Origin of the sequence: Streptomyces sp. PTY087I2 (assembly GCF_001687325.1) — a bacterium.
Lineage (GTDB): Bacteria > Actinomycetota > Actinomycetes > Streptomycetales > Streptomycetaceae > Streptomyces.
Genome location: NZ_LZRD01000022.1, coordinates 1 through 113,618, shown reverse-complemented (window position 1 = coordinate 113,618; position 113,618 = coordinate 1). Strand labels below are relative to the sequence as shown.

Here is a 113,618-nt window from a genome sequence, read left to right as displayed (position 1 = left end):
CCGGCGCAAGGGCGAGGACCTGGTGGCCGTCTCCTTCTTCCAGGCCGACGACCACGTCGCCGACGCCATCGAGAGCGTCGACGAGCTGCTGGCGGGCACCGCGCCCACCCCGGAGCAGGCCGCCGATCCGTTCCTGGCCGAGGTGATCGCGGCGGCGGCCGCACGCCACCCCCGCCAGCAGGACCTGGAGGACATGATCGGCGGCGCGCACGCGCTCATCCGGCTCACCGCCGAGGAGTTCGCCGCGCCCCGCATCGACCCGCCGGCCGACATCCGGCCGGACGGGCTCGGTGACAAGTACAGCCGTGGCCAGAACGCCTGGGACGACAGCGCCCCCGAGATCACGGTGTGGATCGGCGAGCGCACCGGCGACCCGAACACCGGCCTCGCCCCGTCGGAGGACGGCGAGGGCGGCTACGTGGAGGCCTGGTCCTCGGACGACAAGGATCTCGAAGCGTTCTGGTCGTCCGTCGAGGGCGTCTCCCACCTCGGCGGGACGGTGATGGCCTGCCAGTCGCTGCCGGAGGGGCTGACCCCGTACGTCTTCGAGCTGGAGGACGGCGTCGGCGGGGTCAACTTCGGCGGCGGCAACGCACAGATCGACCTGGAGTCGGGCGTCTTCGACTGGGCGCAGTAGCGAGGCACGGCTCTCCCGGCTCAGTCGCCCCCGCAGCCGCCGCAGCTCGATCCGCAGGTCGATGCGCAGCTCGACCCGCCGCAACTGCTGTAGTGGCTGCTGCTCTTGCCGCTGCCGCTCGACCGGCCCGACGAAGACCGCGGCGGGTTTCTGCGGCGCTCCTCCGCCTCCCGCATCGCCCGCTCGTCCGCCGCCCGCTGACGCTCTGCCCGCTCCCGGGCCTCGCGGAGGCGTTCGCGTTGGCGGGTGGCGCCGTCGACCGGTTTCCAGACGCCCAGCCCGTGGTGGCGGTCCGGGCGGAGGGGGGCCGTGGTCACGGCCGCGTACATCCGTCCCGTCGCCTGGTGGAGGTCGTATCTGGCGTAGGCGTATTCGATGACGACCTCGTCGCCCTCCGCGAGGGTTCCGTACAGCACCGCTTCGAACGGCTCGTGCCTCGGGTTGATGTCGTGGTGTCCGTTCCCCTCCGCGTACACCGAGCCGCTGCCCAGGAGCCGCGTCGGGGTGCGGGTGTCGCGGCCCCGGGGGACGTACGAGATCAGCGGGGGCGCCGAGGGCGTACGGGCGTCCGCGCACACCCAGTGGCGTCCGTCCGCCCCGGTGCGTACGCCCACGATCAGGGCCGGCTGGTCCTCCTCGTAGAGCCGTCGCGCCGCCCGGTACGCGAGCTGGCCCCAGCCGGCGAAGGTCGTACCGGCAACGAGAAGGACGACGCAGACCCGCTGCTGGCCGATGGCGTCGTACCCGACTCCGCCCGAGGTCAGGTCCCCGACCAGGCCGTCGGTCAGGACGGCGAGGCCGAGCAGGCAGAGCGCCAGCCCGAGGTAGACCTGGGCGTGGCCGCGGTGGCCGTCCGATTCCGGGACGCCTTCAGGCAGCGGGAAGCGGCGCACTCCGGCCGCGGCGAGGACCAGCGCCCGCTGTCGTCGGCGGGCCCGCAGCCGCAGGCCGCCGCCGGTGACCGCGATGGCGCAGACGGCGAGGACGATCAGGTACCCGGCCGTCGCCTGGCGGTCGGTGTCGTCGGTGCGGGCCGCCAGCAGGGCCGTCTCCACCGCGACGAACAGGGCCGCCGGGAAGACGGCGACCGGAACGTACCGGTACCAGAGCGGCAGGGCGGTCAGCAGGACCACGCCCGGATACCTCAGCCAGTCCGTGCCGCCCCCGAGCCCGTCGCGCCAGGCCCCGGACGCGGACGAGAGCCCGAAGAGAAGGACGTACGACGTCACCACCAGGGCGGCCAGGATCCAGCCGCCCAGAACCGGGGCGAGGACCATCGGGACCCCCGCCCTGCGCCACCGTTCGGCGTCGGCCACGGACCAGGCGGCGATGGAGCCTCCGGTCATGGACCGCGTCGTGCTGCCGTCTCCGCCCACGGACCAGACCGGAACGCCACCTTCGGGCAGGGTCCCGGGCGGCAGGTATTTGATGTGGTCCACCACCTGCGGCCGATCGCGGTGCACTCCCCATGTGAACATCCCGTACGCCCCCCGACGTCCGCTCCCCCGTGCGTTCCCGGCCAGTCTTCCCGCAACGGTCCCGGCCCACACAGGTCTCGGCCCCGGCCCACACAGGCCACACCGGAGAGCGCTTTCCAGCCAAGCATTCCGGTCCGGTAACAACACCCTCACCGCCTGCCACAGCCGCTTAGGGTTCCTCACAGTTGCCCCTTGAACATGTTCAGGGGGTCTCCTGGGGAGGGGGACTGCGAAATGCGCAGTGGAGCGAAGGTCGCCGTGATCGGCGGAGCGTTCGTGCTGGTGACCGGTGGGATCGGTTACGGGGCGTACAGCGTGCTCGGGGACACGGGCGGTGGCGGCGGGGGTACGCAGAGCGCGTCCGAGTCGTCGAAGGTGAAAACGGGGCCGCCGAGCGCGGAGGAGATAGCGGAGACGTCGAAGGGCTTCTTCGACGCGTGGGCGTCCGGGGACGCGTCGGCGGCGGCCGTCCTGACCAACAACGAGGCGGGCGCGGAGCCGGTGCTCGCCTCGTACGGCGAGGACGCCCACATCGGCAAAATCAAGATCACCCCGGGCCAGGCCGTCGGCACGAAGGTCCCGTACACGGTCAAGGCGACCGTCTCGTACGAGGGGAAGTCGAAGCCCCTCTCCTACGCCTCGGAGTTGACCGTCGTCCGCGGCTTGACGACGGGCAAGGCTCTCGTCGACTGGGAACCGACCGTCGTGCACCCGCAGTTGACGGAGGGCGCGACGCTGAAGACGGGCGAGTCCTCGACGCCGGCGATCGAGGCCGTCGACCGCAACGGCACGGTGCTGACGAAGGAGAAGTACCCCTCACTGGGGCCGATCCTGGACACCCTGCGCCAGAAGTACGGGGAGACCTCGGGCGGTTCGGCCGGCATCGAGACCTGGATCGAGCCCGCCGACGAGTCCCAGCCGGACGTCAACCTGCTGACCCTCGCCAAGGGCAAGCCGGGCAAGGTGCAGACGACGCTGGACGCGAACGCGCAGGCGGCGGCCGAGCGGGCGGTGAAGAAGTTCTCGGAGGCGTCGGTGGTCGCGGTGAAGCCGTCCACCGGGGAGATCCGCGCGGTGGCCAACAACCCGGTGACCGAGTTCAACGTGGCGCTCCAGGGCAAGCAGGCGCCCGGCTCGACGCTGAAGATCATGACGGCGGCGATGCTGCTGGAGAAGGGGCTCGTCACCGCGAACGGGGCCGCCGAATGCCCGCCGGACGTCAGGTACTACACCCGTACGATCGAGAATCTGGACCGCTTCTCGCTGCCGGACGGCTCCACCTTCACTCAGAGCTTCGCCAAGTCCTGCAACACCGCCTTCATCAAGCTGATCGACGATGTCGACGACGACTCGGCGCTCGCCAAGGAGGCCCGGGAGGTCTTCGGGATCGGCCTGGACTGGAAGACTGGTGTCGTGACGTCCGACGGCAGCGTGCCGGAGGAGGTCCAAGGCGAGGCCGCCGCGCAGTACATCGGGCAGGGCACGGTCCAGATGAACGTCCTCAACATGGCGTCCATCACCGCGACCGCCCGCACCGGCACCTTCCGCCAGCCCGTCATCGTCCCGCAGTCCCTGGACAACCGGGAGTTGGCGACGGCCTCGCGCTCGCTGTCGCCGTCCGTCACGCAGCAGCTCACGACGATGATGCGCGCCACGGCCGCCTGGGGCACCGGCGCGAAGGCCATGGCAGGCGTCGGCGGCGACAAGGGCGCCAAGACCGGCTCGGCAGAGGTCGACGGACAGGACACCTCCAACAGTTGGTTCACCGGCTTCAGCAACGACCTCGCCGCGGCGGCGGTCGTTCAGACCGGCGGCCACGGCGGCGACGCGGCGGGCCCGGTCGTGGCGGAGGTGCTGAAGGCGGGCGGCTGAGGCCCCGCAGCTGACCGGCGCGGGCGGCTGAGGCCGGAGCCGGTACGCGCGGACGCGGGGGGCCGGGGCCCGGACGGATTCACGGCTCGCGTTCGGCCACGGAGGCGTTACGTAAACCAGGGAGGAGTTACGTATGGGGCGGCGGCGGCCGAAGCCGGGTTCCCTCTGGCGTCGGGCAGCGGCCGTCCTCGGCGTGCTGATGGTGGGCGCGGGGGCCGTCGTCATCCTCCGCTCCCGGCCGACCGGCGACGTGGACCCCTTCGGCGCCCTGGTCGGCGTGGTGGGAGCGGTCATCGGCGTCGCCGGGTTGCTGCTGCCCCTCTGGGAGCACCGGCGGAGCCGCCGGGAGGGCGCGGTCCGGGCCCTGGTCCGGGCGGTCGAGAGCCACGAGGACCAGCAGTACCGCAACATTCTGGGCCCGGGCAGCGCCTTCCTGCCAGTGCGCTTCCGCTTCTCGGCGGCCCCGGACGGCAGCCCCGGCGACGCGGGCTCCGAGGAGTGGCGGACCGTCGTCGACCGCTACCTCGGGCTGCCCGGACCTGTACGGCGGCTCGCGGTGACCGGCGGCCCCGGTACGGGCAAGTCCCTGCTGGCCCGGGAGTTGACGCGCGCGCTGGCCGCCCGCCATGACGAGGACGCGGGCGACGGGGTGCCGGTCCTGCTCCCTCTCTCCGCGTGGGACGGGCCACCGGACCGGGAGGATCCGCGGAGCGAGGGGTTCCATCTGGCGTTCCGCCGCTGGGCCATCCAGCAGGCCGCACAGACGTACGGGCAGCCCTCCGCCCAGGTCGAGGAGGCGCTGACCGACAAGGCGGTCCTCGTCCTCGACGGTCTGGACGAGCTCGATCCCGGAGGGGCGGAGGAACGTCCCCGGGCAGCCGCGTTGCTCCGCTATCTCGCGGTGAACCGGGACTGCTTCCGCCATGTGGTCGTCACCTGCCGCAGCGATGTCTACGAGCAGTTCGAAGGTCCGGCCCCGCTGGCCGGGGCGGGCCGCGCCGAACTGCTGCCGGTCCCGCCGGACATGGCGCTCGACTACCTCAAGAGCCGCAGCGAGTGGTCCCACAGCGGCCTCACCGAGCGCTGGGACGGGGTCCTGGACGAGATGCGGGTGTCCCCCGGAGGGCCACTGGCGCGTGCCCTGAGCACCCCGTGGCGGCTCACCATGATCGCGAACGCGTTCCATGTCCGGGGCGAGGGCGGCGCGGGATGGCTCAGGGATCCCTCGGAGCTGGTGACGCGATGGGGGCGCGACGTCCTCTGGGAGCGCTACCGGGCGGAGGAGGAGGATTTCGCCGCCGAACACGGCCTGCCCGGGCGGCTGTGGAGCCTGTTCTCTCCGGAGGAACGGCTGCGGAGCGCGGAGGACTCCGCGTCCGCGGACGACATGAGCAGGGAGGCCGAGGAGTACCTGCTGTCGCTCTTCGTCCCCTCCGTCGTGGCGGAGCATCCGCGCGACCCCGACCGCTACCCGGCCGAACGGGTCTCCGCGTGGCTCACCCTGCTGGCGACGCACCGAGGCGTCGACAGATTCACCGGGACCCGGTATCTGAGCCTGATCGCCGACCTCCGGGCGGATCTGACCCCGCACCAGTTGTGGCCGCTGGGCGGCCGTCGTCTCGTGCGGACCCTGCACGGTTCGCTGTACACCCTCTTCGCGCTGCTGATGGCGGGGCTGGCCGCCGTCGCCCTGCGCGATCCCCTGGACATCGCGCTCGGCTTTCCCGTGGTCGTCGCCGCGGGCTTCACGGCGCTGGTGGCGTGGTCCGACCAGGCGGACATCGACCCGGCGAGCCGTTTCCGCACGGGCGGAAGGGCGGGCGGGCCGCTCGACCTGTACGTGAGGACCGTGGGCATGCCGCTGCTCGGTGTGTACGTCGGTGGCACGTTCGGGTTCATCGTCTCGGCGAGCCTCACCCGGGCCCCGTTGCCCGACGTCCCCACGACCGTGTGGGTGGCGACGGCGGCCGGAGCGCTCCTGGGGATCCCGCTGGTGCAGAACCGGTCGACCGAGACCTACACCACCGTCAGGGGCGCGCTGCCCGGACAGCGCCACAAGATCTTCCTCGTCTGCGCCGCGCTGCGCGGCCGTCTTCCGCTGCGGCTGGGCCGCTTCCTGGACTGGGCGCACGAGGGAGGCCTGCTGCGCGTGGACGGTCACGCCTACCGCTTCCGGCACGACGAGTTCGAGCAGTACCTGTGGCGCTCCCACTGGCGGCCGGAGATCCTCCCCCCGTGTCTGGCCGCCGCGGACGCCGCCCTCCGGACCGGGGAGACGGCGGCGGACCGGCCGGCCCGGGCGGGGCGGCGGATGCTGGAGCAGTTGGACACGCTCGACCGGCACGGCGTGGATCTGTACGCCACCTGCATGATGAGCATCGGCATAGCGGGCGCGCAGGCCGAAACGGCGCTGCGCGCGTGGGCGGACCACTTGGCCACCGGCGCCGTGGACCCCGAGGCGGAAGCCGTTCTACGGGACCGGGCCGGGCAGATGGTACGCCGCTTCCACGAGGTGGCGTCGCGCGCGGGGTGATCCGCCGGGCAGTCCGCCGCGCTGCCCCGGGAGGACCTCGTCACCCTGCCGCGCCCCGCAGGATGCGGGTCACCACCAGCTCCGGATCGTCGGTCGGCAGGGCGTGGCCCGTACCGGGCACGATCTCCGCCTCGGCGGTGGGCACGAGGGCTTCGACTCGCTCGGCGACCTGGCGCGCGTCGTGCAGTGCGCTCCGCTCCCCCAGCAGGAAGAGCGAGGGCACCCGCACCCGGCGCAGCTCCTCGTCAGAGAAGACCCGGGCCGGTGGAAGGGCGCGCCGGAAGCCGATGGATGCCCGTCCCAACTCCATCAGCTCGGTCTCCAGAATGGCGCTGTTACGGATCCGGCGGGCGAGCCAGGGCCGCAGTGCGCGGGGCGCCATGCCCGCCAGACCGCCGGCGATGAGCCAGGCGTAGAAGCGGCGGCCGGGGTCGGCGAATCCGGCGGGTTCCACCAGGGTGAGGGCGGCCGTGCGGCCCGGGTAGTACATCTGATGGCCGAGCGCCAGCCAGCCGCCGTAGGAGCAGCCGACGAGATGGGCGGCGGTGGCCTCCAGCCCGGCGAGCACCTCCTCCAGCCAGCGCGCGTCGTCCTCGACTCCGGTCAGCGGGGCGCTCTGGACGCTGGCGCCCGGCTCGCCGACCGTGTCGACGGCGATCACCGTACGACGGCGGGCGAGCGGCTCGATGTACCGGTGCCACATCAGGGAGTTGCCGTTGGCACCCGACAGCAGGACGACCGGGTCGGGGCAGGGCGGCCCGACCCGGTGGACGCGGGTGGTGCCGAAGGATGTCGGGAGGTCGAGGGTGTCTCCGGTGCCCGGCCAGAGCCGGGCGAGCAGGCGTCCGTAGACGGCATGGAAACGCTCGCGGGCCTTGTCGTTCCTGAACTCGCCTATGCTCATGGTACAGACGTATCACAACGTGGTACACCCGTACCACTACAGGGAGGTCGGACCATCGCCGCGCGCGTCGATCACGAGGAACGCAGAAAACAGATCGCGGAGGCTCTGCTGCGTATCGCCGCCACCGAGGGGCTCCAGTCGGTGAGCATGCGGGCGGTCGCCGCCGAGGCGGGCGTCTCCCTTCGGCTGGTGCAGTACTACTTCACGACCAAGCAAGCCCTGGTGCTGGACGCCCTCGCCCGGCTCGGCGCCCAACTGCAAGCCCGTATGGACCGATGGGTCCGCGCCGCGGGCTCTCCGCCGCAGCCACGCTCCACGGTCACCGCGATTCTCTCCAGCGTCCTGCCGACCGACGAGGAGAGCCGTCGGATCACCCGGATCTACGCCGCCTACTACGTGCTCGTCCTCGGCGACAGCTCGCTGGAGGAGCACACCGTCCCCCAACCCGCCCTGCTGGAAGGCTTCCTCACCGAGCAGCTCCGTCTGGCGCAGGAGGCGGGCGTGGTCGGCCCCGAGAAGGATCCCGCCATGGCGGCGGCCGGACTGCTGGCCATGGTCAACGGCCTCGGCTCCAGCGTGCTGGGCGGCCAGCGCACCGGCGAGGCGGCTCTGGACGTCCTGCACCACCACTTGGACGAGCTGTTCGGCCCCGCCCCACAGGCCCGCCCGCGTCCTGCCGCGACGTAAGCCGGGTGGAGCACCGTAAGAAGGGCGGAACACCGCAAGAAGACGGGTGGAGCACCGCAGGACGGGCGGAACACACCGCCTAAGCCCCGGCCTCCGCCGCCCACTCCCCCCGCCCCGCCAGATCCAGCACCAGCGCGGCGATGTTCCACGCGTCGTCGTCGCCCCGGTGGTGGCGGCCCTCCAGCGGGAGGCCGGCCGTCTTCAGGGCCTGGGCCATGCCGGGGCGGCGGCGCAGCCCGTACGCGGCGGTGAAGGCGGCCTTGGCGTTCGTGTGCCGCTGTCCGAAGGGGTACGCCGTGCCCGTCGCCCGGCACTGGCGCGTGAACTGGTTACGGTCGTAGTCGCCCCAACTCGCCCACGGCAGCAGCCCCGTACGGTGCTCGGCGGCCAGCGCCCGGCAGGCCTCGGCGAACGACAGGCCGTCGTCCACCTCCGCCTGCGTCAGGCCGGTCAGCTCCGTGCAGAACGGGCTGACCTTCGAGCGCGCGGGCCGGACCAACAGCCGGTGCTTGGCGAGCCGTTGGCCCGCGCGCAGGTCGACGACCGTGAGGCCGATCTCGATGATCTCGCTCACCTGCCCGGGCGGCGGCTGCCCCTCCCAGCAGGTCGCCTCGACATCGACGACGTTCAGCAGATGTTCGTCCTTCTCCCCCAGCTCCATGGGGCGAGCGTAGAAGTACGCCCGCTCCCGGGTCATCCGGGTTTCGCGGCAGCCCCGCTCCCCTCGCGGACCCCATCGTCGGCCAACTCGGCCCGTGGCACCGATGGTTCGGGAAGGGTACGGAAGAACAGCCAGCTCAGCAAAGGCATCAGCGCAAGAGGTGCCAGGGCGGTCTGAAGGGACGTGGCGTCGGCGAGCGCCCCGACGACGGGGCTGGCCAGGCCGCCGATGCTGACGGTCAGGCCGAGGGTGATCCCGCTGGCGGTGCCGACCCGGGAGGGCAAGTAGTCCTGGCCCAGCGTGACTTGGAGGGAGAAGGGCACGTACAGGCCCGCCGAGGTCAGCGCGACGAAGAGGTAGACGGCCGGGCCCGGCACCCACACCACGCCCGCGATGGCCACGGCCGCGACCAGGTAGGACCGGCGCGCGACCGTCACCCGGTCCCACCGGGCGGCCAGCGACCCGCCGAGCACCGAGCCGACCGTGCTGCCGAGGTAGAGCACGGTCAGGGCTGCGGTGCCCGTGACCATGCTGCCGCCGAGGCGCTGGCGTACGTACAGCGAGATGAAGGTGCTCAGGCCGATGAACGCGATCGAGCGGAAGACCACGGCCAGGGACAGCTTCACGAAGGAGGCGATGTCGTCGCTGCCGGGCGACGGTGTCGTACGGGAGCCGCCGGCGCCCTGCCGCTCCTGGAGAACCCGCACCACGGGCAGGCACATCGCGGCCCCCGCGAGGGCGGGCAGGACGAGCAGGGGCGTCCAGCTCAGACCTCCCGTGGCCACCACGGCCGCGACCATGAGCGGGGCCAGCGCGAAGCCGACCGTGCCGCCCATGGAGAACCAGCCCATGGCCCGGTGACTGCCCCGGGCGGCGATACGGGCGACGCGGGCGGATTCGGGATGGTAGGCGGCGACCCCGATCCCCGACAGCGCGACGAACGCCAGGGTGAGCGGATAGGAACCGCTCAGCCCGCTCAGCGCGATGCCGACACCGCCGAGCAGCGTGCTGACCGGCAGCAGCCAGGGCATGGCCCACCGATCGGTGAGCACCCCGAACACCGGCTGCGCCACCGACGACAGCAGCGAGGCGGCCAGCACGATGCCCGAGGCGACGGCGAGGGAGTAGGCGCGCTCGGCGATGAAGTACGGCACCAGGGCCGCGACGCAGCCTTGGTAGACGTCGACGCAGGCGTGGCCCACGGACAGCAGGACGATCGGCGTGTTCCTTCGCATGCCACCATGGTCCGGCCCGGAATCCCTGGCGCGCTTTCATTAACCTGCCACATGATGACGAACATCCGCCACGATCCCGTGGCCCCGACCCGTACCCGCCGGCTGGCCCCCGGCGGCTCGATCGACGCGCACCGGCACGACGACCACCAGATCGTCTACGCGGGCCGGGGCGTGCTGACCGTCACGACCGACGCGGGCTCCTGGGTCGCGCCGGGCACCCGCGCGATCTGGGTCCCCGCCGGAGTCGTCCACGCGCACCGGGCCTACGGCGAACTCGATCTGCACCTGGTGGGCCTGCCCGTCACCGAGAACCCGCTCGGCCTCGACGCCCCGACCGTGCTGGCCGTCAGCCCGCTGCTGCGCGAGCTGCTCATCGCCTACACCCGCGCCGAGGCCGACGGCGAGAGCCCCGAACGGGCCCGGCTGCGCGCCGTACTCCTCGACCAGCTGCGCACGTCCGACGCCCAGCAACCGCTGCACCTGCCCACGCCCGCCACCCCGTTGCTGGGCGCCCTGTGCGCCATCCTCCAGGCCGACCCCGGCGACCGCCGTACGCTGGCCGAGCTCGGCCGCCAGGTCGGGGCGAGCGACCGGACGCTGTCCCGGCTGTTCCGCAGCGACCTCGGGATGACGTTCCCGCAGTGGCGTACGCAGCTGCGGCTCCACCACGCGCTGATCCTGCTGACCGAGCGGACGCCGGTGACGGCGGTGGCGCATCGGTGCGGGTGGTCGTCGACGAGCGCGTTCATCGAGGTGTTCCGCCGTACGTTCGGCCACACCCCGGGCTCGCATCCGGCGGGATGAGCCGGTGAGCTGGTGAGCTGGTGAGCTGGTGAGCCCACGCTCCGGAACCCCCTCGCGTGCATAGTGCACGGACCGCTAGCGTGCAGCCATGAGCACACCCGAACCCGCAGAAACCGCACCCGTCTCCCCCGCCCACCCCCGGTTCGCGGAGGCGCTGGCCGAACTGGGCCTCCAGGTCGAGGTACGCCGCTTCCCCGACGCGACCAGGACCGCCGCCGAGGCCGCGGCGGCGATCGGCTGCGAGCTGAGCGAGATCGTCAAGTCCCTGGTCTTCACGGCGGACGGCGTGCCGGTACTGGTCCTGATGGACGGGGCGTCGCGGGTGGACGTCGAGCTGGTACGCCGGGAACTCGGCGCGCGGAAGGTGGCGCGGGCGAACGCGGACCTGGTCAGGGAGACGACGGGCTACGCGATCGGTGGCGTACCCCCCTTCGGCCACGCCACGAAGACCCGCGTCCTGGCCGACCGCCGCCTGCTGGACCACGCGGTGGTGTGGGCGGCGGCGGGCACCCCGCACACGGTGTTCCCGCTCGACCCGAAAACGCTGATCGCCCACGCGGGCGCGACGGTCGCGGATGTGCGCGAGCCCGCCAAGTGACCCCTCTGGTCGCCCTCGCGGTGCTCATAGCCGCGATCACGCACGCCAGCTGGAACGCCATCGCCCACGCGATCAAGGACCAGCTGCTCTCCTTCACGCTGATCTCCGGCGGCGGCCTGCTGATCGGCGCGGCGATGGCCCTGTTCGCCCCGTTCCCGGCGGCGGGCGCCTGGCCGTACCTCCTGGTCTCGGCCGCGCTGCACGTGGCGTACATGCTGCTGCTGATGCGCTCGTTCACGCTGGGCGACTTCGGCCAGATGTACCCGATCGCCCGGGGCACGGCCCCGCTGGTGGTGACGGTCCTGGCGGCGGTGTTCGTCGGCGAACGCCCGGACGCCTGGGCCACGACGGGCGTGGCGGTGGCCTCGGCCGGACTGGTCGGCCTGGCCCTGTGGGGCATCCGGGGTTCCGGGAAGCGCCCGCACTGGCCGGCGATCGTGGCGGCCCTCGGTACGGGCCTGGCCATCGCGGGCTACACGACGGTCGACGGCGTCGGAGTCCGCGCCTCCGGCACCCCGCTGGGCTACGTCGCGTGGCTGATGATCCTGGAGGGCCTGGCGATCCCGGCGTACGCGTACTACCGCCGCCGCACCGAACTGGCCACCCAACTCCGCCCGTTCGCGGCACGGGGCCTGCTGGGCGCGGCCCTGTCGGTGGCCGCGTACGGCCTGGTGCTCTGGGCCCAGACGAGGGCCCCGCTCGCCCCGATCGCGGCACTGCGCGAGTCCTCGATCATCGTGGGCGCGGCGATCGGCACCCTGTTCTTCAAGGAGCGCTTCGGGGCTCCGAGGATCGCGGCAGCGGGGCTGATGGTGGTGGGCATCGGGCTGATGCTGCACACGAGTTGAGGCGGTGGGAGGAGCTTGCCGAAGAGGCGGACCAACCGGCATGGCTCTGGATGGATCCGCAGGGCAAGATCAAGCGCATGGGAAGTACGCGGTTTGCAGAGCTGTTCGACCAGGGGCGGGACGCGATCCTGTCCGGGGAAGCCCCACGCCAGGAGCCGCCCCTGGAAGGCGGAGGACGCTGGGGACTCACCGTGGTCCTGCGGCCGGAATCGTCGGTCGCGCGACGAATGGAACGCATGACCGCGGAGGCCATGGCTGTGGCTGGGGGCTCGCACTGGCCCACCGGCGCCGAGGTCTCCTCGCATTTCACCATCCGCACGCTGGAGCGCTACCGTCCGATCGTTCCCGAGGATGACGAGCGGGTCCTGCGGTATCAGGCGGCCCTGCACGAGGCGTCCGCCCGGGTGGGAACCGTCCGGCTGGAGCTGACCGGGCTGACGCTCACTCCTGCGAGCGTCATGCTGTGCGCTTCTCCGTCGGACGATGCCATCGAACGGTTCGCCGGGTATCTGGCGGAGGAGTTGGCGAGTGATGGCTGGTTCGAGGCCGGGTTCACCCGCGATATCTGGTACGCGAACTTGGTTCACTTCACCGGACTGCCCGAGAATTCCCAGGCGCTTGTCGAGTGGGTGGCCGCCCGCCGGAGCCTGGACCTGGGGGCGAGCGTGCACACGTTCGCAGACCTGGTCTCCTGGACGTTCAATGGTCGGCACATGGTGCCCGCGACGCTTGGAAGCGAAAGGCTGAGAGGGCCTGCCGGCTGATCACGGCGGTCGGCATCGGGCTGATGCTGCACACGAGTTGAGGTCCCCACCCCTCCGTACGGGCATACTCGTGACTGAGGTGATGTCGATGTCCACAGGGTTGGCCGACAACAACACGGCTGACTGAGCTGCGCGCACAGCACTGACCCGGCGTTCAAGCCGGCCGAGCGGCTTTCCACGCTGCGGCTGATCCTGACCCGCTGCCTCCGCGCGGAAGCACGCTGACGGAGGGCAGCCGGGTCGGGGCTGCCGGGTCAGGACAGGGCCTTGGCCCACTCGGTGACGACATCGGCGTACTGCTGCGCCATCGGGTCGTGCATGGTGTGGGGGGCGTCCAGCGGGGTGAAGGTGACGGGTTGCCCGGTGGCCTCCAGCAAGCGGCGGGCCTGCGCGGCCTGGACATCCGACATCGCGCCCATGAGCCGTCCGGTGTCGGGGTCGGTCATGTGGAAGTGGTGGGTGAGCAGGACCGGGGTCTTGACCTGGGCGAGCATGGCCGCGTGGTCGCAGCCGACGTTCGCGGTGTCCTCGGCCCACACCTTTGCCCACTCGGGGTCGTACTCCTTGAACCGCTGCACCGGCGTGGGGGAGGCACCGGACTCGGGGTTCCCGTCGCCCATCATGAACCCGATCCCCGGGTGGAGGAACTCGGGCAACTCGGCGGGCGCGGCCTTGACCATGCCGGTCCAGTCACCGATGGACCACTGCGGGCCGAGCCACTTCGCCCACAGCGCGAAGACCGGCCCGAGAGTCTGCGCCATCCCCGGCCCGTAAGGCGGAGCGGCCTGGGAGGAGAACAGCGGCGGGTCCTCCAGAACGACGCCGCGGACCAGGCCCGGCTTGGCGTAGGCGGCCACATGGGCGGCGATGACACCGCCCGAGGAGTTGCCGGCGACGAGGGTGGGGCGGCCGATCACCAGGTCGATGAACCGCTCGACGTCGGCACCCCAGGTGTTCAGGGAGTAGCGCCCCGGCGTCCAGGTGGAACGGCCCTGGCCACGCAGGTCGATGGCGAACACCTGGAACTCGGAGCTCAGCAGGCCGATCGCGTCCTCGTAGCCCCACCAGGACTCGGTCTGCGACGGGATCAGCAGCAGAGCGGGTGCGTCCGGGCGGCCCTCCACGACGTAGTTCATGCGGATCTCGCCCAGGTCCACCAGCTGCTCGGTGAACCGGTGCGGGACGAAACTGTCGGCGCGGTCAGCGGCCTCGGACATGCGCATGGTCGTACTCCTTGCATGTGCGGCAGGCAGCCCAGGGCTACGGACGGCTACCTGCTGTCATCTTTCCGGCGGAGCGCCCGGACGGCGACCCGGAAACGACCGTAGGCCCCCTTGCGGACAGCTTCGGTCCTCAAACGGGTGCGGGCCGCGGCAGCGGGCGTCGCGGCGAGTCCGTACCGGGTTCAGCGGCCTTCGCCGCCACCGCCGACCGCGTACGGGACGAAGGCCACCCAAGCGGTGAGGGCGAGGGCGAGGCGGGGGCCGTGGAGATGCTTGGAGTCGCGTACGTGGACGGCGTCGGGGGAGGTCGCGACCTCGACGCAGTCGCTGGGGTTGCTGCTGTCGCTGTAGCTGCTCTTGAACCAGCGCAGATCGGAGGCGTTCCGGGCAGAGGACTTCTGGATCACGTCACTCCCGATGTGGGTCAGTGGGCTGCGGCGTACGCGATGAAGCCCTCCCACACGGCGGGGGCGACGGCGAGACGGGGCCCCTGCGCGTTCTTGGAGTCGCGTACGAGGACGGCGTCCGGGGCGGTCGCGATCTCGACGCACTCGTTGCTGTTGCTGCTGTCGCTGTAACTGCTTTTGAACCAGCGCAGTTCGGACGTGCCTCCGGCAGAGGTGTCGCTGCTCATGTCTCTCCCAGCACTTGCTCGATGAAGGCCCGCGACTCCCTCGGGTTGAGAGCCTGCGCCCGGATGATGCCACACCGCAGTTCGACGATCCGCAGGTGTTTCGGGTCGGAGACCGGCCGACTGCCGAAGTCACCCTCGGAGCGCCCCACTGCCGAGCCGTCCTTGAACTTCAGCACCTGCATCTCACCACCCATTCCGGCGTGCTCGTCACGGCTGGTCGGCATCACCTGAATCTCGACATGGCGCAGCTCGCTCACCTCAAGGAGGTGTTCAAGCTGTCGACGCCACACCATTCTGCCCCCAAGGTGGCGTCGCAGGGTCACCTCTTCCTGGACAAAGCTCAGCTCCGGCGCGGGCGAGCGGCCGAAGATGGACTGCCGCGCCATACGCGCCGCCACCAGCCTCTCCACGTCGTCGTGCGAGAACGCGGGCCTGCGCATCCCGAACAACGCCCGCGCGTACTCCTCGGTCTGCAACAGACCGTGGATGTTGTGGTTTCCGTACGCCGAGAGCTCCACGGCAGCGGCCTCCAGCTTCGCCAGCTCCCGGATCTTCTTCGGATACCGCACCTCCGCGATATCCGGTTTCATCGCCGCGAGCTTCCCTTCCGCCCCCACCGCCACGTCCACCGCGTCCATGAACTCCGGGCGCGGGATACGGCTTCCGCCCTCCACCTTGTAGATCAGGTCCTCGCCGTACCCCAGCAGCGCCCCCAGCTCGCCCGCCCGCAGGCCCGCCGCCTCGCGCCAGATCTTGATCTGGCGGCCCACCGCCGCGACGACCGCAGCCCCCGACTCGTCGTCCGGGTCGACCTCCCAACCGGGCTCGTCCACCGCGTCGTTGCCGCGCTCCGTACCGTCATCGACCATGCTCATGCGAGCCCCCGCTTCCGACGTGCGTGCCGTTCCTGCGTCAACCGCTTCCGTTCCCCGCACGTCACTGCCGACAGCCCGGACAACACCGGACAAGCCCCGGACAGTCACCGTACGCAACGGCCGCATCACTGGGAAAGGTACGCCGAGACCGCCACGCTGAGTGACATGAACCAGGAAGTCACCCGCTCCCAACACACGCCCACCGACCGCGCGTTCACCGTGCTGCTCTCCCCCACCCGTCGCGGGGCCCGGCTCGCCCGGCTGTTGACCACGGCCCATCTCGCCGCGTGGGGGCTCCCGTCGGAGTCGGCCGCGCACATCGTCGCCGAGCTGGCGGCCAACGCCACCGTCCACGGTCGTGTGAAGGGCCGGGACTTCCAACTCGGCCTCACCGTACGGGGCGACACCCTGCGGATCGAGGTCACGGACACACGCGGTGACAGCGTCCCGCCCGGCCCCGGGGCCGTGAAGCCGCCCGGGGACGACGCGGAGACCGGGCGCGGCCTGCTCATCGTCGAGGCGCTGGCGGACCACTGGGGCATCGTCCCCGGGCCGGTCCCGCGCAAGACGGTGTGGGCGGAGATCGGCCTCGTACGGTGATCACCGGTTCCACGGCAGACGCCCCTCCCCCCTCCGGACGGGCAGGGGTGAGGGGCGTCGGGAATCGTCCGGGTCAGACGGTCGCCTTCGTGGTCTCGTCGTCCGTGTCTCCGCCGGTTTCGTCGGAGCCGCCCGCCTTCCGGACCCGCACGTATTCAAGGAAGCTGTTCAGCTCGCGCTTGACGACGGGGGCGAGGAGGTAGAGGCCGATGATGTTGATGACGGCCAGGGAGAAGAGCACCGCGTCGGCCAGGTCGATGAGGGTCTGGAGGGTGAGCAGCGACCCGGCGACGGCGAACAGGGTGTAGAGCGACTTGTAGACGGTCTCGCTGGTGCGGCTACGGCCGAAGAGATGCGTCCAGGCCTTGAGGCCGTAGTAGCCCCAGGTGAGCACCGTGGAGATCGCGAAGAGCATCACCGCGATGGTGAGGATGTACGGGAACCAGGGCAGCACGGTCTCGAACGCGTCGGAGGTGATCGTCACGCCGCCGATGGACTCGCCGTCGCGGGCCTCGCCCCAGCTGGCGGGGTTGGCGATGACGATGGTCAGCGCGGTCATGGTGCAGATGATGACGGTGTCGATGAACGGCTCCAGCAGGGCGACCAGGCCCTCGCTGGCGGGGTGCTTGGTCTTCACCGCGGAGTGGGCGATCGGCGCGGAGCCGATGCCGGCCTCGTTGGAGAACGCGGCGCGCTTGAAGCCGACGATCAGTGCGCCGAGGATGCCGCCCGCGACGCCCTGGGGGTTGAAGGCGCCCTCGATGATCGTGGTGATCGCGGCGGGCACGGCGGTGATGTTGACGAGGATGACGACGAGGCACGCGACGATGTAGATGCCCGCCATCGCGGGGACCAGGCGGCTGGTGACCGAGGCGATCGAGCGGATCCCGCCGAGCAGGACGATGCCGACGAGCGCGGCGACCAGGATGCCGAAGAAGAGAGCGCCTCCGGAGGAGCCCATCGCACCGCTCTCGCCGCCGGTGACGGAGACGAGCTGGGCGTAGGACTGGTTGACCTGGAAGAGGTTGCCGCCGAAGAGCCCGAAGAACAGGATCATGATCGAGGCGAGGACGGCGAGGACCTTGCCGAGGCTCTTGCCGTTCTTCCCGAAGCGTTCGGCGAGCCCCTTGGGCAGGTAGTGCATCGGCCCGCCGGAGACCGTGCCGTCGGCGTGGACCTCGCGGTACTTCACACCGAGGGTGACCTCGACGAACTTGGTGGCCATGCCGAGCAGACCGCAGATGATCATCCAGAACGTGGCTCCGGCGCCGCCGATGGAGACGGCGACGGCCACACCGGCGATGTTGCCGAGGCCGACCGTGCCGGAGACGGCGGCGGTCAGGGCCTGGAAGTGGTTGACCTCGCCCGCCGAGTCCTTGTCGTCGTACTTGCCGCGCACCACGTCGACGGCGAGACGGAACTTGCGCACCTGGACGAACCCGAACCAGCCGGTGAAGACCAGACCGGCCAGCGCCAGCCAGGTGACGATGAGCGGCACGTCCGCCCCGGCGATGGAGACGGAGTAGAAGACGATCCCGCCCAGCCAGTCGGCTATGGGCTCGAAGAATCCGCTGACGGATTCGTCGATGTTCTGGGTGATGGAGTCGAGTGTCACGTTTGGCTACCTCGATGACGCGGGAGCGGCGGACTGGGGGGTGCCTTCGCCGGTCGGTGTGCAGTGGGGGACGTCGAGAAACGTTGGGGGACGCTGGGAGAGTGAGCGAACGTCGTTGTCCGGTCGGCGACCCGGCGTGTCCATGGGATGGACGACGGTGACGGTCGCTCTGGCCTGCTGCCGGAGAGGTTCCGGCGCTCCGCGTCGACGGTGGTTCCGCCTGCGAAGTTGGGCATTTGTACCACGCCGTTTACCCGATCTTTAGTGGCACACATCACATTTCGGGAGAATGGCGGTGAAGATGCTGGGTGGGTGACGTCATCGTTATGCGGAACCGCAGATACGTTTATCGGACACCTATCCGGCGGCTGCCCGCCCCCCCGGCCGCGGCTCGGAGCGAAGGCCCGGCCCCGAGGCCACGTGACCGTCCTTGTCGTCGTCGGCCATGAGTCAGCCATGAGTCAGCCATGAGTCGGCCATGAAGAGAACGCTCCTCGCTGTCGTCCAGGTCTTCTGTGCGGGCCGGTTATGCCTTGTGTGCGGGCCAGTCGATGATGCGGGCCCCGATGACAGCGGTCTGGAGGGCATAGCGGTGCCGGGGGTCGGCGGGGTCGGATCCGGTGAGCTGGTGGATGCGTTCGAGGCGGTACGTGAGGGCCCGGACGCTCAAGGAGAGACTCCGGGCGGCCTGAGTGGTGACGCAGCCCGCGTCGAAGTAGGCGGTAAGGGTCTCCAGATACTGTTCCGGGCCGCCCCGGGCCTTCAGAAGCGGCCCCAGGGTGGTCCGGACGAGGTCCGCCATGGCCTGCCGGTCCCGCGTCAGCACCGGGTAGACCAGAAGGTCCGCGGCGTACAGCACCGGGTCCTCCAGAGCGAGACGGCCCGCCAGCTCCAGGGCCCGCAGAGCTTCCTCGTACGAGTGGACGACCCCACCGGCACCCGGGTGCGGCCGTCCGATCGCGGCCCGTCCGCCGTCGGTCGCGGCGTGGGCCTGTTTGGCGAAGTACGTGAGGACCTGGCGCTGATCCCCGGGGGCGATACAGATCAGCCGGCCGTCCTTGGTGGTGAGAAGGATGCTGCGCTCCCCGAAACGACTCGTGACCGCCCGCTCCACGTCCCGGGGCACGGAGTCGCCCTCCGTGTACGGGGTGGGCCCTTCGGCGACGGCGACGGCGTGCGCGTGGGAGAACCGCAGCCCGAGCAACTCGGCCCGTTCGGCCAGGATTCCCGGTTCACCGCTCCCGTACAGAAGGTCGTCGATGAACTCCCGGCGTGCCGCCTCCTGCTGCCGGACGGCGAGCTGCTCGGCACGTTCGTAGCCCTCGCAGAGCGCTTCGACGGCCAGTTGTACGGCGGCGAGCACGCGGTCGGAGCCCGCCGTCCCGGCGGGCCAGGCGGCCCGGGCCCGGGACAGGTGGTGCACGACCAGGGCCCGCAGGGTCGTGCCGCCGACCGCGGCCTCTTCCCCGAAGGACCGGAGCTTTTCCAACGCGTCCCCGCCGGGGTCCCGGCCCGTTGCCGCGACCGCGTCCAGCAGGGCTTCGAATCCGGGGTACGTCCGTGCGCAGGTCGACGGGAATCCGCCGGGTCCACTCGGAGCGGGCGCGGCAGCCTGCCGCCCGCTCTGCGCGGGCTTCACCCGCAACCGCGAGGCCGAGGTCTCCTGCACAGCGCATGCGGTGGATCCGGGCGTTTCGTTCGCTGGAGCAGGCATTCGTCCACGACGGACAACCTTCCGAGGTCTCGGCAAGCCGAGGGGCGGTTGCCCCTCCGACGCCGACCAGACTTCCCGGCACACCAGCGCGCTTAGCGACGCGTTGGCCGCATCATAGTGGCGGGCGGGGGGTCAGCGCCCTGCGGCGGGGGCGACGAAGCACCACTACTGCCTTCACCGGGTCGTGGTGGGGCGCGATCCGGTGAGCCCTCCGAAAGCCTCACCGGATCGTGCGCCGGCGCGACCCACTGCGGCGCGACATCAACTACCTAAAGAACCAAGAGAAAGAACCCAACCCCACCCAACCCACCCCGGTGGCCACCTGACGGACCCCAGGGGCTTTCGGGGCTTCGTCACTCACACGGGTGACATTTCCCAACTCAGCTCGCTTTTGGGCTGGTTGCCCGGCATATGCTCACGCCAGAACCACATCCCACACATACGTCGGCCCCCGACCGGGACTGCAATCCCAACCGAGGGCCTGGCCACCTAGGAAGTTAGGGCTTCCCGATGGATACCCAGCAGAATACTGCCCTCACCCGCGCCCTGGCGGAGGTTCCCGGACCTCTCCCCACCCGTGGCGTCATCCACATCACCATCCCCCACACCGACCGCTTCACCGTCGTGGGCAACCATCTCGCCCAGCATCCCGACCTCAGCTGCACCGCCGTCGGACTCGCCGTACTCATCCAGTCCCTGCCCCAAGGGACCGAAATCAGCATCAAGGCCCTCGCCGCCCGCTGCAAGGAAGGCGAAAAGCGCATCGCCGCCGCCCTCCGCGAACTCGAAGCCCACGGCTACCTGCAACGCATCCGCCACCGGCTGCCCGGCAAGAAAGTCATCACCCGCACCGTCTTCTGTAGCCAGCCCGCCGCGCTGATGCACCCCCGCCGCCCGGCAGCGGAGGCACGCACCGGGTCCGCCGCGCCAGCACCTGCACCTGCACCCGTGCCCGTACCCGTACCCGTACAGGCGCCCGCACCCGTGCCCGCACCCGCCCCCGTACCGACGGCTGCGCCGCCCGCGCCGGAGGCACCCGTGGCCCCGCCCGTCCTGCCGCCCCCGCCCGCACCGTCAGCCCCGGCCTTCATGCCGCGCGTACCGCCCCCGACCGCGCCCAAGGCGCCTCGCCGGCCTCTCCCCCAGCCCCGCGATCTCACCCCGGAGCTCGACCGCGCCGCCACCGCGTTCCTCGGCGATCTGCACCGACACGCGCCCCAGTTCACCCTGTCCGAGGACGATGTCCGTCGGCTGGTCCCCGGAGTGGCGGCCTGGCTCGAACGCGACGCCCGCCCGGACAGCATCCGCCGTGCCCTCACCGACGACCCGCCCCACCCCCTCAAGCACCCGGCCAAGCTCCTCACCTACCGGCTCACCGAGCTGCTCCCGCCCGCACCTCCCGGCGTCGACGACCTCGCCGCGCTCGCTCGCCCCCGCGTCACCGTCACGCCCTTCCAGACCTGCGACGACTGCGACCGCGCCTTCCGCTCCCCCACCCCCGGCCACTGCCGCGACTGCCGCGAAACCCGCGCCCACCGAACCGCATACGCCCAGGCAGCCGCCTGAGGTTGTCAACCGACGTGTCCTCGGGCCGCCGAAGCAGTTACCCATGGGAAACGATCTTCTTCAGCTCCCAGGAGGGACGATGATGTACGGGCATGGGGCGGTCAGGGCGTGCCGGGCAGCAGTCCGTTTTGCGCTCTGCGTGGTAACTGCGATGGTGGCCACGCTGGGCGGGATCACCCCCGCAGCCGCCGCTTCCGAGGACTTCCACGTCACGTACGAGAGCAGCGTGGGTGACACCACCCGCAACTCGTACTGGGTGGACATCACGGGCACCGTCACCCGCGTCGGTGACCAGTACGAGCTGACAGCCGTCGTGAAGTCCCGGTGCCACCGGGATTCCGGCCCCTCCCAGGAATGGGGCATGGCGTTCGGTTCGAGCGCCGAAAGCTGGCGGTACGTGACACGGTCCTGCACCGACAGCTACCCGTACGCGCAGGACACGGTCAAGGAGACCGGCCCCCTGCTCACGGACGGCCGCGTGTACATCCAGGCAGGCGCCTATGGCGGAGAGACCTTCGGCAGCTGGGGCTGGGGAACCCAGCGAAGCGTCTGGGTGTGACAGCAGGAGCCGCGCACCCGTCACCGGGTGCGCAAGGCCTCGGTCCTAGCGGCCGGCCGTCGCGTCCCAGTCGCGGCGGAGCAGGCCGAAGACCCAGGAGTCGGAGACGTCGCCGTTGACGACGCAGTCCTCGCGGAGGGTGCCTTCGCGGACGAAGCCGAGCTTCTCCAGGACCCGGGCGGAGCCCACGTTACGGGTGTCGGTCTCGGCCTGGACGCGGTTCAGGTCCAGGGTGTCGTACGCCCACCGCAGGACGGCGTGCGCGGTCTCCGTGGCGTAGCCGTTGCCCCACACGGCGGCGTCGAAGACGTAGCACAGGGACGCGCTGCGGAAGTCCGGGTTCCAATTGAACAGGCCGCACCAGCCGATGAACGAGCCGTCGGAGACCCGGTCGATGGCCAGCCGCGCTCCCGAGCCCTCCTCCTCGATCTTCCGGCAGATCGCAAGGAAGCGCTGGAAGCGGGCCGGATCGGTCCACGGCGGGGAGTCCCAGTAGCGCAGCACGTGGGCGTCGCTCTGGAGCGCGTAGAGCGGCGCCGCGTCGGCCTCGGTGAACGGCCGCAGTCGCAGGCGCTCGGTCGTCAGCTCGGGGGTGGGCAAGGTCATGCGGGCATCCTGCCGCGCACCGCCCACCCCTCGCCATTCGTTTTGTCTCCGGCCGCCCGCGCCAACGGCCGGTACCCGCGCCGCGACTAGCATCCCGGACCATGACCACGACGACCAGCGCCCAACCCGACGACGACGCGTACGAAATCGATACCGACCCGGACCGCATCGACCTCGACCTCGTACACCACTGGCTCTCCACCGACGCCTTCTGGGCGCTCGGCCGCAGCCGGGACCTCGTCGAGCGGTCGATGCGCGGATCGCTCAACTTCGGTGTGTACGACGGCGAGGGCACGCAGGTCGCGTACGCCCGGGTCGTCACCGACCACGCCACCTTCGACTGGCTCTGCGACGTCTACGTGGACCGCGCGCACCGGGGCCGGGGCCTCGGCGTACGGCTGGCGACCGCCGTCCGCGACCACCTCGCCCCGTACGAACTCAAGCGGACCCTCCTCTCCACACTCGACGCCCACGATCTGTACGCCAAGGTCGGGTTCGTCCCCGTGCCCGACCCGAAGAAGTTGATGATCCTCGGGCCGACGGCGTAGGGCGCCGAGCCGGGGGTGTCCGCAGGCCGTCAGTGAGCGATGCCGTCGATCAGCTCCCTGGCTCCCTGGCGCAGCAGGCTGACGGCGACAGAGGTGCCCAGGGTCGCCGGGTCGAGCGCTCCGGCCCATTCATGGGCGTTGAGGACGGTCTTGCCGTCGGGGGTGAAGACCTTGGCCCGGAGCGACAGGTCGCCGTTCCGCTCCACCTGGGCGTACCCGGCGATGGGGCTGTTGCAGTGCCCTTGCAGCACGTGCAGGAACATGCGCTCGGCGGTCGTCTCGCGGTGTGCCGCCGGGTCGCCGAGTCCGCTCACGGCGTCGATGAGGGCGGTGTCGCCCTCTCGGCACTGTAGGGCGAGGACGCCCGCACCGATCGGCGGGCACATGACCTCGGGCGACAGGATCTCGGTGATGACATCGGGGCGGCCGATGCGCTCCAGCCCGGAAGCTGCCAGGAGCAGCGCATCGGCCTCACCCGCGGCGAGCTTCTCCAGACGGCGGTTGGCGTTGCCGCGCATCGGTACGCAGAGGAGGTGCGGGTGCGATGCGGCGAGCTGGGCGGCGCGGCGGACGGAGGACGTGCCGATGCGTGTCCCGGCGGGGAGTTCGTCGAGGCGCAGGCCGCCGGGGTGGATCAGTGCGTCCCTGATGTCGTCGCGCCGGAGGAAGGCGGCGAAGGCTGTCCCTGCGGGCAGGGGCCTGTCCGCAGGGATGTCCTTGACGCAGTGCACCGCGAGGTCGGCTTCCCCGGCCAGGAGGGCGGCATCCACCTCCTTGGTGAACGCGCCCTTGCCCTCCACCGCGCTGAGGTCGCCCATCCACTTGTCGCCCGTCGTCCTGACCGGAACGACCTCCGTACGGGTATCGGGGTGGAGCACGGCCAGTTCGGCGCGGACACGCTCCACCTGGGCGAGCGCCATGGGCGAGTCACGGGACACGATGCGGATCAGTTCAGCGGGCATGCCACTCACGATAGACCGTCAGATACGGGTTCCGACGAGAAGCCCTGATGCCCATGTCGCCACTGTTCCAAGCAAGTTGGAGTGTTCGGGCAGGTGTGCGACAAAGCTGTCGACACGTGCCTGGTGGTCGTTGGGCCATGTGGGCTGCGGCAACAGGTCGTCGACGACGTAAAGGCCGCCCGGTTCCAGCAGATCGATGAGGTCGTCCAGACGGTGGAACTTCCCCGGGCGGCAGTCGACATAGGCAAGTGCGAGAGGGGGCCCGGCGTAGTTGTCGAGCCAGGCATCCGCGTCTGCCGACACGAAGGACACCCGGGTGTCGTGGCCCAGGTGTTCGGCGGCTACCGCCTGGTGTGCGGGATCCATCTCGACGCTGGTCAGACGGGCGTCGGGGTGCATCCCGTGGAGCAGCCAGGATGCCCCGACGCCGACCCCAGTCCCCAGTTCGACCAGGTGCCCCCGGGGCTTGGACGCGGCAAGCGTGGCGAGGAGGGAGCCGGTCCGGTCCTCGCAGGACATCGCGAATCCGAGACGATCCGCGTCCGCCAGAAGGGCGTCGAGGGCGGCCGGGCGGAAGTAGGGGCGGTCATCCACGGTTCCGCTCCAGGTGTGCAGCCACCTGTTCGGCGGCAAATGTCAGCACGTGATCCGCACCCGCGCGCCGGAGCATGGCGATGTATTCGGTCATGCCCTCGGGACCCAGTTCCGTCAGGGCCGGCCATTCGCCGGAGGTGGAGTAGGCGACGAGCGGTGCCTCCTGGTCGGCCCGGAGTCGTGCGAGGACATCGACTGCGGTCATGACGGGCTGAAGGGTGAGCGAGTCCGCGCCTTCGGCGATCCAGCGCCGGGCCTGGACCACGGTGTCGCGCTGGGCCCGCCCCTGTTCGAGCTGAAGCCCTCGCCGGTGGCCGACAGCCGGGTCGGTGGCCATCAACGTCTTGAATGGCCCGTACAGCGTTGTGTGGATGGCCAGATTGGGGTTCACGCCGACGTCGCGCAGCCCACCATCGTCCAAGGCGGCACGGACAGCGCGCACCGAACCGTCGAGCATCGCGGTGGGCGAGACGACATCGGCTCCGGCCTCGGCGTGCTGGACCGCCATCTCACCCATCAGCCGATAGGTCGCGCCGAGGTCAATACCTCCGGCGCGGGTGCGCAACACGCACTCGCCGTTGCTGGTCCAGGAGCATCCGCAGACCTCTGTGGTCACGGCCAGATCCGGTGTGGCTGCTTTGATCGCCGAGACCGCCCGAACCATGAGGTTCCCTGCGGACACGGCTGCCGACCCGGTGCTGTCGCGGTCGTGGCCGAGGGCAAATACCTTGACGCCACCGATGCCGAGCCCGCTCCAGCGGGCCACAGTCCGCCGCACGTCCGAAAGCTGCACCGCGCCAGGAAGGCTTCCGGCCCCCGGGTGCCCGTCGGGGAGCACGAGAAGCGGAGCGCTGAGGTCTCCGGCGGTGAGCGCGGGGCGGGTGTAGAGGGCGCGCACAGCGGACCGGGCACGCGAGGGGTTGATGCCGTCAGGGCTGGCGGCCGGTAACGGCCGTTCGGTGAGTGCGGTCATGTGCTCAGTAGATACCGACATCACGTCGGCAAAGTAGGGCGCGCGGAATCAGTGCAGGGAGTGGACGCAGCGCACGAGCACTCCCCCGCGGAGCAACCGGGAGCCGTCGCCTGCCGACCCCCTCAGCCCGCCCCTACTCCTCCTTCGCCCTCCACTCCGCCACGATCTCCCCGTCCTCCTCCACCCCCGTCGGCCGGAAGCCGAGTGCGGTGTACAGGTGGGCGGCCGCCTCGTTCTCCGGGGCGTACGAGAGGCGTACGGCCGTGCTGTCCTCGCGGGCCGACAGCCAGTCCGCCAGGGTGTGTACGGCTGCGCGGCCGATGCCCGTGCCCTGGTGGGCGGCGTCGATCAGCATGCCGCCTATCCAGTGCGAACCGTCCTCGTCCCGGGCCCACATGATGTGGCCGGTCACCTCGTCGCCCGCGAGGACCGCCAGGGAGTTCCAGGTGTCCTCGCGGCTGCTGAGAACGAGGTAGCGGGCGGCCAGGGCGGGGACCCAGTCGCGCTGGTCGTCGCGGGGGGCGCTGTCGGCGACCGCACGCCAGTTGTCCGCGTCCACCTCGTGGAGGGTGACGGGGCGGCCGGTTCTGTCGGTGTGTCCGTGGTTGATCATCCGCGCAGGCTAGACCGCCGGGGCGGCGCCTGACCAGGGGGTTTACCGCTACGCCATCGCCTGCCGCCAGCCCGTGTTCACCGCGACGATCCCGCCGTCCACCCGCAGCGTCGTCCCCGTGATCCACGATGCGTCGGACGAGGCGAGGAAGGCGACCGCCGACGCGATGTCCTCGGGGGTGCCGATCCGGCCCAGCGGGTAGAGGGCCGCCGCCCGGGCCAGCTCCGCGTCGCGGCCCGCCCAGGCGTCGGTGCGGATCGTGCCGGGGGCGACCAGGTTGACCCGGACGCCGCGCGGGCCCGCGTGGCCCGCCAGCGTACGGGTCAGGCTGGCCAGGCCCGCCTTGGCCGCGCTGTACGCGTGGCCGCCGAAGTCCTGTTCGCCGTTGACCGAGCCGATGGTGACGATCGCGCCCCGGCCCGAGGCGACCAGATGCGGCAGGGCGGCGCGGGCGCAGCGGAACGGGCCGGAGAGGGTGATGTCCAGGTCGCGTTCCCACTGCTCGTCCGGCTCGTCCTCGAAAAGTTCGGCGTCCTCGCTCGCCGCGTACGCGTTGTTGACCAGGACGTCGAGCCGGCCGAAGGTCTCGACGGCGTACGCCACCGCCGCCTCCACCGCCGTCCGGTCGGCCACGTCGCAGGCGAGGGAGTCGGCGGTGCCGCCCGCCTCGCGTATCGCCGCCGCCGTCTCCGACGCGCGCTTCGCGTCCAGGTCCGTGACGAGGACCGAGGCCCCTTCCGCCGCCAGGCGGTGGGCCGTTGCCGCGCCGATGCCCTGGCCGGCGGCGGTGATCAGGATGCTGTGGCCGTCGAAACGGGCAGGTGTCACAGGTGTCATAGCGCCGACCGTACTGCCCTGACCAGCGCCTGGGCACGGGGGTCGGCGGTGACTCCCTTCTGGAGGCCGTTGGTGACATAGCCGAGCGCGATGCCGGATTCCGGGTCGGCGAAGCCCAGGGAGCCGCCGCGGCCCGGGTGGCCGAAGGAGCCGGGGCCCAGCAGCGGGGCGGCCGGGCCGTGCAGCATGTAGCCCAGGCCGTAACGGGTGTTGACGACCAGCACCCGGTCCGGGCCCGCCGACTCCTCCGTACGGGCCAGGGTCAGCGTGGCCGGGGCGAACAGCCGGCGGTGGCCGTCGACCGGGCCGATCATCGCGGCGTAGCAGCGGGCCAGGCCCCGGGCGGTCGCGATGCCGCCCGACGCGGGGAGTTCGGCCGCCCGGTAGGCGGGGTCGTTCTCGTCGGGGAACGGGTCGATCGCGCCGAACGCCCGCCGGGTCAGCGACTCCGGGTCGCGGTACGCCTCGACGACGGAGCGTTTGGGGCGTACGCGCAGGGCGCCCGACGCGGCGGCCGCGGCCGGGGGCTCCACGGGGCCGATGCGGCCGATGCGGTGGGCCTCGTCGGCGGGGAGTCCGAACCAGAAGTCCAGGCCGAGCGGGCGGGCGATCTCCTCGGCGATCCAGCGGCCGATGGTGCGGCCCGTGGCACGGCGGACCAGTTCGCCGATCAGCCAGCTGTAGGTCTGGGCGTGGTAGCCGTGGTCGGTGCCGGGCTCCCACTGCGGGCGCTGGGCGGCGACGGCGGCGGGCCCGGAGACCCCGTCGGCGGCCTCGGCGGGGGTGAGGGGGCGGTCCAGGACCGGGACTCCGGCCCGGTGGGCGAGGAGGTCGCGGACGAGGACGCGTTCCTTGCCGTTCGCCGTGAACTCCGGCCAGTACGTGGAGACCGGGGCGTCCAGGTCCACCTGGCCGCGCTGGTGGAGGAGGAGCGGGACGGCGGCGGCGATGCCCTTGCCCGCCGAGCGGACGATCTGGACGGTGTCGACGGCCCACGGTTCGGTGCCGTCGACGTCTCTCGTACCGGCCCACAGGTCGACGACCTTGCGTCCGTGGCGGTAGACGGCGACGGCCGCGCCGCGCTCGCCGCGCTGCTCGAAGTTGCGGACGAAGGCGTCCGCGACCGGTTCGTACCCGGGGGCCACCGTGCCCCGTACGTCCACGGTCACGGCCCTGCCCTCGGTCACGGTCACGTCCCTGGTCGCTGCTGCCTCCATGCCGGATTCCGGTCCCGCGCCGGATTCCGCTTCCGCGCCCGTACCCGTCGTGCTCACTCCCGCGCTCCCGCTCATCCCCCCATGGTGCACGTCCCGGCGGGGTGTTCGGGGAGCGGGTCTCCGTGACCACCGGGCTGTCACCATCTGTTTACGGTGACGGAACGCGGACCGCTCCCGGGTCGAAGCCGAACGGCAGCTCAAGCCGGTGGGAGCGCATCAGCTCCTCGTCGCTCAGCAGGTCCTGCGTACGGTCGTCGGCGGCGATGACGCCCTCGCTGAGGATGACCGCGCGCGGGCAGAGCTCCAGGGCGTACGGCAGATCGTGGGTGACCATCAGCACCGTGACGTCCAAGGACCGCAGGATATCGGCCAGTTCGCGACGGGATGCCGGGTCCAGGTTGGACGAGGGTTCGTCCAGGACGAGGATCTCCGGGTCCATCGCGAGGACGGTGGCCACGGCGACGCGGCGGCGCTGCCCGAAGGAGAGGTGGTGCGGCGGGCGGGCCGCGTACTCCTCCATGCCGACCTGCTTCAGCGCCCGCAGGACGCGTTCCTCCAGCTCCGGTCCGCGCAGTCCGGCGGAGGCGGGCCCGAAGGCGACGTCCTCGCGGACCGTGGGCATGAACAGCTGGTCGTCCGGGTCCTGGAACACGATGCCGACCCGGCGGCGGATCTCGGCCAGATTCCGCTTGGCCACCGGGAGCCCGGCGACCCGGACCGTGCCGGAGCCCGCCTCCAGGATGCCGTTGAGGTGCAGGACGAGCGTGGTCTTGCCCGCGCCGTTGGGGCCGAGGACCGCGACGCGCTCGCCGCGCCCCACGGTCAGATTCACCCCGAAGAGGGCCTGGTGGCCATCGGGGTAGGCGTAGGCGAGGCCGCTGACCTCCAGCGACGGGGCGGCGGTCTCGGCGTCCTTCGGGGAATTCGGGGAATCGGTCACAGGGTCCATCCCAGCAGACAGACCGCGAGCGCGAGCACGGGGAGCGTCGCCGCGTACGCCCATTGGGCCCGGTCCGCCGTCACCTCGTCGATCACCGGCATCGTGCCCGTGTACCCCCGGCTCACCATGGCGAGGTGGACGCGTTCGCCGCGTTCGTAGGAGCGGATGAACAGGGCCCCCGCCGAGGCGGCGAGCACCCGCCACTGCCGTACGCCACGCGCCTCGAAGCCCCGGGAGCGGCGGGCGATCGCCATGCGCCGCATCTCGTCGGTGACGACGTCCCCGTACCGGATCATGAACGAGGCGATCTGTACGAGCAGCGGCGGCAGCTTCAGGCGCTGGAGGCCGAGGAGGACGGCGCGCAGTTCGGTGGTGGAGGCCAGGAGCACCGACGCGGCGACGCCGAGGGTGGCCTTGGCCAGCACGTTCCACGCGCCCCAGAGGCCGGGGACGCTGACGGAGATACCGAGGACGGTCGTCTGCTCGCCCGGCACCACGAACGGCATGAGCAGGGCGAACGCGACGAACGGCGCCTCGACGACGAGCCGTTTCAGCAGGAAGCCGGCGGGGATCCGGGCCACGGCGGCGACGGCGGCCAGCAGCGCCGCGTACAGCGCGAAGGCCCACATCGCCTCGCGCGGGGTGCAGACGACCACGAGCACGAAGCAGAAGACGGCGACGAGTTTGCAGTGCGGGGGCAGGCCGTGGACCGGCGAGTGTCCGTGCCGGTAGAGCTTGTGGGCGTGGCCCGCACCCATGTCAGGCGTTCTCGTGGTCGCGGTCGTGGGACGCTCCGCCGGGCTCTTCCTTACGGCGGCGGACCACCCAGAACACCCCGGTGCCCACGACGACGGTCGCGCTGACGCCGATCACCCCGGCGAGGCCGCCGGAGAGCCGGGCGTTCGCGATGTCGCCGACGCCGTAGTCGGCGAGCGGGGAGTCGGCAGCCCCGTGCTCTTCCGCCTTCTCGTCGAAGCCCTGGTCGGCGGCGACCCGCTCCAGGCCGTCGGGGTTGGCGGAGGCGTAGAAGGAGACGAACCCGGCGAGGAGGAACGCCGAGACCAGGCCGGTGATCCAGAACCCCCGGTTGGAGCGGTGCGCGGCGGCGGGCTCGGGGGCGCGGGTGGCGGCGGGCGCGTCGACCAGTTCGCCGTCGATGCGGAGCTTGAGGGGGGCGGTCAGGCTGCCCTGGACGCCGTGGACGAGGTCGGGGCGTACGGCGAGGACCGCACCGACGGTCAGCGCGGTGATCACCGCCTCGCCGATGCCGATCAGGACGTGGACGCCGACCATGGCCGTGAAGACCTTGCCGATCGGGATGTCGGTGGTGCCGCCGATCCAGTAGAGCAGCGTGAAGACGGCGGCCGACGCGGGTACGGAGACGAGCGCGGCGACGAACGCCGAGGCGGTCGCGGACCGGCGGGTGCGCGGCAGCAGGCCGGTGAGCAGGCGGAACACCGCGTACGCGACGACGACGGTGACCACGCCCATGACGGTGATGTTCACGCCGAGCGCGGTGAGACCGCCGTCCGCGAAGAAGACGCCCTGCAACAACAGGACCACGGACAGACAGAGCACCGCTGTGTAGGGCCCGACAAGGATCGCGGCCAGCGCCCCTCCCATCAGATGGCCGCTGGTACCGGCGGCCACCGGGAAGTTGAGCATCTGCACGGCGAAGATGAAGGCGGCCACCAGACCGGCGAGCGGGGCGGTGCGCTCGTCCAGTTCGCGGCGCGCGCCGCGCAGGCTGACGGCGACCGCGCCGACCGCGAACGCGCCGGCGGCGACGGAGACAGGTGCGTCGATGAATCCATCGGGTACATGCATGTCAGAGACTCCGCTTTCTGAACTTCCGCACGGTGTCCGCGTCCGCTCGGGCACGGACCTGCGGGCGGGGTCATGAACCCATCAATCATAGTGCTCTCTTGCGAACCGTGCGCAAGAGCGGGAGTCCGGCAGCTGAGATGCACCCACGGTCACGGTGCGTACGCGCTCGCCGCGCCACTTCCGCAAAATATGGGACATTAGAGGGCAGAGCTACACATATAGGAGGAGCCGGCCTATGTCCCCTGTGATCGAAGAACACGCACGCGCCCGGCTCATCACCGATGGCCCTCTCACCCGGCCGGTCCCCGTCGATCTGCGCTACGACCCGGCCGACGAGCGGCGCACCGTCCACATAGGGCTGCCCGACGGCACCGACTGGGCGTTCGGCCGCGACCTCCTGGAACGCGGTCTGCGCACACCGATCGAGCGCGGCGCCGTCCGCGTCTGGCCCTGCGGCCGTACGCAGCTGATCGTGGAGCTGCATTCGACGGACGGGGTCGAGGTGTTCCAGTTCGAGATCCGGACGCTGATCCGGTTCCTCGCCCGGACCCGTCGTACGCAGACACCGGCGGCGTCACCGGACGCGGGCGGCGAACCGCGGCCGCCGTCCCGCACCACCCGCCCCGACAAGAACGCCGAGCAGGGCGTCAAGGAGGAGCGGGGCGCCCAGCCGGCCCACGGCTGAACGGCGTCCGCAGATGCGCGGAAAGCCCCCGTGCCGTTCGCACGGGGGCTTTCGCTGTGCCCCGGTCCCCGTCCCCACAGGTAACCGGCGCTTCCGGGGCCCGCGCTCCGCTCAGACGCGGCCCCGGAGTCTCACCGTCCGGACGGGTCAGACGCGGACGAGCTCACGCTCGCCCTCGCCGTCACCGGACCCGGCGGATTCGGACGTGTCGGTCAGCTGCTGCTGGAGCTTCTCGCCCTCCACGTCCACGTTGGGCAGCGCCCGGTCCAGCCAGCGCGGCAGCCACCAGGCCTTGCGGCCGAGCAGGGCCAGGACCGCGGGCACGATCGCCATGCGCACCACGAAGGCATCGAAGAGGACGGCGATGGCGAGCGAGAAGCCGATCATCTTGATCATCTGCTCGCTGGAGCCGATGAAGCCGGCGAAGACCGCCATCATGATCACCGCGGCGGCCGTGACCACCCGTGCGCCGTGCTTGAAGCCGGTCACGATGGCCTGGCCCGGGCTCTCGCCGTGGACGTACGCCTCGCGCATCCGGGTGACGAGGAAGACCTCGTAGTCCATCGCGAGACCGAAGACCACACCGACCATGAAGATCGGCATCATGCTCATGATCGGACCGGTCTGCTCGACGCCGAAGAGCGAGCCGAGCCAGCCCCACTGGAAGACCGCGACGACCGCGCCGAGGGCCGCGACCACCGAGAGCAGGAAGCCCAGGGCCGCCTTCAGCGGGACGAGGACCGAGCGGAAGACCAGCATCAGCAGCAGGAACGCGAGGCCGACGACGAGCGCCAGGTAGGGCACCAGGGCGTCGTTCATCTTCTGCGAGAAGTCGATGTTCATCGCGGTGGCGCCGGTGACCAGGACCTCGGCCCCGGTGTCGGCCTTGATGTTCTTGCCCGCGTCCCGGATGTCGTGGACGACCTCCTCCGTGGCGTGGGAGGACGGCCGGTCCTTCGGGATGACCACGATCGTCGCGGTGTCGTCGGCCTTGTTGAACTGGGCCGGGGCGACGGCGACGACGCCGATGGACTCGATCTCCTCGGAGACCCGGGCGGCGGCGGCCTTGCCGTCGGAGCTGTCCTTCGTGTCGACGACGACCATCAGCGGACCGTTGAACCCGGGGCCGAAGCCGTCCGAGAGCATGTCGTACGCCTGGCGCTGCGTGGTCGACTTCGGCTGGGCGCCGTCGTCGGGCAGGCCCATCTCCAGCGAGGCGGCCGGTACGGCGATGACGCCGAGGCCGAGGACACCGACGAGCATGACCCAGACCGGCTTGCGCAGCACGAACCGCGCCCAGCGGGTGCCCATGTTCGGCTTGGCCTCGGGGCTCTTCTCCGCCTCGGCGGCCTTACGGGCCTTGCGGCCCATGACCCGCTTGCCCGCGAAGCCCAGCAGGGCCGGGACGAGGGTGAGGGCGATGACGACGGCGATCGCGACCGTACCGGCGGCGGCGAAGCCCATCTTCGTCAGCATCGGGATGTTGACGACGGCGAGGCCCACCAGCGCGATGACCACGGTCAGACCGGCGAAGACGACCGCGGACCCGGCCGTGCCGACGGCCCGCCCGGCGGCTTCCTCACGGTCCCGGCCGTCGGCCAGTTCGGCGCGGTAGCGGGAGACGATGAACAGGGCGTAGTCGATGCCGACCGCGAGGCCGATCATCATGGCGAGGGTCGAGGTGGTCGAGCCCAGGTCCAGGACGTTGGCCAGCGCGGTGATCGTCGAGACCCCGATGCCGACCCCGATGAGCGCGGTCAGCAGCGGCAGCCCGGCGGCGACCAGCGAACCGAAGGTGATGACGAGGACGATCGCGGCGATGACGACACCGACGATCTCGGCGGTCCCGGTGTGCGGCATGACCTGGAGGGCGTCGCCGCCGATCTCCACCTTCATGCCGCTCTTCTGCGCCTCCTTGCCCGCGTCCTCCAGGGAGTCCCGGGTCGCGTCGGTCAGCTCCATGGAGTTGACCTGGTAGGAGACGGAGATGTACGCCGTCGAACCGTCCTGGCTCACGGCCTGCGCCAGGAACGGGTCGTCGACCTTGGCGATCTGCGGCGAGCCGGACTCCAGCTCCTTGACGATGCCGGTGATCTCGCGCTTGTTCCCGGCGTCGGTCACCTTCTCGCCCTCGGGGGCCTTGAAGACGACCCGGGCGGTCGCGCCGTCGGCGCTGTTGCCGGGGTTGCGCTCTTCCAGGAGGTCGAAGGCGCGCTGCGCCTCCGTACCGGGGATCGAGAAGGAACTGGAGGTGGCGGTGGACGCGGTGGCCGCACCGATTCCGGCGACCGCCAGCAACGCCACCCAGATGAGGGCGACGAAGCCGCGGCGGCGGAAGGTGAGCCGTCCGAGCTTGTAGAGGAAAGTGGCCACGGGGGCGTACTCCCGGTCAGGTCGTATGAGTGGAAATTGGGCGTGAGGAACCAGCCCGACGACGAGAGCGGCGTGTCAGGTGGAGCTTCGGGGAGAGGGCCGTGCGGGCGGGACGGGCCGTACGCGGGAACGAGCCGTACGGCAGGTCGTGCGGGGACGTCAGACGCCGAGAGCGGGGAGAATCACGGCATCCACGTAATCCATGAGGAACGCCTGGTCGAGCGGGCGGTCCTCGATCAGCTGCCGGGCGGCCAGCGCGCCGACCAGCATGTGCGGGATGTACTTCAGCGCCGGGTTGTCCGGACGCAGCTCGCCCCGGTCCACCGCCCGTTGCAGCAGCTGGTCGAGCCCGGTCATCTCCGGTTCGATCAGCAGCTCGCGCAGGGCCTGGAGCAGCTCGGGGTTCTCGTGGACGGCATGGCTCAGACCCCGCATCAGCGCGGCGTCCTTCTCCATCTGGCAGTCGTCGGTCCGGCTCAGCGCGGCATGGAAGTCACCGCGCAGCGAACCGGTGTCGATGTCCGAAAGGCTCACCGGCTTGTCGTGCCGCAGCGCCTTCACGACCAGCTCGGGCTTGGAGCCCCACTGGCGGTAGAGAGTGGCCTTGCTCGAACGGGTACGGGCGGCGACGGCGTCCATGGTCAGGGCGTCGTAGCCGACCTCGCGGAGCAGGTCGAGGACGGCCTCGTAGAGTTCGCCCTCACGCTCGGGGGTCAGCCTGGTGCGTGCCATGTGCCGACCTCCTTCGCGTTCGTTTCACCTGCCGGCGGCCTCGCTCAGCATCGAACGAAACCGTTTCGTACACCTGAACAGTACCCTCACCCTCCAGCGAAACGAAATCGTTTCGCTTGTGTCGTGCACCACAAGTTGCCCCGGGCCCCGCGCACCGAAAACATTGGGGGGTGAGTGACGACGTCGCGTATCTCCGTTTCCCGCACCTCCACCAGGACTTGCTGTGCTTCGCGGCCGAGGACGACCTCTGGGTCGCCCCCCTCGCCGCCGCCGGGCACCGGCCCGGACGCGCCTGGCGGGTGACCGTCGACCGGACCCGGGTCAGCCATCCGCGCTTCTCGCCCGACGGCACCTCCATCGCGTACACGACCTGGCGGACCCTGGACCCCGAGATCCACCTCGCCCCGGTGGACGGCGGCCCGGCGCGCCGGCTCACCTACTGGGGCTCGACGGACGCCCGGGTCTGCGGCTGGAGCCCCGATCCGGGCGAGGCCTGTCAGATCCTCGCCGTCTCCTCGCACAACCAGCCGTTCTCGTACTTCTCCTGGGCCTACAGCGTCCCCACCGACGGCAGCCCCGGCGGCAGGCTCCCCTGGGGCCCGGTCTCCGACATCGCGGTCGCCGACATCGACGGCGAGCGCCGCACCCTGCTGCTCACCGGCACGCCCCCGCACGAACCGGCCGCCTGGAAGCGTTACCGGGGCGGGGCCATGGGCCGCCTGTGGCTGCACGGCGAGCGGCTGCTCCCGGACATCGACGGGCATCTCGCCAACCCGATGTTCGTCGGCCGCCGCATCGCGTTCCTCTCCGACCACCAGGGCGTCGGCAACCTCTACTCCTGCCGCATGGACGGCACCGACCTGCGCCGCCACACCGACCACGACGCCTTCTACGCCCGCAACGCCTCCAGCGACGGGCACCGGGTGATCTACCAGTGCGCGGGCGAGCTGTGGCTGGTCGAGGACCTGGAGTCGCCCGACGCCACCCCGCGCAAGCTGGAGGTACGCCTCGGGGGCCCGCGCACCGGCCGGCGCGTCCACCAGGTGCCCGCCGCCAGCAACGTCGACTCGCTCTCCGTGGACGAGACGGGCCGGGCCAGCGCCGTCACCGTACGCGGCAGTCTCTACTGGCTCACCCACCGCGACGGCCCCGCCCGCACCATCGCCGACACCCCGGGCGTGCGGGTGCGGCTTCCGGAGATGCTCGGCAGCGGCGGGCAGGTCGCGTACGTCACCGACGCGGAGGGCCCGGACGCGGTCGAGATCGCCTATCTGCCGCGCGCCAGCGGCGACCGGCCGCCGCGCAGGCTGGCCACCGGGCTGCTGGGCCGGGTCCAGGAGATGGTCTCCGACCCGGACGGGAAGCGCCTGGCCATCGCCTCGAACGACGGCCGCCTGCTGCTCCTGGACACCGGCGAGGAGGAGGCGGAGGCGGAGCCCCTGGAAACCCTGGAGCCCGTGGAGCCCGTGGAGCCTGTGGAGCCTGTGGAAAAGGCTCCCAGCGGCTCGACCCGCGCCGACCTGCACGCGGCGACCGGTGCGGCGCCCCCGGACAGCGCCGTGCCGGCCGACGAGCACCCCGGGCTCACCGAGCTGATCCGCTCGGTCAACGGCCCGGTCCGCGATCTGGCCTTCTCCCCCGACGGCGACTGGCTGACCTGGTCGCACCCGGGCGTCGGCCGCTCGCTGCGGCAGATCAAGCTGGCCCGGATCTCCGGCCCCGGCGCCCCGGCGATCGTGGACGTCACCAACGGCCGCTTCGAGGACGAGAACCCGGTCTTCACGGAGGACGGCCGCTATCTGGCGTTCCTGTCCTGGCGCGGCTTCGACCCGGTGTACGACGTCCACACCGGCGACCTGTCCTTCCCGCTCGGCTGCCGCCCGTATCTGGTCCCGCTCTCCTCGGCGACCCCCTCCCCCTTCGCGCTCTCGCCCGACGGACGCCCGGCGGCGGGCGGCCTGGACCCGGTGGACGTGCCGGAAGGAGGCGGTACGTCGGAGGGGTCGACGGTGATGGTGGAGTTCGAGGGGCTGGAGAGCCGGGTGACGCCGTTCCCGGTCTCCGCCTCCAAGTACTCGGCGCTCGCCCCGGTCAGCGGCGGCGGTCTGGTCTGGCTGCGCTGGCCGATCTCGGGCGCGCTGGGCGAGACGTTCGCCAACCCGGCCGACATGTCGGGGCGGCCCACTCTGGAGCACTTCAACATCGCGAAGGCCCGCAGGACCGAACTGGTCGACCACCTCGACTGGTTCGCGGTCAGCGGCGACTGCTCGCGCCTCGTCGTGATGGACGACGGCGAACTGCGCGCCGTCCCCGCCACCGAGCCCGGCGACGGCGACACCACGGTCTACCTCGACCTGCGCCGCATCCTGCACGAGGTCGACCCGGGCGCGGAGTGGCGGCAGGCGTACGGGGAAGCGGGCCGGATCATCCGCGACTACTTCTGGGAACCGGACATGTGCGGCATCGACTGGGACGGGGTGCTGGACCAGTACCGCCCGCTGGTCGAACGGGTCGCGTCCCCCGACGAGTTCGCGGATCTGCTGCGCGAGGTGCTGGGCGAGCTGGGCACCTCGCACGCGTACGTCTCCCCCGCCCGCCGCAACGAGGGCCCGCCGCACTACCAGCGGGCGATCGGCCTGCTCGGCGCCAACCTGGTCTGCCGGGACGGCGCGTGGACGATCCAGCGCATCCTGCCCGGCGACTCCTCGGACTCCAAGGCCCGTTCCCCACTGGCCGGTACGGGGATCAGGGAGGGCGCGGTCCTCACCCATGTCGACGGCCGGCCGGTGGACCCGGTGGCGGGACCGTACCCGCTGCTGACGGCGGCGGGCGGCACCACGGTGGAGCTGACCTTCTCCCCGGCGGGCGGCGGCCCGTCCCGCCGGGTGGCGATCATGCCGCTGGTCGACGAACGCCCGCTGCGCTACCAGGACTGGGTGGCCAAACGCCGTGACGTCGTACGGGAGTTGAGCGGCGGCAAGTGCGGCTATCTGCACATCCCGGACCTGGGCGGCTCCGGCTGGGCCCAGTTCAACCGGGACCTGCGCCTGGAGGTGGCCCGGCCCGCGCTCATCGTGGACGTACGGGGCAACGCGGGCGGCCACATCAGCGAGCTGGTCGTGGAGAAGCTCACCCGCACGATCCTCGGCTGGGACCTGACCCGTAACGCGCAGGCGGTCAGTTACGCCTCCAACGCGCCGCGCGGCCCGGTGGTGGCCCTGGCGGACGAGGCGACCTCCTCTGACGGCGACATGATCACCGCCGCGTTCCGGCTGCTGAAGATGGGGCCGGTGGTGGGCCAGCGCACCTGGGGCGGGGTGGTCGGCATGACCGGCCGCCACCGGCTCGGCGACGGCACGTCGATCACGGTGCCGATGAACGCCGCCTGGTTCGACACGTACGGCTGGTCGGTGGAGAACCACGGTGTGGAGCCGGACGTGGAGGCCCTGCGCACCCCGCTGGACTGGGCGGAGGGCCGGTACGCGGTCCTGGACGACGCGGTCCGCCTGGCGCTGGACCTGCTGGCGGCCCACCCGGCGGCCACGCCACCGTCGTACGACACGGCCCCGAACCTGCGCAGGCCGCCGCTGCCCCCGAGGTGACGGCCGGTCACACCGGCGCGGGGTCCCCCGTGCGGGGAAGGTGAGCACCCGTCCGGGCGTGCCTGCGGGCGCCCGTGCGTGGGCGGCGGACACGATGGAAGGGGCTGCCCACGTACGAGGGAGACGCATGACCGAGAACCGCTCGGACGAGATCGCACGCGGCCGGCCTGGGGAAGCCCCCGGCCCCGCCCCCGCACCGCCCGACCTGCGGCGGATCGGGGCGAACCCCGACTTCTGGTATCCGGTCGCGCTCTCCCGGAGCGTACGGAAGGAGGAGGCGGCCGCAGCCGTGTTCGCCGGGGAGCGCATCGCGCTCTACCGCGCCCGGAGCGGTGCCGTCCACGCGCTGGAGGACCGGTGCGCCCACCGGCAGGTGCCGCTGAGCATGGGCGTCGTGGACGGCGAGACGCTCCGCTGCTGCTACCACGCCTGGGCGTACCGGGGCGACGGCCGTATCTCGCAGATCCCGTACCTCTCCAAGGGCGACGCCCGGCCGCCGCGCGGCGTGCGCGCCTATCCGGTGCGCGAGGCGTACGGCCTGGTGTTCGTCTTCCCGGGCGACCCGGAGAAGGCGGCGGCCACCGCGCTGCCGGACATTCCCGCCTTCGCCTCGCCGCGGTACCGGACGATGACGTTCTCCCGGACCGTGCGCTGCCACTACTCGTTCCTGCACGAGAACCTGCTGGACATGAACCACCAGTTCCTCCACCGGGGCGTGGTCGGCAAGCTCCAGCCGAAGCTGCTGGGGTACGAGAGCGGGCCGGCCTCGGTGGAGGCCCGCTACCTGTTCAGCCACGCCGGGGGCAAGCGCAACCGCAGCGCGAGCCTGCTCGCGGCCGAGGGCCTGGGCGGCCAGCCCTCCAGCGATGTCATGACGATTCGCACCGAGTACCCGTACCAGACGCTGGACCTGGTCCCGGAGAAGGCCGACCACCCGGCGCTGCGCCTCTGGGCGGTGTACGTCCCCGAGGACGCGGAGCAGCGCGTCTGCCACGCGTACGGGCTGCTCATGATCGAGAAGCCGAGGATTCCGGCCGCGCTGAGCGTGGCCTGGCCGTTCATCCGGCACTTCACCGAACGGGTCTTCGCGGAGGACCGCATGGCCGTCGAGGCCGAACAGCGGGCGTGGGACGAACAGGGCGAGGACCGCAACCACGAGGTGTTCTCCCTGATCCTGGACGTCCGCGACGTCCTGCGCGCGAACGGCGTGCCCATTTCCAGCCCGTCCGGCGATTGAGGACATCCTTTAAACCCGCGCCCCGGGGAGGGCGGGCCCGCGCAAAGAAGGAGGCGCACCCGGCAACCCGGGTGCGCCTCCTGACGCGACGCGTACGCACGCGCTGACCGCAGCACGTACGCGTCACACCTCAACGACCGTCAACGGTCAAAACGCTCGCGCGCCTGGTCCGCGGCGTCCTGGGCACGGTCCTTCATGCCCGAGGAGGAGTCCGACCGCTGGTCGCGGGCCTGCTGGCCGCGCTCCTTGGCCTGGTCCTTGCCCTGGCCGGCCTTCTGCTTGGCCTGGTCGGCGAGCTCCTGCGCCTTGTCCTTGAACTGGTCTGCGATACCCATGCTGTTCACTCCTGTGGGATGCGTGGGGGTACATGTGGGGTGGCCCCCTGCGGGGCCGTGCTCAGCGTTGCACGACCCGACATCCCGCGCATTTCGGACCGCTACTCACCGTGAGGAGAGGCCCGCCCGCCCTGCTACGTACGGTCGGCGCGCTCCGCCCGCGCGTCCTGGTCCGCCGCTCCCCCGGCCCCCACCAAACCCTTCGGCACGGTGTGGAGGCGCGGTTCGAAGCGCCGCATCTCGCGCTGTCCGCCGATCGCGATGACCGAGGGCAGATAGCCCCGGACCGACTGCATCCCGCGCAGCCACCACTGGGCGTAGACGTGCGGGGAGCGCCGCGCGATGCCGTCCACGATCCGGTCGACGGCGGGGCCGAGCGGATAGGTGCGATTCATCGGCCACGGCAGCCGCTGCCGCAGCTCGCGCATCACGTCGTCCTGGTCCGCGCCGCGCACCATGTCGGTGTCGGTCCAGGAGAGGTAGCCGACGCCGACCTTGACGCCCTTGTGGCCGACCTCGGCGCGCAGGCTGTGCGCGAACGCCTCGACGCCCGACTTGGACGCGCAGTACGCGGTCATCATCGGGGCCGGGGTCATCGCGGCCAGCGACGCTATCTGGAGGAAGTAGCCCCGGCTCTCCGTCAGCACCGGCAGGAACGCCCGGCCCGTGACCGCGCCGCCGATGAGGTTGACCTCGATGACCCGCCGCCAGGCGGCCGGGTCGGAGTCGGCGAATGGACCGCCCGTGGCGACGCCCGCGTTGGCGACGACCACGTCGACCTTGCCGAAACGTTCCTTGACCTCACGCGCCACCTGGGCCATCGCCTCGTGGTCGGTGACATCGGCGAACCAGTGGTCGCTCTCGCCGTGCAGCCGGCCGGAGACCTGCTTCAGCTCGTCCGGCTCCAGGCCGACGAGCGCGAGGGTCGCCCCGCGTGCGGACAGTTTGCGGGCGAGCAGTTCGCCCACGCCCCGGGCCGCGCCGGTGACGACGACGACCTGCCCCTCCAGATTCCGCTTGCCGCTCATGCGACATCCTCCTTCTCCGCCGTGGCGGCCGCGCCCGTGGCGACGTACCGGGTGACCAGCTCCCTGATTTTCGCCGAAACGGCCTCCGGGGCCTCGACCGGCGTCATGTGTCCCATGCCCGTCAGCTCGGTCAGGCCGAGGCCGACCGGCAGGGCGTCCGCGATGGCCCGCGCGTGGACCGGCGGGGTCAGCCGGTCGTCCGTGCCGGCGATCACCGCGGTCGGCACCCGCAACGCCCGTACGCCGTCGGCGAGATCCAGCTCGGCGAGCACATGGCCCCACTCCACCCGGGCGCGGCGCGGACAGGCGTGCACGATCCGGGCGCAGGCGTCGACCCGGTCCGGGGCCGAACCCCGCCCCATCGTGGCGTACTTGAGGATCTTCCTGGAGACCGGGGTGACCGGCCCGAGGGGGGCCTTCGCGCCCAGTACGGCGGTGGTGAGCCGGGTCCGCAGCGCGCCCGGGCGGAGCGGCAGGACCAGGGCCTCGGCGGTCAGCCGCGTCACTCCGGTGGAGCAGAGCAGCACGGCGGCGGCGTGCTCACGCAGTCCGGGCCGGGCGGCGGCGGCCATCACCGTCATCCCGCCCATGGAGTGCCCGGCGATCACCGCCTTGCGGCCCGGGGCGAGCGTCGCGGCGAGGACCGCTTCGAGGTCGTCGGCCAGGGCGTTCGTGCTGTAGCCGCCGGGGCCCGGCTCGGGGGTGAGACCGTGGCCGCGCTGGTCGTAGGCGATGACGCGGTGGTCGGCGGCCAGGTCGCGGATCTGGGCGTCCCAGAAACGGGTGTTGCAGGTCCAGCCGTGGGCGAGGACGACGGCGGGCGCGTCCTCGGGGCCGTGCAGTTCGACGTGGATCCGCGAACCGTCGGCGGAGCGCGCGGTCAGCTCGGCGGCGGGCACGGGCGGGACGGCGCCGCGGTACGGGAGCCGGCTCATCGTGCGGCCTCCTCGGCGACGGGTCCGGCCTCCGCGGCGGCGGTGACGGTCTCGCGGTCGGTGCGGCCGGGCTGCTCGGGGACGAGCCCGGATCCGGCGGCCCGCCGCTCACCGCCCGCGCCGCCGGCCCGGATGACGTCGTACTCCGCGAGGTCCACCGACCGGGTCTGCCGCCGGAACTCGCCCGTCGTGCCCGGCCAGACGGTGGTGTTACGGCCCGCCTCGTCCAGGTACCAGCTGGTGCAGCCGCCGGTGTTCCACACCGTGCGCTTCATCCGCTGCTGGACCTTGTCGTTCCACGCGGTGACGGAGACGGACCGGGCGTCGAGCGCGGCGCGCCCGCCGAGCACGTTCAACTGGCGGAGGTAGTCGGCCATGTAGTTCAGCTGGGACTCGATCATCAGGATCATCGAGGAGTTCCCGAGGCCCGTGTTGGGGCCGATGATCGTCATCCAGTTGGGGAACCCGGAGGCGGTCGCGCCGCGCAGCGAGTTCATGCCGTCCTTCCAGGTCTCGGCGAGGGTGATGCCCTCCGCTCCGACGACCCGCTCGGCGATCGGCAGGTCCGTCACATGGAAGCCGGTGCCGAAGATGATCGCGTCGACCTCGGCCTCGGTGCCGTCGGCGGCGACGACCGTGGAGCCGCGTATCTCGCTGAGCCCGGAGGCGACGACGTCCACATTGGGCTGGGCGAGCGCCGGGTAGTAGGTGCTGGAGAGCAGGATCCGCTTGCAGCCGATGCGGTAGTCGGGGGTCAGCTTGGCCCGCAGGGCCGGGTCCTTGATGGCCCGCGCCATGTTGGACTTGGCTATCTTCTCCACCAGGCCCAGCTGGTCGGGGTGCTTGGTGAAGGCGCTGACCTGCAACTCCCGTATGCCCCACAGCAGTCCGCGGCGCGCGGTGCCGGTGACGGGGACCGCCCGGTGGAGCGCGCGCTCGGCCTTGCTGATGGTGCGGTCCATGCGCGGCATGACCCAGGGCGGGGTGCGCTGGAAGAGCGTGAGCTTCGCGGTCTTCGGCTGTATCGCGGGGACGATCTGGATCGCGGAGGCGCCGGTGCCGACCATCGCGACGCGCTTGCCGGCCAGGTCGTAGTCGTGGTCCCAGCGCGCGGAGTGGAAGACCTTGCCGGGGAAGGAGTCGAGCCCGGGTATGTCGGGCATCTTGGGGTCGGAGAGCGGACCGGTGGCGGAGACGACGACATCGGCGTGGAGCGTGGTCCCGTTGGCGGACTCGATCACCCAGTACAGGTTCTCCTTGTCCCAGCTCATCAGCTTCACCTCGTGGTTCAGCCGGATGTGCGGGCGGAGCCCGAAGGTGTCGGCGACGCGCTCCAGGTAGGCCCGGATGTGCTCCTGACCGGAGAAGGTGCGCGGCCAGTCCGGATTGGGCGCGAAGGAGAAGGAGTAGAGGTGGGACGGTACGTCGCAGGCGCAGCCGGGATAGCTGTTGTCCCGCCAGGTGCCGCCCACCGAGCCGGCCCGCTCCAGGACGACGAAATCGGTGATGCCTTCGCGGCGCAGCCGGACGGCGGCCCCCAGGCCCCCGAATCCGGTACCGATCACCGCCACACGTACGTGCTCCTGCTGGGCCATGCTGCCGCCTCCCGCGGTACGTCACGCGACTTTGCCAGCAATCACTGGCATGGTTCGGAGAGTAGAGCAGGGTCGTACTGATGGGTAGGGGTCGGACCAAGGAAAGTTACCGGCGGTACAACATAGGGTGCCCCTGTGGCTGAAGGACGCGAGCACCGCGAATACCGCATGGAGGAGCTGGCCAAGGAGGCCGGCATCACCGTGCGGACCCTGCGCTTCTACCGGGAGCGCGGGCTGATCCCGCCGCCGCGCCGCGAGGGCCGGATCGCCTGGTACGACGACCACCACCTGGCCCGGCTGCGCACGATCGCGGGCCTGCTGGAGCGCGGCCACACGCTCAACGGCATCGCCGATCTGGCGGCCACCTTCGAGAGCGGCCGCGATGTCGCCGAGGTGCTGGGCCTGGGCGAACCGACCGAGGAGACCCCGGTCCGGCTCACCCCGGAGCAGCTCGCGGACTACTTCGAGGGCGAGGTCACGCCGGAGAACCTCGCCGCCGCGCTGGACCTCGGCTATCTCGCCACCGACGGGGACGAGATCGTGCACATCAGCCGCCGCCTCCTGGAGGTGTCGGCCGAGCTCGTACGGGAAGGGGTGCCGCTGTCCACGGTGCTCTCCTCGGGCCGCCGCGTCCGCGAGCACGCGGAGGCGCTCGCGGACATCTTCGTACGCGTACTGCATGCCCACACGAAAGAGACCGAACCCGCCCAACTCCGGCCACTTGCGCGCGCGGTGGTGGACGCGGAGCTGTCGATGGCCCTGGACCGGAGGCTGCGCCGCGAGGACGGCACGCAGCCCCCGAAGGCGTAAGCGCGCGACCGGCCCCGAAGGCGTAACCGCACCCGAGAGACCTGGCACCGCCCGGGGGCCCGAGAGACCTGGCGGCCGCCCGGGGCTACCGCTCGTAGACCACCGTGACGGGCGCGTGGTCGCTCCAGCGCTCGCCGTGCGTGGCGGCCCGCTCGACCCAGGCCTTCACCGCGCGCCCGGCCAGCCCCGGGGTGGCCATCTGGTAGTCGATGCGCCAGCCGCTGTCGTTGTCGAAGGCCCGCCCCCGGTAGGACCACCAGCTGTACGGCCCCTCGACATCCGGGTGCAGCGACCGTACGACGTCGACGTACGCGGCCTCCTCCAGGACCCGGGTCAGCCAGGCGCGCTCCTCGGGGAGGAAGCCGGAGCTCTTGCGGTTGGCCTTCCAGTTCTTCAGGTCGGCCTCCTGGTGGGCGATGTTCCAGTCACCGCAGACCACGACCTCGCGGCCGTCCGCCGCCGCCCGCGCCTTCAGACCCTGGAGGTAGGGCAGGAAGGCCGCCATGAAGCGCTCCTTCTCGCCCTGGCGCTCGGTGCCGACCTCGCCGGAGGGCAGATACAGGCTCGCGACCGTGACCCCGGGAAGGTCGATCTCCACATACCGGCCGCTCGTGTCGAACTCCTCCGCCCCCGGGACCCCGTGGCCGCCGAAGCCGATCTGGACCCGCTCGGGGGCGTGCCGCGAGTAGAGCGAGACACCCGCGCGGCCCTTGGCGGCGGCGGGCGCGTGGACGGTGTGCCACCCCTCGGGGGCGCCCACCCCTTCGGGCAGCTGGGCGAGCTCGGCCCGCACTTCCTGGAGGCAGACCACATCGGCGTCGGTCGCCGCCAGCCACTCGACGAAGCCCTTCTTGGCAGCGGCCCGGAGCCCATTAACATTCACAGTGGTAACGGTCAGCATCCCCGAACAGTACCTACTCCACCCCCACGCACAGATATACGATAATCAGCATGCTTATTCATCCTCGGCCCTTCGACCACCCCGACGCCGTCAAACTCAACGATCAGGTGCAGCTCGAATACGCCGAGCGCTACGGCGACGAGGGCGATGTCACACCGCTCGACCCGTCGATGTTCGTACCGCCGCACGGTCTGTATCTGCTCGCCTACGACGAGCAGGACCGCCCGGTGGCGACGGGCGGCTGGCGGACGCAGAACCTCAACGCCGAGGGGTACGAGGACGGCGACGCGGAGATCAAGCGGATGTTCGTGATCCCCGAGGGCCGCGGCCGGGGCCTGGCCCGGCGGATGCTCGCCGCTCTGGAGGAGGACGCCCGGGCCGCGGGCCGGACCAGGATGGTCCTGGAGACCGGCGACCGGCAGCCCGAGGCCGTCGCGCTGTACACCTCGTGCGGTTACACCGTCTGCGACGTGAAGTTCGGCCACTACCGGACGTACGACAGCAGCATCTGCATGGCGAAGCCGCTGCGACAGCCGTAGCAGCCACGGGGACCGCGCGGCCGGTCACGCGTCCCCGCCGAGTCACAGGGGCCCGGCGGGCCGGTCACGCACCCCCGCCGAGCACGAGGACCACATGCTCGTCCTCCCCGTGCCGCACCGTGCCGGTCGCCGTGAACCCGCACTTCTCCAGCAGGCGTACGGAGCCGGTGTTGCCGACCACCGGATCCGCGTACAGCGGGCGGGCCGTCTCCCGCTCCAGGAACGCGGTCAGCGCCACGGTGCCGATGCCCCGGCCCCAGTACGCACGGCCGAACCAATAGCCGAGGAAGCGCCGGTCCTCCTCCCACCAGGCCACGATGTTCCCCGCCGTCTCGCCGTCCACGACGACCGTCTGCACGAAGTTGGCGGGATCCCCCAGCACCCGCGTCTTCCAGTGCGTCATGAACGCATCCCTCTCCCGGGGAGCGAACCGCGACCGCCGGGCCGCCTCCGGATCGTGCTCGTACGCGAGGAACACCTCCAGGTCCTCGGGCACGACATTCCTGAGCTGCACACTGTTCTCCACGTTCTCCATGCCGACCGAGTCTGGCACCCGCCACTGACAATCGGCCCGGCCGCTCACCTCGGGGTGGCCAGCACCTGGGTCCAGTAGGGGCCGCGCGGGGAGTCGGCGATGCCCACGCCCACATGTGTGAAGTCACAGTTGAAGATGTCGCCGTCGCGGCCGGGGCTGTTGCGCCACTCCTCGACGACCGCCGCCGGATCGCTCATGCCGGTCGCGATGGTCTCCCCGACGGCCGACCACTCGTATCCGGTGGCGCCGACCCGGTCGCCCGGGCCCTGCCCCGAGGAGTCGGTGTGGTCGAAGTAGTTCCGCGCGGCCATGTCCTCGGAGTGCCGCTGGGCGACCTCGGTCAGCCGGGGGTCGGTCTCCAGCTCCGGGCAGCCGTTCGCGGCGCGCAGGGTGTTGACCCGGGTGACCACGCGGGCGTCCGGGCCGGGGCGCGGAGCGGGCGCCGGCGAGGCGGAGGGCGACGCGGAGACGGTGGGCGGCCGGGTGGCGGTCCGGCTCGGGGTCGGCGTGGGGGTGGGCGAGACCGTGGAGGGGCTGGGGCTCGGCGCGGCGGGGGCGGGCGCGGGCGGCGGCGCGGGGCTGGAGGTGACCCCGCCGCCCCGGGACTCGGGCTCGGCGGGGGCGGAGGGCCAGATCAGTACGGCGAGGGCGGTCACGGCGGCCGCCCCGGCTATGAGCCCGGCCGCCTTCCCGGCCGAGAAGGCGGCCGGGGCGGCGTGCGCGGCACCACCGGAAGCGGCCGAGGGCGCGGCGGCGGAGGCGGTGGCCGGGGCGGCCGATGAGGCGACGGCCACCGCCACCTGCTGCCCGCTGTCGTAGAGCGGCACCACGAGCGCGAGCCCGGAGAGCAGGCCCTCCGGCGGGACCAGCCCCGTACTGCCGTCGGAGCAGGAGGCGCAGCCCCGTACATGGCGGGCGATCCGCTTGCGCCACAGCGGCGTCGGCGTACCGTCCCAGTCACCCAGCAGGTCCTCCAGGGCCGGGCAGCGGGGGTCGGAGGCCAGCGCCCGGACGACGGTGCGGCCGACGTCGAGCTGGTTCTTCACCCGCTGGACGCGTACGGCGGCGTGCTGCGGGGAAAGGCCGAGCGCGTCGGCCAGCTCGGGCCGGGTGAGGTCGCCGGTCGTCTCCAGCCACCACAGCGACAGCACGTCGCGCTCGGCATCGTCCAGCCAGCGGGTCGCCTCGGCCGTCTCGCGCCGCTGCCCGGAGAGTTCCAGGCGCAGGATCGTCAGGTCGACGAAGTCGGCGGCGGGGTCGGCGGGGTCGCTGGTCTCCTCCAGCGGGGCGGGGCGGTGGCCGAGGTGGGACCAGCGGCTGCGGACCTGGTTCATGGCGATGGCGACGAGCCAGGAACGGAAACGGGCCGGATCGCGCAGGGCGGGCAGTCCTGAGAGCGCCCGGAGCATGGTCTCCTGCACCACGTCGTCCACGTCCGGATGGCCGTTGAGGGCGCGCCCGACGACGTTGTAGACCAGCGGGAGGTACTGGGCGGCCAGCCGCTCCCCGGCGGCCCGGTCGCCGTTCCTCGCCGCGATGACCAGAGCGGTGCTGTCCACGCCGTTCACGCCCTTCGTTCGGGTTCGCCACCGGAATGTGGGCCAGGTCACCCCTGGGGGTTTTGTTATCCGTCCCCCGTCCGGTGGTCAACCAGTATGCGGGGGCCGGCAGGCAGCCCCGCCGGGAGAGTGCCGGGAGCGGGGAGAGACATGTCGAGCGACACGGACACCGACGAGGCGCACGCCACCGATCCGGGCTCCACCGGAGCGGAGGCCACGAATCCGCGGGCCACCGAGGCGCACGTCACCGCGGCGCGGACGGGCGAGGCCATCACCACCTCGGCCCTGCACGCGGCGGCGACCGGCGCCGACACCTTCCCCGGGGTCCTGCGGGAGGCGCTGAACCGCCGCGGGCTCTCCCTGGAGCGGGTGAGCGAACGGCTCAGGGTGCGCGGCATCACCATCAGCCAGGCCACCCTGAGCAGCTGGCAGCGCGGCCGCAGCCAGCCCGAACGGGCCCGCTCCCTCCAGGCGGTGGACGTGCTGGAGGAGATCCTGGAGCTGCCCGCCGGGGCCCTGCGCTCGCTGCTCGGCCCGCGCCGCCCGCGCGGCCGGACGACCCCGCCCGACGCGGAGGGCGCGGCGCTCCAGATCCTCGGCGAGGACTCGGTGGTGGAGAAGGCGCTCGGCGCGCGCTTCCGCCACTTCAACCAGGAGACCAGCTCGCTGATGGTCCACGACATCGTCAGGGTCGGCGAGACCGGCACGCTGAGCGGCATCTCCACCACGAACGTGCTGCGCGCCAAGCGGGCCGGGGCGGACCGGGCGATCTTCGTCCTCAGCTTCGACGACGAGGCGGCCGAACCGGTCGACATCAAGGTCACCTGCGGCCGCCTGGCGGAGGCCACCTACCTGAAGGGGCTCAAGTCCCTGGTGCTGGAGATCCACTTCGGCCGGGAACTGGCCAAGCTGGACACCACGGTGGTGAGTTACGCCGTCGAGGTCAGCCCCTCCGAGACTCCGGCCACGCACTACGAACGCTGGTCGCGGACGAACCTCCACGAATACCTCCAGCAGGTCTTCTTCCACCCGGGCGCCCTGCCTGCGGACTGCCACCGCTACGTCCGGGAGAAGGTCGGCGCCCCGCCGCGCGGCCGCCGCCGTATCCCGCTGAGCGCGGCGCACGACGTCCATGTGCTCACCTCCCGGTGCAAGCCCGGCGTCCACGGGGTGGCGTGGGAGTACGGAACGGGAACAGGCGCTACGGGGCCAAGTGGAACGGGAGACCGCCCAGGATGAGTGGACGGTCTCCCGCGTCTGGGGGGTGGCCTTTTCTGCCGGTCTGTTCCTGCGGTGGGACTACTTGGTGTTGAGGGTCAGCCCGTAGTACGCGAGGGCGTCGTCGAGCGGCTGGAAGTAGGAGGAGCCGGGCGAGTTGACCTGGCCGTTGCAGCGCTGGTTGCTGGGACCGCCGGAGGTCATGCCCTGGGCCTGGTCCCCGGAGACGTACGCGCCGCCGCTGTCCCCGCCCTGGGTGCAGACGCTGGAGCTGGCCAGGCCGGTCACGACGGTGTCGGGGCCGCCGTTCTGGTCGGTGTAGGTGACGCTGACGTTGTACGAACCGACCTTGCCGCAGGTCCACTGGGTGGTCTGCCCGGACTTGCAGAGCGCCGCGCCGGAGGGGGCCCGCTTGCTGCCCTTGACCGGTACGGTGCCGGCCCTGCCGTACGTGGTGATGTCGAGGCCGATGGAGTTCCCGGCGTCGACGGCCGCGATGCCCATGTCGACGCTGCGGGTGCCGAGCGCGAACCGGGTGTGGGTGCCCTTGGCGAACCGGGTGCCGTTGTAGGCCAGTTCGGGCAGGTCCTCGATGCAGTGCCCGGCGGTCACGAGCACCTGCTTGCCGTTACGGTCCTTGGCGCCGTAACCGACGGAGCAGAGGTAGCCGTTGAAGGTCATCCGGCTGCCGGGCGGAACGACGGCCTGGGTCTCCAGCTTCTCCTGGCCCTTGACGACGCGCACGGCGTCGCCGTTGCTCTTCGCGGCCTTGAGGAAGCTGCGGGTGGCCGCGTCGGTGTCGCCGTTGACCTCGATGGTCACGGTGTCGGACGCGAGGTCGACGGACCACGCGGAGACCCCGGCCGGGGCGCTCTTGAGCGCCTTGGCGTCGAGCTGGGCCTTGATCCGGTCGAGCTCGCTCTCGCCACGCTCGGGAACCCGGGCCTGAAGACCCGCGGCCCGGACGTCCTTCGCCGCCTCGGCGTCGGCGGCGTTGACGACCAGCGACCCGTCCTTGGCGAAGAAGGCCCCGAGCGTGTCGACCCGGTCCTTCCGCAGCTCCGCGAACCGGTCCTGCTGCTCGGCCTCACGGTCCAGCCGCTCGACGGCGGCCTTCTCGCTGACACCCAGGGTCACGGCGAGCGCCTTGACCATCTCGGGCTGGTACGCCGGCGCCGCCGCGGGCGCCGAGGGCTCCTCCGTCGTACCGGCGTAGGCCCCTGTGGCGACTCCGGCCGACAGAAGGGCGCCGATCGAGGCGGCCACGATGTATCTGCGCGCGTTCTTCTTTCCGTGCTTCACGCGATTCCTTCCGCTACGCAGGCGAGCGTCCAGACAATGGGGGGTGGCCACACCGCGCCTGGGGAAGCGCGGTGTGTTCCATGGACACTGCCCGGCGGCGATGACATGTTCCTGTCGCCGCGCCTCGAACTCTGGCGCAGCCGGAACTGCCGCGACAAGAAGTGGCGGTGGGGCTCTTTTCTACAGAACTGGCCGAGAACTGTAGAGAGAACGGCGGAAAGCGCTGGTGCGGACCTTTGCGCCGGGCCGTACGCCCGCTCTGGAGTCCACCCCGGAGTCCACCCCGAACACCATTCCCCAGCAGTAGAGTTGCCTTCCGAATGAGGGGGGACACCGGCGTGAACAGAGGCCGAAGAGCCGTACTGATGTGGACGGGCCTGGCGGTCGCCATACTCGCGGGAGTGCTGTCCTTCCTCAGCTGGGACCGGGCCGACCAGGTGGCCGGAGTGGTCTCCGCCGTGGTGGGCGTGGCCGCCCTGGGAGTCGGCGTGTACGGGGCGCTCGGCCCGCCCGGGGGCCCCGACGTGCAGGTCTCGGCCACGGGCCGGGCGGTGTCCCGTGGAAGCGGCGAGGCCAACACCGGCTTCGTCGCTCCGTCCTCCGCCAGCGCGCCCGGCTCGGTGTCCGTCGGCGACACCGGCGACGCGGAGGCCGACGGGGGCAACGCGAACACCGGGTTCCGGCAGGGGTAGCGGCGCTGTGGCCGGCGGCAGGATCGGGGCGAAGGAAACGGGCGACGCGTCGGCACAAGGAGGCGCGGCTCTCTCGAACACCGGGGTCATCAACGGCCCGGTGACCCTTTCCTCTCCTTCGCGGCGGCCCGCGGTGTCGGGCTATCTGCTCCAGGTCGAGAGGATGGCGGCGGCCGACTTCCAGGGACGTGAGGCCGAGCTTTCGGAACTGGCGTCCTTCAGCACGGAGGAACGTCCGCAGGGAGCGGCCGGAAAGAACTACTGGCGCTGGCTGGCCCCCGCCTGGGCCGGAAAGTCCGCTCTGCTGGCGGAGTTCGTCCTGAATCCGCCGCCCGGAATCGACGTCGTGGCGTTCTTCATCACCTCCCGTATGGCGGGCCAGAACGACGCCGCCGCCTTCTGCGAGGTCGTCCAGCGGCAGCTGTACGCCCTGTTGCGGGAGGAGGAGCCGCTGAGCACGCCGCACACCCGCGACGAACAGCTGCGGCTCGCCCTGGACCGGGCGGCGGAGCGCTGCGCGGCCCAGGGCCGGCGGCTCGTCCTCGTGGTGGACGGGCTGGACGAGGACCACGGCGTCACCGCCGGTCCCGACTGCCACAGCATCGCCGCGCTGCTGCCCCGTACGCCCCCGCACGGCATGCGGATCATCGTGGCCGGACGGCCGCACCCGCCCGTACCGGACGACGTGCCCGGCGACCATCCGCTGCGGACCACGGAGATCAACCACTGGCTGGCGTCCTCCCCGTATGCCCAGGCGGTCCGCTGGGACGCGGAGCAGAACCTGCTGCGGCTGCTCGACGGCGGCGGGCTGGGGCGTGAGCTGGTCGGTCTGACGGTGGCGGCGGGCGGCGGTCTCAGCGCGAGCGACATCGCCGAACTGACCGGAAGCCGCCCCCGCCTCGTGGAGCGCGAACTGTCGGCTGTCAGCGGCCGCAGCTTCCGCCGCCGCTCCGCGCACTGGACACCCGGCGGCCCTGAGGTCTACCTCCTGGCCCACGAGGAGATCCAGCGCAGCGCGGCGGACCTGATCACGGACGCGGAGCTGGCGGACTGCCGCACGCGGCTGCACGCGTGGGCCCGGACGTACCGGAGCGCGGGCTGGCCCGCCACGACGCCCGAGTACCTGCTGCGCGGTTACGCCCAGCTCCTGCGCGAACTGGGCGACACCGGGCGCCTGGTGGAGCTGGTGTGCGACGCGGAACGGCACGAGCGGCTGTGGCAGGTCACGGGGGCGGACCTCGAAGCGCTCAGCGAACTGTCGACCTCGCTGGACCAGTTGCTGTCGGACGGCAGGAGGAACGGGGACGTGGACGTCTCCGCCGCGCTGCGCCTGGCCGCCGCCCGCGACGGGCTGCACAAGCGTGCAGCCGCCCTGCCCGCCGAGCTCATCGGCCTGTGGGCGCGGCTCGGGCACACCGGCCGGGCCATCAGCCTGGCGGAATCGCAGCGGGAGCCGTACAACCGGGTGGGCGCCCTTACCGCCGTCGCCACCTGCCTCGCCGCCACCGGTCACCGGGAGCAGGCGGATGCGCTGGCGGCGGACGCGGACAGTCGCAAGGACGAGGCACGCTTCCTTGAGGCCATCGCGGAGGGACTGGCGGAGGCGGGTCTCTACAGCGAGGCGTTCCGAACGGCCGCGAGGGCGGAGGGCACGGACCGGCTGGCGCCGGCTCTTGTCGCGACGGTCAGGCGGGCGGCCCGGGAGTACGCGCTGAACGGACCGGTCGAGAAGGAAACGATTACGCCGTACGTGGTCGAGGCGGTACACGCCGTCACAACGGCTCGCGGCGTCGAGCAAGGCGAGCTGTACGCCGATCTGGCCTGCGCGTTCTCCCTGTTCGGAGACGAGGAACAGGCGCGGGAGACGATAGACCTGGCCGTCCGGGACCGTTCGGACGACGAAGGGGCGTTCCGGCAGGCTCAGAATCTCAGTCACATAGCCGTACGTCTCGCACCGGCACCAGGATTCGCACAGCGAGCCGCGAGCATCGCCCGTAGCTCAGCCGAGTTGGCGGATGCGATCGACGATCCCCGAAGCGTCGAGTGGCTCTTCCCTCAGATCGCCTCGGGCCTGGCGGCGACCGAACAGTACGAGCGCGCGGAACAGGTGGTCGCCAGGTTCCTGCCCGATCCGACCGACCGGGACGAAGGGCTGAGCGCCGCCGCCAGGGCGGCGGCCCGAGCCGGTGCCCCGGGCTGGGCACTGGAGGTCGCGGACCGTCTCACCGATCCCATCGACCGGGCCAGGGTTCTGGTAGCCGTCGGAAGGAGGTCGGCGCAGTCCGCCGACCCGGCAGAGGCCTCGCAGCTGGCCCGGTGGGTTCTCACGCTGATCGACGAGATATCCGCCCAGGCGTGGCAGGTGGGACTTCTGACCGATACGTCGGACTTCCTCCTCCAGGCGGGCGTCAGGGAGGAGGCCGAGGCTGCGGCGGCCCGAGCGACGGTCCTCGCCCGGAGCCGTCCGACGCCCCGGGGCGACGCGACAGCGCAGATCGCCGTCGCCAGGGCCTTGGTGTCGGCGGGCGCCGAGGCCGAGGCACACCGACTCGTCGACTGGGCGATGGAATCGGCCGCAGAGGAAGACGGATACGCCCGGCTGCTTCGCCTGGTCGACGTGGCGGAAGGGCTGCACGCGATCGGCCAAGACGACCACAAGGTGACCATGCTGTCCGCCCTGCTCGAAGAGGCCCGGCAGAAGGCCCACCACTCGGAACACGCTGATTCCCTGCAGCGCGTGGCCGAGGCATTCGGTGAGACAGGCGCCCCTGACCTGGCGAGGGAGGTGGCTCGGGAGCTCCTGGACGGTGCAGATGCCTCCGACAGCGCGTACGAGCAGGCGTGGAACAGATACTGCGCGGCCGGAGCCTACCTGGCTGCCGGGGACTTCGAGAAAGCATTGGCTCTCACCGACTCCCTGCCTGACGACGTGATGGACGATTTCCGCTCCGGTCTCGTGGCGAAGCTGGTGCGTGCAGGCGAATACGCGTGGGCGGAACGGCTCGCCGAGGAGTTGGCGGACACCGTCGAAGGCGATCGCTGCCTCACACACCTCGCGGCGGACCTGGCAGCAAGGGGCGATTTCCCCCGAGCAGTCGCCCTGCTCGACGAGATCTCCAGACCTGCTCTGCGTGAAGCGGCCATGGCAGAGGTCGTCAGCGCATCGGCCGGGTCGGGCGGACCCCACGAAGCCCATGCCCTGGCCGACGCCATCACCGACCCGGACCACCGGAGCAAGGCACTCGCGGCCATCGCCCGCGCCCACGGCCCCACCCCAAAGGGGCGCGTCCTGCTCGTCGAAGCACTGGCCCTGGGCCCTTGGAACCAGTTGGTCGAGGAGATCGCCGGAGTGGCCCCGGAGCATCTGCTCCTGCTGGCGGCCCTGTCCCGGAACGAGTACTAGGCGCGGGGCGCAGCGACCGCGCGGTCAGCCGTCAGCGGGGCCGGCCCCGTAGTCGGCCCTGAATCCGCTCAGACCGTCCGCGAGGTGGGCCAGCCACCCGCCAGGGGAGTACGGCTGGGGAGGATCGACCTCCATCCCCAGCTCGGCCATCGCGAGGCCGTAGTCGGACTCTTCGAGGCCGAGGGCGAGAAGCTCGCGCAGCTCGCCCGCGAGACGGGCGACCAACTGCGGGTCCGTGGTCGTGGTGTAGTCGCGCACGGCCGCATCGTGGTCCGGGAACTCGTCCGGCATGTCCTGCGAGAACCAGCCACCGAGGAACTGGCCGAGCTCGGGAAAGCGGGCATGCCACTCCCAGCGGGTACGAGGGTTCGCCGGGGGCGGCACATCGCCTTCCTCGATCGACCTTTTCAGGTGGTCCGCGATGACGAACAACCAGTCCTGGATCGCCGACCGGGGCAGGCCGACATCCGGCACAGGGTAGAACTCACCGAGGCTCAGACGCAGCCGGCCCGGAGGGTTGCGGGCGTAGTCGCGGATCTGCCGTTCGGCCGTGGCCAGGGCGTCGGGGCGGGTGTGCCAGGTGTGGCGGAGGTAGGCCTGGAGGGCCTCGCTCGCCCTGTCCGGCTCGTCATCGGCCGACATCCCTGTGTACGCCCTGATGACCTGGTCCAACTCACCGTAGCGACGGTCGAACTCGGGCGGCTTCATGGACACAGCGTTGGACCTCTACAGGTAGATCGGGACGGTGGTGAGCACGACGAAGCCGTGCGGGCTCGCAGGCTCACGCTTGAGGACGACCCGTGCCGCGCGCACCTCGACGGGCTCACGCCCGGCGAGCATCATCGCCTGCAACAGGACGCGGCCGACAGGAGCCTCACGAGAGGGCCAGGCGGCCTCGATGGCGAGGCGGGCGCGGGTGCCCTGCGCAAGCCAGCGGTGAACCTTCTGCTCATTGGCGGTCACCACCTGCTGGGTGGCCCATTGGGCGGTTTCCCGGTCGGGGTAGGTGGCCGAGCGATTCCTTACGGTCATGCGGAGAACTTCCTGTGGGCTGTGCGTGGTTCAGGAACCTGCGTGCTCGGTCCGCATATGGTCGTCGATTTCCCGGATGACTTCACGCAGCGCCTCCTGCGAAACCCACGGAATCCACCGCGTCACGTTGGCGGACAGCACCGCGGGCCGGGGAAATGTCACGAGCACCGATTGGGCGTCGGCGGCCAGCCGGGAGAAAGTCTCGCCGCAGAACGGATGCTCCGCGTCGATGAAAGCCGCCACCGAATCGGACAGCGACGGATATTCACCGTCGTAGATCCAGTTGGCGCCGAAACCGAAAAGCCCCGGAAAACGCGCCGCCGCCTCCCAGTCCGCCAGGGGAAGATCGGCGAATCCGGCTTCCGGCTCCTGTTCGACCGCCCGTAGCAGCCCGGCCAGCGTGCGCAGGTAGTCGTCTCCCGGAACACCGCCGCGCGCCTCGTCCAGCCGTTCGGTGAACGTACGCGGGAAGAATGCCGGGCCCTCCGACCGCACCAGGTCGGCCGTGTGGTCGAGCAGGGCCGCAAGGGACGCGACGGGGAACAGCCAGCGTGTGGCGTCGGCGGCTCCCATCGTGCGGACGAGGCGCCTGAACTCGTCGTCCAGGTCGAGGGCGCCCTGCGACCGCCGGGCGCGCAGCGCCGCCTCGACCACGCGTCTGACCGGTCCGTCATTGAAGAGGGAGCCGGTGTGCGAGATCACGTCGGGATCATCTCCATGAAGTTCCGGGGGGGCTCAGGGGGACACGGGGTACGACGTGATCACCACGAAGGGGGGGTCCATGCCCTTCTGGTACTTCAGGGCGACCTGTGTGGAGCGGACCTCGCTCGCGGTCGCCCCCATTCCGTGCGCATCATAGTCGGCACGCTCGACGGTGCGCCCGGTGGCGTCCGGGAAGGTGAGCGTCAGCGGCGGGGATATCTTGGAGTTGTTCGGGTCCCACGCGGGATTGTTCCTTTCCCGCTGCTGCACCCGCTCGATCCACTTCTCGATCCGGTCCGCGTTGTCGATGTCGTCGAGGGCGGCCTGGGTGTACCGCTGCGCGGACGCGAGATCCTTGTACGACGAAGCGGACGGCGCGTTGTTCTGGTCGCGCAGTCGCTGGGTCAGCTGGTCGTCGGTGAGCCCGATGTGCTTGTCCACACCGTGGCTGTTCCCGATTCCTTCCTGACTCGCGAGGTCGAGCGGATAGAAGTGATCCTTCGGGTCCTCGCCAGGAACCAGGTATTGGTGTTCTTTCTTGAAGTCGTTCAATGCCCTCGCGCCGAACGCCTCGGCCCGCGCCTCCTCCGCGTGGAACGAGGGCGCGCTCCGGTGCGCCTCGTTCAGCGGCGCCATCAGTGCGTCGAGTTTCGGCACCAGTGCGTTGACGCGGGAGTTGTACTCGGTGACGATCGCGTTCAGTTTCCCGGTGTCGATGTTCAGGACGATGCCCGCACCGATCTGGGCGGCGCCCTTGACGACCCCCTTCGCCAAACCCTTGACGAGCCCCTTGACGTCGTCCATGCCGATGCCGTCCTTGAGGTCCACCTCGACCTTCGGTACGGCCTCCTTGACGGCGTCCCAGTACACGTCCCAGACCTCGCCGTTGACGTACACGGCCGCCTCGGCGAACTGGTACAGCAGATCACTGACCTTCTGGGCCGTGTCGAACAGCACCGTCATCACCGGATGCGTGGCTGTGGGCGAGGAGGCCGAGTCGTGCTTCCACTGGTAGCCCGCGGTGCTCTCGTGCCCCATGCCGTCGTGCCCCACAGCGAGCTGCAGAACCGGCGCATGGCATCGTGCCATTCGCTGTTGCTCTGCTGCGTGATGCTGCTGACGTTGCCCGTCAAGGCGCTCTCGGTCATGGAGAGCGTCATGGTCATCGCCATCCACGCCTTGGAGAGCGAGTTGAGATGGTGCTGATGCGGGTACGGGTAGACCTCGGCGACCTTGCCCATCCGGAAGGCGTGCTTCACGACCGGCCGCAGCACCTCGCGGATCGGCTCCGGAACCCATTCGAGCAGCGAACGGATCCAGCCGTCGCCGCCGTCGTCGTCCCCCCACTTCAGGTTGGGCACGGAACCGTAGTCGGGCACTTTCTCGATGACGCTCGGGGCCGGCTGGGTGACCGCCTTCGTCCGGCCCGTGGGGTCGTTGGCCGCTTCGGCCTTGGCGTAGTTGTTGGCCGTGGAGGTGAAGCCGACCGCAGCGCCGCCGATGCTGACGACACTCCTCGCCCACACCTCGAGAAACCGGTTGCCCACCTTCACGTACGAGGCGGCGAAGGCCTGGGGGGCCGTGCCGTAGCCGCCGGCGTCCGGGTACTGCCTCAGCTTGTCCAGGAGGTCCTTGGCGCCCCTGTCCATGGGCGTCTGCTGCATGGCCACGCCGCTCGAGACCCGGAACAGGTCCGCCGGTTTGACGTCGATGGTGCCGTTCTGCCCGGGAGCCTGCGGGCTCGACGGCGAGCCGGAGCCCGGTCCCGCCATCAGCCGGCACCCCAGCCCCGCAGCACCGCCCGGTGTGCCGCGGCGTAGTTGACGTGCCCCTTGGTGACGACCTCGTGCAGCCACTTCTGTGCCGCCCGCAGGTCCTGAGCGGAGTGGTCCCACTTGTCGAGCTCGTCGACGAAGGCCTCGCGTGCCTCGCCCTCCCAGGTGAGAACGACTTTCTCCGCCCGGCCGTACAAGAGGTCCAGCTGCTCGTTGAGCTTCTTCAGAATGTCCTCGAGCTCGCCGGTCAGACTCCGAAGCGTCGCGAAGTCAACCGTTATGTGCTCGTCGTCCGCCATCCTTCTCCCCCTTTGCTCACAGATCGTCGAGGCTGCTCCGCGGTGCCTCGGCGGCCGGATTCGGCGTCGAGAGCTCAGCGGCCTCGGCCTTCACGTCCGTCTCGACCTGGACCTGCCGCAGCCGCTCCATGATGTCGAGCTCCTGCTCCGAGAACCCGTCCCTGCTCAGCCGCACGCCCTGTTCAAGACGTTGAAGGACCATGCGGATGCGTACGGCGTCCTCGGCGGCGCCCCGGTGCAGAGCTCGGTACGCCTTGGCCGCGGGTCCGCGCCAGCCCGCCTCGATGCTGTCGACAACGGCGTCCATGCGCTTGATCTGATTGTCGAGATGAGTCTGCATCGCGTTGAGGTCATCGGCGAGGACGGTCAGTCGATCACCCTTGACCCGCAGTCTGCTCTGTCCACCTTCGTCGCTCATGGATGGCCCCCGGGTCCGTGGTGGTCAACAGCGTTTCCTCCGCCGCCACTTCCGTTGTACGTGACACCTTATCAACGCCGTTTTCGCATAAGGCGGCCCGGCTCCCGCACAGGAAGGGCGCCGAAACTGCGAGATCCTGGTCGGACAGCGGCTGTCGGGACGACGCACCGACGACGGTGTCATCAGCCTTGAGGACTTCCTCTCGGCAGCAGGCTCGGTGCTGGCGCCGGATGCCTCGGTGAGCTGAGGCCATTGCACACGGTCAGGTGCGGAGCCAGATAACGAGGGCGGCCGCGGTGGCGGTGCCGAGGGAGACAACCGCAGGTACTGCGCACCACCGCATCGCGCACCTCCTGCCCGATCCGGCTCGGCGGCGTCAGTGGTGGGCGCTCGCCCCCGGCGACGTAGCTGGTCTTGAGCAGCACGCTCCTGCTGGTGCAGTCGACGATGGCCGTACCGGTCACGGCACCGTCCGAGACCTGCCCCACCTGTGCCCTTCCTGGCCGAAGGCCATGTTGTCGATGGACCCGTTCGTGTCGCTGGATGTGACGCGCCCGTTGTACGGGCCTCCGGGCCGGAAGCTCTCGACACTGCCGCACACCGGCTTCCGCCCTTCGGCCGGACTCGCTTTCCACGGCAGCGACGCTGACCCTCAGCGCAACCGCGTAAGCAGCCATGGCGGCGGCGAAAACCATCCTCATCCGCATGCAGCTCTCCCCCGCCTGATCAGTCGATTGCCCGTAAGGCGACGGGACCAACGGCCGGATCCGGCAAATGAAGCTCTTCGGTGGATGACGAGCCGGCGGCCTGTCGCTTCACGGGGGGGCGATGCCGATCGCGCGTCCAGTCGGCAACCTCGATCGCGCCCGACCCCACCCGCGCGATCGAGAAGCCTGCGCACGCATCTGTACGCCGCACTGTTACCCCCAGTAAGTTACCTCGCGGTAAGGGCTATACCGCCTTGCCCACCAGGTAGTGCCGCCTCGTTCACCCAGATTCGGATACCGGGGGAATCATGAACCGGAGCACCGCCGGCCTGCTGGCCGTCGCCGTCGTCACCGCTCTCACCGTCGGCGCGGCGCCGACGGCCTGGGCCACGCCCGCCACCGCCGCGCCCGTCGCAGCCGCGCAGACCGGCAGCAAGGCCTCCGACCCGTTCTACCGTTACGACGGCAGCGAGCCGCTGTCCTCGTACGCGCCGGGCGACGTACTGAAGAAGCGCACGCTGGACTATCACGTCCTCGGCATCCCTACGCCGGTCAAGGCCGTCCAGCTGCTCTACCGCACGACCGACGCCCAGGGCCGGCCGTCGGCCAACGTGACCACGGTGGTCCGCAGTCACCGCGGCGACGGCAGCAAGGCCGTCTCGTACCAGTCGTTCTACGACTCCCTCGACCCCGAGGACGGCCCCTCCCGGGCCATCGCCGGGAAAGTCACCCTCGGCGGAATCATCGCCAACGTCGAATCCATCGTCATGGCACCGCTGTTGCTCAAGGGCTACGACCTCGTCATCCCCGACACCGAGGGCCAGACCGCCGAGTTCGCGGCCGGTCCGGCGTACGGGACGAACACCCTCGACTCGATCCGGGCGAGCACCCGGGCCGGGGCGACGGGGCTGCACGGCGGGACCAGGTTCGGTCTGCTCGGCTACTCCGGCGGGGCCATCGCCACCAACTGGGCGGCGGCCCTGGCCCCCGCGTACGCGCCCGAGGTCGACAAGCAGCTGGTCGGCTTCGCCGAGGCGGGGCTGCTCGTCGCCCCCGCGCACAACCTGAAGTACGTCGACGGCGCCCTGGTGTGGAACGGCGTGATGCCGATGGCGGTCATCGGTGTGTCCCGTGCCTACGACATCGACATCAAGCGCTATCTGAACCCGAAGGGCATCGCGGTCTTCGACGAGCTCGAACACGGCTCGATCGTCGACGCCCTGGGCCGCTACCCGGGGGTGGCCTGGAAGGACCTGGTGAAGCCGGAGTACAAGGACCCCAACTCCATTCCCGCCTTCGTCGACGCGGTCAACAAGGTCAACCTCGGCGAGGCGGCCACCCCGACCGTCCCCGGTTTCATCGGGCAGGGAAACGCGGGCGTGCTGGAGGGGACGTTCAACAGGCCGCCGGGCATCGGCACGGGCGACGGTGTGATGGTCGCCGGTGATGTGCGGGCGCTGGCCAACCAGTACTGCGCCACCGGCAACAAGTCGATCAAGTACGAGCAGTACAACCTGCTCAGCCACCTCGGCGCCATGCCCTACTGGACCCCGCGGGCGATGTCCTGGCTCGACGACCGGTTCGCGGGCAAGACCGCCCCCACCAGTTGCGGCCGCATCCCCGCGGGCAACTCGCTGGCGCCGGAGAAGCCCGCCGCCACGAACTGACCGGCTCGTACGGCAGATGCCCCGCTCGTACGGCAGCGGTGCGGCCCGGTGTACGTGACCGGGACCGTACCGCCGCCCCCTGCGCGCGGCGCGCCGTTACGCCAGCACCTTCGCCAAGGCCGCGAGTGCTGCCCCGAGTTCCTCCTCGGTGATGGTGAGCGGCGGCGCCAGCCGTACCGTCGAGCCGTGGGTGTCCTTGACCAGCACCCCTTCGGCGAGGAGCCGCTCGCTGATCTCCCTGCCCGTGCCGATCGCGGGGTCGATGTCCACGCCCGCCCACAGTCCGCGAGCCCGGTAGCCCGTGACGCCCGCGCCGACAAGGGCGGCCAGACCGCGGTCCAGCACCTCGCCCAGCTCGGCGGCCCGCCGCTGGAACTCGCCGGTGGCCAGCAGGTCGAGGACCGCCGAACCGATCGCCGCCGACAGCGGGTTGCCGCCGAACGTCGAGCCGTGTTCACCGGGCCCGAGCACGGAGAGCACATCGCGGCGGGCGACCACGGCGGAGACCGGGACGATGCCACCGCCCAGGGCCTTGCCCAGGAGCAGCATGTCCGGGACCACGCCTTCGTGGTCGACGGCCAGCGTGCGGCCCGTGCGCCCCAGACCCGACTGGATCTCGTCGGCGATGAACAGGCACCCCTTGCGCCGGGTGAGTTCACGGACCCCGGTGAGGTAGCCGTCGTCGGGGATGACGACGCCGGCCTCGCCCTGGACGGGCTCGATCAGCACGGCCGCCGTCGTCTCGTCCACGGCGGATTCCAGAGCGGCGAGGTCGTTGTACGGGACGACCCGGAAGCCCGGGGTGAAGGGCCCGAAGCCGGCGCGGGCCGTCGCGTCCGTCGAGAAGCTCACGATCGTCGTGGTCCGGCCGTGGAAGTTGCCGTCGGCGACGACGATCGTCGCCCGGTCCGGTGCGACGCCGTTGACCTCGTACGCCCACTTGCGGGCGACCTTCACCGCGCTCTCCACGGCCTCGGCGCCGGTGTTCATCGGCAGCACCATGTCGAGGCCGGTCAGCGCGGCCAGGCGCTCGGCGAAACCCGCCAGCCGGTCGTGGTGGAAGGCGCGTGAGGTGAGGGTGAGTTCATCGAGCTGACGGTGCGCGGCCTCGATGAGGGCGGGGTGGCGGTGGCCGAAGTTGAGAGCGGAGTAGCCCGCCAGCATGTCGAGGTAGCGGCGGCCCTCGACATCCTCGACCCAGGTGCCTTCCGCGCGGGCGACGACCACGGGCAGCGGGTGGTAGTTGTGGGCGAGCACCGGGGCCTCGGCCCGGATCAGCTGCTCCGACGAACGCGTCTCGGAGGCGGCGGCGGAAGGGGTGACGGTGTCGGTCATCAGCGGATCTCCTGGGTGCAGCACTTGATGCCCCCGCCGGCCTTGCGGAACTCCGAAAGGTCGACGGGAACGGGGACATGACCGCGGTGGGCGAGCTCGTCGATCAGGCCGTGGGCCTGCGGTGCGACGAAGACATGACGGCCGTCGGAGACGGAGTTGAGGCCGAACGCCAAGGCGTCCTCCTCCGTGGCGATCACCGCGTCCGGGTAGAGCCGCCGCAGGACCTCACGGCTGCCCGCGGAGAACGCCGCCGGGTAGTAGGCGATGTTCCCCGCGCCCGTCCCGCCGCCCCCGTCCGGCTCCCCGCCGAGGTGGAACAGTGCCGTGTCCAGGTGGTAGAAGCGCGGATCCACCAGGTCGAGGCCGATCACGGGCCGACCGAAGAACTCCTGCACCTCGCGGTGCGCGGAGCTGTGCGTACGGAAGCCCGTTCCCGCCAGGACGTACCGTCCGGCCGGGACCAGGTCTCCCTCGCCCTCGCAGACCGAACCGGCGGGGTGCACCGCGTACCCGGCCTCCTTGAACCACTGCGCGTACGCCGCCGCCTCCGGCTGCCGCTCGGGCGCGTGGAAGGACGAGCCGAACACCTTGCCGTCCATGACGAGAGCCGCGTTCGCCGCGAACACCATGTCGGGCAGACCGGCGACCGGGGCGATCGTCTCGACGGTGTGGCCATGGCCCCGGTACGCCTCGACCAGGGTCAGCCACTGCTCACGGGCGAGCGGGAGATCGACCGGTGTGCCGGTGTCCATCCACGGGTTGATGGCGTAACGCACCTCGAAATGGCGGGGCTCGCACATCAGATAGCGCCTGAGGCTCGGGCCATGGCCCAGCGGGCCACGTTCTACGGGCACGGCTTTCCTCCGCCTTCTCCGGTGACGATGGGGATGCCCTCACCGTAGAAAGCGGCCGGTACGCCCGACAAGAACGAAAAGCTGCACGCATACGCAGGAATGCTGCGCAGATGCACCACTCAGAGCAGGTTCAGTGCGTCACCGCCGTCACCCGGACCCTCCCCGGTGTCCGGCGCGGGCTCGCTGACCCCCGCCTCCGGGCTGTCCGGCAGCAGGTGGGACAGCACCATGTAGCTGATCGTCTTGCGGATGAAGGGCTCGCTGCGGATCCGTTCGAGCACCTCCTCGAAGTGCTCGACATCGGTGGCCCTGATGTGGAGCAGGGCGTCGGCGGCCCCGGTCACCGTCATGGCCGCCACGATCTCCGGGTACTTGCGCGCCACCTCCGACAGCCGCCTGGGCGGCGCCGCGCCGTCGCAGTACACCTCGATGTACGCCTCGGTGCGCCAGCCGAGCGAGGCCGGGCGGACGGTCGCCCGGAACCCCGTGATCACCCCCGTGGCGCGCAGCCGGTCGACCCGGCGTTTGACCGCGGTGGCCGACAGCCCGACGGCCGTGCCGATCTCGGCGAAGCTCGCCCGGGCGTTCGCGACCAGGGTCGCGACGATCTTCCGGTCGAGTTCGTCGAACGGCGTGGGCTTCGTGGTCATGGCGGGTGGCCTTCTCCTCGTGCCGCCCCGGGAAGGGGCTGCCTGTCTCCCCATCCTGCCGGTTCGCGCGGCCCGCCCACGGCGTACACGGAACTCCTGCCTGGTTGACGCGCGTTGACAAGGAATACCACACTCGGTCAGGTCCATGACAAACAAGACTGACCGACCGACGACAGGGGATGTCCCGTGCCACCGAGACCGAGTGTGTCCACGTATGTGAGAACCGCCGTCACCACCCTCGCCGCCACCGCCATCGCCGTCACCGGACTGCTCGCCGCCGCACCCGCCGCTCCGGCGAACTCCCCCGCCGGCGCCGGGCACCCCTCCGCCGGGGTGACCGTGAAGATGCCGGCCGCCGTCGCCGACCGTCTCGGCGCCGAACGCGAGGCGCTGCTGGACGCCGTCTCCGCGGACGTCCTCTCGCGGTCCCACGACGCCAGGGATCTCGCCCCGGGTGCCGCCGTCGGCAAACTCGCCGACGAGGGCCGCAAGGTGGTCGTCGACGTACGCGACGTCTCGGGCGACTGGGCCCGCGGCGTCGCCTACGTCGAGGCATCGCGCACGCGGCACGGCGCGCCGGAGGGCTGGCTCTACATCGCCCACCGCGAGGACGGGCAGTGGATCTCGGGTCTTGAGGGTGACCGCGAGTTCGCCGACCACGTGGCCGAATCCCCGCTGGTCGGCACGGCGGAGCGACGAACGATGAGGGCCTACGCCGAAGGCAAGGTGACCCCGGACGCGCAGGCCTCACCGGCCGGAGCCCTGGCCAACACCAACGGGCTGCTGCTGCCCTGGATGCCCGACTACTACATGACCATGACCGGCGGCCCCCACGCCCACGACGGCGCGACCGGCTACTGGAGCTCCCTCGACTTCGCCGGCGGGAACGCCAGCGGCCTGGTGCGCTCGTCGCGCGAGGGTACGGCCACCTCGATGTGCGGCGCGGGCGGCGGCTGGACCCGGGTGATCCACCCCGGCGGCTTCTCCACGGACTACTACCACATGCACAACACGACCTACTACAACGGGACGTCGATCGCGCGCAGCGCCCTGCTCGGCAGCATCGGCACCGACACCTGCGCCGGCGGTTCCGCGACCGGCGCCCACGTGCACTGGGCCCTGCGCACGTACGACGCCGACTACAACGGCCAGTACACCTGGCTGAACGGCCGCACGATCGGCGGCTGGGCGTGGTGGAACGGATCCATCCAGTACTCCGGCTGCGGCACCCGTCTCGGCGTCACGGCCTGCCCCGGTACGGCGATCTACAACCGCACCGGCTGACGCCCGGGGTACCGCTCGCGGGACGTCACGGGCTCGGTGGCAGGAAAACCAAGAGATCCCGCCCAGTTGAAGTAACCGGGCGGGATCTCGTGACGTTCTTGAGAGCTACTCAAGAACTGTCGTTTGTGGACCTGTGGGGATTTGAACCCCAGACCCCCTCGATGCGAACGAGGTGCGCTACCAGACTGCGCCACAGGCCCTTGCGACGTGTGAAACTCTAGCACCCTCACGGGGGTGCTTGGAAATCCGTTCCTCCGCTGGTCAGCGGTGTCGGGTTTCCCGGTGCCCCCGGGCCTCCCCGGGGGCCTCACTCATTGGCGGCACGCGGCCGGTCCTCGTCGTCGTACTGGTCGAAGAGGGGGGTCCGGCCCCGGTCGCGGGTGCGGCGGGACTGGTTCGTGCGCTGGCGCGGGGCCGGGTCGACCGCGGGGGGCGTCGGGTGCGACGTGCCCGTCTGGGTGGGCTCGGCGGTGCTGGAGCGGGCCGCGCTCCAGGTCTCCGGGTCGCAGACCTCCACACCGCCCGTGGCCCGGGGGGCGACGGGCGCGGTGACATAGGTGGGCAGCGGTACGGGAACGGGCTCCCAGCTGTCGCCCTGGACGCGGCCGCGTTCGCGCTGCTGGTCCACCCACTCCGCGTGGTCCGTCTGCTCGACGAGAGCGCGGCGGCCGGCCTCCTGGGGAGAGACCGTGGGGGTCGGCTCCGGCCCGCCGGGGTGCGCTTCGGCGTCGTCGTCCGGCTCGGCGGGGTCCAAGGCCGCGGGCTGGTTGCGGCGCGGGCGGTTCTCCCGCAGCCGCTGCGCCGCGTCCTCGGCCCGGCGGCGGTCCATCGTGAAGGCGAACCGGCGGCGTTCCTGGGCGCGCAGATGCACGATGTACGTGCTCAGCAGCACGGCCGGCACCGCGGGGGCCCAGAGGAAGCCGAGGCCGCCGACCGCCGCGACGATCGCGCCGAGGGTGAAGGCCAGGAAGAGGACGACGGTGGTCCGCCTGCGCCGCGCCAGGACCTGGGAGCGCTGGGCGCGCCGGGCCCGCTCGGCGTCGGCCGCACCGGAGCGCGGGCGCCGCCGGGCGGGCGGCACGTGCTCCGCGGGACGCTCGCCGGACCGGCGTTCGTGCGCCGGGCGGTCGGGGTGCTGACGGTCCGGGGACTGATGCCCCGGGCGGTCCGCGTGCTGACGGTCCGAGGGCTGGTGCCCCGGGCGCCGGTCGTGCGCCGGGCGGTCGGATGCCTGGTGGCCCGGGGTGCGCTCGGGCGCGTGCGCCGGGTCGCTCAGCCGGGCTTCCGTGTGCGCCGGAGGCGCGGCAAAGGCCCGGACGTCCACGGACTCCATACGGTCCGTTTCCCGGTCCGGGTCGACGGCGGGCCCCGCCTCCTCGGCGGTGCGCTCCCGCAGCTCCTTGGCGTAACGGCGCTCCATCGCCGCCCGGCCGGACAGCAGCCGGATGGCGGTGCTGAAGCGTTCCGTCGGACGGGCTTCGTTGAGCTCGTCCTGCCTGCGGAGCCACATCGGCACCAAGTAGGCGGCCCAGGCCCCGACGATGACTGCGTAGATGAGGCCGCTGCTGCTCACGCTCACACCGTAGAGGGGTTTGCGCGGAAGGATCCGCCAATTGGCCCGGTGTGTCGCACGATCCGGCTGATATCACGGACTTTTTTTGTGATTGTTCGGATCAACAGACGCCGATAGGGCCATCCATTGCAGTCATCCGGCGATCAAATTCGAACACTTATTTTATTTCGCCGGTCGGTCCGGAGCCTCCCGGCGTCACGGGCCGCGAGCGGCGCCAGCGCCTGAGCATCCCCTCGGGCACTTCCTCGGCGGTGAGCGCGAAGATCAGGTGGTCGCGCCAGGCGCCGTCGATGTGGAGATAGCGCGGGCGCACGCCCTCCGAACGGAATCCGAGTTTCTCCACCACCCTGCGACTGGGCGCGTTCTCCGGGCGAATGCAGACCTCGATCCGGTGCAGGCCCACCGTGCGGAAGCAGTGGTCCACCGCGAGCGCCACGGCCGTCGGCATGACGCCGCGCCCGGCGACGCTCCGGTCGACCCAGTAGCCGATATGACCGGAACACATCGAGCCCCAGGTGATTCCCGCGACGGTGAGCTGGCCGACCAGCCGGCCCTCGTACTCGATGGCGAACGGCAGCATCCGTCCCGCGTTCGCCTCGGCGCGCAGATGGCGGACCATCTGCCGGTACGTGGGGCGCTGCGCGATCGGGCCGCCGGGTGTGGGCGGCGGGACGGTGGCCTCCCAGGGGCGCAGCCAGTCGCGGTTGCGCCGGTTGACCTCGCGCCAGACCCGCTGGTCACGCATCTTTATCGGGCGCAGGACGATCTCGCCGTCGGTCAGCGTCACCGGCCAGGTCGCGATGTTCAGCTCGGGCTCCCCGGTCGGGGGTGGTCGCCGCCGCGGAGCTGGTCGACGGCGTGCACCAGGAGCCGGCCGAGGACGGCGAGCCCGTCCTTCACCCCGCCGGTGGAGCCGGGGAGGTTGACGATCAGGGTGCGCGACGCGACGCCCGCGAGGCCCCGGGAGAGGGCGGCGGTCGGAACCTTGGCGAGGCCCTCGGCCCGGATCGCCTCCGGGATGCCGGGGATCTCGTGGTCGAGGACGCGGCGGGTCGCCTCGGGGGTGGCGTCGGTGGGCGAGATGCCCGTACCGCCGGTGGTGACGATGACGTCGTACCCGGCGGCGACGCCCGCGCGCAGGGCCGCCTCGACCGGGTCTCCGTCGGGGACGACCTGCGGCCCGTCGACCGTGAAGCCGAGGCCCGTCAGCGCTTCGGCGATCAGCGGGCCGCCCTTGTCCGCGTACACGCCGGCGGAGGCCCGGTTGGAGGCGGTGACGACGAGGGCGGTGTACGGGGAGAGCAACGCGGCTCCGGTGGGCTCCGGACCCCCGGAGGGCAACGCGGCTCCGGTGGGCTCCGGCCGCCCTGCCGGCTGCTCGTGGCCGGGGGCTCCGGTGGGCTCGGGCGGCGTCACGCGTCCGGTCCCGCCGGTTCCGCCGGCGCGGTGCGCCGGTAGTCGCCGGACTTGCCGCCCGACTTCGCCTCCACCCGTACGTCGGTGATGACCGCGCTCTTGTCGACCGCCTTGATCATGTCGACGACGGTCAGGGCCGCCACCGACACCGCCGTCAGGGCCTCCATCTCGACGCCCGTGCGGTCCGTCGTCTTCACGGTGGCCGTGATCTCCACCGCGTCGTCGGCCACGCCCAGGTCGACCTTCACACCGGAGACGGCCAGCGGGTGGCAGAGCGGGATCAGGTCCGGGGTGCGCTTGGCCCCCATGATCCCGGCGATCCGGGCGGTGGCGAGGGCGTCGCCCTTGGGGACCCCCTCGCCGCGCAGCAGCTCGATCACGCGCGGCGCGACGAGCACCCGGCCGGAGGCGCGGGCGACGCGGGTGGTGACGTCCTTCGCCGACACGTCGACCATGCGGGCCGCGCCCGCCTCGTCGATGTGCGTCAGCCTGTTCTGCGTACTCAACTCACTCCGCCTAGCGGTAGGGGCACCGATGGGCCTCGGACCCGGAGGGGGTCCCCCGGAAGGCACGGCGGCAGATACCGTACCGCCACCGGGCGGCGGTCAGCGGAGCAGGACCACGTCCGTCTCCGTGCCGGGCTCGACCGAGGTGGTGTCCTCGGGGACCACGATCAGCGCGTCGGCCTGGGCCAGCGCGGCGACCAGATGCGAACCGGAGCCGCCGACCGGGGTGACCGTGCCCGACTCCGCGTCGTAACGGCCGCGCAGGAACTGGCGGCGGCCGGCCGGTGAGGTGAGCGCCTTGTCGGAGCTGAGCTCGGCGCGGACTGTGGGGCGGTGCACATCGGCCAGGCCCATCAGGGTCCGGATCGCGGGGCGGACGAACAGCTCGAAGGAGACGTAGGCGGAGACCGGATTGCCCGGCAGGGCCAGCAGCGGTGTGTGGTCCGGGCCGATCGAGCCGAAGCCCTGGGGCTTGCCCGGCTGCATGGCGAGCTTGCGGAACTCGACCCCGCTGCCCGGCTCGTCCGCGTCGCCGACGGAGGACAGCGCCTCCTTGACGACGTCGTACGCGCCGACGCTGACACCGCCCGTGGTGACCAGGATGTCAGCGCGGATCAGCTGGTCCTCAATGGTGGCGCGCAGCGTCTCGGCGTCGTCGGCGACCGCGCCGACCCGGTAGGCGATGGCTCCGGCGTCCCGGGCGGCGGCGGTCAGCGCGAAGCTGTTGGAGTCGTAGATCTGGCCGCCCGTCAGTCCCTCGCCGGGCTGGATCAGTTCGCTGCCGGTGGACAGGACGACCACCCGGGGCCGGGGCCGTACGACCACGGTGGAGCAGCCGATCGCGGCGAGCAGACCGATCTGCGGCGGGCCGACGACCGATCCGGCGGCCAGGGCCAGCTCGCCCGGCTGGACGTCACTGCCACGCTCGCGCACATGGGCGCCCACCGTGACCGGACGGTGGACGCGGACCTCGCCGGTGGCGCCCTCCGGCGCGTCGGCGTGGGCGCGCATCCCCTCGGCGGGGCCCTCACCCGTACCGCCGTCCGTCCATTCGACCGGGACCACGGCCTCCGCACCGGCGGGCAGCGGGGCGCCCGTCATGATGCGGGCGGCCTGTCCCGGTCCCACGACCTGGTCGTCGGCGAGCCCCGCGCTGCCCGCGGCGACGTCACCGATGACGGTGAGCACCGCGGGGAACTCCTCGCTGGCGCCCTCGACATCGGCGACGCGCACCGCGTAACCGTCCATGGAGCTGTTGTCGAAGGGCGGCAGGGCCACCTCCACGACGACGTCCTTGACGAGGACGCAGCCCTGGGCGTCGGGCAGCTGCAACTCGATGGGCTCCAGCGGCCTCACCGAGGCGAGGATGTCGTCCAGGTGCTCGTCGACCGACCAGATCGTGCTGCTCACGGGGTTACATCTCCTCAGCGACGTACTTGCGCAGCCAGGTTTGGAAGTCCGGCCCCAGGTCTTCACGTTCGCACGCCAGTCTGACAATGGCGCGCAGATAGTCGCTGCGGTCGCCGGTGTCATAGCGGCGGCCCTTGAAGACGACGCCGTGCACGGGGCCGCCGATCTTCTCGTCCGCGGCGAGCAGCTGGAGCGCGTCGGTGAGCTGGATCTCGCCGCCGCGGCCCGGCTCGGTGTGTCGCAGTATGTCGAAGACCGCGGGGTCCAGGACGTACCGGCCGATGATGGCGAGGTTGCTGGGGGCGTCGGCCGGGTCGGGCTTCTCGACCAGGTCGGTGACGCGGACGACGTCGCTGTCGACGGTGGCGTCCGCGGCGGCGCAGCCGTACAGATGGATCTGCGAGGGGTCGACCTCCATCAGCGCGATGACGCTGCCGCCCTCACGCTCCTGGACCTCGACCATCCGGGCCAGCAGCGCGTCGCGCGGGTCGATCAGGTCGTCGCCGAGGAGCACCGCGAAGGGCTGGTCGCCCACGTGCGGGGCGGCGCACAGCACGGCGTGCCCGAGGCCGCGGGGGTCTCCCTGGCGCACGTAGTGCATGGTGGCGAGGTCGCTGGACTCCTGGACCTTGGCGAGGCGTTCGGCGTCGCCCTTGCGGGTGAGCGCGGACTCCAGCTCGTAGTTGCGGTCGAAGTGGTCCTCCAGGGGGCGCTTGTTGCGACCGGTGATCATCAGTACGTCGGAGAGGCCCGCTGCCACGGCTTCCTCGACGACATACTGGATGGCCGGCTTGTCGACGACAGGCAGCATCTCTTTCGGAGTGGCCTTCGTGGCGGGCAGGAACCGGGTGCCGAGACCTGCTGCCGGGATGACGGCCTTGCTGATCCTGGAGGGCGACTGAGTCATGTGCCGACCTTAACGGGTGCACACGGCCGGAAGCTGATATTCCGGTTAACTTCGTCCTTAAATATGCCCATACGAGAATCGTGCGAGTCACCAATGAACACCGACAAGTCCGGAAAGACGTCCGCGAAGGGCTCTCTGCGGCGCGAACTGCTCGCCGCCCGGGCCCTTCTGACGAAGGAGGACGCGCTCCGGGCCGCCGCGGTTCTCGCCGACGCCGCGCTGCACCTCCCCGAACTGGCCGACGCCCGTACGGTCGCCGCGTATGTCTCCGTGGGCCGCGAACCGGGCACCCGCGCCCTCCTGGAGGCGCTGCGCGGGCGCGGCGTGCGGGTGCTGCTGCCGGTCCTCCTGGCCGACAACGACCTGGACTGGGCGGCCTACGAGGGCCCGGCGCACCTGCTCCCGGCCGGGCGGGGGCTCCTGGAGCCGGACGGGCCGCGCCTGGGCCCCGACGCCGTCATCGCCGCCGACGCGGTGCTGCTGCCCGGCCTGGCGGTGGACGGGTCCGGGATGCGGCTGGGGCGGGGCGGCGGCAGCTACGACCGGGTGCTGGCCCGGCTGACGGCCGCCGGGGCGCACCCGTCGCTCGTCGTGCTCCTGTACGAGAACGAGGTGGTCGCGCGGGTCCCGTCGGAACCGCACGACCACCCCGTGGACGCCGTGGTCACACCGGCCGGAGCGCGGCGCTTCGTGAACCCTTCGTAGGGCCTACGGTTTCAGCGTCAGCGTGTCGACGGTGGACGCGTCGACCGCTTCGGTCCCGAAGGACCAGTCGAGCAGTTCGCCGCCGACCCACTTGTCCGTCTGGTCGGTGTAGTGCGCGTTGAAGGCGTGCCCGGAGGCCCCGCTGAGGTTGATCCAGCGGGACTTGTCCCAGTCCCCCACGTTGACGACCATGCGCATCGACGGCACCCAGATGACCTCGTAGCCGCCGGCCGCGTTCCAGCCGGTGGCGTTGACCGCGGCCTCGCCGCCGCCGAGGTTCCAGGGGCCGCGGTTGAGCGCCCGCTGGAGCAGGCCGGGGCCCTCGGTGCCGAGGGTCTGGTTCTTCAGCGTGAGCCGGTGCAGCCGGCCCCAGCTCCAGGTGGAGATGTTCTTGCCGAGCTTGGAGGTCAGCTCCCAGCGGGCGTCCTCCATCGCCCGGGCGAACAGGTCGTCCCGGCTCTCCAGGGCGTCCTCGCGGCCCCGGGCGGGCGCCTTCCACCACGCGTTGTCCTGGTCGTCCACGATCTCGCGGACCACCTGGAACCAGCGGTCGCCGCCGTCCGGCTGCGCGGTGTCGCCGTCGCGCTGGCCGCACTCGCGGACGAGCTTCCTCTGCTGGTCGGCCGGGCCGCTGTTCTTGGCCGGCGGCACATTGATGCAGTCGCCCTTGACCCGCAGCTCCTTGGGCAGCTTGTTGCCGAAGGCGAGCTTCAGGATGTTGCGCCAGACGCCGTTGAAGTACGCGGCGGCGGCCGAGTCGGCCTCCTGGGTGTAGTCCCAGCCCTCCAGCAGCTTCTGGGCCTCGCGGACGCTCGGGTCGGAGATGTTGATCTTCTTCAGCTCGGGCACCAGCAGCGCGGCGATCTCGCTGAAGTTGTCCATCTGCATCTTCTGCATGTCATCGGTCGAGACCTTCTCGCCGCCCTTGATCTTCTGGGCGAGGAGGTCGTTGATCCGCTGGCTGCGGGCGCCGTAACCCCAGTCCTTGGTCAGGAGGTGCGGGTACTTCTTCTCGTCGATGACGGCCTGGTTGGCGGTGACGATGTAGCCGCGGTCCGGGTTGTACTCGTAGGGCAGCTCGTCGAAGGGGATGTAGCCCTTCCACGCGTACTTCGGGTCCCAGCCCGGCGCCGGGACCGTACCGTCGAAGCCCGCGGAGCGGACCGGGATCTTCCCCGGGGCCTGGTAGCCGATGTTGCCCTCGGTGTCGGCGTAGATGAGGTTCTGCGAGGGGACCTCGAAGTTCTGCGCGGCCGCCCGGAAGGTCGTGAAGTCCTTGGCCCGGTTGATCGCGAAGACGGCGTCCATGGACTTGCCCGGCTGGAGCGCGGTCCACTTCAGGGCCACCGCGTACCCGTCGGCCCGGTCGGGGGCGGCGTTGCTGACGGGCGCCTTCTGGCCGACCTTGTCCAGTTCCTTGCTGCGGTCGGAGACCAGGGGGCCGTTGTTGGTCTCGCGGACGGTGATCGTCCGGTCCCGGCCGCCCGCGACCTTGATGGTCTCCTCGCGGGTCTTGAACGGCTTGGTCGCACCGTCGTACAGATAGCCGTCGCCGGAGACCTTCTCCAGGAAGAGGTCGGTGACGTCGGCGCCCAGGTTGGTCAGGCCCCAGGCGATGTCCTGGTTGTGGCCGATGATCACACCGGGCATGCCGGAGAACGTGTAGCCGGCCGTGTCGTACTGGCAGGTCGCCGAGAGCTTCCGGCAGTGCAGGCCCATCTGGTACCAGAGGGAGGGCAGCATCGGCGCGAGGTGCGGGTCGTTCGCGAGCAGCGCCTTGCCGGACGTCGTGTGCGCCCCGCCGACGACCCAGGAGTTCGAGCCGATGCCGTTGCCGTTCGGGCCGAGCAGCGCCGGGATCTCGTCGAGGGTGTCGGAGAGCGCGGCGAGCTGGGTGGTCAGGCCCTCGCCGGCACCCTGGGGGGTCGCGGAGCCGATGGAGTCCGACGGGGTCGCCTCGGGGTCGAACTTCCCGGTGACCGGCGAGATCGCGCCCTGCTCGACGATCGGCTTGTGCTGCTTGTACGGGTAGCCGGGGTACAGGTCCTCGATCTGGTCCTGGTCGAGGCGGCTGGTCAGCAGCGAACGGTCGATCTCGTCCTGCATGTTGCCGCGCAGGTCCCAGGCCATCGCCTTGAGCCAGGCCACCGAGTCGACCGGGGTCCACTTGCCGGGCTTGTAGTCGTTGGTCAGGCCCAGCGCCGCGTACTCGACCGAGATGTCCCGGCCTTCCTTGCCCTTCAGATACGCGTTGACGCCCTCCGCGTACGCCTGGAGGTTCTTCTTGGTGCTCGCGTCGAGCACCTCGTCGTACTCCTTCTGCGCCACCTGCCGCCAGCCGAGCGTGCGGAGGAAGGCATCGGTCTCCACCTGCCCGGAACCGAACATCTCGGAGAGCCGGCCGGACGTCATGTGCCGCCGGACGTCCATCTCCCAGAAGCGGTCCTGGGCCTGGACGAAGCCCTGGGCGCGGAAGAGGTCGGCGTCGGAGTCCGCGTAGATCTGCGGAATCCCGTAGGAGTCGCGTTTGACCTCGACGTCGCCGGAAAGGCCGTCGAGCGTTATCGACCCGGTGGTCTGCGGGTACGAGGCCCGCACGGTGGATACGGACCAGTACGCCCCGTACCCGACACCCGCGACGAGCGCCAGCACCAGGACGAGCACGATCAGGCGGGCGCGTCGCCCCTTCTTCCTGCCGGGCTTCTTCTCGTCGGAAGGGCCGGAAGAGGCGGTTGTGTTGGCGGGCATCGCTGTCCTTCGAGGGGGCAGGGTGGTCCTGGGAGTGCAGGAGCAACCATAGGCGCAGCGGAGAAGCCACTCGGACGCGGTATAGGGATGCATCCATTTGCGTCTTCCTCGCACGAACACTCGAAGCCGTCAAGGAATCGTTAACGATTAGGTAAGGTAACGAAGTACCTGGCTGCCGGGGGCCGATCCGGCAGGCGCACGCAGGGAAGGAACGGACCCTGACTGTCCACGCGCTCAACGAACTCCTGCTCGTCTGCTCGCTCGTCCTGCTCGTCGCCGTGGCGGCGGTACGGATCTCCTCGCGCAGCGGGCTCCCCAGCCTGCTCCTGTATCTCGGCATCGGGATCGCCCTGGGGCAGGACGGCATCTTCGACGTCAAGTTCGACAACGCCGAGCTGACGCAGGTGATCGGCTACGCCGCCCTGGTCGTCATCCTGACCGAGGGCGGACTCGGGGCGAAGTGGAAAGAGGTCAGACCCGTCCTGCCCGCCGCCGCCGTGGTCTCCACGATCGGCGTCGCCATCAGCGTGGGCATCACCGCATCGGCCGCGCACTACCTCGTCGGCCTGGACTGGCGCCAGGCGCTCATCATCGGCGCGGTCGTCTCCTCGACCGACGCCGCGGCCGTCTTCTCCGTGCTGCGCAAGGTGCCGCTGCCGCCCCGGATCACCGGCGTCCTGGAGGCCGAGTCCGGCTTCAACGACGCCCCCGTCGTCATCATGGTCGTGGCGCTGTCCGCCGTCGGCCCGGTCGAGCACTGGTACGTCCTGGTCGCGGAGATCGCGATGGAGCTGGCCATCGGCGCCGCGATCGGCATCACGGTGGGCTGGCTGGGGTCCCTGGGGCTGCGGCACGTGGCGCTGCCCGCCTCCGGCCTCTACCCGATCGCCGTGATGGCCATCGCGGTCTCGGCGTACGCGACGGGCGCCCTGGCCCACGGCAGCGGTTTCCTCGCCGTCTACCTGGCGGCGATGATCCTCGGCAACTCCAAGCTGCCCCACTGGCCCGCCACGCGCGGTTTCGCCGACGGGCTCGGCTGGCTGGCCCAGATCGGCATGTTCGTGCTGCTCGGCCTGCTGGTCACCCCGCACGACCTGGTCGACGACTTCTGGCCCGCCGTCGTGGTGGGCCTGGTGCTGACCATGGTGGCCCGGCCGGTGTCGGTCTTCCTCAGCCTCGCGCCGTTCCGGATCCCGGGCCGCGAGAAGATCCTCATGTCCTGGGCCGGGCTGCGCGGGGCGGTGCCCATCATCCTGGCGACCATTCCGATGGTGTCCGGGGTGGAGGGCAGCACCCGCATCTTCAACATCGTCTTCGTCCTGGTCATCGTCTACACCCTGATCCAGGGCCCGACGCTGCCCTGGGTCGCGAACAGGCTGAACATCGCCGAGGACCCGGCCGAGGCCGACGACCTGGGCATCGAGTCGGCCCCGCTGGAGCGGCTGCGCGGCCACCTGCTGTCGGTCGCCGTCCCGGCGAAGTCGAAGATGCACGGCGTCGAGGTCGGCGAGCTCCGGCTCCCGGCCGGGGCCGCCGTGACGCTGGTGGTCCGGGAGAACCAGAGCTTCGTGCCGTCCCCGGCGACGGTGCTGCGGCGCGGGGACGAGCTGCTGGTGGTGGCCACCGACCCGGTGCGCGACCGGGCGGAGGAACGCCTGCGGGCGGTCGCCGAGGGCGGCAAGCTGGCCGGCTGGCTGGGTACGGGATCCCCCGCTTCCGGGGCCCCCGGCGCCACGGGGCCGCAGGGCGGGTCGGCCATCCCCCAGGCGATGAAACTGGCCAAGAAGCTCGGCGGCGCCGGTGCCGACACCCGTACCGGCGTCAACGGGAGCGGCGGCGCCGGCAGCGGTACGAAGACCCGCCCCTGAGCCTCTTGGATCCTGAGCCTTTTGGTTTCCGGGCCTCTTAGAGGTGACAACACAGGCAACCCGCGGCGAACGCGTCGTAGATCACAGGCTGATACGGAAGCCCTGGGCGCAATCACAGGCACACAGGGCTTCCTGCCTGTACCATGAAGGCAAACCTGATCGACCAACTCTGTCTGATGCAGAGCTGGCGCGACCGTATGGCGGTCGTGGTGTCTCTTCGCCCGGCGCTTCTTCGCCGCTTGCAGCGAGTCGCCCGGCATCTACCGCAGTTCCGCGCGAAGAGGACAGCTCTCGGCCGCTTCCGTCCGGCCCGCCCCACAAGGGCGCCGGGAAGCAGGGCTACCAGGCGGCAGAAAGGCAAGGCCGTGGCAACCACGGTCTCCGACCGCCCCGGATACGGGCAACTGCTGCGCACCCCCGGTGCGTGGACCTTCCTCCTCCCGGGCTTCGCCGCACGGCAGCCCTTCGCGATGCTCACCATCGGCATCGTCCTCCTCGTGCAGCACACGACCGGCTCGTACGGCAGCGCGGGCGCCGTCGCGGCGGTCTCCGGCGTCTCCATGGCGCTGTTCGCCCCGCAGAGCGGCAAACTCGCCGACCGGTTCGGCCAGCGCGCCGTCCTGGTGCCCGGGGTTCTTCTCCACGCCGTCTCCGTGAGCGCCCTGACCGTCCTGGCGCTGGCGGACGCGCCCCTGTGGGCGCTGTTCGCCGCCGCCGTGCCGACCGGTGCGTCGATCCCGCAGATCGGCCCCATGGTGCGGGCCCGCTGGGCGGCGATGCTGGGGGCGACCCCCGACCGGCCGGCCTCCCCGCTGATGTCCACGGCGGCCGCGTTCGAGTCGGTGACGGACGAGTTCACGTTCGTCCTGGGCCCGGTGATCGCCACCGCGCTGTGCACCGGCGTGCATCCGGCGGCCGGCCTGATCACGGAAGCCGCCCTGACCCTGGTCGGCGGCCTCCTCTTCGCGGCGCAGCGCGCCACCCAGCCCGCCCCGCGCGCCAAGGCCACCGCGGCCGAACCGCACGCCTCGGCGCTCTCCGTTCCTGGTGTACGCGTCCTGGCCATCGCCTTCCTGGGCATCGGCGCGGTCTTCGGCGGGATGCAGGTCTCGCTGACCGCGTTCACCGAGGAGATCGGCCACCCCGGCGTCAACGGGGTGCTCTACGGGATCTTCGCCGCGGGCAACATGCTGGCCGGCATCGCCTGCGGCGCCATCGCCTGGAAGAGCAGCCCGCGCCGCCGGCTGATCGTCGGGTACGTGGCGCTGACCCTGACCGCGTCCGGCCTGTGGGCCGTGCACTCGGTGCCGCTGCTGGCCGGGCTCGGCCTGCTGGTCGGCCTCTGCATCGCCCCGGCCCTGATCAGCGGCTACACCCTCGTCGAGGCGCTGGTACCCGCCACCGCCCGTACGGAGGCCTTCACCTGGCTGACAGGCGCGGTGGCACTCGGACAGGCGGCGGCCGTGACCGTGGCGGGGCGGCTCGCCGACGCCCACGGTGCGAGCACCGGATTCCTGGTCCCCCTGGCCGGGACCGCCCTGGCCCTGATGACCCTGCTCGCCCTGCGCTCCCGGCTGACTCCGAAGTCCCAGGGACGCACGGTGGCACGTGGGATCGGTCACCGCGAGCCGGTCACGGTGGACTGATCCGACGGAATACGTCAGTATGGAGCGTCGTTAGCACTCATTGAGTGAGAGTGCCAGGAGGAGCAAGTGCCGACCTATCAGTACCAGTGCACCGAGTGCGGCGAGGGCCTCGAGGCGGTGCAGAAGTTCACCGATGATGCCCTGACCGTGTGCCCGAGCTGCGACGGACGCCTCAAGAAGGTGTTCTCCGCGGTCGGCATCGTCTTCAAGGGTTCCGGTTTCTACCGGAACGACAGCCGCGGCTCCTCGTCGAGCAGCACGCCGGCGTCGTCCTCGAAGTCGTCCGACTCGGGTTCGTCCTCGTCGTCGACGGGCTCGGACACGAAGTCGAGCGCCTCGTCGTCCGCCTCCTCGTCGTCGGCCCCCGCGGCGGCCTCGTCGTCGAGCGGTACGTCGGCCGCCTGAGCCCGCGTACGCCCCATCTGCTTTCGCACCACCTGCTTTTCACCGGACCCCGCCGAGACCGCTCGGCGGGGTCCGGGCGTTTCCCCGGGCCGACACCCCTGCGGATACGGTGACCGCATGGTGAACGCACATACGGAAACGAACTCCGGTACGCGTACGGGTACGGGTACGGCGGGGGCCGAGGGGTCCGCGGAGATCGGTGTCATCGGCGGCTCGGGCTTCTACTCCTTCCTGGAGGACGTCACCGAGGTCGCCGTGGACACCCCCTACGGAAAGCCGAGCGACTCGGTCTTCCTCGGCGAGCTCGGCGGCCGCCGGGTGGCCTTCCTGCCCCGCCACGGACGCGGCCACCACCTGCCGCCGCACCGCATCAACTACCGGGCCAACCTGTGGGCGCTGCGCTCCGTCGGCGTCCGGCAGGTGCTCGGGCCGTGCGCGGTGGGCGGGCTGCGGCCGGAGTTCGGGCCGGGCACCCTGCTCGTCCCCGACCAGCTGGTGGACCGCACGAAGGCCCGCGTGCAGACCTATTACGACGGTGAGCCCCGGGCCGACGGGACCGTGCCGAACGTCGTTCACCTGGGTTTCGCCGACCCGTACTGCCCCGAGGGCCGCAAGGCCGCGCTCGCGGCGGCCCGCGGCCGGGACTGGGAGCCGGTGGACGGCGGCACCCTGGTGGTGGTCGAGGGGCCCCGGTTCTCGACCCGCGCGGAGTCGCGCTGGCACGCGGCGATGGGCTGGTCCGTCGTGGGCATGACCGGGCACCCGGAGGCGGTCCTCGCCCGGGAGCTGGGGCTCTGCTACACCACGATGACCCTGGTGACCGACCTGGACGCGGGGGCCGAGGCGGGCGAGGGCGTCTCGCACGAGGAGGTGCTCCAGGTGTTCGCGGCCAATGTGGACCGGCTGCGCTCGGTGCTGTTCGACGCGGTGGCAGGCCTGCCGGCGAACGAGAGCCGCAACTGCACGTGCGCCCATGCGCTGGACGGGATCGACACGGGGATCACGCTGCCGTAGCGGGGCGACTGCCGCTGGGAAGGGCGGGGCTCACCGGATCGGGTGACGGAGTTGTCCACAGTGCGGGGGCTGTCCACAGGCCGCAGCGGGATCTGCTGGAACGGTGGAAAGTGAGGGGAGTCCGGCCGGGTCGAACCGGTCCGGACTCCCCTTTCCCGTGCGTTCCCCTCCGCGCTCGTGCGCTTTCCTCGGCGCTCGTCCGCTCCGATCCCAGGTGGTGCCATGTCCACTTCTCCCTCTCCCCTCTCATGTCCTGCCCCTGTGCCCGCGCCGTGCGGGGTGGGGCCGTTCGGGCCCCTGCGGGTGCGGGGCGGTGGCACGGACCGGCTGCGGCGGATGCTGCGCCGCCAACGGCGTGCGGCGGCCGCGGGGCTCGCGCTGGCGGGCGCGGCGCTGGCCACCACGGGCCTGAGCAGCGCCGACGGAGGGGCCGGCCCGCCGGACGATCCGCCGGGGGCGGGCCGACCGCCGGTGCGGCTGGTCTCGGCGCCGGTCCGGATCGCGGATCCGGAGACGGTACGGCTGCTGCGGCCGGGAGACCGGGTGGATGTGATCGCGGTGGGCGATGCGGGCGGCGACGCGCGCGTGGTGGCCCGAGGGGCGCGGGTGGCGAAGGTGCCGCCCACATCCGCGGGGGCCGGGGCGCTGGTGGTGCTGTCCGTGGCGCGGCCGACGGCCACGGCGCTGCTCGGCGCGGGCGCTTCGGGCCGGCTGGCCGTGGCGGTGTCCGATGCGCACTGACGTTCTGTCACCGCACCCGTGGGGTTCAGCGGGCTGGACAGTCCCGCCTTCTCCCGCCTTGGGTGGTGGGGCACTGTGCTCCCCTCACCGTCCATGCGAAGGAAGGCTCACCCGTGAGCGAGAAGAAGGTCAGTCTGCTGGAGGGCTTCAAGGCCTTCCTGATGCGCGGCAATGTGATCGACCTCGCGGTGGCTGTCGTCATCGGTGCCGCTTTCACCAACATCGTGAACGCGGTCGTCAAGGGCATCATCAACCCCCTGGTCGGCGCGTTCGGCACGCAGGACCTGGACAACTACAGCTCCTGCCTCCAGGGCCCGTGCACCACGGACCCGAAGACCGGGGAGATGGACGGGATCGAGATCCTGTGGGGCTCGGTGCTCAGCGCCACTCTCAGCTTCCTGATCACCGCTGCCGTCGTGTACTTCCTGATGGTGTTGCCGATGGCGAAGTATCTGGCCAGGCGGGCGGCGATGCAGGCCGCCAAGGAAGGGGTGCAGGAGACCATCGAGGTGAGCGAGCTGGAGGTGCTGAAGGAGATCCGCGACGAACTGGTCTCCCAGCGCACCGGTGGTGCGCCCGGGCCGGAGTCGGGCGGAGCCGGCGGGGCTGCTGCCGGCCCGCGCGAGGACCGGTAGCCCTCCGGGCGATCGCTCAGATGTGGTGGGGCGGCTTCTCGTCCAGGAAACGCGCGAGGTCGGCGGCGCTGTTGCCGGCCGGAGGCCGCTCGCCCCACCCCTGGTCCGTATCGTCCGCGGACTGCCGGTCCAGCGGATCGTCGAAGATGAGAACCGGCTTGGGCTTCGGTTCCGGTTCCCGGTGCGGCTGCTCCTGTGGCTGCTGCTGCTTCGCATCACGCGGGCTGGGGGCGGGGGCGGCGCTCATGTCTCCAGGGTACGGCGGCTCACCACGGGGGGGTGAGCCGCCGAGGGCCCGGGCGGCGGGCGTCAGCGGTCCTTGGGGTCGACGAGCCACAGGCCGAGCACGACGAGGAACGACAGGCAGAGGAATCCGGCCCCCCACCAGGCCGTGCCGGTGTTGCCCTCCATCCACTCGTCGATCAGGACCGTCAGCCCCCAGAGCTGGCCGACGACGACGGTCATGGCCAGGGCGAGGCGGGCGGTCAGCTTCGAGGAGCGCTCGGGGTTCTGGTCGGTGCCCGCTCCGGGCCCGGGGCCGGTGTGCCGGACGCGAGGATCCCCGTATCCGCTGGTGGGGCGGATCTGCGGGTACCGCTCGTGGACGGGCCGGTTCAGCTCGGGGTCGGCGCTGCCCGGGTGGTAGGCCGGATAGTGGGTGCCCGGGGGCGGCAGCGGCTGCTCGGGGTGCGGGGTGTCGTTCATGCCCGCCTGCCCGGGTTCTCGGCGGTGGCGGGGGTGGCACCGGTTCCCCGCCCGGGACGGGCAGCGGAACCGGGACCGGTGGCGGGGGCGGGAGCGGGGGCGCGGCTGCTGGCGTCCCTTGCGCCACCGGTCCCGGGTGTGCCGGTCCGAGGCGTACCGCCGGTCCGGGGTGTGCTGCCGGCCCGGGGGGAGCCGCCGGTCCGAGGGTCGGGCCGTTCACCGATGCTTCGGTTCCCGGCGTGTGGCCGGGCGGCGGCGGCCCGGGGCGGGGACTCGGCTCCGCCGCCGATGTCGGGGCAGCCGATACGGGCGGCGAGGTCGGGGCGCTCGCCGCCGAGCTGGCGGCAGAGGCCTTCCTCGACGCTCTCGCCGGACCGGGTGGTGCCCACGGCCCAGACGCTTCCGTCGTCCTGCTCGACGACCACGACCTTGGGCAGCCCGCGCGGCGGCGGGCCCGCGGTGACCTCGCCGGACCGGGCGTCGAAGACTCCCTCGTGGCACGGGCAGTACAGCTCGCCCTCGGTGCCCCGGTCCTTGCGCCAGAGCACGGCGCAGGCGAGGTGGGTGCAGACGGCGGAGTAGCCGACGAGGGTGCCGTCGTCGAGGCGGACGGCGACGGCCCGGTCCTCCTCGCCCGGGTAGCGGAAAGCGATCGATTCGCCGGGCAGGAGTCCGCCGGCGATGCGCTTCGGCTCGGGGGCCTTGCCCTCATCGCCGTCGCCGTGGCGGTGGAGGATGCCCGCGGCCACTCCGATACCGCCGACGGCGAGCCCGCCGGAGACGGTGGTGACGATCCGGAGGTAGTCCCGCCGGGTGGTGAGGGAGTCGGCGGCGATCCGGTCCTGGAGCGCCTCGCGCGGGTCTCCCCCGGCGGGGTGCTCGCCGGCCGGCTGCCGGTCGGTGACGCTCATCGGCGGACGTCCTTCCCGTTGATCTCGACGACGGGAAGACCGCCGGGTACCGGCCACTGGACCCGTTCGGCGGGGACGACCATGGCCACGCCGGTGCGGACCTCGGTCTCGCCGAAGACGAAGGTGTCGGCGACCTGGACGCCGGGGCGCTCCGCCTGGAGCTCCTCGACGGTTCCGTAGAAGAGCGCTCCGGTCGGGCAGACGGTGGCGCACATGGGGGCGAGACCGTAGGCGGTGCGGTCGTAGCAGAGGTTGCACTTCATCTGGAGCTTCGCCCGGAGGTCAATCTTCGGTACGCCGAAGGGGCAGGCGTTGACGCAGTTGGAGCAGCCGATGCAGCGGGTGGTGTCGGCCTGCTGCACCACACCGTCCGCGGTCACCAGGATCGCGTCGGCGGGACAGACCTCGGCGCACGGGGCGACCGGGTCCTCGCAGTGCATGCAGACGGTCGGAAGGGAGGCGACGGACTGGCCCTCGTCGGTGTAGTCGAGGTGGATCATCGATTTGCCGCGGTGCGAGTCGCATTCGCGGCAGGCGGAGACACAGGCCTGGCAGCCGATGCAGCGCCCCGGGTCGATGAAGATCGTTCTGCCCATCATGGGCCTCAGCTCCTCTCCGAGGTGCCACGGCCCTGCGGGGCCGTGGGGGGCAGCGGGTCGGTACGGGAGACCTGGGTCTCCGGGTAGGCGACATGGCCGGGGGCGACCGGCGGGGCGGGGACCTCGTCGATCCGCTCGGCGTGCTCGATGCGGCAGGCGCACACCTTGTACTCGGGGATCTTGGAGCGGGGGTCGAGGGCGTCGATGGTGAGGGCGTTGGCCGCGGTGGGGACGGGCCAGTGGTACGGGACGAACACGGTGTCGGGGCGGATCGCCTCGGTGACCAGGGCGGGGAAGACCTCGCTGCCGCGCCGGGTGACGATGCGGACGGGTTCACCGTTGCGGAAGCCGTGGGAGGGGTGGATCTCGGCCCAGGGGCGCGGGGTCTGTTCGACGAGGGCGCCGAGCCTGCGGGTCTGGTTGCCGGAGAGGAAGTGGGCGACGGTGCGGCCGGTGGTGAGGGACATGGGGTGCTCGTCGTCGTACGGGTCCATCGGCGGGTGCCATTCGACGACCTGGAGGTGGATCCTGCCGTCGGGGTGGTAGGTCTTTCCGTCCTCGAAGAGCCGGGGGGTGCCGGGGTGGTCGGTGGTGGGGCAGGGCCAGGAGATGCCGCCGGTCTCCTCCAGCCGTTCGTAGGTGATGCCGTAGTAGTCGTTGACGGTTCCGGCGGAGGCGATGCGCAGCTCGTCGAAGACCGACCGGGAGTCGGGGAAGTCGAATTTGTCGCCCGCGCCGAGGCGGCGGGCGAGTTCGCAGATCACCCAGGTGTCGGTCCGGACGCCTGGCGGCGGGTCCTGGGCCTTGTTGTGCTTGACCACGCGGGCTTCCGCGTTGGCCATCACTCCTTCGTCCTCGGCCCAGGTGGTGACGGGGAAGACGACATGGGCGTTGGCGGCTGTCTCGGAGAGGAAGAAGTCGAATTGGGCGTGGAACTCGGTGGTGTCGTACCCCTCCTTGACCACCCGGTAGTTGGGCAGGGAGACGAAGGGGTTGTTGCAGATGCCGATCAGGCCGCGGATCTCGCGGCGCTGCATCTGCCAGACCATTTCCATCATGGAGGTGCCGGCGGGCGGGAGTTCGGACTCCTCGATGCCCCAGATCTCGCAGATCTGGCGGCGGTGCTCCTCGTTCATGATGGAGCGTCCGCCCGGGAGGAGGTCGGACTTCTGGCCGTGCTCGCGGCCGCCCTGCCCGTTGCCCTGGCCGGTGATGGTGCCGTAGCCGGCGCCGGGTTTGCCGATGTGGCCGGTGGCGGTGCAGAGGTTGATCACGGAGAGGCAGTTCTCGACGCCCTGCGAGTGGTGTTCGATGCCCCGGGCGTGCCAGGCCATGGCCTTGGGGGCGCGGGCGAAGGCCCGGGCGACCTGGACGATCTGCTCGGCGGGGATTCCGCAGATCGCGGCGGCGCGGGAGGGCGGGTATTCGGCGGCCTTGGCCTTGAGCTCCTCCCACCCGGTGGCGTGGGCGGCGAGGAAGCTCTCGTCGGTGAGCCCTTCCTCGATGACGACGTTCAGTACGGAGGTGAAGAAGGCGGAGTCGGTGCCGGGTTTGAGGGCGACGTGGATGTCGGCGGTCCGGGCGATGGCGGTCTCGCGCGGGTCGACCACGATGAGGGTCGCGCCGCGGTCCCGGGCTCCCCAGACGTACTGGGTCATCACGGGGAAGCACTCGCCGACGTTGGAGCCCGCGATGAGCAGGCAGTCGGTGAGCAGGATGTCGGAGAAGGGGTTGCCGGCCCGGTCGATGCCGAAGGCCAGCTTGTTGGCGCCCGCGGCGCTGACCATGCAGAGGCGGCCGTTGTAGTCGACGTGCCGGGACTTGAGCGCGACCCGGGCGAACTTGCCCACCAGATAGGTCTTCTCGGAGAACAGGCTGGCCCCGCCGAGGAGCCCGAAGGCGTCGTTGCCGTACGTCTGCTGGATGCGTTTGACCTCGGAGACGGTGAAGTCGAGCGCCTCCTCCCAGGAGACTTCACGGAACTCCTCGTCGCGGGAGCGGCGCATCAGCGGGGCGGTCAGCCGGTCGGGGTGGTTGACCTGCTGATAGGCGTTGATGCCCTTGGGGCAGAGCCGCATCCGGTTGATGTCGTGGTTGCGGGGTTCGACGCCGAAGACCTTGCCGCCGTGGTCCACGCGCAGATACATCCCGCACTGGACGCCGCAGAAGCAGCAGTGGGTGGGGACGAGCGTCTCGCCGTTCTGGTCGGCGTGCCACCGGTCGGCCGGGATGCCGCCCGCGTCCCGGAAGGCGCGGGTGCCGGGCGGGGCGAGGGAGGGGTCCAGGGGGATGAAGGTGCGGCGGTCGGCGGCAGCTCGCGGATCCGCGGTCACTTGAAACCTTTCTTCACATGGGAGAGGTAGGCGCTGCCGCGCAGCACCCGCTTGCAGCGCGGGCAGTATTCGGCCCAGGCGTCGAAGTCGAGGCTGAGGTCGCGCATGGTGCCGCGGAGGTTCTCGACGTAGGGCCCGGTGTCGATGGGTTCCTCGCAGCGGCGACAGGCGAACACCTCGTCGTCCTTGCGGGCGGTGTACTTGAACAGCTGCATGCCGACCGCGGCCGGGCGCTGGACGATGTGGAAGAACTTGCCGAACGGGATGTAGATGAGCGTGAAGACGACGGACACCATGTGGAGGATCGCCAGGAACTGGTAGCCGCCGCCGTGCAGGAAGACCGAGGAGAAGGTGAGCAGCAGGCCGGTCACGGAGATGACGATGAGCGCGATCAGAGGCACCAGGTCGTAGGCGAAGCGCTGGCCGGTGACGGCGCCGCGGTCCTTCATCCGGCGCCACAGGAAGTACGAGGCGCCGGGGATGACGAGGACGGCGGCGATGTCCAGGCCGTGGAACATCAGCCAGCCGAGCAGGTTCAGGGAGTCGAAGCCGAGGATCTTGAAGCCCCAGATCCGCATCTCGTAGCCGGGCCCCGATCCGGTGCCGGAGGTGAAGGTGAACCAGCCCCAGGTGAGCGGGAAGGTGATCAGGGCGGCGAGGATGCAGCCCCAGAAGATGAGCTGGTGAGCGGCCCAGCGGGCGTGGGAGCGGGCGCCGAGGAACTTCTGGAAGCCGAGGTAGGTGGCGATCATCCTGGGCAGGGCGGTGGGGGCCCGGCGGAAGTTCTCCATCGAGAAGAGGCTGCGCCAGCCCTGTTTGAAGAGGCGTCGGGCGCCGGGGGCGGAGATCCAGACGGTGTAGCGGTAGGCGACGCCGAAGGCGAGGAAGACCGTGGCCACGGCGTAGGGAAGGAGGGCCGAGTCGAAGTTGCGGAGCATGCGGCTGCCGAGCACGATCGCGAGGATCAGGAGGGCGGAGACGACCACTCCGGCGAGCGTGGCCCGGCCGGTGACGGACCGGGGGCCGGTCGGCGCGGGAGGCGTGGCCGAGGGTTCGCCGGGGGCGGTGGGCTCGGCTGCTGCGGTGGCTTCTGAGGGCTCGGTCACCCGGCCACCGTAGGACTGTTTGGGCGGATTGAACCCGTTTTAGGGGGTGGGAGGGTGAGCGGGTCGCCCGGACAGTCGCAAGGGTCGCCTTGCCCGGTCCGGGTCCGGGCGCCCTGCTCGCGCCGGGCCGCCGAGCGGGACCGCCGGGCCGGGCCTGGCGCAGCGGGCGTACGGGGTCTCGGGCACCGTTTCCGGGTCGCCGGTACGTTCGAGGCGTAGCGGCCCGTGTTCTTCGGCGGGCCTCGGTCCCGACCGGAGGAGCCGCACGATGACGCGCGAGGACAAGGCCCCCGAACTGCCGCCCCTGCTGGACGCGCTGACCGATGTGGCCGGTATCCGCGTCGGTCACGCCGAGGTCGCCGGTGCGGGTGCGTTGAGCGGCACGACCGTCGTGCTGGCGCCCGAGGGCGGGGCCGTGGCGGCCGTGGACGTACGGGGCGGCGGGCCGGGTACGCGGGAGACGGACGCGCTGGATCCGCGCAACCTGGTGCAGCGGGTCGACGCGGTCGTCCTCACGGGTGGCAGTGCCTACGGGCTCGACGCGGCGTCCGGCGTGATGGCCTGGCTGGAGGAGCAGGGCCGGGGCGTCCGGGTCGGCCCCGGACCCACCCAGGTGGTGCCGGTCGTTCCGGCGGCCGCCCTCTTCGACCTCGGCCGGGGCGGCGACTGGCGGGCCCGCCCCGACGCGTCGACCGGCCGGGCCGCGGTGGAGGCGGCGGCCGCCACGGGCCCCGGGGAGCCTGTCGTCGAGGGGTCGGTGGGCGCGGGTACCGGCGCGGTGGCCGGGCAGCTCAAGGGCGGCATCGGCACGGCGAGCGTCCGCCTCGCCTCCGGGGTCACGGTGGCCGCCGTCGTCGCGGTGAACGCGGCGGGCTCGGTGGTCGATCCCCGGACCGGGGTGCTGTTCGGGGAGTACGGGGCCGGGGAGCCGCCGGCGCACCCTCCGGCCGAGGTCCACGCGGCGGCGGAGCGGCGGCTCGCGCAGCAGCGGGAGGCGGCGGAGGCGACCGGGGGCGGGGTCCCGCCGTTCAACACGACGATCGCGGTCGTCGCCACGGACGCGGACCTGACCCGGGCCCAGGCCCAGAAGCTGGCGGGCACCGCGCACGACGGCCTGGCCCGCGCGGTGCGCCCGGTCCATCTGCTGACCGACGGGGACACCGTGTTCACCCTGGCCACGGGGCAGGTGCCGGTGCCGCCCGGGGACCCGGTCGCCGTCAACGAGATCCTGGCGGCGGGCGCCGACGTCCTGGCGCGGGCCATCGTGAAGGCGGTGCGCGCGGCCCGGAGCGCCGAGGGGCCGGGCGGCACGTTCCTCTCGTACTCGGAGCTGTACGGAGGCGGGACGCGGTGAGGCTGCGGTGGAGGGGGCGCGCGGGGTGAGCCGGGGGCGCGCGCGGACGGCCGACTCGCCGTCCACGTAAGGGAGTTCCTCCCAAGCGCCCGAAATGCACCGGGAACGGGCGGGGAACTTTCGGCGTGCGCCTTACGTTTTCACCCAACCCCGGTCACGATGTCAGGCCCAGGGACTACGTTAAGCACGCATCGAGTAACACGCGGCGACGGCCTGGAGACACCACCTTGAGCGATCCGTACGAGACAACCGAGCACCACCTCGACCGACTCCTGCGACGCGCCCTGAACTCCTTCGACCTTCCCGACAGCACGGTCGACCGCCTCGGCACGGCGCTGGCCCACAGCAGTTCGCTGCACTCGTCGCACCACAGCTCCGTGCTGCACCGCGAGACCTACCGTCACACGTATCTCCTCGCCGACGGCTCCGCCCTCACCCTGTGGGAGCTGGTGCACAGCGGCGGCCGCGATGTGCACAGCCCACGCCGGCACGAGCTGTACGACGACGAGGGCGACGCCCGTATCGCCGCGTCCCGGCTGGCCGGGAGCCTCTCCGACTCCCCGGCCTTCGGTGACGAGGGGATGCCGGAGGCGCCGGGGGACCTGGAGATGCTGACGGTCCTGATGTCCGCCCCGCCGGCCCCGCTCCCCCGGACGTACGCCCCCGACAACTCCGCGGACCACGCCCGCCGGGTGCTGCGCCGTGCGGAGAACGCCGACCGGCCGGGCGAGGAGAAGGCGCGGCTGCTCCGGGCCGCCTTCGCGCACCACATCACCCAGATCTTCGGCCGGCAGTGCCATGTCGACGGCCGGGCCGCCGGATTCACGCTCTACGAGCACGCGTTCCTGCTGCTGGACGGCAGCGAGACGAGCCTGTGGGAGGTCGAGCACACGGCGACGCCCGACGGCCGCCACATGTGCGAGGTGTACGAGGACGAGCACACCGCCCGCGCGGCGATGGAGAGCCGCACCCGGATCTGCTGACCCCAGCCCGGGGCCGGCGCGCAAAGGCTGCTGTCCCGAGCCCCCGGAGCCGGCGCATCCGGTCCCGCCGAGCCCGGTGCCCCCCGGGCCCGGAGTCGGCGCCCCCGAGCAAGCACGAAGGTCGGCGGCTCCGAGGCCCGAGCCCCCGGAGCCGCCGACCTCGCGCCCTCAGGCGCAGGCCCCCTGCCGTGCCGGTCAGTTCTGGTCGGCCTCCGTGTGGGCGCGTGGCCGGGACGGCAGTGCGAACATCACCAGGAAGATCACCGAGAGCACCCCGGCCACCCACCACAGCGACTGCTGGAACGCGTCGACGAACGCCGGGCCGAGCGCCTCGGGAGCCAGCCGGTCGCCGATCGCGCCGAAGAAGACGACGGACACCAGCCCGAGGCCGAGCGCCGTCCCCATCTGCTGCACGGTGTTGATCAGGCCGGACGCCGAACCGGCATGCTCCCGCGGCACTTCGGAGAGCACCGTGTCGGTCAGCGGAGCCACGATCAGCCCCATCCCCGCGCCCATGACCACCAGCGGGACGGCCATCTGCCAGGAGCTGATGCCCATGCCGTACTGCTCGCTCTCCCAGAGGTAGATCAGCAGCCCGGCGATCATGAGGAGCGCACCGGCCTGGAGGACCTTGCGGCCGAAGCGGGGCACGAGCTTCTGCACGGAGATTCCGGCGGCCACCGAGACGGAGACGGAGAAGGGGATGCCCGTCACGCCGGCGCGCAGCACGCTCCAGCCGAGGCCCATCTGCATGTAGAGGGTCCAGACGAGGAAGAAGATGCCGAGGCCGACGCCGAAGGTCAGCTGCACGGCGATACCGGCGGCGAAGCTCTTCACCCGGAACAGGGACAGTTCGATCAGCGGCGAGCCGTCGGTCAGGGCCTTCTGCCGCTGGTGGAGCACCAGCGCGGCGAAGACGAACAGGCTGCCCACCATGGAGAGATGACCCCAGAGCGGCCAGTCCAGTTCGTGCCCCCGGGTGAGCGGATAGATGAGCATCAGCATCGCCAGGGTGACCAGCGCGACTCCGGGCAGATCGAGACGGACCGCCTTGGGGGCCTTGGACTCGGTGATGAACTTCGCGCCGAGGATCAGTCCGGCGATGCCGACGGGCAGGTTGATCAGGAAGATCGGCCGCCAGCCGAGCCCGAAGAGGTCCCACTCGGTGAGCAGGGCGCCCAGCAGCGGACCGGATACCGCGCCGAGTCCGACGACCGCGCCGAAGAGGCCGAAGACCTTGCCGCGCTCGTGCGCCGGGAAGGTGGCGTGCACGATCGAGAGGACCTGGGGCACCATCAGGGCCGCCGTCGCGCCCTGGAGGATACGGGCGGCGACCAGTATCTCGGGGCCGGGCGCGAAGCCGCACAGGGCCGAGGCCAGCGTGAACCCGCCGATGCCGATGAGGAAGAGCCGCTTACGCCCGTAGATGTCGCCGAGCCGGCCGCCCGTGATCAGCCCGGCCGCGAACGCGAGCGCGTAACCGGCGGTGATCCACTGAATCGCGGAGACGGAGGCGCCGGTCTCGCGCGTGATGCTGGGGATCGCGATGTTGACGATCGTGACGTCGACCAGGTCCATGAAGGCCGCGGTCATCACGATGGCGAGCGCGAACCAGCGACGCCGGTCGGCCGGGGCGGGCACGGGTGCGGGTGCGGGTGCGGGTGCGGGTGCGGCCGGTGCGCCCGGCGTCTTCACCGGTGGAACCGGCGTCTTCACCGATCCGGGCGGCGTGGGCGGTACGAGCTGCGAGGCCGCGGGCGGCGGCGGTGCGGAAGAAGGCATGGGGGAAACCTAGAAGGCCATTAGGTCAGATCATGACCTGATGGTCCGCCATGCTGAGGCCATGTCCGATACCCCGGCACGTCTGCTGAAGCTGCTGTCCCTCCTTCAGACCCCGCGCGAGTGGCCCGGCGGCGAACTGGCCGAGCGGCTCGACGTCAGCCCGCGCACGATCCGCCGCGATATCGACCGGCTGCGCGACCTGGGCTACCCGGTCGAGGCCTCGCGCGGCGCGGTCGGCGGCTACCGCCTGGTCGCGGGCGCCGCCATGCCGCCCCTCCTGCTGGACGACGAGGAGGCGGTGGCCATCGCGGTGGGGCTGCGGGCCGGGGCCGGGCACGCGATCGAGGGGGTCGACGAGGCCTCCGTACGGGCGCTGGCGAAGCTGGAACAGGTGCTGCCCTCCCGGCTGCGGCACCGGGTCTCCGCCCTCCAGAACGCCACGGTCCCGCTGACCCGGGGCGACGGCTCGACCATCGACCCGCGGACCCTGACGACGCTGGCCTCGGCGGCCACCGGGCGGGAGCGGCTGAGGTTCGCGTACCGCAGCGGCGACGGCACCCGGACGAAGCGGCAGGTCGAGCCGTACCGGCTGGTGAGTACCGGGCAGCGCTGGTACCTGGTGGCGTACGACCTCGGCCGGGAGGACTGGCGGACGTTCCGGGTGGACCGGGTCGGCGAGCCGTACGCCACGGGGGCCCGGTTCGCCCCGAGGCCCCTGCCCGTCGGGAGTGCGGGGAGCGAAACGGGGAGCGTGAGCGGGGGGAACGGGGATGCCGGGGGCGGGGACGCGGCGAAGTTCCTGGCGCGGTCGATGCGGCGGATGCAGCCGGAGCTGCGGCTCGACGTGTGGTTCGGCGCGCCGGCGGAGTTCGTGACGGCGCGGCTGCCCGCGCATCTCGGGGCTCCGGAGCCGGACGGGGAGGGCGGCTGCCGGCTGCGGGCCATGTGCGGCGACTCGCTGGAGTGGGTGGCGCTGCGGCTGGCGCTGGTGGACTGCGAGTTCTCCGTGACGGGGCCGCCGCAGCTGGTGGCGTACCTGGAGAGCCTGGGCGCCCGGCTGACCCGGGCCGCCGGGGCCGGGACCGGGGCCGGGACGGAACCGCGACAGGAGGCCGGCCCGGAGCAGGGACTGGTGGCCGGCCCGGAACAGGACCCGGAACAGGGATGAGCCCCGACGCCGGGGGGGGTGGGCGCCGGGGCTCAGCTCGTGGACCGGTGGAAAACCGGTCGGGTGACCGGAATGACCCGGTCGGTCAGCCGGTGCGAACCGGCTTGATGGGGAGATTACGGGTTATTGGCTCACGCCGCAGCGTCAAAGCCCGTGTCGTGAGCCATTCGCTTCAATTCGAGCAGCGCGTGCTTCTCTATCTGCCGGATCCGCTCCCGCGTGAGGCCGTGCTGCTTGCCCACTTCGGTCAGGGTCCGCTCGCGCCCGTCCTCGATGCCGTACCGCATCTTGATGATCGAGGCGGTCCTGTTGTCGAGCTTGCCGATGAGGTCGTCCAGCTCCTCGCTGCGGAGCAGGGTCATCACCGACTGCTCGGGCGAGACGGCGGAGGTGTCCTCCAGCAGATCGCCGAACTGGGTGTCGCCGTCGTCGTCCACGGACATGTTGAGGCTGACCGGGTCGCGGGCCCAGTCCAGGACGTTGCCGACGCGCTCGGCGTTGGAGTCGAGCTCGGCGGCGATCTCCGCGTGCTCCGGGTCGCGCCCGTGCTCGCGGTTGAACTCGCGCTGGACCCGGCGGATCCGGCCGAGCTCCTCCACCAGGTGGACGGGGAGCCGGATCGTGCGGGACTGGTCGGCGATGGACCGGGTGATGGCCTGGCGGATCCACCAGGTCGCGTACGTCGAGAACTTGAAGCCCTTGGCGTAGTCGAACTTCTCGACCGCGCGCACCAGGCCTGCGTTGCCCTCCTGGATCAGGTCGAGCAGAGGGAGCCCCGCGCGCGGGTAGCGGCGGGCCACGGCGACGACGAGCCGGAGGTTGGAACGGATGAATATGTCCTTGGCGCGCTCGCCATCGGCGACCAGCGCCTCCAGCTCCTCACGCTTCGCGTCACCGGCATCGCTCTCCACCTCGCCGTCGAGGATCTGCTGGGCGTAGACGCCCGCCTCGATGGTCTGGGAGAGGTCGACTTCCTTGGCGGCGTCGAGCAGCGGTGTGCGGGCGATCTCGTCCAGGTACATGCCGACCAGGTCGCGATCGGCGATCTCCCCGCCCACGGCGCGAACACTGCTTGCCCGGTCGGTCTCACCGGAGGCGGCGGACGTACGACGGGCGACGGCACGGGTTGCCATGCGTGCTCCCTTGCTGAGTAGGTCGCGACACCCTCTCGGGTGCCCTGCATCCGATGGAAACAACGACTGGAATCCGGACAGAATTCCCATGCGGCACATTCATTTTCGTGATCATGCAGTACCCTGTTCCGCTTCGACCGCCGGACATCGCTTCCGGATTCCATCGGACGCGCAGGTCAGAGCCGGTACGGAGGGGTGTTCCGCCCGCTCGCCGGCCCCCTTGCCGGCTCTCCGGCCGGGTACCCGGAATCGGCACATCCACCCGAAGCGCCCTGCTCCCACCCCGAAAGACGGCCTCGGCGGCGTTCGGGTTGCTCACGACGGCGGCGTTCGGATTGCTCACGGCGTCCGCGAAGGGCCGGGGCGGAGGCCGCAGAACCCCGAGGCCTAGGTCCGTCGGCCGATCCGGGCGGTAGCCACGGACCCGCGTACCGGGACCCCGGTCCGAGGCCGACCGGGACCGCAGCCCGATCCGCTCCGGCCCGCGCCTGCCTAGCGTGATCGGCATGGACGACACCACGGGCACCCTCGACGAAGCACTGGAGCGCATCCACCTCTCGGGGCCGGAGCGCGACGGCTGGCTCAGCAATCACGCACCGATGGCCGTGGAGGCGCTGGTGCGGCACGGCCAGGCATCGGCCGTGCACCGCTGGCTGGACCGTTACGGCCCGAAGCTGGAGGAGATGCCGGACGGTTCCGGCTCCCCCGTGACCGCGCGGAACTGGCACGAGGCGCTGGGCGACCCGCGCCGCATCGCCGACTGGACGACGTACTTCGAGCGGGAGACGGCCGGGCGTCCCTGGCGCGACGTACTCGTCGAGTGGTGGCCCCGGCTGCTGCCGGGCATCGCGGCGGGCGCCACGCATCCGGTGATCCGGGTGGGCCACTCCGTACGCACCCTGCTGGCGGGCGAGGAGACCGCCCCGCGCGTCCGGGAGCTGGCCCACGCCCTCGGCTACTGGGCCGCCCGGCACCAGCCGCTGCCCGAGCTGACCCTGCTCGGCCCGGCCCCGAGCGCGGCGGCGGCGCTGGCCCGGGTGCCGCTGGTGCCCGACCAGAGCGGCGGCATCCGGGCCCGGTTCGCGCAGCTGACCGCCTTCCCGGACTGGCCGGGGCAGGACTCCGCCACCGCGCATGCCCAGGACTTCGCGTCCGCCGCGCCCGGCCAGGGCCCTGCGCCCGCCGAGGACATCACGTCCGCCGAAGCGGCCCGGACCGCGCTCCAGGAGTTGGTGCGGGCCTCGACGCACCGGTACGCGACCCACGCGCACGGCTCGCCGGTCATGCTGGTCCACGCGGCGACCGCGCCCAACGCGGTCCTGCGTACCCTGCCCGCCCTGCCCGGCGAGCTGTGGGCGCCGAGCCTGCGGGCCGCCTGGGCGGCGAGCGCGGCGGTCACCGCCGCCTACGCGCCCCGGGAGGCGGCCCCGGCGTCGGCGACCGGCACGGCGGACGCCGGGGAGCTGTTCGCCCGGGCGGCGGCGCACGGCGACGACCACACCATCAAGTTCACCGACACGGCACTGGACGTGGGCGACGCGCTCGCGTTCTCCGCCGCCCGGCGCGCGATCGAGCTGAACCCGCCGGTGTTCTAGCCACAAGCCCCGGCACTTACAGGTCAGCCGAACTGCACCGACCGCTTCGCCAGCCCCATCCAGAAGCCGTCGATGACGCTCCGCCCCCGGTCCAGCTCGTCCTCGGCCGCGCCCAGCGTCACGAACAGCGGCGCGAAGTGCTCGGTGCGCGGGTGGGCGAGCTTTCCGGCCGGGGACGTGTGCTCGAAGTCGATCAGCGCGTCGATGTCCTGGGCCCGCAGCGCGCGGTCGCCCCAGTCGTCGAACTCCGCCGACCAGCCGGGCACCCCGCCGCCCTGGTGGCGCAGGGCGGCCAGGTTGTGAGTGAAGAAGCCGCTGCCGACGATCAGCACGCCCTCGTCGCGCAGCGGGGCGAGCTTGCGCCCGACGTCCATCAGCTTCTGCGGGTCGAGGGTGGGCAGGGAGATCTGGAGTACGGGAATGTCGGCGTCCGGGAACATCTCCACCAGCGGGACGTACGCCCCGTGGTCCAGGCCCCGGTCCGGGATGTCCTGGACCGGCGTACCGGCGCCGCGCAGCAGCTTGCGGACGCTGTCGGCGAGAGCGGGCGCGCCGGGTGCCTCGTACCGCACCCCGTAGTAGTGCTCGGGGAAGCCCCAGAAGTCGTACACGAGCGGCACGGTCTCCGTTGCCCCCAGGGCGAGCGGGGCCTCCTCCCAGTGGGCGGAGACCATCAGGATCGCGCGGGGGCGGGGCAGGTCCGCGGACCAGGCGGCGAGTTCGCCGGGCCAGACGGGATCGTCGGCCAGGGGCGGCGCGCCGTGCGAGAGGTAGAGGGCGGGCATGCGCTCCGCGGTGGCTGTCATGGCACTCCCCATCCACTGGGCGCCGGATCCCGGGCCGCCGGGCGCCGCGCTGGGCGTCCGGGTCACCGGATCCGGTCACGAGTTCGTCAGAGCGGTAGTTCCCCGAGGTCATCCGGGGGATCGTTGTTCAGGGGTCCTGCGGAATTCCGCGGGAGCCCCGCGGTTCCCCTGCCGGAGACCTCCCGGGAAGGCTCCTTGAAACTTCAAGGTCCTACCTGTGGAGACCTTAGCTCTATCTAGTTCAACTTTCAAGAAAAGGTCGTACAGTGGAGTCCATGACCACGGCATCCACCAGCGCACCGCGTTGGCTCACCGACGAGGAGCAGCGCGTCTGGCGCGCCTATCTGCATGCCACCACGCTGCTGGAGGATCACTTCGACCGCCAGTTGCAGCGCGATGCCGGCATGCCGCATACGTACTACGGACTGCTCGTCCAGCTCTCGCAGGCCCCCCGCCGCCGGATGCGGATGACGGAGCTCGCCCGGAACGCGAAGATCACCCGTTCCCGGCTCTCGCACGCCATCGCCCGGCTGGAGAAGAACGGCTGGGTACGCCGCGAGGACTGCCCCTCCGACAAGCGCGGCCAGAACGCGGTGCTCACCGACGACGGCCTCGACATGCTGCGCCGCTCGGCGCCGGGCCATGTCGAGGCCGTACGGCAGGCGATGTTCGACCGGCTCACGGAGGAGCAGGTGAGAAGCCTGGGGGAGATCATGCGGACGCTCGCCACCGGGCTGGAACCGGAGGGCACGGACGCGGATCTGCCCTGGCTCCGCTGAGCGGGACGATCTCCGGTCTCCGGTCGGAACCGGGCGGATCGCTCGCGGGGCGGAACCAGGGCAGGTGAGGCGGTTCAGGAACCGGCCGTCGTCAGTGGGCGACCACCGGAATCTTGAACTCGTCCCCGGCGTCCCCCGCGCCCTCGGCGTCCCCCGCGCCCTCGCCGGACGCGCCCTCCGTGCCGCCCGACCCCGTTCCGGGGCGGCCGGTGTTGATGAGGCCGATCGCGATGACGGCCGCGGCGACGAGGATGCCGACCGCCCACCAGATCGCGGAGGCGAAACCGCTGACCATGGCCTGGAGCTCCAGGAGCTTCGGGTCCGTGGCGCGGGCCGCGTGATCGGCGACGTACGCGGTGGTGGCGCTCGCGGCGATGGTGTTCAGCAGGGCGGTGCCGATGGCGCCGCCGACCTGCTGCGAGGTGTTGACCATCGCGGAGGCCACACCGGCGTCACGCGGCTCGATGCCGTGCGTGGCCAGGGACATCGCCGGCATGAACGCCGTACCCATACCGAGGCCGAGCAGCAGCATGCCGGGCAGGATGACGGCCGCGTAGCTGGTGTTCAGGTCCAGCTGGGTCAGCAGCAGCATGCCGACCGCGGCGACCAGGAAGCCCGGGCCCATCAGCAGGCGCGGCGGGACCCGGGTCATCAGCCGGGTGCCGATCTGGGTGGAGCCGGTGATCATGCCCGCGATCATCGGGAGGAACGCGAAGCCGGTCTTGACCGGGGAGTAGCCCTTCACGACCTGGAGGTAGTAGGTCAGGAAGAGGAACAGCCCGAACATCGCGATGATGGCGAGACCCAGCGAGAGGTAGACCCCGCCGCGGTTGCGCTCGGTGAGGACGCGCAGCGGCAGCAGCGGCGACTTCACGCGCGCCTCGGTCACGACGAAGGCCAGCAGCAGCACGGCCGCGGCGATGAACATCGAGACGGTCAGGGAGTCCGACCAGCCGGCCGACTCGGCGCGGGTGAAGCCGTAGACCAGGGCGACCAGGCCGAGGGTGGAGAGCACGACGCCGGGGATGTCCAGCGGTGCGCGGTTGCGCGTGCCGGAGGGCTCACGGATCACGAAGTACGCGCCCGCGGCGGCGACGACGGCGAACGGGATGTTGACGAAGAACGTCCAGCGCCAGTTCAGGTACTCGGTGAGGAAGCCGCCGAGGATCAGCCCGACCGCGCCGCCGCCACCGGCGATGGCCCCGTAGATGCCGAACGCCTTCGCGCGCTCCTTGGCGTCGGTGAACATCACGGCGAGGAGGGAGAGCGCGGCGGGGGCGAGCAGGGCGCCGAAGACACCCTGGAGGGCCCGGGAGCCGAACATCATCGCCTCGTTCTGGGCGGCCCCGCCGAGCGCGGAGGCCAGTGCGAAGCCGATCAGGCCGACGACGAAGGTGCGCTTACGGCCCCAGAGGTCGGCGATCCGGCCACCGAACAGGAGGAGACCGCCGAAGGCGAGGGCGTAGGCGGTGATGACCCACTGCTTGTTGCCGTCGGAGATGCCGAGGTCGGCCTGGGCGGAGGGCAGCGCGATGTTCACGATGGTCGCGTCGAGGACGACCATCAGCTGGGCGAGCGCGATGAAGGCGAGGGCTTTCCAGCGACTCGGATCGGGAAGGGCGGTGTCAGCCGTTCGGGACAGGCCGGCCGTTTTTGACATGGGTGTAGCCACCTAAGGACGTGCGAGGGCGCCGAAGCGTCGCGAAGTGGGCGTCGGCGGTACGCGCTGGGGCGTACGCGCGACGGTTACATGGGCCCGCCCGCGTGTGACCCCGAGCGGGACAGGGACGTACGGGCCGGTGTTCGGGTGGAGCGGGACCGTGCGGCCGGTGGGGTCGGCGGTCCGGAAGGTTCAGGTCGGTGCGGCCGTCACGAGCGCCGCAGATCCTCCAAGGTCGCCGCCGATCCGGGCAGTTCGGAGCGGGCCGGGTTCTCCAGGCCGTCCAGGAACAACTGCAAATGACGGTGGGTGAACCGGTCGATGCCGCGGCAGGCGATGCCGGGGAGCGGCCGGGTGAGCTGGGAGAGGGCGACGAGTACGTCACCGACGGCGATGTCGGTACGCAGCCGCCCCGCGGACTGGGCGCGCGACACGAGCCCTGCGACGGCCTCTTCGAGACGGTCGCGCTCGGCGAGCAGATCGGGGTGGTCCTTGTCGAAGACGCCGGAGATCATCGGGCACAGAGCGCCGATCCGTTCGTCGGCGGCCGCGTGCACGAAGCGGCTGAGCGCGGCGAACGGGTCGGACTCCGCGGCGGCGGCCTCCTCGGCCCTCAGGGTGGTGCGGGAGGTGACCGCGAGAACGACCTCGTGGGTGAGGGCGGCGCGGTCGGGGAAGTTCCGGTAGAGCGTGGCGTTGCCGACGCTCGCGCGGCGGGCGACGTCGTCCAGCGGCACGTCGGGCCCGAACTCGACGAACAGTTCGAGTGCGGCCGCGACGATCCGCTCACGGTTGCGCAGCGCGTCCGCCCGCGGACGGGCGACGCGGCACGATCCCGCCGGTCCGGCGCTCTTCCCGGCGACAGCCTTCGCGACACTCTTCACTGCGACCCTCCTCCCCTTCCCCGTGTGTAGCCGGTTCCCCGCGTGTGTTCCGGTTCCCCGTGTGTAGTCGGTCGGACCCCTTCCGTAACCGGGGACCGTTTCCCCGTTTAGCGGGGACACGTATGCAAACGGGGAAAGGATCCCCGCTTATTTCCCCACTCTCATGTGACCTGCATCACATCACTTTCGAGGGGAAACCCACCGATCGGCGCACCCAGCGAGCGGCCCCGGACCGCCCGGCACAGGCTGATCGCCAGAGCGCAGTCAGGGGTCGGCCGGCTGCCGCGGACCCCGAAGGCGCCTCTATGCAGCAGCCCCGCCACCGGATACGCAGACACCGCCGCCCGGTCGCCCTGGCCGGAGCGACCGCGCTGGTCATAGCGGCCATGGCCTCGGCCAGCACCACACTCCACTCCGGCGGCCGTGCCTCGGCGGGCCCGGCGGCCACCGCCCAGGACTCCGCGCTCGCCCCGTGCCGGATCTCCGCGGCCATGGGCGTACAGATGTCCGAGGGCCTGCCGACGCCGCCCGGCTACGCCCGGTCGACCGGCGAGATCAGGGCGCTCAACCTGATGATCGACTTCCCGGACGCGGAGGGGACCGAGCCCGCGACGGACCGGTTCGCGGAGTTCTTCCCGCAGACCTCCGAGTGGTTCAGGACCAGCTCGTACGGCCGGCTCGACTACCGGCCCGAGGCCCCCGTCAAGGACTGGCTGCGGATGCCGATGGCGTTCACGGAGTACGGGATAGAGCGCGGTTCACCGTTCGAGCCGGGCTACCGCCAGCTGGTGAAGGACATCGTCGCGGCCGCCGACCCCCAAGTCGACTTCTCGGAGTACGACCTGGTCAACGTGCTGGTCAGCCCGAACGCCGGGCCCTCCGCGCTGGACACCGTGCTCTCGGTGACGTTCTCCGGCAACGAGGACGCCCCGGAGGCGGACGGCGTCCCGCTCTCCAACACCTCGTTCGTCTACAGCCGCCAGGACGACGGGTCGGGGTCGTACGCCGAGACGGGCTACCGCGTCCTGCCGCACGAGAACGGCCATGTCTTCGGGCTGCCCGACCTCTACACGATGGAGGGCGGCGGCTCGGTCGGGCACTGGGACATCATGTCCGAGGACTGGGGCGCCAACAACGACTTCCTGGCCTGGCACAAGTGGAAGCTCGGCTGGCTCGACAACGAGCAGATCAGCTGCGCGTCGCAGCCCGGCGTCAGCGAGCACACCCTCGGCCCGCTGGCCACGGAGGGCGGCACCAAGCTCGCCTTCGTCCCGCTGAGCGCCCAGTCCGGCTACGCCGTGGAGGTCCGCACGGCGGCGGGCAACGACGAGGCGGTCTGCCGGCCCGGGGTGCTGATCTACAAGGTCAGCTCGGACGTAGACACCGGGCAGGGCCCGGTCTCCGTCGCCGACGCCACGGAGGACAGCGGCGGCTGCACCCGGCGCCCCAACGTCCACGCGGAACTGTCCGATGCCCCGTTCCGCCCCGGCCAGACGTTCACCGACCGGGCCAACGGCGTACGGATATCCGTGCTGGACGAGGACGACGACGGCAACTACCGGGTGCGGGTCACGCGCCCGTGAGACGGCAACTACCGGGTGCGGGTCACGCGCCCGTGAGGGGACCGGCCGCCTCCGCCAGGGCTCGGAGCCGCGGCTTGAGCAGCTTGCCGGTGGCGTTGCGCGGGAGCGGTTCGTCGGTGAACAGCACCCGGGCGGGCACCTTGAAGGCGGCGAGCGAACGCCCGACGTGCTCACGCAGCGCCCCGGCGGTGACCGTCGCCCCGGCGCGCAGCCGGACGACGGCCGCCACCTCCTCCCCCAGCACGGGATGCGGCAGGCCGAAGACGGCGGCGTCGGACACGTCGGGGTGGTCGTGCAGGACGCCCTCGACCTCGACGCAGTACACGTTCTCGCCGCCCCGGATCACCACGTCCTTGAGCCGGTCGACCACGGAAACCTGGCCCTCGCGGCATACGGCGAGGTCCCCCGTACGGAACCAGCCGCCGGGCCCGAAGGCCTCCTCGGTCGCCGCCGCGTCGCGCCAGTAGCCGCGGAACAGCGACTGGCCGCGCAGCCACAGCTCGCCCGTCTCCCCGTCGGGCAGCTCCTCGCCCGACGGCCCGGCGATCCGGACCTCGGTGACGGGGGTCGGGCGGCCCGTACCGGCGGGGTCGGCGCGGTAGTCGTCGCCGAAGTGCGCGAGGACGCCGCCGCTGGTCTCGGTGAGGCCGTAGCCGTTACGGGGCTCGACACGCTTCCCGTACCGGGCGGTGAGGCAGGCGACCAGGGCGGGCGGGGGCGCGGCTCCCCCGGTGCTGAACAGGCTGAGACCCTCAAGGGCATCCCCGTCTCCCGCGCGCTCGGCGGCCTCCAGCAGCTGGAGCCCGGTGGCGGGGACGCCGGAGAAGTGCGTGACGCGGTGGGTCCGGATCAGCCGCAGCGCCTCGTCCGCGTCCCACTTGCGCATGAGGACGAGGGTGCCGCCGGCCGCCATCGCGCCGTAGAAGCCGGTGAACGCGGCGACGTGGAAGAACGGGAACGTCATGAGCGAGACGGGGGCCGGCCCCTGCCCCGGGATGACGCCGCGCGCCCGGGCGGAGGCCGCCGCGTGGTAGCGGGGGTTGAGCGCGGCCCCGGCCTGGGCGAGATGGGTGGCGACCGCGCCCTTGGGGCGGCCGGTGGTGCCGGAGGTGTAGAGGATCGTGGCGTCGTCCTCGGGCCGGGGCTCCACGTCGGGGGGCGCGGCCAGCAGATCGGGGGCGGGGAAGTCGTCGTACCGATCGAGGCGCAGCGCCTCCGCCACGGACGCTTCCGCGCCTTCGGCGCGTTCCTCGTGCTCGCCGCGTTCCTCGTGCTCGCCGTGGAAGAGGACCACGTACGCCCCGGTCCGACGGGCCCAGCCCGCCACCCGCCCCAACCGCTCCCCGTCCACGAGAAGCACACCGGGCTCGCAGTCGTCGAGGGCGTGGGCGAACTCGTCTTCCGTCCACCAGGCGTTGAGCGGTACGGCGACGAGACCGGCCAACTGGGCGGCCCAGAAGGCGATCTGCCACTCGGGATGGTTCCGCATCGCGATCACGGCCCGGTCGCCGGGGCGCAGCCCGTACCGCTCCGACAGGCGTACGGCGAGGGCGGAGGCGGCGGCGAAGAACTCCCCGTACGTGTACGTACGTTCGCCCGCGATCAGGAACGGCGTGTCCCCGTAGGCCCAGGTGGTCTCGACGAACTCCCGCAGCGTACGGGGCCCGTCGGCGTACTCCGGCGTCCCCCGCTCGCCGATGAGCACGGCGAAGGGCGCGCCGGGCGCGGTGAGGGAGTCCTCGATACGCGCGGCGCGCCGGGCGCGTTCCGCTCGGGCTGCGGCGTCCTCGGCCGGGGGCGGGGACGGATGGGTGTGCTGCGGCACGGACGGCCTCTCTCGCGCTGACGCTGGGTGCTGTGCGAGACGCTATGCGGGCGGGGGCGGAGCCGCCAAGGCCGAGTCCCGTCCCCGAGTCCTCCCGGGGCCGTACGGCAGGACGGGGTCAGTGGTGCCGGCGTGCACGTATCCGTTTCACACGACGGTCAGCAGCCGGCCGGCGACCGTCCTGATCAGGGTGTCGCGCTGGTCGACCAGGTAGAAATGGCCTCCGGGCAGCACATCCAGGTGGAACTCGCCGGCCGCGACGTCGGACCAGCACGACATGTCCACCACCGAGGTGTCCGCGTCCTTGTCCCCGACGTACGCGTACAGAGGGCAGTCGACCGGCCGGGGGGCGCGCGGACCGTAGGTCCCGACGATCGTGAAGTCGGCGCGAATGGCCGGCAGGACGATCTCCCGGAGGTCCGGATCCGTCAGGAGCGCCTCGTCGGTGCCACCGAGCCGGCGGACCTCTTCGAGCAACGCCTCGTCGCCCTGGGTGTACAGCGTTCGCGGCGTCACCCGGTGCGGGGGTTTCCGGCTCGACACGTGGAGTGCCGCGGGGCGCACCCCGTGCCTGTCGTTCAGACGCAAGGCCACCTCGTGGGCGAGCGACCCTCCCATGCTGTGTCCGAAGAGCACCAGCGGCACGTCGTCGAGGAGGGGAAGGAGCGCCGAGGTCACCTGGTCGGCAAGCTCCTCCATGGTCTCGGCGCAAGGGTCGGTCAACCGGTCCTGCCGTCCCGGATAGCGCACGACCAGTACCTCCGTACCGCTGTCGAACGAGGTCCCCCAGGCGTGATAAAAGCTGGCCGATCCGCCTGCGTGCGGGAGCACCAGCAGCCTGCGGCGGAGCCGGTCCGTCGCCGGGTAGCGGCGGAACCACCTGTCCGTGGCGACCGTCGCCGACGGGGTGGTACGTCGGGTGCCGACGCTCATCCTGTGTCTCCTCCTGGGTGTCAGCTTCCCGGCCGCGGGCGCGGTGGTCCGCTCCTCGGCGTCGGTGCATTCTCTCGTCCGTGCAACGGCGGTGAGGGTCCGGCCGGCCCACCTCGTGCGACGCGCCGTCCGTGGTGCCGTCGGGGTACCGATCCCGAGGCCGGCGCGTCACAGGAGATGCGGGCCGGGGGCCCGAACTGCTGGAGCGGCGGAACCGCTGGGCGGCGTCAGCGGGCAGACGCCTCGGCGACCACTTGGTGGACCGCCTCCAGATTGATCATCCGGGTCAGCTCGGACTGGTCGATGGTGACGCTGAACTCCTTCTCCAGGGAGGCCAGGATCTCGATGGCGCGCAGCGAGTCGGCGCCTTGGTCGTCGATGAAGAGGCTGGTGTCCGTCACCTCGTCCTCCTCGATCTCCAGAATGTCGCAGACTATTTCCTTGATCACCGAGCGGCGGTCACTGGCGGTCGCGGTCATGGATCTGTTCTCCTCGGTGGTCTCCGGGTTTCCGGCAACTCGGCTAGAAGCGGGGCTGGATGCCATCGTCACCGAATTCAGGTCGACGACAAGCGTCGCGGCAACGCGCGGACAAAACCTTCCGACAGCGCCCCTTCCTGCCAACGAATCGTCCGGGCGGCGGACCCCAACCACGTTCTGGCAGGTTGCTGAACGCCGCGTTGACGCCGTGCTCCGCACCTCAGAAGGCTTGGGGCGGTGTTCCATGACCTCCGACCCAGGCGGCATGCCGCAGCACTGGTCCACCAGGACCGGGGGCATCCGAATCCCCTCACACCAGAACGAACCCGGAAGACCGATAATGAAGTGGAGTAAGTTGTGGGCACACTAGGTCGTTGGTGTTTCCGGCACCGGTGGATCGTCATCGTGCTATGGATCGTCGCGTTCGCAGGTATCGGCATGGTGAACGGTGCCATCGGCGGGCCCAAGTACTCCAACTCGTTGACTCTCCCGGGCAATGACTCGACCAAGGCACTCGAACTGATGCAGGCCGAGTTCCCGGAACAGGCCGGCGAATCCGCGTCCATCGTCTGGAAGGCGAAGTCGGGATCGGTCCGGGATCCGGAAGTCCAGCAGAAGATCGGCAAGATGCTGCAGGAGGTCGACAGCCTCCCTCAGATCGGCCGGGTGGCCGGACCGTACGAGCCGCAGGGCGCCGCGCAGATCAGCGAGAACGGCAAGATCGCCTATGCGCAGCTGTCCTTCAACGTGTCCTTCGAGAACATCAAGCCCGATGAGGTCAAGAAGCTCGTGAAGACGGCGAAGGCCGTCTCCGGTGATCAGCTGGACGTGCAACTGGGCGGCGGAGTCATCTCGTTCGCCGATGAACCTCCGGCCAATCTGAGCGAGATCGTCGGTGTGATCGCCGCGGCGATCATCCTCTACTTCGCCTTCGGCTCCTTCCTCGCCATGCTGGTGCCGCTCGTCACCGCGCTCTTCAGCGTCGGTGTGGGGCTCAGCACCGTCGGTCTGCTCAGCCACGTGACCTCCGTACCGGAGTTCTCCTCGATGCTCGGCATGCTCATCGGTCTGGGCGTCGGCATCGACTACGCGCTGTTCATCGTCACCCGCTACCGAGCCAACATCAACCGCGGACTCTCTCCGGAGGACGCGGCCACCGGGGCGGTCAACACGTCGGGGCGCGCGGTGCTCTTCGCCGGTGCCACCGTGTGCATCTCTCTGCTCGGTATGTTCGTCATCGACCTCGACTTCCTCAACGGCATGGCCGTGGCAGCCTCTGTGGTCGTCCTGACCACGATGCTCGCCGCCGTCACGCTGCTGCCCGGACTGCTGGGTGTGATGAAGGGCCGCGTCCTGAGCCGCCGCCAGCGGCGCAAGCTCGCCGAGCGGGGGCCGCAGACGGAGCACCCCGCCGGGCTGGCGGTGCGCTGGTCGCACATCGTGGAGCAGCGTCCGCGGATCCTCTCCGCCGTCGCCCTCGTCGTGATGGTGGCACTGGCGATTCCGACGTTCTCGCTGCGCCTGGGCTTCTCCGACCAGGGCAACAACCCGTCCACCACGACGACGAGGAAGGCATACGACCTCCTCGCCGAGGGCTTCGGAGACGGTTCGAACGGGCCTCTCCAGCTCGTCGCGGTCGTGAACTCCCCGCAGGAGAGCGCGGCGCTCGACTCGGTGGTGGCCGAGGTGAAGGGCGCGAAGGGAGTGGCCTCCGCTGTGGCGGCGCCGGCCGCGCCGGGCAGCGACCTGCGGATCGTGCAGGTCGTGCCGGAGACCTCGCCCCAGTCTGCGGAGACGTCCGAGCTGATCACCCGGCTCCGCGACGACATCGTCCCCGACGCATCCGCGGACAGCTCGCTCAAGGTCTATATCGGCGGTACGACAGCCGTCTCCGACGATTTCGCCGACGCGCTCGCCAAGAAGCTGCCCCTCTTCATCGGCGTGGTCGTCGTCCTCGGTTTCCTGCTGCTGATGCTCGCCTTCCGGAGCCTTCTGATCCCCGCCACCGCGGCGCTGATGAATGTGCTCGCGGTCGCCTCGTCCTTCGGCGCGGTGGTGCTGATCTTCCAGTGGGGGTTCGGGGCGGACCTGCTTGGCGTGGGCGAGGGCCCGGTCGAGGCGTTCCTTCCGGTGATCATGCTCTCCATGCTCTTCGGTCTCTCCATGGACTACCAGGTCTTCCTGGTGAGCCGCATGCACGAGGAGTGGGTCCACGGCAAGGACAACGCCACCTCGGTCCGCACCGGTCTCGCCGAGACCAGCCGGGTGATCAACGCCGCCGCGATCATCATGATCGCGGTGTTCGGCTCCTTCGTCCTGTCTGGCCAGCGGGCCGCGGCCATGTTCGGCCTCGGCCTGGCCGCGGCCGTGGCACTGGACGCGTTCATCCTGCGCACCATGCTTGTCCCGGCGTTGATGCACCTGTTCGGCAAGAACAACTGGTGGCTGCCGGGCTGGCTGGACCAGCGCATGCCGCACCTGGCGGTGGAACTTCCGGACGAGCCCGTTCCGGCACCGCGCCCGGTGGCGGTCGCCAGTGCCGAGGACGACACCGAAGGCGATGACCGGCTGATCCCCAGCGGACGCTGATCCTGTCGGCCACGCTGCGGGTGTGACCCGCAACTACCGCGAGGGCTCCCTCACCATCCGTGGTGAGGGAGCCCTCGCATGTGGTGGCGGGAGCGGGACCCGGGCACCGGGCCGTGCGACGGCACACCTGAACCAGCGGGAAAGAGAGCGGGGCCGCACTCCGCACGGCAAAGGAAAGCGGCCGGGCCCTGGAGCCAGGGCCGGCCGCACATCTATGAGCACATCGGCCTACGGCTGACAGCGACGCCGGTAGTAGGCATAGGTCAGGGCCAGCACCATGGGGCCGACCAGCACGAACAAGCCGCTGCTCGACACCGCGAGGATCTCCCATCCCAGGCTGTCGAACGGACCTCGTTCGAATCCGGCGATCTGGAATGTGGTGAGAACCCAGCCGATCAGGACCGCCACGATGACAAGGCCGCCGACAAGAGCCGGAACGATCATCACGTACGGCGGAACACGCTTGCCGCCGAACTTGGGAACCCAGGCCGGCACGACTTCGCCCCACGAGCGCACCAGGCCGAAACACGCCAGCGCAAAGAGCTCGGAAATCACGCTGAGCCCACCGACGTAGGAAATCGACATCCACAGAGGCATGTCCATGGGCGGGAGGCCCGTCCCCATCGTGAATCCTAAGGCGATGGGAAGCCGCCACAAGCACACCGGCAGAGCGACCAACGGAATGAGATGGGCGGTTTTCTCCGCCCAGCGCGGGACCGGCCTTTCGGTACCCATGGCGATCACTTCCGGACTCTTCATCTGGTTTGCCATACTCTCAACATTTCACGGAACCGGGGGCGCGAGATCAGTCTCAGGGATGAACCCGCTCACCCCCGGGGCTGAGGCCTGCGGTACGCGCGCTCAGCTCCTCCGGTCCAAAGTCACCGGCATCGATTCGAACCCCCAGATCAGATTGGAACGCATTCGCTGCACGGGCCCCGCGTGTCCGGCCGCCCCCACCCGCCGGGTCAGCTCTTCGAACATCACGGAGAGCTCCATGGTCGCCAGCGCCGAGCCGAGGCAGAAGTGCGTGCCCGAGGCGAAGGTCAGGTGACGGTTGGGGGTGCGGCCGACATCAAAGGCGTCGGGGTTCTCGAAGACCTGCCCGTCGCGGTTGGCGGCCGACAACCACACCGCCACCTCGTCGCCCGCCGCGATCGCCCGGCCCTCCAGCTCGGTGTCCTGGTTGGCGGTGCGCAGCACATGCATGGCCGGGCTGGTGTAGCGGAGCACTTCCTGCACCGTGCTCGGCAGCAGTCCGGGATCGGCGCGCAGCCGGTCCCACTGATCCGGGTGATCCATGAGTGCGAGCAGCCCGCCGACGGTGGCGTGCCGCGTCGTCTCGTTGCCGCCCGAGATCAGCCCGTCGCAGTTGAGGAAGATCTCCTCGTCGGTGAGCGGTTCACCGTCCACCTCGCCCTGGACCATCGCGCTGACCACATCCTCCTGCGGGTCCTCGCGTCGCAGCTCGAGCAGCTCGTCGTAGTACATGAGCAGGTCGGTGTGGGCCGCGGCCGCACGCATGGCCTGGTCCTCGCCGCCTTCCACCGCGTCGGAACCGAAGGCGACCATGGTCCGGTCCAGCATGAACCCCCAGTCCTTCTTGGGCACACCGAGCATGTCGCAGATGACGGAGACCGGCAGCCGGGCGGCGGCGTCGACGAAGTCGCTGGTTCCCTTCTCCATGGCCTCCTCCAGCGTCTCCACGACGGTGGAACGCATGGTGTCCTCAAGCCGCTTGACCATCCGCGGTGTGAACGCCGAGTTGATGATCCGCCGGATCTTCCCGTGCCGGGGCGGGTCGGTGACGATCAGCATCTTTCCCGCGGAGGCTTCGGTGGCCAGGGGGTTGTGGTCGAGCCGCATTCCCTTCTCCGAGGTGAAGTTCGCGGAGTCCCTGAGCACCTGGTTCGCCAGCGGGTGCGAGAGTACGGCCCAGAACTCAGACCCGTTCGCACGCTCGTTCCGGTAGAGCGGCGACTGCTCGCGGAGTTCCTTCCATATCTCCTCGGTACGACCACTCCTGGGCAATTCCGGGTCGGCCAGATCTGTCATTTCGTACTCCTCCGTGTGAACAGCACGGACGGACCGTACGCGCCGGCCGTGCCAGAGAATGAGCTCAGCCGTTCCGCCGGACCAGGCGCACGACTTCCGCGGCGATACGGTCCGGCGCCTGTTCCGGTTGCCAGTGGCCGATGCCTTCCAGGCTCACGGAACGGTAGGGACCGGTGACATGCTCCGCCGTCCGGTCGACGGCGACCCGGCTCGCCGCCCTGTCCTCGTCGCTCCAGATGTAGACGGTGGGTACCCCGACGGGGCCCAAGCCCTCGTGCTCGGCAAGCAGACTGCCCGAGCGGTACCAGTTCAGGGTCGCGTCCAGCACTCCGGGCCGGGTGTGCAGGTCCAGATAGCGCTTCACCTGCTCCGGGGCGACCTGGTTCCCGAAGAGGGACCGCAGCTGCGCCGCGTCGTCGACGAGCATCCCCGCGGTGGACTCCGGTGATACGAAATAGGCCAGGTACTGCGACCGTTCCCGCTGCTCGGGGTCGTTCCGCAGCGCGTACCAGTATGCCTCCGGGTGCGGGAAGGACACTGCGGTCAGGGTCCGCACCCGAGCGGAGTGGCGGGCCGCGAGGTACCAGGCGACGACGGCTCCCCAGTCATGGCCGACCACATGGGCCGAGCCGACCCCGAGGGCGTCCAGAATGCCCATCGCGTCGGCCGCCAGCAACGGCAGTGCGTAGGCGTCCGGACCTGTCGGGCGGGCGCCGTCACTGTACCCGCGCTGATCGGGCGCGATGGTCCGCAGGCCGGCGCTGTGCAGTGCCCGCACCACCTGGTCCCAGGCGTGCCTGCTTTGCGGAAACCCGTGCAGAAGGAGAACGGGATCGCCGTCCTCCGGACCCGAGACCTCCACATCGAATACCAGACCGCCGACTGAAACCCGCATGTGCTCCCCTGCCCCCTGTTCACTGTTCGCGCCGGAAAGAAGCCCGCCTTCTCGGCCGATTTTCCCGGTCTTTGCGCCGCCCCGGGCAGAGGCGTCCCATGGACGCTATCGACCGGTCCCCCGGCGGACTACCGACGTGACAGCCAACTGCTGTTCGCTCCACGGAGCATCACGCCGGATCGCACCCCCTGGCAGGTTGCTGCAGTCGTGGTTGTGACCCTCCATGCAGCGTTGTTGAGTGAGCGCTGGAATGCACGGACTGTATGCGGGCGCGGTATTTCGCGCAGATAGAGCGGGAGTAATTCAGGTGAATAGGCCCGGAGTCGAAGACATCCTTCCACTGTCACCGCTGCAGCAAGGACTGCTGTTCCACGCGGTTTACGACGAGGCTTCGGACGACATCTACACCGTCCAGCTCGTGCTCGACATCGAAGGCCCGCTGAATGCCGACAGGATGCGGCAGGCGGCGGCGGCTCTGCTGCGGCGGCATTCGAATCTCCGGTCGGCATTCCTGTACGAGAAGTTCGACGAGCCGGTGCAGGTGGTTCCGCGCGAAGTGGCGTTGCCGTGGACCGAGACCGACCTCAGCGGACTGGCCGCGGAGGAGCGTCAGGCGGAGTGGGAGCGGTGGCTCGCCGAGGACCGGATGCGCCGCTTCGATCTGAAGCGTCCGCCGCTGCTGCGGTTCACGCTCGTCACGCTGGCGCCCGGCGAGTACCGCCTCGTGTTCACCAACCATCACATCCTGCTCGACGGCTGGTCGATGCCCGTCCTGCTCACCGAGCTGTTCGAGCTGTACGGCACCGGGGGCGACGCTTCGGCGCTGCCCCGTGTCACCCCCTACCGCGAGTACCTCGGCTGGCTGGCCAAGCAGGACCGGGCGGCAGCGGACGCTGCCTGGAAGCAGGTGTTCCGCGGTATCGAGGAGCCCAGCCTGGTGGCCCCGGTCAGCCGGGGCAGGAGCCATGACCTGCCCGAACGGGTGTCCGCCTCCCTGTCCGGCGAGCTCACCACCGCGCTCGTCGCACAGAGCCGAGCGGAAGGCCGTACGCTCAACTCCCTTCTGCAAACGGCCTGGGCGACCGTGCTGGGGCAGCTCACCGGGCGCGACGACGTCGTGTTCGGCATGGCGGTCTCCGGTCGCCCGGCGCACATTCCCGGCATCGAGTCGATGGTCGGCCTCTTCATCAACACACTGCCCGTGCGCGTCGCCCTCGACCCGACCGAGACCTTCGGCGCCCTGGCCGACCGGCTCCAGGCCGAGCAGGCCGCGCTCACCGCCTACCACCACGTCAGCCTGACCGACATCCAGCAGATCGCCGGAGTGGGAGACCTCTTCGACACCTGCATCGTCCTGGAGAACTACCCGGTCGACACCGCTGACCTGAAGCTGCCCGGTGAAGGCCTGAGCATCACCGGATTCGACGCCCGTGACGCCAGCCACTACACGGCGGTGCTCACCGCCGTCCCGGGCGAGCGCATGCAGGTGCGGCTGGACTACCGCGGTGACGTCTTCGACACCGCCACCGCCCAGGACGTCCTGGACCGCTTCGTCGCACTGCTCCAGAAGATCGGTGACCAGGACCCCCGGCCTGTCGGACAGGTGGACCTGCTCACCGAGCGGAGCCGGCACCAAGTGCTGGTCGAATGGAACGACTTCCGGCGTGATGTCGATCCGGTCCCCTTCCACGGGATCGTCGAGAACCATGTGGTCCGAACGCCCGAAGCCATCGCCATCTCCTCCACCGAAGTGACCTATACCTACGAGGAGTTCAACGAGCGTGCCAATCAGCTGGCGCATCTGCTAGCCGCCTACCTGCCCGTCGACCCGGACTACCCGGCCGACCGGATCAGCTACATCCTCGACGACGCCGCGCCCGCCCTGCTCATCACCGACACCGAACACGCCCCCCGGCTCCCCGAACACGACCGGGTCCCACACCTCCTGATCGACACCGCAGACCTCACCACCGGCCGGCCGCGCCACAACCCCGCCGTCCCCGTACAGCTCACCCACCCCGCCTACGTCATCTACACCTCCGGCTCCACCGGCCGCCCCAAGGGCGTCGTCGTCACCCACCAAGGCCTGGCGAGCCTCGCGGCGACCGTGGCCGACCGGCTCGACGTCACCGCCGACAGCCGGGTCCTGCAGTACGCCTCGCCCAGCTTCGACGCCTCGGTGGCGGAGCTCTGCATGGCCTACGGCGCGGGAGCCACTCTCGTCATCCCGCCCCTCGGCCCGCTGGCCGACGACGCTCTCACCCAGGTCCTCCTCGGCCAGGAGGTGACCCATGCGATCATCCCGCCGGCGGCTCTGGCCACCGTCCCGCCCGCGAACTTCCCCTCCTTCCGCTCCCTGACGGTGGCCGGTGAGGCCACCTCCGCCGAGCTGATGGACCGGTGGGCTCCGCGTCTGCGGATGATCAACGGGTACGGGCCCAGCGAGTCGACCGTCGGCGCGACCTTCAGCGCCCCGCTGGAGGCCGGAAAGGGCGCCCCGCCCATCGGATATCCGTCGTACAACACCCGCATCCACATCCTCGACAGCCGGCTGCGGCCCGCCCCGGCCGGAGCGCCGGGTGAGCTGTACATCGCCGGTGCCGGCCTTGCCCGCGGCTATCTGGGCCGCACCGGTCTGACGGCAGAACGCTTCGTGGCCAACCCCTTCGGCGCGCCCGGTGAGCGGATGTACCGCACGGGCGACCTGGCCCGGTGGGCGCCGGACGGACAGCTGGAGTTCGTCGGCCGCGTCGACGACCAGGTCAAGCTGCGCGGCTTCCGTATCGAGCTGGAGGAGATCCAGAAGGTCATCTCCGCCCACCCGCAGGTGTCCCAGGCCGCAGTGGTGGTGCGGGAGGACCAGCCCGGCGACAAGCACCTGGTCGCCTACGTGGTGTCGAAGGGGGCCGCGCTCGACCCGGCCAGCCTCTCGGCCGAGCTGCGGGACCGTGCGTCGGGGCAACTGCCCGAGTACATGGTCCCCTCGGCTTTTGTCGCCATGGACACGCTGCCGGTGACCACCAACGGCAAGCTGGACCGCAAGGCGCTGCCCGCCCCCGAATTCAGCGGCACCACCGGCGGCCGGGGTCCGCGCAACGAGCGCGAGGAGCACCTCTGCCGGCTCTTCGCCGACATCCTGAACGTGGAGCGCGTCGGCATCGACGACCACTTCTTCGACCTGGGCGGCCACTCCCTCAGCGCGACCCGGCTGCTGGGACGCATCCGTCGCCAGCTCAAGGTGGAGCTGACCGTACGGGACCTGTTCCAGGACCCGACAGTGGCCGGGGTATCGGCCCGGATCCGGGCCGCCGAGGCCCCCACCCGCGCGCCGCTGACCGCCGGGGAACGCCCGGCTGAGATCCCGCTGTCGCCGGCCCAGCAGCGGCTGTGGTTCCTCAACCGGATGAAGGGGGGCGGCGGGAACTACAACCTGCCGGCGGCCCTGCGGCTGAGCGGCCCGCTGGATGCCGAGGCGCTGCGCCACGCCTTCACCGACGTGATCGGGCGCCACGAGAGCCTGCGCACCGTCTTCCCCGACACGGACGGCCGGCCGCGCCAGGAGATCCTGCCGGCCGACGAGATCCGTCTCGACCTGCGTCCCGCCCGGATCAGCGAGGACGGACTGCAGGACGCCCTCGTCCGGGCCACCATGGAGGAATTCGACCTGTCGTCGGAGATTCCGGTCCGGGTGAATCTGTTCCGGCTCACGCCCGACGAGCATGTGCTGTTGGTGACGCTGCATCACATCGCTGGTGACGGCTGGTCCATGGCGCCGCTGTCCCGCGATGTATCCGTCGCGTACGCGGCGCGGTGTGCCGGCAGGGAGCCGGTGTGGGAGCCGTTGCCGGTGCAGTACGCCGACTACACGGTGTGGCAGCAAGACGCCATGGGGGAGGAATCCGACCCCCACAGCACGCTGGCGCAGCAGATCGCCTACTGGCGCTCCCAGCTCGCCGACCTGCCCGAAGAGCTGGCCCTTCCGACGGACCGGGTGCGTCCCGCAGTGGCGACCTACGCCGGCGCCGACGTTCCCGTACACCTGGACGCGGCCACCCACCAGCGGCTGCTCGCCCTGGCCCAGGAGCGTGACAGCAGTCTCTTCATGGTGCTCCAGGCGGGTCTGGCGGCTCTGCTGTCGCGGTTCGGTGCGGGCTCGGACATCCCGATCGGCTCGCCGATCGCGGGGCGTACGGATGCGGCGCTGGACGATCTGGTCGGGTTCTTCGTCAATACGCTGGTGCTGCGTACGGACACGTCGGGGGATCCGACGTTCCGTGAACTGCTGGACCGGGTACGCGAGACCAACCTCGCGGCCCATGCCCACCAGGATCTCTCCTTCGAGCGGCTGGTGGAGATCCTCAACCCGACCAGGTCGCTGGCCCGGCACCCCCTCTTCCAGGTGTTCCTCTCCCTGCACAACAACCCCGAGACGGCGTTGAACCTCAACGGCGTCCAGGCCACCGCCCATGACGTTCCGCTCGACAACGCCCGCTTCGATCTCACACTCGAACTCGTGGAGTCGCGGGATGGGGAGGGTGGTGCGGCGGGTGTGTCGGGGCGGTTGGAGTTCGCCCGGGATCTGTTCGACGAGGAGACGGCAGGCCGGCTGGCCGCGGGTCTGGTGCGGTTGCTGAAGACGGTCGCGGCGGACCCGCAGGTACGGACCGGTGAGCTGGACGTGCTCTCCGCGGTGGAGCGGGGGTGGGTGGTCGAGGGATGGAACGCGACCGATCACGCGGTGGTCCCGGGGACGCTGGTG

At 71.1% G+C, this 113,618-nt stretch carries 100 protein-coding genes, 1 tRNA gene and 1 pseudogene (1 of these 102 running past the window's edge); 37 read left to right on the top strand and 65 right to left on the bottom strand.

All coding sequences use genetic code 11. The annotated features are described in order from the left end of the window. A protein-coding gene (locus A3Q37_RS24380; protein ID WP_065487772.1) for a hypothetical protein crosses the window boundary here: on the top strand, nt 1-637 show its 3' portion. The gene continues 209 nt to the left of window position 1, outside the view; only the last 637 of its 846 coding nucleotides appear in the window; the start codon falls outside the window, past its left edge; its stop codon occupies nt 635-637. A gap of 20 nt (nt 638-657) precedes the next feature. On the opposite strand, the gene A3Q37_RS24375 is transcribed toward A3Q37_RS24380, so the two are convergent. Continuing rightward, complete coding sequence (locus tag A3Q37_RS24375; RefSeq protein WP_255311923.1) at nt 658-1,983, bottom strand: hypothetical protein; 1,326 nt, start codon at nt 1,981-1,983, stop codon at nt 658-660. 366 nt (nt 1,984-2,349) lie between these two features. Here A3Q37_RS24375 and A3Q37_RS24370 point away from each other — a divergent pair, with 366 nt between their 5' ends. Beyond that, complete coding sequence (locus A3Q37_RS24370; RefSeq protein WP_065487770.1) at nt 2,350-3,987, top strand: penicillin-binding transpeptidase domain-containing protein; 1,638 nt, start codon at nt 2,350-2,352, stop codon at nt 3,985-3,987. A gap of 133 nt (nt 3,988-4,120) precedes the next feature. Further along, nucleotides 4,121-6,520 (top strand): NACHT domain-containing protein, encoded by a 2,400-nt coding sequence (locus A3Q37_RS24365; RefSeq protein WP_065487769.1) that lies wholly within the window; start codon nt 4,121-4,123, stop codon nt 6,518-6,520. A gap of 40 nt (nt 6,521-6,560) precedes the next feature. Here A3Q37_RS24365 and A3Q37_RS24360 read toward each other — a convergent pair whose 3' ends face one another. Then, the gene (locus A3Q37_RS24360; RefSeq protein ID WP_065487768.1) at nt 6,561-7,424 is read right to left on the bottom strand and encodes an alpha/beta fold hydrolase; all 864 of its coding nucleotides are present in this window, start codon (nt 7,422-7,424) and stop codon (nt 6,561-6,563) included. A gap of 93 nt (nt 7,425-7,517) precedes the next feature. Between A3Q37_RS24360 and A3Q37_RS24355 the strand changes: the two genes are divergently transcribed. Further along, nucleotides 7,518-8,111, top strand: coding sequence for a TetR/AcrR family transcriptional regulator (locus A3Q37_RS24355; protein ID WP_255311927.1), 594 nt, complete (start codon nt 7,518-7,520; stop codon nt 8,109-8,111). Between the two features lie 79 nt (nt 8,112-8,190). Here A3Q37_RS24355 and A3Q37_RS24350 read toward each other — a convergent pair whose 3' ends face one another. Then, a complete protein-coding gene (locus A3Q37_RS24350; protein ID WP_176711499.1) occupies nt 8,191-8,772 on the bottom strand; it encodes a 3'-5' exonuclease in 582 nt (193 codons plus the stop codon). Between the two features lie 32 nt (nt 8,773-8,804). Beyond that, nucleotides 8,805-10,007, bottom strand: coding sequence for an MFS transporter (locus A3Q37_RS24345; protein WP_065487766.1), 1,203 nt, complete (start codon nt 10,005-10,007; stop codon nt 8,805-8,807). Between the two features lie 54 nt (nt 10,008-10,061). Between A3Q37_RS24345 and A3Q37_RS24340 the strand changes: the two genes are divergently transcribed. The 4 genes from A3Q37_RS24340 (at nt 10,062) to A3Q37_RS37970 (ending at nt 13,021) form a co-directional block, all read left to right on the top strand. Continuing rightward, nucleotides 10,062-10,811 (top strand): helix-turn-helix transcriptional regulator, encoded by a 750-nt coding sequence (locus A3Q37_RS24340; protein WP_065487819.1) that lies wholly within the window; start codon nt 10,062-10,064, stop codon nt 10,809-10,811. Between the two features lie 88 nt (nt 10,812-10,899). Further along, nucleotides 10,900-11,409: a YbaK/EbsC family protein gene (locus A3Q37_RS24335; RefSeq protein ID WP_065487765.1), complete on the top strand. Its 510-nt coding sequence runs from the start codon at nt 10,900-10,902 to the stop codon at nt 11,407-11,409. Beyond that, nucleotides 11,406-12,257 carry a DMT family transporter gene (locus A3Q37_RS24330; protein ID WP_065487764.1) on the top strand — a complete coding sequence of 284 codons (852 nt, stop codon included), beginning with the start codon at nt 11,406-11,408 and terminating at the stop codon, nt 12,255-12,257. Before A3Q37_RS24335 ends, A3Q37_RS24330 begins: the two co-directional genes overlap by 4 nt. A 50-nt stretch (nt 12,258-12,307) precedes the next feature. Next, a complete protein-coding gene (locus A3Q37_RS37970; protein WP_255311922.1) occupies nt 12,308-13,021 on the top strand; it encodes a hypothetical protein in 714 nt (237 codons plus the stop codon). A 254-nt stretch (nt 13,022-13,275) separates the two neighbouring features. On the opposite strand, the gene A3Q37_RS24320 is transcribed toward A3Q37_RS37970, so the two are convergent. From A3Q37_RS24320 to A3Q37_RS24305, 4 genes are all read right to left on the bottom strand, one after another. Next, nucleotides 13,276-14,244, bottom strand: coding sequence for an alpha/beta hydrolase (locus A3Q37_RS24320; RefSeq protein ID WP_107471585.1), 969 nt, complete (start codon nt 14,242-14,244; stop codon nt 13,276-13,278). 182 nt (nt 14,245-14,426) lie between these two features. Then, nucleotides 14,427-14,651, bottom strand: a complete 225-nt coding sequence (locus A3Q37_RS24315) for a DUF397 domain-containing protein (RefSeq protein WP_065487763.1) — start codon at nt 14,649-14,651, stop codon at nt 14,427-14,429. A 17-nt stretch (nt 14,652-14,668) separates the two neighbouring features. Further along, a complete protein-coding gene (locus tag A3Q37_RS24310; RefSeq protein ID WP_065487762.1) occupies nt 14,669-14,878 on the bottom strand; it encodes a DUF397 domain-containing protein in 210 nt (69 codons plus the stop codon). Further along, entirely contained in the window at nt 14,875-15,753 is an 879-nt protein-coding gene (locus A3Q37_RS24305) for a helix-turn-helix transcriptional regulator (RefSeq protein ID WP_065487761.1), read from the bottom strand. The genes A3Q37_RS24310 and A3Q37_RS24305 overlap by 4 nt, the downstream gene beginning before the upstream one ends. 165 nt (nt 15,754-15,918) lie before the next feature. Between A3Q37_RS24305 and A3Q37_RS24300 the strand changes: the two genes are divergently transcribed. After that, entirely contained in the window at nt 15,919-16,353 is a 435-nt protein-coding gene (locus tag A3Q37_RS24300) for an ATP-binding protein (RefSeq protein ID WP_065487760.1), read from the top strand. A 73-nt stretch (nt 16,354-16,426) separates the two neighbouring features. Here the strand turns inward: A3Q37_RS24300 and A3Q37_RS24295 are convergent, their stop codons facing one another. Next, the gene (locus A3Q37_RS24295; protein ID WP_065487759.1) at nt 16,427-17,968 is read right to left on the bottom strand and encodes a sodium:alanine symporter family protein; all 1,542 of its coding nucleotides are present in this window, start codon (nt 17,966-17,968) and stop codon (nt 16,427-16,429) included. A 526-nt stretch (nt 17,969-18,494) separates the two neighbouring features. Beyond that, nucleotides 18,495-19,766, bottom strand: coding sequence for a CdaR family transcriptional regulator (locus A3Q37_RS24290; RefSeq protein WP_255311921.1), 1,272 nt, complete (start codon nt 19,764-19,766; stop codon nt 18,495-18,497). Between the two features lie 426 nt (nt 19,767-20,192). Here A3Q37_RS24290 and A3Q37_RS24285 point away from each other — a divergent pair, with 426 nt between their 5' ends. Together A3Q37_RS24285 and A3Q37_RS24280 are read left to right on the top strand one after the other, a co-directional pair. Further along, nucleotides 20,193-21,248 carry a hypothetical protein gene (locus A3Q37_RS24285; protein WP_065487758.1) on the top strand — a complete coding sequence of 352 codons (1,056 nt, stop codon included), beginning with the start codon at nt 20,193-20,195 and terminating at the stop codon, nt 21,246-21,248. Between the two features lie 151 nt (nt 21,249-21,399). Next, nucleotides 21,400-21,807, top strand: coding sequence for a hypothetical protein (locus tag A3Q37_RS24280; protein ID WP_065487757.1), 408 nt, complete (start codon nt 21,400-21,402; stop codon nt 21,805-21,807). A 45-nt stretch (nt 21,808-21,852) separates the two neighbouring features. Here the strand turns inward: A3Q37_RS24280 and A3Q37_RS24275 are convergent, their stop codons facing one another. Next, nucleotides 21,853-22,413, bottom strand: a complete 561-nt coding sequence (locus tag A3Q37_RS24275) for a GNAT family N-acetyltransferase (protein ID WP_065487756.1) — start codon at nt 22,411-22,413, stop codon at nt 21,853-21,855. A gap of 101 nt (nt 22,414-22,514) precedes the next feature. On the opposite strand from A3Q37_RS24275, the gene A3Q37_RS24270 reads away from it, so the two are divergent. Beyond that, nucleotides 22,515-22,961, top strand: coding sequence for a GNAT family N-acetyltransferase (locus A3Q37_RS24270; RefSeq protein ID WP_065487755.1), 447 nt, complete (start codon nt 22,515-22,517; stop codon nt 22,959-22,961). A gap of 29 nt (nt 22,962-22,990) precedes the next feature. Here A3Q37_RS24270 and hemC read toward each other — a convergent pair whose 3' ends face one another. The 9 genes from hemC to A3Q37_RS24225 form a co-directional block, all read right to left on the bottom strand. Then, a complete protein-coding gene (gene hemC, locus A3Q37_RS24265) occupies nt 22,991-23,923 on the bottom strand; it encodes a hydroxymethylbilane synthase (RefSeq protein ID WP_065487754.1) in 933 nt (310 codons plus the stop codon). A gap of 18 nt (nt 23,924-23,941) precedes the next feature. Then, nucleotides 23,942-24,517, bottom strand: a complete 576-nt coding sequence (locus A3Q37_RS24260) for an O-methyltransferase (protein WP_065487753.1) — start codon at nt 24,515-24,517, stop codon at nt 23,942-23,944. Continuing rightward, the gene (locus A3Q37_RS24255) at nt 24,510-25,490 is read right to left on the bottom strand and encodes a hypothetical protein (RefSeq protein WP_065487752.1); all 981 of its coding nucleotides are present in this window, start codon (nt 25,488-25,490) and stop codon (nt 24,510-24,512) included. The genes A3Q37_RS24260 and A3Q37_RS24255 overlap by 8 nt, the downstream gene beginning before the upstream one ends. A 133-nt stretch (nt 25,491-25,623) precedes the next feature. Next, on the bottom strand, nt 25,624-26,103 hold the full coding sequence (locus A3Q37_RS24250; protein ID WP_065487751.1) for an N-acetyltransferase: 480 nt from the start codon (nt 26,101-26,103) through the stop codon (nt 25,624-25,626). Between the two features lie 48 nt (nt 26,104-26,151). Beyond that, nucleotides 26,152-26,940 carry an SDR family NAD(P)-dependent oxidoreductase gene (locus A3Q37_RS24245; RefSeq protein WP_065487750.1) on the bottom strand — a complete coding sequence of 263 codons (789 nt, stop codon included), beginning with the start codon at nt 26,938-26,940 and terminating at the stop codon, nt 26,152-26,154. Beyond that, on the bottom strand, nt 26,937-28,103 hold the full coding sequence (locus A3Q37_RS24240; protein ID WP_065487815.1) for a serine hydrolase domain-containing protein: 1,167 nt from the start codon (nt 28,101-28,103) through the stop codon (nt 26,937-26,939). Before A3Q37_RS24240 ends, A3Q37_RS24245 begins: the two co-directional genes overlap by 4 nt. Nucleotides 28,104-28,305: 202 nt before the next feature. After that, a complete protein-coding gene (locus A3Q37_RS24235) occupies nt 28,306-29,106 on the bottom strand; it encodes an energy-coupling factor ABC transporter ATP-binding protein (RefSeq protein ID WP_065487749.1) in 801 nt (266 codons plus the stop codon). After that, nucleotides 29,094-29,855, bottom strand: coding sequence for a cobalt ECF transporter T component CbiQ (gene cbiQ / locus A3Q37_RS24230; RefSeq protein ID WP_065487748.1), 762 nt, complete (start codon nt 29,853-29,855; stop codon nt 29,094-29,096). Before cbiQ ends, A3Q37_RS24235 begins: the two co-directional genes overlap by 13 nt. A 1-nt stretch (nt 29,856) precedes the next feature. After that, the gene (locus A3Q37_RS24225; protein ID WP_065487747.1) at nt 29,857-30,924 is read right to left on the bottom strand and encodes an energy-coupling factor ABC transporter permease; all 1,068 of its coding nucleotides are present in this window, start codon (nt 30,922-30,924) and stop codon (nt 29,857-29,859) included. Between the two features lie 235 nt (nt 30,925-31,159). Between A3Q37_RS24225 and A3Q37_RS24220 the strand changes: the two genes are divergently transcribed. Next, the gene (locus A3Q37_RS24220; protein ID WP_065487746.1) at nt 31,160-31,609 is read left to right on the top strand and encodes an SsgA family sporulation/cell division regulator; all 450 of its coding nucleotides are present in this window, start codon (nt 31,160-31,162) and stop codon (nt 31,607-31,609) included. 147 nt (nt 31,610-31,756) lie between these two features. Here A3Q37_RS24220 and A3Q37_RS24215 read toward each other — a convergent pair whose 3' ends face one another. Continuing rightward, on the bottom strand, nt 31,757-33,982 hold the full coding sequence (locus A3Q37_RS24215) for an MMPL family transporter (RefSeq protein WP_065487745.1): 2,226 nt from the start codon (nt 33,980-33,982) through the stop codon (nt 31,757-31,759). A gap of 159 nt (nt 33,983-34,141) precedes the next feature. Then, on the bottom strand, nt 34,142-34,714 hold the full coding sequence (locus tag A3Q37_RS24210; protein ID WP_032767179.1) for a TetR/AcrR family transcriptional regulator: 573 nt from the start codon (nt 34,712-34,714) through the stop codon (nt 34,142-34,144). 170 nt (nt 34,715-34,884) lie between these two features. On the opposite strand from A3Q37_RS24210, the gene A3Q37_RS24205 reads away from it, so the two are divergent. After that, nucleotides 34,885-38,316, top strand: a complete 3,432-nt coding sequence (locus A3Q37_RS24205) for a S41 family peptidase (protein WP_065487744.1) — start codon at nt 34,885-34,887, stop codon at nt 38,314-38,316. 127 nt (nt 38,317-38,443) lie between these two features. Further along, the gene (locus A3Q37_RS24200) at nt 38,444-39,553 is read left to right on the top strand and encodes an aromatic ring-hydroxylating dioxygenase subunit alpha (protein ID WP_065487743.1); all 1,110 of its coding nucleotides are present in this window, start codon (nt 38,444-38,446) and stop codon (nt 39,551-39,553) included. Nucleotides 39,554-39,693: 140 nt separating this feature from the next. On the opposite strand, the gene A3Q37_RS24195 is transcribed toward A3Q37_RS24200, so the two are convergent. The 4 genes from A3Q37_RS24195 to A3Q37_RS24180 all read right to left on the bottom strand — a co-directional run bounded on the left by A3Q37_RS24195 (nt 39,694) and on the right by A3Q37_RS24180 (nt 43,446). Next, entirely contained in the window at nt 39,694-39,888 is a 195-nt protein-coding gene (locus A3Q37_RS24195) for a hypothetical protein (protein ID WP_065487742.1), read from the bottom strand. Nucleotides 39,889-40,022: 134 nt separating this feature from the next. Beyond that, nucleotides 40,023-40,916, bottom strand: coding sequence for an SDR family oxidoreductase (locus tag A3Q37_RS24190; protein WP_065487741.1), 894 nt, complete (start codon nt 40,914-40,916; stop codon nt 40,023-40,025). Continuing rightward, entirely contained in the window at nt 40,913-41,851 is a 939-nt protein-coding gene (locus A3Q37_RS24185; RefSeq protein ID WP_065487740.1) for an alpha/beta fold hydrolase, read from the bottom strand. Before A3Q37_RS24185 ends, A3Q37_RS24190 begins: the two co-directional genes overlap by 4 nt. Beyond that, nucleotides 41,848-43,446 (bottom strand): NAD(P)/FAD-dependent oxidoreductase, encoded by a 1,599-nt coding sequence (locus A3Q37_RS24180; RefSeq protein WP_065487739.1) that lies wholly within the window; start codon nt 43,444-43,446, stop codon nt 41,848-41,850. The genes A3Q37_RS24185 and A3Q37_RS24180 overlap by 4 nt, the downstream gene beginning before the upstream one ends. Before the next feature lie 168 nt (nt 43,447-43,614). Here A3Q37_RS24180 and A3Q37_RS24175 point away from each other — a divergent pair, with 168 nt between their 5' ends. Then, nucleotides 43,615-44,256 carry a MerR family transcriptional regulator gene (locus A3Q37_RS24175; protein ID WP_065487738.1) on the top strand — a complete coding sequence of 214 codons (642 nt, stop codon included), beginning with the start codon at nt 43,615-43,617 and terminating at the stop codon, nt 44,254-44,256. An 85-nt stretch (nt 44,257-44,341) separates the two neighbouring features. Here the strand turns inward: A3Q37_RS24175 and A3Q37_RS24170 are convergent, their stop codons facing one another. After that, nucleotides 44,342-45,157, bottom strand: a complete 816-nt coding sequence (locus A3Q37_RS24170; RefSeq protein WP_065487737.1) for an exodeoxyribonuclease III — start codon at nt 45,155-45,157, stop codon at nt 44,342-44,344. A 50-nt stretch (nt 45,158-45,207) separates the two neighbouring features. Between A3Q37_RS24170 and A3Q37_RS24165 the strand changes: the two genes are divergently transcribed. Continuing rightward, entirely contained in the window at nt 45,208-45,696 is a 489-nt protein-coding gene (locus A3Q37_RS24165) for a GNAT family N-acetyltransferase (protein ID WP_065487736.1), read from the top strand. Nucleotides 45,697-45,760: 64 nt separating this feature from the next. Here the strand turns inward: A3Q37_RS24165 and A3Q37_RS24160 are convergent, their stop codons facing one another. Then, on the bottom strand, nt 45,761-46,231 hold the full coding sequence (locus A3Q37_RS24160) for a GNAT family N-acetyltransferase (protein ID WP_176711498.1): 471 nt from the start codon (nt 46,229-46,231) through the stop codon (nt 45,761-45,763). Nucleotides 46,232-46,275: 44 nt separating this feature from the next. Further along, nucleotides 46,276-47,799 (bottom strand): sigma-70 family RNA polymerase sigma factor, encoded by a 1,524-nt coding sequence (locus A3Q37_RS24155; protein ID WP_065487735.1) that lies wholly within the window; start codon nt 47,797-47,799, stop codon nt 46,276-46,278. 141 nt (nt 47,800-47,940) lie between these two features. Between A3Q37_RS24155 and A3Q37_RS24150 the strand changes: the two genes are divergently transcribed. Next, complete coding sequence (locus A3Q37_RS24150) at nt 47,941-49,029, top strand: helix-turn-helix transcriptional regulator (RefSeq protein WP_065487734.1); 1,089 nt, start codon at nt 47,941-47,943, stop codon at nt 49,027-49,029. A 60-nt stretch (nt 49,030-49,089) separates the two neighbouring features. Here A3Q37_RS24150 and A3Q37_RS24145 read toward each other — a convergent pair whose 3' ends face one another. After that, nucleotides 49,090-50,310 carry a S1 family peptidase gene (locus A3Q37_RS24145; protein ID WP_065487733.1) on the bottom strand — a complete coding sequence of 407 codons (1,221 nt, stop codon included), beginning with the start codon at nt 50,308-50,310 and terminating at the stop codon, nt 49,090-49,092. A 338-nt stretch (nt 50,311-50,648) separates the two neighbouring features. On the opposite strand from A3Q37_RS24145, the gene A3Q37_RS24140 reads away from it, so the two are divergent. Then, entirely contained in the window at nt 50,649-51,002 is a 354-nt protein-coding gene (locus A3Q37_RS24140; protein WP_255311920.1) for a hypothetical protein, read from the top strand. Nucleotides 51,003-51,009: 7 nt separating this feature from the next. Next, nucleotides 51,010-54,405: a hypothetical protein gene (locus A3Q37_RS24135; RefSeq protein ID WP_065487731.1), complete on the top strand. Its 3,396-nt coding sequence runs from the start codon at nt 51,010-51,012 to the stop codon at nt 54,403-54,405. Between the two features lie 24 nt (nt 54,406-54,429). On the opposite strand, the gene A3Q37_RS24130 is transcribed toward A3Q37_RS24135, so the two are convergent. The 7 genes from A3Q37_RS24130 to A3Q37_RS24100 are packed head-to-tail and all read right to left on the bottom strand — an operon-like array spanning nt 54,430 to nt 58,631. Beyond that, nucleotides 54,430-55,119, bottom strand: a complete 690-nt coding sequence (locus A3Q37_RS24130) for a contact-dependent growth inhibition system immunity protein (RefSeq protein WP_065487730.1) — start codon at nt 55,117-55,119, stop codon at nt 54,430-54,432. 12 nt (nt 55,120-55,131) lie between these two features. Further along, entirely contained in the window at nt 55,132-55,437 is a 306-nt protein-coding gene (locus A3Q37_RS24125; protein WP_065487729.1) for an RNase A-like domain-containing protein, read from the bottom strand. A gap of 30 nt (nt 55,438-55,467) precedes the next feature. Beyond that, complete coding sequence (locus A3Q37_RS24120; protein WP_065487728.1) at nt 55,468-56,139, bottom strand: hypothetical protein; 672 nt, start codon at nt 56,137-56,139, stop codon at nt 55,468-55,470. Nucleotides 56,140-56,172: 33 nt separating this feature from the next. Next, a complete protein-coding gene (locus tag A3Q37_RS37965; RefSeq protein ID WP_255311919.1) occupies nt 56,173-57,177 on the bottom strand; it encodes an RNase A-like domain-containing protein in 1,005 nt (334 codons plus the stop codon). Continuing rightward, nucleotides 57,102-57,911 (bottom strand): hypothetical protein, encoded by an 810-nt coding sequence (locus tag A3Q37_RS37340; RefSeq protein ID WP_176711497.1) that lies wholly within the window; start codon nt 57,909-57,911, stop codon nt 57,102-57,104. The genes A3Q37_RS37965 and A3Q37_RS37340 overlap by 76 nt, the downstream gene beginning before the upstream one ends. After that, nucleotides 57,911-58,213, bottom strand: a complete 303-nt coding sequence (locus A3Q37_RS24105; protein ID WP_065487727.1) for a WXG100 family type VII secretion target — start codon at nt 58,211-58,213, stop codon at nt 57,911-57,913. The genes A3Q37_RS37340 and A3Q37_RS24105 overlap by 1 nt, the downstream gene beginning before the upstream one ends. Nucleotides 58,214-58,229: 16 nt before the next feature. Further along, nucleotides 58,230-58,631, bottom strand: a complete 402-nt coding sequence (locus A3Q37_RS24100; protein WP_065487726.1) for a WXG100 family type VII secretion target — start codon at nt 58,629-58,631, stop codon at nt 58,230-58,232. A gap of 1,015 nt (nt 58,632-59,646) precedes the next feature. Here A3Q37_RS24100 and A3Q37_RS24095 point away from each other — a divergent pair. Further along, the gene (locus A3Q37_RS24095; RefSeq protein ID WP_065487725.1) at nt 59,647-61,005 is read left to right on the top strand and encodes a lipase family protein; all 1,359 of its coding nucleotides are present in this window, start codon (nt 59,647-59,649) and stop codon (nt 61,003-61,005) included. Between the two features lie 96 nt (nt 61,006-61,101). Here A3Q37_RS24095 and rocD read toward each other — a convergent pair whose 3' ends face one another. The 3 genes from rocD to A3Q37_RS24080 all read right to left on the bottom strand — a co-directional run bounded on the left by rocD (nt 61,102) and on the right by A3Q37_RS24080 (nt 63,844). Beyond that, a complete protein-coding gene (rocD, locus tag A3Q37_RS24090) occupies nt 61,102-62,340 on the bottom strand; it encodes an ornithine--oxo-acid transaminase (protein ID WP_065487724.1) in 1,239 nt (412 codons plus the stop codon). Then, nucleotides 62,340-63,140 carry a dimethylargininase gene (ddaH, locus tag A3Q37_RS24085; RefSeq protein WP_065487723.1) on the bottom strand — a complete coding sequence of 267 codons (801 nt, stop codon included), beginning with the start codon at nt 63,138-63,140 and terminating at the stop codon, nt 62,340-62,342. The genes rocD and ddaH overlap by 1 nt, the downstream gene beginning before the upstream one ends. A gap of 173 nt (nt 63,141-63,313) precedes the next feature. After that, a complete protein-coding gene (locus A3Q37_RS24080) occupies nt 63,314-63,844 on the bottom strand; it encodes an Lrp/AsnC family transcriptional regulator (RefSeq protein WP_065487722.1) in 531 nt (176 codons plus the stop codon). A 204-nt stretch (nt 63,845-64,048) separates the two neighbouring features. Between A3Q37_RS24080 and A3Q37_RS24075 the strand changes: the two genes are divergently transcribed. Continuing rightward, entirely contained in the window at nt 64,049-65,128 is a 1,080-nt protein-coding gene (locus tag A3Q37_RS24075) for a M23 family metallopeptidase (protein WP_079137961.1), read from the top strand. Between the two features lie 126 nt (nt 65,129-65,254). Here A3Q37_RS24075 and A3Q37_RS24070 read toward each other — a convergent pair. The 7 genes from A3Q37_RS24070 to galU all read right to left on the bottom strand — a co-directional run bounded on the left by A3Q37_RS24070 (nt 65,255) and on the right by galU (nt 70,940). Then, nucleotides 65,255-65,328 (bottom strand) — tRNA-Ala (locus A3Q37_RS24070). A gap of 107 nt (nt 65,329-65,435) precedes the next feature. Then, nucleotides 65,436-66,701, bottom strand: coding sequence for a gephyrin-like molybdotransferase receptor GlpR (glpR, locus tag A3Q37_RS24065; protein ID WP_176711496.1), 1,266 nt, complete (start codon nt 66,699-66,701; stop codon nt 65,436-65,438). A 157-nt stretch (nt 66,702-66,858) separates the two neighbouring features. Continuing rightward, nucleotides 66,859-67,488: a GNAT family N-acetyltransferase gene (locus tag A3Q37_RS24060; protein WP_065487720.1), complete on the bottom strand. Its 630-nt coding sequence runs from the start codon at nt 67,486-67,488 to the stop codon at nt 66,859-66,861. Between the two features lie 17 nt (nt 67,489-67,505). Next, nucleotides 67,506-68,006 (bottom strand): molybdenum cofactor biosynthesis protein B, encoded by a 501-nt coding sequence (locus A3Q37_RS24055; RefSeq protein ID WP_065487719.1) that lies wholly within the window; start codon nt 68,004-68,006, stop codon nt 67,506-67,508. A gap of 107 nt (nt 68,007-68,113) precedes the next feature. After that, the gene (gene moaC, locus A3Q37_RS24050) at nt 68,114-68,623 is read right to left on the bottom strand and encodes a cyclic pyranopterin monophosphate synthase MoaC (RefSeq protein WP_065487718.1); all 510 of its coding nucleotides are present in this window, start codon (nt 68,621-68,623) and stop codon (nt 68,114-68,116) included. A gap of 99 nt (nt 68,624-68,722) precedes the next feature. Continuing rightward, nucleotides 68,723-70,033: a gephyrin-like molybdotransferase Glp gene (gene glp, locus A3Q37_RS24045; protein ID WP_065487717.1), complete on the bottom strand. Its 1,311-nt coding sequence runs from the start codon at nt 70,031-70,033 to the stop codon at nt 68,723-68,725. A 4-nt stretch (nt 70,034-70,037) separates the two neighbouring features. Beyond that, the gene (galU, locus tag A3Q37_RS24040; RefSeq protein ID WP_065487716.1) at nt 70,038-70,940 is read right to left on the bottom strand and encodes a UTP--glucose-1-phosphate uridylyltransferase GalU; all 903 of its coding nucleotides are present in this window, start codon (nt 70,938-70,940) and stop codon (nt 70,038-70,040) included. A gap of 93 nt (nt 70,941-71,033) precedes the next feature. Here galU and A3Q37_RS24035 point away from each other — a divergent pair, with 93 nt between their 5' ends. Then, complete coding sequence (locus tag A3Q37_RS24035) at nt 71,034-71,645, top strand: 5-formyltetrahydrofolate cyclo-ligase (protein ID WP_065487715.1); 612 nt, start codon at nt 71,034-71,036, stop codon at nt 71,643-71,645. 3 nt (nt 71,646-71,648) lie between these two features. Here the strand turns inward: A3Q37_RS24035 and A3Q37_RS24030 are convergent, their stop codons facing one another. Then, nucleotides 71,649-74,393 carry a penicillin acylase family protein gene (locus tag A3Q37_RS24030; RefSeq protein WP_065487714.1) on the bottom strand — a complete coding sequence of 915 codons (2,745 nt, stop codon included), beginning with the start codon at nt 74,391-74,393 and terminating at the stop codon, nt 71,649-71,651. Between the two features lie 278 nt (nt 74,394-74,671). Here A3Q37_RS24030 and A3Q37_RS24025 point away from each other — a divergent pair, with 278 nt between their 5' ends. The 6 genes from A3Q37_RS24025 (at nt 74,672) to mscL (ending at nt 80,702) form a co-directional block, all read left to right on the top strand. Beyond that, nucleotides 74,672-76,261 carry a potassium/proton antiporter gene (locus tag A3Q37_RS24025; protein ID WP_065487713.1) on the top strand — a complete coding sequence of 530 codons (1,590 nt, stop codon included), beginning with the start codon at nt 74,672-74,674 and terminating at the stop codon, nt 76,259-76,261. A 365-nt stretch (nt 76,262-76,626) separates the two neighbouring features. Then, nucleotides 76,627-77,907, top strand: a complete 1,281-nt coding sequence (locus A3Q37_RS24020; RefSeq protein ID WP_065487712.1) for an MFS transporter — start codon at nt 76,627-76,629, stop codon at nt 77,905-77,907. A gap of 66 nt (nt 77,908-77,973) precedes the next feature. Next, on the top strand, nt 77,974-78,312 hold the full coding sequence (locus tag A3Q37_RS35945; protein WP_079137958.1) for an FmdB family zinc ribbon protein: 339 nt from the start codon (nt 77,974-77,976) through the stop codon (nt 78,310-78,312). A gap of 117 nt (nt 78,313-78,429) precedes the next feature. After that, entirely contained in the window at nt 78,430-79,326 is an 897-nt protein-coding gene (locus A3Q37_RS24010; RefSeq protein WP_065487710.1) for an S-methyl-5'-thioadenosine phosphorylase, read from the top strand. A gap of 222 nt (nt 79,327-79,548) precedes the next feature. After that, nucleotides 79,549-80,067, top strand: a complete 519-nt coding sequence (locus A3Q37_RS24005; RefSeq protein ID WP_065487709.1) for a hypothetical protein — start codon at nt 79,549-79,551, stop codon at nt 80,065-80,067. 113 nt (nt 80,068-80,180) lie between these two features. After that, complete coding sequence (gene mscL, locus A3Q37_RS24000) at nt 80,181-80,702, top strand: large conductance mechanosensitive channel protein MscL (RefSeq protein WP_065487708.1); 522 nt, start codon at nt 80,181-80,183, stop codon at nt 80,700-80,702. A 16-nt stretch (nt 80,703-80,718) separates the two neighbouring features. Here the strand turns inward: mscL and A3Q37_RS23995 are convergent, their stop codons facing one another. From A3Q37_RS23995 to A3Q37_RS23970, 6 genes and pseudogenes are all read right to left on the bottom strand, one after another. Then, on the bottom strand, nt 80,719-80,949 hold the full coding sequence (locus tag A3Q37_RS23995) for a hypothetical protein (protein WP_065487707.1): 231 nt from the start codon (nt 80,947-80,949) through the stop codon (nt 80,719-80,721). Between the two features lie 62 nt (nt 80,950-81,011). Further along, nucleotides 81,012-81,407 (bottom strand): hypothetical protein, encoded by a 396-nt coding sequence (locus A3Q37_RS23990; protein WP_065487706.1) that lies wholly within the window; start codon nt 81,405-81,407, stop codon nt 81,012-81,014. Nucleotides 81,408-81,664: 257 nt separating this feature from the next. Beyond that, nucleotides 81,665-82,318 (bottom strand): annotated as a pseudogene (locus A3Q37_RS23985) (ubiquinol-cytochrome c reductase iron-sulfur subunit); the annotation flags it as partial. Next, a complete protein-coding gene (locus A3Q37_RS23980) occupies nt 82,315-82,917 on the bottom strand; it encodes a 4Fe-4S dicluster domain-containing protein (protein WP_065487704.1) in 603 nt (200 codons plus the stop codon). The gene A3Q37_RS23980 and the pseudogene A3Q37_RS23985, both read right to left, overlap by 4 nt. A 5-nt stretch (nt 82,918-82,922) precedes the next feature. Next, nucleotides 82,923-85,250, bottom strand: a complete 2,328-nt coding sequence (locus A3Q37_RS23975) for a molybdopterin oxidoreductase family protein (RefSeq protein WP_065487703.1) — start codon at nt 85,248-85,250, stop codon at nt 82,923-82,925. After that, nucleotides 85,247-86,356 (bottom strand): MFS transporter, encoded by a 1,110-nt coding sequence (locus tag A3Q37_RS23970; RefSeq protein ID WP_065487702.1) that lies wholly within the window; start codon nt 86,354-86,356, stop codon nt 85,247-85,249. Before A3Q37_RS23970 ends, A3Q37_RS23975 begins: the two co-directional genes overlap by 4 nt. Nucleotides 86,357-86,624: 268 nt before the next feature. Here A3Q37_RS23970 and A3Q37_RS23965 point away from each other — a divergent pair, with 268 nt between their 5' ends. Continuing rightward, nucleotides 86,625-87,710 carry a P1 family peptidase gene (locus tag A3Q37_RS23965; protein WP_065487701.1) on the top strand — a complete coding sequence of 362 codons (1,086 nt, stop codon included), beginning with the start codon at nt 86,625-86,627 and terminating at the stop codon, nt 87,708-87,710. A 227-nt stretch (nt 87,711-87,937) separates the two neighbouring features. After that, entirely contained in the window at nt 87,938-88,693 is a 756-nt protein-coding gene (locus tag A3Q37_RS23960; RefSeq protein ID WP_065487700.1) for a DUF6227 family protein, read from the top strand. Nucleotides 88,694-88,888: 195 nt separating this feature from the next. Here A3Q37_RS23960 and A3Q37_RS23955 read toward each other — a convergent pair whose 3' ends face one another. Then, on the bottom strand, nt 88,889-90,286 hold the full coding sequence (locus tag A3Q37_RS23955) for an MFS transporter (protein ID WP_255311926.1): 1,398 nt from the start codon (nt 90,284-90,286) through the stop codon (nt 88,889-88,891). Nucleotides 90,287-90,536: 250 nt separating this feature from the next. Here A3Q37_RS23955 and A3Q37_RS23950 point away from each other — a divergent pair, with 250 nt between their 5' ends. Next, on the top strand, nt 90,537-91,643 hold the full coding sequence (locus tag A3Q37_RS23950) for a YafY family protein (RefSeq protein ID WP_065487698.1): 1,107 nt from the start codon (nt 90,537-90,539) through the stop codon (nt 91,641-91,643). A 131-nt stretch (nt 91,644-91,774) separates the two neighbouring features. Here A3Q37_RS23950 and A3Q37_RS23945 read toward each other — a convergent pair whose 3' ends face one another. Beyond that, nucleotides 91,775-92,776: an RNA polymerase sigma factor RpoD/SigA gene (locus A3Q37_RS23945; RefSeq protein ID WP_065487697.1), complete on the bottom strand. Its 1,002-nt coding sequence runs from the start codon at nt 92,774-92,776 to the stop codon at nt 91,775-91,777. 506 nt (nt 92,777-93,282) lie between these two features. On the opposite strand from A3Q37_RS23945, the gene A3Q37_RS23940 reads away from it, so the two are divergent. Then, complete coding sequence (locus A3Q37_RS23940; RefSeq protein ID WP_065487811.1) at nt 93,283-94,371, top strand: questin oxidase family protein; 1,089 nt, start codon at nt 93,283-93,285, stop codon at nt 94,369-94,371. A gap of 23 nt (nt 94,372-94,394) precedes the next feature. On the opposite strand, the gene A3Q37_RS23935 is transcribed toward A3Q37_RS23940, so the two are convergent. Continuing rightward, nucleotides 94,395-95,177: a dioxygenase gene (locus A3Q37_RS23935; RefSeq protein ID WP_065487696.1), complete on the bottom strand. Its 783-nt coding sequence runs from the start codon at nt 95,175-95,177 to the stop codon at nt 94,395-94,397. 266 nt (nt 95,178-95,443) lie between these two features. Between A3Q37_RS23935 and A3Q37_RS23930 the strand changes: the two genes are divergently transcribed. Beyond that, entirely contained in the window at nt 95,444-95,956 is a 513-nt protein-coding gene (locus A3Q37_RS23930) for a MarR family winged helix-turn-helix transcriptional regulator (protein ID WP_079137957.1), read from the top strand. Nucleotides 95,957-96,047: 91 nt separating this feature from the next. Here A3Q37_RS23930 and A3Q37_RS23925 read toward each other — a convergent pair whose 3' ends face one another. Beyond that, nucleotides 96,048-97,616: an MFS transporter gene (locus A3Q37_RS23925; RefSeq protein ID WP_176711495.1), complete on the bottom strand. Its 1,569-nt coding sequence runs from the start codon at nt 97,614-97,616 to the stop codon at nt 96,048-96,050. 209 nt (nt 97,617-97,825) lie between these two features. Next, nucleotides 97,826-98,500, bottom strand: coding sequence for a TetR/AcrR family transcriptional regulator (locus A3Q37_RS23920; RefSeq protein ID WP_065487694.1), 675 nt, complete (start codon nt 98,498-98,500; stop codon nt 97,826-97,828). 305 nt (nt 98,501-98,805) lie between these two features. Here A3Q37_RS23920 and A3Q37_RS23915 point away from each other — a divergent pair, with 305 nt between their 5' ends. Further along, nucleotides 98,806-100,083, top strand: a complete 1,278-nt coding sequence (locus A3Q37_RS23915) for a M6 family metalloprotease domain-containing protein (protein WP_065487693.1) — start codon at nt 98,806-98,808, stop codon at nt 100,081-100,083. A 22-nt stretch (nt 100,084-100,105) separates the two neighbouring features. Here A3Q37_RS23915 and A3Q37_RS23910 read toward each other — a convergent pair whose 3' ends face one another. The 3 genes from A3Q37_RS23910 to A3Q37_RS23900 all read right to left on the bottom strand — a co-directional run bounded on the left by A3Q37_RS23910 (nt 100,106) and on the right by A3Q37_RS23900 (nt 103,320). Beyond that, the gene (locus A3Q37_RS23910; RefSeq protein ID WP_065487692.1) at nt 100,106-101,908 is read right to left on the bottom strand and encodes a class I adenylate-forming enzyme family protein; all 1,803 of its coding nucleotides are present in this window, start codon (nt 101,906-101,908) and stop codon (nt 100,106-100,108) included. A gap of 147 nt (nt 101,909-102,055) precedes the next feature. Further along, nucleotides 102,056-102,841 carry a thioesterase II family protein gene (locus tag A3Q37_RS23905; RefSeq protein WP_065487691.1) on the bottom strand — a complete coding sequence of 262 codons (786 nt, stop codon included), beginning with the start codon at nt 102,839-102,841 and terminating at the stop codon, nt 102,056-102,058. Nucleotides 102,842-103,068: 227 nt separating this feature from the next. After that, on the bottom strand, nt 103,069-103,320 hold the full coding sequence (locus A3Q37_RS23900) for an acyl carrier protein (RefSeq protein WP_065487690.1): 252 nt from the start codon (nt 103,318-103,320) through the stop codon (nt 103,069-103,071). A 438-nt stretch (nt 103,321-103,758) separates the two neighbouring features. Between A3Q37_RS23900 and A3Q37_RS23895 the strand changes: the two genes are divergently transcribed. Continuing rightward, a complete protein-coding gene (locus A3Q37_RS23895) occupies nt 103,759-105,909 on the top strand; it encodes an MMPL family transporter (RefSeq protein ID WP_079137956.1) in 2,151 nt (716 codons plus the stop codon). A gap of 228 nt (nt 105,910-106,137) precedes the next feature. Here A3Q37_RS23895 and A3Q37_RS23890 read toward each other — a convergent pair whose 3' ends face one another. The 3 genes from A3Q37_RS23890 to A3Q37_RS23880 all read right to left on the bottom strand — a co-directional run bounded on the left by A3Q37_RS23890 (nt 106,138) and on the right by A3Q37_RS23880 (nt 108,859). Beyond that, the gene (locus tag A3Q37_RS23890; protein WP_065487688.1) at nt 106,138-106,680 is read right to left on the bottom strand and encodes a hypothetical protein; all 543 of its coding nucleotides are present in this window, start codon (nt 106,678-106,680) and stop codon (nt 106,138-106,140) included. A gap of 90 nt (nt 106,681-106,770) precedes the next feature. Beyond that, a complete protein-coding gene (locus tag A3Q37_RS23885; RefSeq protein ID WP_065487687.1) occupies nt 106,771-107,964 on the bottom strand; it encodes a cytochrome P450 in 1,194 nt (397 codons plus the stop codon). Nucleotides 107,965-108,028: 64 nt separating this feature from the next. Beyond that, entirely contained in the window at nt 108,029-108,859 is an 831-nt protein-coding gene (locus A3Q37_RS23880) for an alpha/beta fold hydrolase (RefSeq protein ID WP_065487686.1), read from the bottom strand. Nucleotides 108,860-109,166: 307 nt separating this feature from the next. On the opposite strand from A3Q37_RS23880, the gene A3Q37_RS23875 reads away from it, so the two are divergent. Continuing rightward, the coding region (locus A3Q37_RS23875; protein WP_176711494.1) for a non-ribosomal peptide synthetase at nt 109,167-113,618 on the top strand (4,452 nt) is incomplete at its 3' end.

Excerpts from the sequence above, each read along its gene's own strand:
- A3Q37_RS24375 (WP_255311923.1), bottom strand. The coding sequence starts at position 1,983 with ATGACCGGAGGCTCCATCGCCGCCTGGTCCGTGGCCGACGCCGAACGG.
- A3Q37_RS24370 (WP_065487770.1), top strand. The coding sequence starts at position 2,350 with ATGCGCAGTGGAGCGAAGGTCGCCGTGATCGGCGGAGCGTTCGTGCTG.
- A3Q37_RS24365 (WP_065487769.1), top strand. The coding sequence starts at position 4,121 with ATGGGGCGGCGGCGGCCGAAGCCGGGTTCCCTCTGGCGTCGGGCAGCG.
- A3Q37_RS24360 (WP_065487768.1), bottom strand. The coding sequence starts at position 7,424 with ATGAGCATAGGCGAGTTCAGGAACGACAAGGCCCGCGAGCGTTTCCAT.
- A3Q37_RS24350 (WP_176711499.1), bottom strand. The coding sequence starts at position 8,772 with ATGGAGCTGGGGGAGAAGGACGAACATCTGCTGAACGTCGTCGATGTC.
- A3Q37_RS24345 (WP_065487766.1), bottom strand. The coding sequence starts at position 10,007 with ATGCGAAGGAACACGCCGATCGTCCTGCTGTCCGTGGGCCACGCCTGC.
- A3Q37_RS24340 (WP_065487819.1), top strand. The coding sequence starts at position 10,062 with ATGACGAACATCCGCCACGATCCCGTGGCCCCGACCCGTACCCGCCGG.
- A3Q37_RS24335 (WP_065487765.1), top strand. The coding sequence starts at position 10,900 with ATGAGCACACCCGAACCCGCAGAAACCGCACCCGTCTCCCCCGCCCAC.
- A3Q37_RS37970 (WP_255311922.1), top strand. The coding sequence starts at position 12,308 with ATGGATCCGCAGGGCAAGATCAAGCGCATGGGAAGTACGCGGTTTGCA.
- A3Q37_RS24320 (WP_107471585.1), bottom strand. The coding sequence starts at position 14,244 with ATGCGCATGTCCGAGGCCGCTGACCGCGCCGACAGTTTCGTCCCGCAC.
- A3Q37_RS24310 (WP_065487762.1), bottom strand. The coding sequence starts at position 14,878 with ATGAGCAGCGACACCTCTGCCGGAGGCACGTCCGAACTGCGCTGGTTC.
- A3Q37_RS24305 (WP_065487761.1), bottom strand. The coding sequence starts at position 15,753 with ATGAGCATGGTCGATGACGGTACGGAGCGCGGCAACGACGCGGTGGAC.
- A3Q37_RS24300 (WP_065487760.1), top strand. The coding sequence starts at position 15,919 with ATGAACCAGGAAGTCACCCGCTCCCAACACACGCCCACCGACCGCGCG.
- A3Q37_RS24285 (WP_065487758.1), top strand. The coding sequence starts at position 20,193 with ATGGATACCCAGCAGAATACTGCCCTCACCCGCGCCCTGGCGGAGGTT.
- A3Q37_RS24280 (WP_065487757.1), top strand. The coding sequence starts at position 21,400 with ATGGTGGCCACGCTGGGCGGGATCACCCCCGCAGCCGCCGCTTCCGAG.
- A3Q37_RS24275 (WP_065487756.1), bottom strand. The coding sequence starts at position 22,413 with ATGACCTTGCCCACCCCCGAGCTGACGACCGAGCGCCTGCGACTGCGG.
- A3Q37_RS24270 (WP_065487755.1), top strand. The coding sequence starts at position 22,515 with ATGACCACGACGACCAGCGCCCAACCCGACGACGACGCGTACGAAATC.
- hemC (WP_065487754.1), bottom strand. The coding sequence starts at position 23,923 with ATGCCCGCTGAACTGATCCGCATCGTGTCCCGTGACTCGCCCATGGCG.
- A3Q37_RS24255 (WP_065487752.1), bottom strand. The coding sequence starts at position 25,490 with ATGACCGCACTCACCGAACGGCCGTTACCGGCCGCCAGCCCTGACGGC.
- A3Q37_RS24250 (WP_065487751.1), bottom strand. The coding sequence starts at position 26,103 with ATGATCAACCACGGACACACCGACAGAACCGGCCGCCCCGTCACCCTC.
- A3Q37_RS24245 (WP_065487750.1), bottom strand. The coding sequence starts at position 26,940 with ATGACACCTGTGACACCTGCCCGTTTCGACGGCCACAGCATCCTGATC.
- A3Q37_RS24235 (WP_065487749.1), bottom strand. The coding sequence starts at position 29,106 with ATGGACCCTGTGACCGATTCCCCGAATTCCCCGAAGGACGCCGAGACC.
- cbiQ (WP_065487748.1), bottom strand. The coding sequence starts at position 29,855 with ATGGGTGCGGGCCACGCCCACAAGCTCTACCGGCACGGACACTCGCCG.
- A3Q37_RS24225 (WP_065487747.1), bottom strand. The coding sequence starts at position 30,924 with ATGCATGTACCCGATGGATTCATCGACGCACCTGTCTCCGTCGCCGCC.
- A3Q37_RS24220 (WP_065487746.1), top strand. The coding sequence starts at position 31,160 with ATGTCCCCTGTGATCGAAGAACACGCACGCGCCCGGCTCATCACCGAT.
- A3Q37_RS24210 (WP_032767179.1), bottom strand. The coding sequence starts at position 34,714 with ATGGCACGCACCAGGCTGACCCCCGAGCGTGAGGGCGAACTCTACGAG.
- A3Q37_RS24200 (WP_065487743.1), top strand. The coding sequence starts at position 38,444 with ATGACCGAGAACCGCTCGGACGAGATCGCACGCGGCCGGCCTGGGGAA.
- A3Q37_RS24195 (WP_065487742.1), bottom strand. The coding sequence starts at position 39,888 with ATGGGTATCGCAGACCAGTTCAAGGACAAGGCGCAGGAGCTCGCCGAC.
- A3Q37_RS24190 (WP_065487741.1), bottom strand. The coding sequence starts at position 40,916 with ATGAGCGGCAAGCGGAATCTGGAGGGGCAGGTCGTCGTCGTCACCGGC.
- A3Q37_RS24185 (WP_065487740.1), bottom strand. The coding sequence starts at position 41,851 with ATGAGCCGGCTCCCGTACCGCGGCGCCGTCCCGCCCGTGCCCGCCGCC.
- A3Q37_RS24180 (WP_065487739.1), bottom strand. The coding sequence starts at position 43,446 with ATGGCCCAGCAGGAGCACGTACGTGTGGCGGTGATCGGTACCGGATTC.
- A3Q37_RS24175 (WP_065487738.1), top strand. The coding sequence starts at position 43,615 with ATGGAGGAGCTGGCCAAGGAGGCCGGCATCACCGTGCGGACCCTGCGC.
- A3Q37_RS24170 (WP_065487737.1), bottom strand. The coding sequence starts at position 45,157 with ATGCTGACCGTTACCACTGTGAATGTTAATGGGCTCCGGGCCGCTGCC.
- A3Q37_RS24165 (WP_065487736.1), top strand. The coding sequence starts at position 45,208 with ATGCTTATTCATCCTCGGCCCTTCGACCACCCCGACGCCGTCAAACTC.
- A3Q37_RS24160 (WP_176711498.1), bottom strand. The coding sequence starts at position 46,231 with ATGGAGAACGTGGAGAACAGTGTGCAGCTCAGGAATGTCGTGCCCGAG.
- A3Q37_RS24150 (WP_065487734.1), top strand. The coding sequence starts at position 47,941 with ATGTCGAGCGACACGGACACCGACGAGGCGCACGCCACCGATCCGGGC.
- A3Q37_RS24125 (WP_065487729.1), bottom strand. The coding sequence starts at position 55,437 with ATGACCGTAAGGAATCGCTCGGCCACCTACCCCGACCGGGAAACCGCC.
- A3Q37_RS37965 (WP_255311919.1), bottom strand. The coding sequence starts at position 57,177 with ATGGGGCACGAGAGCACCGCGGGCTACCAGTGGAAGCACGACTCGGCC.
- A3Q37_RS37340 (WP_176711497.1), bottom strand. The coding sequence starts at position 57,911 with ATGGCGGGACCGGGCTCCGGCTCGCCGTCGAGCCCGCAGGCTCCCGGG.
- A3Q37_RS24105 (WP_065487727.1), bottom strand. The coding sequence starts at position 58,213 with ATGGCGGACGACGAGCACATAACGGTTGACTTCGCGACGCTTCGGAGT.
- A3Q37_RS24100 (WP_065487726.1), bottom strand. The coding sequence starts at position 58,631 with ATGAGCGACGAAGGTGGACAGAGCAGACTGCGGGTCAAGGGTGATCGA.
- A3Q37_RS24095 (WP_065487725.1), top strand. The coding sequence starts at position 59,647 with ATGAACCGGAGCACCGCCGGCCTGCTGGCCGTCGCCGTCGTCACCGCT.
- rocD (WP_065487724.1), bottom strand. The coding sequence starts at position 62,340 with ATGACCGACACCGTCACCCCTTCCGCCGCCGCCTCCGAGACGCGTTCG.
- ddaH (WP_065487723.1), bottom strand. The coding sequence starts at position 63,140 with ATGTGCGAGCCCCGCCATTTCGAGGTGCGTTACGCCATCAACCCGTGG.
- A3Q37_RS24080 (WP_065487722.1), bottom strand. The coding sequence starts at position 63,844 with ATGACCACGAAGCCCACGCCGTTCGACGAACTCGACCGGAAGATCGTC.
- galU (WP_065487716.1), bottom strand. The coding sequence starts at position 70,940 with ATGACTCAGTCGCCCTCCAGGATCAGCAAGGCCGTCATCCCGGCAGCA.
- A3Q37_RS24035 (WP_065487715.1), top strand. The coding sequence starts at position 71,034 with ATGAACACCGACAAGTCCGGAAAGACGTCCGCGAAGGGCTCTCTGCGG.
- A3Q37_RS24030 (WP_065487714.1), bottom strand. The coding sequence starts at position 74,393 with ATGCCCGCCAACACAACCGCCTCTTCCGGCCCTTCCGACGAGAAGAAG.
- A3Q37_RS24010 (WP_065487710.1), top strand. The coding sequence starts at position 78,430 with ATGGTGAACGCACATACGGAAACGAACTCCGGTACGCGTACGGGTACG.
- A3Q37_RS24005 (WP_065487709.1), top strand. The coding sequence starts at position 79,549 with ATGTCCACTTCTCCCTCTCCCCTCTCATGTCCTGCCCCTGTGCCCGCG.
- A3Q37_RS23995 (WP_065487707.1), bottom strand. The coding sequence starts at position 80,949 with ATGAGCGCCGCCCCCGCCCCCAGCCCGCGTGATGCGAAGCAGCAGCAG.
- A3Q37_RS23990 (WP_065487706.1), bottom strand. The coding sequence starts at position 81,407 with ATGAACGACACCCCGCACCCCGAGCAGCCGCTGCCGCCCCCGGGCACC.
- A3Q37_RS23980 (WP_065487704.1), bottom strand. The coding sequence starts at position 82,917 with ATGATGGGCAGAACGATCTTCATCGACCCGGGGCGCTGCATCGGCTGC.
- A3Q37_RS23965 (WP_065487701.1), top strand. The coding sequence starts at position 86,625 with ATGACGCGCGAGGACAAGGCCCCCGAACTGCCGCCCCTGCTGGACGCG.
- A3Q37_RS23955 (WP_255311926.1), bottom strand. The coding sequence starts at position 90,286 with ATGACCGCGGCCTTCATGGACCTGGTCGACGTCACGATCGTCAACATC.
- A3Q37_RS23950 (WP_065487698.1), top strand. The coding sequence starts at position 90,537 with ATGTCCGATACCCCGGCACGTCTGCTGAAGCTGCTGTCCCTCCTTCAG.
- A3Q37_RS23945 (WP_065487697.1), bottom strand. The coding sequence starts at position 92,776 with ATGGCAACCCGTGCCGTCGCCCGTCGTACGTCCGCCGCCTCCGGTGAG.
- A3Q37_RS23940 (WP_065487811.1), top strand. The coding sequence starts at position 93,283 with ATGGACGACACCACGGGCACCCTCGACGAAGCACTGGAGCGCATCCAC.
- A3Q37_RS23935 (WP_065487696.1), bottom strand. The coding sequence starts at position 95,177 with ATGACAGCCACCGCGGAGCGCATGCCCGCCCTCTACCTCTCGCACGGC.
- A3Q37_RS23925 (WP_176711495.1), bottom strand. The coding sequence starts at position 97,616 with ATGTCAAAAACGGCCGGCCTGTCCCGAACGGCTGACACCGCCCTTCCC.
- A3Q37_RS23915 (WP_065487693.1), top strand. The coding sequence starts at position 98,806 with ATGCAGCAGCCCCGCCACCGGATACGCAGACACCGCCGCCCGGTCGCC.
- A3Q37_RS23905 (WP_065487691.1), bottom strand. The coding sequence starts at position 102,841 with ATGAGCGTCGGCACCCGACGTACCACCCCGTCGGCGACGGTCGCCACG.
- A3Q37_RS23900 (WP_065487690.1), bottom strand. The coding sequence starts at position 103,320 with ATGACCGCGACCGCCAGTGACCGCCGCTCGGTGATCAAGGAAATAGTC.
- A3Q37_RS23895 (WP_079137956.1), top strand. The coding sequence starts at position 103,759 with ATGGTGAACGGTGCCATCGGCGGGCCCAAGTACTCCAACTCGTTGACT.
- A3Q37_RS23890 (WP_065487688.1), bottom strand. The coding sequence starts at position 106,680 with ATGGCAAACCAGATGAAGAGTCCGGAAGTGATCGCCATGGGTACCGAA.
- A3Q37_RS23885 (WP_065487687.1), bottom strand. The coding sequence starts at position 107,964 with ATGACAGATCTGGCCGACCCGGAATTGCCCAGGAGTGGTCGTACCGAG.
- A3Q37_RS23880 (WP_065487686.1), bottom strand. The coding sequence starts at position 108,859 with ATGCGGGTTTCAGTCGGCGGTCTGGTATTCGATGTGGAGGTCTCGGGT.